We start from the raw sequence: 110,712 nt of genomic DNA, 5'->3' as shown, positions 1-110,712 counted from the left end.
GAAGCATCTCCGGCTCCTGTTCGCTGGGTTGTGCCCCCATCATCACCCCCGAAAGTGCTCACCGAATGAGCACTTTTCCGAGCGATTTCAGCTCCGTCGCCGACGGGCCTCCCAGACGCCCGCCGCGATCCCCGCGGCCAGCGCCACGACGGCGATGACGGCGATCTCGACGGGGCCCATGGCGCCCAGCGGGGCCAGCAGGCTTCCGATCACGATGAACGTGAGCAGGGCGGCTATGGCGCCCACGATGACGGGCATGTTCGACCTCCTGACCCCGAGGGGACAGATTCCCGGTCAGCGCCAGAGGAACACCAGGGCGGTGAGGGCGATGGTCAGCACCACGAAACCCGGCGTCCTGGGCCGGCGGGCGGCCTCCCTGCGCGAGGAGACGATCAGCGTGACGATCAGGGCCAGCGCGGCGAGCAGGTGCAGGCCGTACCAGACGACGATCGGGATCCCGCCGAGGACGGTGCCGGACAGCCAGTCGTCCACGGAGCCGTAGCCGCTCACGGCGCTCAGCACGGTCAGGCCAAGGCCCAGCCACGCGGGGGCGTACCGGAACTGGCCGAGCATGACCCAGATGACGGCGCCCAGCAGGAACAGGGTCGAGGAGGTGAGGTGCAGCTGCCGCATGAGCAGGCCGCCGCGCACGTCGAAGCTGATGTGCAGGGTGGATTCGTAGGCGGCGCTCATCATGACGCCGTGCAGCGGCCGGTAGGCGCCGTCGTACGGCACCTCCTGGCCGCTCGGCGTGAAGTGGAAGGCCAGGAAGGCGCCGGTGGCCAGGACGACCACGAAGCAGTAGATGAGCATCTCGCCCACGAGCTGGCGGACCCTCTCCAGGCGCTCAGTGGAGGGTGGCACTGAAGGTGCGCCCGTAGGCGTGGTGGGTCGTCGCCTGGATCAGGGTCCCGCCCGGTACGCGGTGCACCGTCACCCCTTCGTCGGCCGTGTCGAGCCTGAGGCGGGCGCCGCGCACGACCACGGAGACCCGCTCGCGTCCCATCGTGGGGTCGGACAGCGCCACCTCCGTCCGGCCGCCGGACGAGCGGACGATGACCGAGGCGGGGCCGTCCACGAGCAGGTTCCCGGCGCGGCGCGGGCCGTCGCCGAACACGTTGCAGGCCACGATGCCGAGCGCCCTGTGCCGCACGGCCTGGACGTGCCGGTCGTTGGCCAGAACGGTCAGCGGGCCGTCCTCGTACGCCCGCAGGGCGGCCTCGGTGGCGTTCGGGACCAGGGCGTAGGCGAAGGCGGGCACGCCGGCGATCGTGGCGGTGAACACGTTCTTGGTGACGGCGGTGTCGGGGTTGGCGGTGCGGACGACCCGGCGGCTGCGGGTGACCGTCTCCAGCCCCGCCGCCACGGGCTGCCTGGTGAGGAAGGCGTAGCCGACGGCGGTGCCGCGGGTGCCGTTGGCGTAACGCAGCCAGCGCGGCGGCGTGGCCGGGGCGCCCGGCTGCCAGGAACTCCCGTCCCAGCGCTCGCCCGTGAGTGCGACCGCATTGCCGGGTGCGGCGATGCGGCTGTCCACGGTGGTCACCACGTCCCGGCCGCCCTGGCCCGAGACGTCGGCGGCCAGCACCACGATCTCGTCGTCGAACAGGAACCAGGACTTGGTGGCGCGCGCGTTCCGGTAGGCGACGAAGTCGTCGGGCAGGATGCCCGCCTGCTTCGCGGTGTACGCGGCGTCGTCGGACTGGACCATGCCCGCGGCCCCGTACGCGCCGAGGGTCGCGCCGCCGGAGAAGGCGTTCCCCGCGCGCGGGAAGTACACGTAGGTGTTCTGGGACTCCGAGGAGGAGGTGAAGCCGAGCGGGTGCCCCGGGTTCTCGTACCAGAAGCGGCCGTACAGCTCGGGCACCGTCCGCCGCTCCTCCACCGGCGCGGTCACCCCCGCCAGCCGGTACGGCGAGACGGCCGTGTAGTAGTCGACGCCGAACACCTCGCGCTGGTCCTCACCCGCCAGGTACAGGTAGTACGCCCCGTCGCCCTGGAACCAGGGCATGAGGTTCTCGCCGTTCATGTACTCGTACTTGCTGATCCGCTCCGAGCTGCGGGCCAGCGCGAAGGCGTACCCCGGGCGGCGGTGCACGGTGCGGTCCATGGCGTTGAACGCGACGCTGCGCGCGGCCGGGTTCAGATCGGCGGCCGGGACGGTGGAGTCGGCGCGGATGGCGGCGTAGCGGGCGATGCTCACCGGGGAGACGAACGCGGTCGTGTCCGCCGCCGGCAGGAACCTGAGGTACCTCTTCAGCGGCAGCGCGTCCTCGACGTGGTCGGCCAGGTCGGCCATGGCCTCCACGACCACGCCGATGTCGGTGTAGCCGCTGCTGGTGCGCGAGACCGCCCGCCCCTTGACGATCTCCATCATCCAGCCCTCGAAGATCAGCGGGGCGAAGCCGTCGGTGATCCACCGGTACACCACGGCCGGCAGGTCCTGCGGGCCGCTCGCCACGCCTTCGAGCATCTTGAGCGTCTGCACGACGCGGGTCAGCAGGCTGCGGCCGTACGAGCCGGTGTAGGCGACCGAATGGTGCTGGATGAAGGAGCCGTCGCGGTAGTAGCCGTCGGTGACGCCGTGCTGGAGCCGGTACGGGTCGATCGTGGCGAAGACCGTGGCCTGGTCGGCGATGGCCTTGGTGACGCGGGCGTCGTCGGCGGTGAGCGCGCCCTGGAGGATGCGGTTGGCGGTGATGTCGGCCAGGTTCGCCCCGGTGTGGAAGCGGGAGTCGAGGTCGACGTCGCCGTCCTTGCCGTTGCGGAGGTAGGCGTCCATCGAGGCGAGGTACGTCGCCGTGAGGTCGCCGCGTAAGCCCTCGGGCAGCAGGGCCAGCGTCCTGCTCACGTGGGCGGGGATGGCGATCTCCCAGTTGTGCCAGTTGCCGTAGTAACCGGCCTGCTGGTCGGCGAAGTGGCGCTCGTGCAGCCAGCGCAGGCCGCCGGCGACGCGCTGCTGGGCGGCGGCGTCGTCGGCGAGCGCGCTGCCGGGCGCGCGGGTGGCGAGCGCGATCTCGTACAGGTACTGGTAGGCCAGCCGGAGGTTGACGTCGTCGGTGCCGAGCCGCAGGCCGGCGAACAGCTCGCCCTCGCCCGCCTGGTCCATGGCCGCCAGCCGCTGCCTGGCGGTGGCGAGGATGGCGGCGAGCTTGCCGGCCACCTCGGGGCGGGCGTTGACGTCCGGCGTGCCGGCGAAGATGGCGAGGGTGTTGGCCAGCAGCCTCGCGTGGTCGACCGCCGCGGCGTGCGACGGGGAGGCGGCGACGGCGAGCAGGCCGGCGCCGGGAAGCAGGGAGAGAACCTGGCGGCGGGACAGGTGCGGCACGGCGAGCTCCAGGCCGGTGGCGGATACGCTGGGGCTCACCGTACATGATCGTCCGGGGTTACTTCGAGAGGTAGAGGGTCTTCCACGTGCCCGCGTACAGGCAGTTGAGCGACGGCTTGGCGGCCTTGCGCTCGGCGCAGACCTTGAGCTCGACCTGGTAGACGTGCCGGTAGGTGAACGAGAACCGCTTCGGGGTCCTGTAGGAGCAGTCGCGCGCCCAGTGCTCGCGGTTCGGCAGCTGGTTGCCCGACCGGTAGGTGATGCGGAAGACGGCCCAGCCGCAGGCCGCGCCCCGGGTGTTGTCCTGCACCTTGCCCGAGACGCGCACGACGTCGGCGGTCGGCAGGTCGGCGTGGTCCTCGCCGGTGGCGGTCAGGGTTCCGGTGGCCTTGGCGGCCTGTCCGGGGGCGTAGTAGGGGCCCCACGGCGCGCTCGCCGCGGCGTGCGCGGGGGCGGTGAGGGCGAGGGTGGCGGCGGCTGCCGCGAGGGTCAGGCCTGCAAGGGTTCGGGTGATCGCCATGGGGACCGTCCTTCTCAGGTGGGATGGACCCACTGTGCGGTCGGGCGATTTCAGCGGGCTTGCCGGATGACTTCTTCCACTTTCAACCTGATTGCCAGGCAGCGCGAGCCGTCAACCCCGGCGATGGCCGATCTCCGCGCATAGGCTGGAGCCGACCGACGAGAGGTGCGGACATGGCCGAGGCGACACCTTCCAACCCCGGCGGGACCTCCGGGCCGCCGCGGCGGTTCCGGCAGAGCCGCGGGCGCCGCGTGGGCGACGCGGTCATCAGCGTGTTCATCCGGGCCGGCCTGGTGCCCGGCTCCTACCTGCTCACCACCCGGGGCCGCAAGACGGGGCGCCCGCGTACCAATCCGGTGACCGTCGTCGAGCACGAGGGTAAGCGGTGGCTGGTGGCGCCGTACGGGGTCGTCTCCTGGGTGCACAACGTGCGCGCGGACGCGCGGGTCACCCTGGGCCGGCTCTTCGGCAGGCGGGCCTACACCGTGCGGGAGGCCACGCCCCAGGAGGCCGGGCCCGTACTCAAGCTCTACGTCGCGGTCGCGACCCCCACGCGGCCGTACTTCCGGGCCACCAGGGACTCTCCAGTGGCGGACTTCGTCGCCGAGGCGGAGCACCACCCGGTGTTCGAGCTCGTACCCGCCGGCTGACGGCCCTACGGCTCCTGCCCGGCCACCACGGCCAGCAGCACGTCGGCGTGGCAGTCCTGGTCGGGCTTGCACCAGCAGGCGAGGTCCCTGCCCGCCAGCTCCTCGCGGGCCCGTTCGACGAGCTCCGGATGTTCGCGCAGGTGCACGCGGTACAGCTCGATCACCTCGGCCCGCTCGTGGACCCGCCCGCCGCACGTCCGGCAGCCCTTGCCGCCGACGCTGTGCGGGCTGTTGTACGGGCTCGCCTTCAGCCCCGGCGCCGCCCTGCCCACGTACGCCGCCCCCTCGGGCACGTGCCCGTGATACCTGTCGCCCTCGACCTTGACCCGGTGTGCCACCGTGGCCTCCTAGTAGACCGCTCCCAGTCGCCGCACCGCCTGATAGTACGAGCGGGCGAGCCTGTCACACGCGGTCTTGCGGATCTCGGCGTAGGCGGCGCACACCCGGCCCAGGTCGAACAGGAAGGCCTGGTCGACGCGCTCCCGGTGGGCGGGGAGCCGGCCCATCGCCTTGTAGTTGCGGTAGCCGAAGTCGTGCCGCACGCAGGGCAGGCTGAAGTCGAAGCCGAGCGGCTTGTCAGGGCTGCCGGAGCACAGGTCGGTGGACCAGTCGAAGGCGTAGGGGGCCCAGGAGGACCGGTCCTGCCAGGCGGCGCGCCAGGCGGCGGCGCTGCGTGCGGTGGGCTGGGTGAGCGCCGAGAGCGCGGTGAGTTTCTGCTGCAGCGTCACGGCCGGGGCCGGGAACGCGGTGATCAGGGCGAGGGCGGCGAGCGATGATCCAACCATGAGAGCCTGCTCCGTCGTGCCAGGAAGCTGTCATGGGTAGCTTCGCCTGACCGCCCCGGCGTCCAGGCGGAATGCGGGGCAATGCCGGTTCAAGATTTAGTAGATGCGGTACTTCTTGCCGCAGTTGTCGAACTTGCCGGCCCAGCAGGTGAACGTGTAGACCTTCTTGATCCCCTTGCCGCTCCAGGCGCCGACGACCTTGCCGTCCCAGGACTTGTTGAACTTGTGCCAGGAGCCGTTCTGGTAGTACTCGAACCACACCCAGCCCTTCTTGCCGCCGACCTTGTCCACGCCGTACCACTTCGTGAACACCTTGCCGCCCGCGTTCCAGGTCTTGCCGTAGGTGTAGGCCTTGCGGTCGCCGGAGAAGAACTTGCCCCACTTGACGAGCGTGACGGTGCTCGCACCGGCGGTGGTGGTGGCCGGCGTGGCCGCCTGCGCGGCGGCCGGGCTCAGGGCCAGGCCGGTGACGGCCATCGAACCGGCCAGGGCGGCGATCGTGAGGGTCTTACGCATGATCGGGTCCTCTTTCTTCTGTGTTCGGTGCTGCCGGGCTCGTCCCGACGTCAGGAACACTACGGAGGCACCCAGGGATCATCTGTGGAGGAATCCACACACCAGCCGTGATCAGCACCACACCGGTTCACGTCATCCGGAAGGGCGCCTCACGCGAACGCGCATCCTGATGTCGTTCTCGGCCCACAACACGAAGCGTTCCACCGGCACCACGGGATGGTCCTCGACCGGTTCGAAGCGGAACCTCCTGAGCAGCACCGCCAGCACCAGCTCCGCCTCCACCATGGCCAGGCTCGCGCCCTCGCAGCTGCGCGGGCCCAGGCCGAAGGGGATGTAGGCGTACCGGGGACGGCGCGCCGACGCCTCGGGGGTGAACCGGTCGGGGACGAACGCGTGCGGGTCCGGCCAGTGGTCCGGGTTCAGGTGAACGGCCCAGAAGGGGTAGAAGATCGTGGTGCCCGCCGGGAGGTGGTGGCCGGCGAGGGTGAGGTCCTCGGTGGTCTCGCGGGCGCCGTACGGGCCGGGCGGGTAGAGGCGCATCGACTCCTTGAGCGCCCTCTCCAGGTACGGCAGGCGCTTGAGGTCGGCGTAGGACGGGGCGGGACGGTCGCCCAGGACGTCGTCCAGCTCGGCGGCCACCCGCGCCGCCTCCTCCGGGTGCCCGGCCAGGAGGTGGAGGGTCCAGGAGACGGCCACGCCGGTGGTGTGGTGGGCGGCCAGCATGATCATGAGGACGGCGTCGCGGATGCGGGCCGGCGTCAGCTCCGCCTTGACCAGGGCGGCGACCAGGTCGCTGCCACCGGCGGCCAGGACGCCGTCCACGACCTCGCGCAGGTACGCCAGCGCCTGCTCGGCCCGCGACAGGTCGTCGTCGCTCTCGTGGAGGCGGCCCAGGTAGACGGTCAGCACGGTCTCGAACGCGCTCACCACCCGGGCGGGGTCGTCGATGTCGCCGCCGAGGGCGTACTGGCAGATCATGCGCAGGGAGAGCGCGCTCAGGTCCTGCTGCAGCGCCACCTCGCCCAGGCCCGCCCAGCGGTCGGCGAGCTCCGTGGCCAGGGCGGTGAAGGCGGGGAAGTGGGTCTCGTGGGAGCGTCGGCCGGCCAGGACCGACAGCAGTGCCCGGCGGAACGGGACGTGCTCGCCGGCGGGCAGCGTCTGGAGGTTGCCCGCCTCGCACAGCGGGGCCAGGAACTCGAAGAGCTTGTCCGGGCGGGCGTTGACCGCGGCCGTGGCCTCCAGGAGCACGGGATCGGCCACCGAGACGGCCGACGGGGCGCCGGGGAGCTGGAAGCGCACCAGCGGGCCGTACCGGTCGTGCAGGTCGAGCTGGTAGGCGTGCAGGCCGCCCGCGGCCGTGATGGCGCTCAGCCCGCTGTCTGACTGGGCGGGAGGTCCGGGGATATCGCGCACGTCGCCACGGTCTCCCGAGCACGTTCGCTTGGCAAGCCTCCCGATGGTTCTGTCAAGATCACCACATGGTGCGATTAGGGGTGACGCTGGTGGCCGTGCTGCTGTTCCTCAGCGGAACGCACCCGCTGGTGGGCACGCCCCGGACGTTCGAGGACGACGCCGCGCGGGCCGTGTGGACGTGGCGGACCAGCGGCGCGGCGGAGCGGTGGCGCGACGGGTTCCTGCCGCTGGGCGGGCTCAGCTCGGCGCCGCCGGAGGTGCTCAGGAAGGTCCGGCGCGATGAGGAGTTCGGCTGGAAGGTGGCCGGGCCGCTGCCCGCCACGCCCGCCGACGGGCAGGTGCGCTGGGACGACGGGACCACGAGGCGGGTGCCGGTGATCGGGGCGCGCGAGGCGATGCTGGAGCAGTCGCCGTGGGAGGACGGCGACTCCGGCCTTCCCGACGAGCAGAGCTACCACATGACCGGCGCCACCTTCACCACGATGCGGCTGCGGACGCTGCGCGGCATGGCCACCGTGCCCGCCTGGCGGCTGCGCTTCTCGGATCTGCCCGGCACGATCGATCAGGTCGCGGTCGACTGGGACGCGGTCGGGCGCGTGGGAGACCTGGTCGGCGGCATGTGCGCCGGGGTCGGGATGTCCGGTGAGGGCGTCGCCGAACTCCAGGAGCCGCTGGGGAACCGGGTGGTGCTCAACGCGGGGAGCGGGCTTCCCGTCCTGTGCCTCCGGATGCCGGAGGGGTGCTAGCGGCTCCGCTCCTCGCCGTAGACGCTCGCGTATGGAGGTGAGAGGGCCCACCATGGACCGTCTCGCCGGTCGGGCGTCACGATATGACCATGCTTGTACTGGCTCTGATCACCCTCGTGCTGCACGGCGCCCTCACGGGCCTGTTCTACTCCTTCTCCATGTCGGTCATGCCGGGGCTGAACGCCATCGACCCCGCCCAGGCCGAGGCGGCGATGCGGAGCATCAACCGCAAGATCCAGAACGGCTGGCTCTACCTGATCTTCCTGGGCTCCCCGCTGGCCGCCCTGGCGGCCGGGTTCCTCGCGGACGGCATGGCCGCCACGTGGTTCTTCGCCGCCGCCGGGGTGAACTTCCTCGGCTCGTTCGTGGTGACCATGGCGATCAACGTGCCGATGAACAACGCGATCGACGCCGGGAAGCTGTCGTACCAGGACTACTCGCCCCGGTGGACCACCTTCAACACGCTCCGCACGGTGGCGTCCGCGGCCGGCCTCGTCCTGGTCGGGCTCGGGCTGACCGAGCTCTGATCCCCGGGCTGTGATCAGGACCCGTAGCGGGTCCGCAGCAGGCCCCGGCAGAGCCCGGCGTTGCCCTCCATGCTGACCCGCACCGTACGGGCGAACCGCAGCCGCCGCTCCGCCTCCTCCTCCAGGATCGGCCGCCCGCGCTCGTCGAGCAGCAGCGGCGACCCGGGCGAGCAGTCCAGCCCGAGCTCGGCGCGGCGGCGCAGCAGCCCCGCCAGCTCGGGTCCGTCAGGGACGTCCGCCACCCGGGCGCGCCTGCCCCACCGGCGCACCACCCGGTCGAGGCTCGCCAGGTACGCCTTGCGCCGGAACGTCAGCCGCAGCCCGTCCAGCTCCCCGGCCGCCGCGCCGGGGAAGCTCTCCTCCTCCCCGGGGAACGCGTCCGTCTCGCCGGGGAACGCTTGTGCGAACCCGCCGCCCGCCGCCACCCCCGCGTTGATCTCCTCGGCCGCGAAGTGGTCGACCAGCCGCACCCGCGCCGACCGCACGCCGGGCACCGCCCGTACGGCGTCGAGGGCGTCCGCCACCATCAGGTACGCGAAGTTGGGCGCGCAGAAGTACGTCGGCAGCCGCAGCCGCACCGACGCGTGACCGTCGTCGGTAAGCTCCGCCGAGCTGACGAAGCCCAGGTCGGTGATCGGCTCGTCCAGCTCCGGGTCCCGCACGGTGGCCAGCGCGGCCCAGAGCCCGTTCACGCGGGCACGGGGATGTCGTAGAGGCGGGCCAGGTTCAGGCCGAGGATCTTCCGCTTCACCTCGGTCGCCTCGGGCGACAGGTTGCGGTGGTAGTCGTAGAAGCAGTTGATGAAGCCGGTGCCGTAGCGGTTGGCCTGGTTGGACGGGCGGCCGTCCCAGAAGTGCACGTGCCCGTCCACGACGAAGTACCTGTTGCCGTCCTTGTCGTACATGTCAGCTCCTCGACGGCACCAGGATCCCGCGGCCCCGCAGGCGCCCGCCGTCCAGGTCGTCCATGGCGTCGTTGACGGCGTCCATGGGGTACGTCCTGGTGTGCAGCCGCACCTTGCCCCTGGCGGCGAGGGCCATCAGCTCGTCCAGGTCGTTGTAGGAGCCGACGAGGTTCCCGATGACGTTGATCTCGGTGGAGATGATGTCGATGGTGGGGAGCTCGACGCGGCCGCCGTACCCGATCACGAAGTACGAGCCCGCGCGGCGCAGCATCGCCACGCCCTCCCGCTCGGCGCCACCCTCGCCCACGAAGTCCAGCACCACGTGCGCGCCCTGCCCGCCGGTCAGCTCGATCACCGACTCCACCTGCCGGCCGTCGGCGGGCACGGTGTGCGTGGCCCCGAGCCCTTCGGCGAGCTTCAGCGCCTCCGCCGACCGGTCGACGACGATGATCTCGGCGGGGGTCATCGCGGCCAGGCACTGCACCCCGATGTGACCGAGCCCGCCTGCGCCGATCACCGCGACGCTCGTGCCCGGGTGGAGCAGCGGCTGCGCCTTGCGTACCGCGTGGTAGGCGGTCAGCCCCGCGTCGGCCAGCGCCTGTACGGCAGCCGCACCCCGCTCTTGCGCGCCCACTGCCCCTCGACGATGTGCAGGTCCGTACGGCACAGCCCGGCCCCGCCGATCTCGACCAGCACGTCCAGCGGGCCGGTGACCCTCGGCTCCGGGACGTCCTCCACCACGGGACGCTTGGTGTACTCGTGCAGACGTACGGCTTTCATCGTCGGCCGCTCCCTGATGAGACGTCAGCCCGATCGTCGGACCGCTCGTCGGGAACGGTCAACGCCCGAAATTTCAGAACACGGGAATCCCGCACCGCCGGCCTCACCCGTTGACGGCGGGAAGATGATCGCTCATGATCATCGATCGTGATCGACATCCGCCGCGCCACGCCCGGCGACGCCGCCGCCCTGCTCGCCCTGCAGCTGCGGCTGGACGAGGAGTCGAGCTTCATGCTGCTGCAGCCCGGCGAGCGCGCCCCGTCGCCATCGCCGTCACCGTCACCGTCGTTCGTGCTGCTGGGGATGGCGGACGAAGGCGTGGCGGCCGGGTACGTCGAGGTGGAGGTGCTGCCCTACGCACGCGCCCGCCGTACCGGATATGTCGTGATGGGGGTCCGGGCCGCGTACGCCGGTCAGGGGCTCGGGCGGCGGCTGCTGGACCGGGCCGCGCAGGAGGCGCGGACGGCCGGGATGGCGCGGCTGGAGCTCACCGTGATGACGCACAACCAGCGGGCGCTCGGCCTGTACCTGTCGTGCGGCTACCAGGTGGAAGGGCTGCGGCGCTCCGCCCTGGACGTGGACGGTCGGCGGGTGGACGAGTACTACATGGGGCTGCTGCTGGAGGTCTGAAAGGATCGGACGCAGCGTACGCCCTAATCGGAAAGGCATATCGAGATGGCTCCGAACATCGCGACCGCGCGCCGCGTCGACCTGCCCGAACTGCTCGACTTCCTGCGCCCGCGCCACCACGGCCTGCTGTCCACCACCCGTGCGGACGGGCGGCCCCAGCTCTCACCCGTGTCCTGCGGCGTCGACGACAGCGGCAGGATCGTGGTCTTCACCTATCCCGACAGGGCCAAGGCGGTCAACGCCCGCCGTGACGACCGCGTGTCGATCTGCGTGCTGTCCGACGACTGGAACGGGCCGTACGTGCAGGTCGACGGCCGGGGTGAGGTGCTGGACATGCCCGAGGCGCTGGAGCCGCTCGTCGAGTACTACCGGTGCATCGCGGGCGAGCACCCCGACTGGGACGAGTACCGCGAGGCCATGCGGCGCCAGGACAAGTCGCTGATCCGCATCCACATCGACCGCTGGGGCCCCATCGCGACCGGCGGCTTCCCCGCCCGCCTGGCCTCCGGCCAGTAGCGCGGCAGGCGGGGCCCTCAGAACTCGCTCAGCTCGAACACCCCGAGGTCGTCGGCCGAGGTGCCCTGGCTCGGGGACGTCCGGTTGAGCGACGCCTCGACCGCCACCCATCCGTGGAACCGCCGGAGCTGTCGATGATCCGCAGCATGGGCTTGACGTGCGAGTTTCCGGTGTAGCAGTGCTCGCCGCGCCCGTCGGCCAGCTCGCGCCGCCAGTGCCAGATGGTGTCCCTGCGGTCGGTCGAGGTGGCGTTCGCGGTGGCCAGGTAGTAGTCGGTGCCCGTCGTGGCGCCGCCCAGGCAACGGCTGCCCGAGCAGCGCCGCCACGCGGTCATCCTTCGCGAGCCGCCCGGGGGGATCGGCTCGCTGACCGTCCGCTCCTCCCAGCCGTTGCCGGTCCAGGTGATGCGCAGCACCGCCCCGGTCACCGTGTACGTCCCGCTGAGCTCCTTGGGGAAGCCGGTCGCCTGGAACCCGTTCGCGGTCTGCACCTGGCACGCCCGCGCGCCGCAGCCGCTGACCCCCGTGTAGGTACGGTTCACGCGGACCCGCTGCGACCCGTGGAAGTGGGAGTCGTACGCCTTGCCGTCGGCGGTCAGGGAGTAGGTGGCCAGGCGTACCCACGCCAACGATCACACCATCGCCAGGTAGGCGGCCAGCTCTCCGGCCGAGGAGGTGGCGATGCCGACGTACCCGTCCGGCCGGATGAGGGTGTGCCGCTCCCCGCCGTACGGCCGCGCCGGGACGTACGCGCGCACCTCGGGGCCGCCGGCGACGCGGGGCGCGGGGTCGGGGGACAGCAGCGTGAAGTGCGGCCCCCGCAGCAGGTCGAACAGGCGCGCCCGCCGCCCGCCCGCCAGCTCGACCTGGCCGTCGGGCACCCGCTCGCCGCCCTTCGCCGCCAGCGAGCCGCCCCGGTAGCTCAGCGTGAGCTGGTACGTCTCCGGGTCTCGCTTGATCGTCTTCTTGTCGTGCAGGTCCGCGCTGAGGCCGAGCACGCCGGCGGCGATCGGCCTGCGTTCCTCCTCGTAGGTGTCCAGCAGCGGCTCCGGCGCGCCCGCCAGCGTCCTGGCCAGCTTCCAGCCGAGGTTGTAGGCGTCCTGCACGCCGGTGTTGAGCCCCTGGCCGCCCGCCGGCGGGTGCACGTGCGCGGCGTCGCCCGCGAGGAGGACGCGGCCGGAGCGGTAGCGGTCGGCGAGCCGGATGTTGACCCGGTAGTGGGAGGACCACAGCAGCTCGGTCAGCCGCACGCCGCGCAGCATCGACCGCTCCGCGAACAGCCGCTGGTACCAGGCCAGCGTGGGCTCCGGCTCGGCGCCCGGCCGCAGCGGGGCGAGCAGCTGGAAGGTGTCGGTGCCGGCCATCGGGTACAGCGCCACCGTCCCCCTGCCCGGCCGTACCCAGACGTGGATGTGCTCCCTGCCGAGCCCTTCGACCCGTACGTCGGCCAGCGCGCTGCGCTGCTCCTCGCGGGTCTCGCCGGTGAAGCCGATGCCGAGCGCCTTGCGTACGGTGCTCCTGCCGCCGTCCGCTGCCACCAGGTAACGCGCCCGCACGCTCTCCCCCGAGCCCAGCCTGGCGGTCACCCCCCGCCCGTCCTGCTCGAACCCGTCGAGCGCGACCCCCTGCTCCACCTTCCCGCCCAGCTCCGCCAGCCGCTCCCGCAGCACCGCCTCGGTGCGCCACTGCGGGTGCATGACCACCGTCGGGTACGGCACCGCGTCCGTGGCCGCGTCGCGCCGGTGCATGCGGGCCTGCCAGACGGGGACCCTGCCGATCCTGACCCGCAGCGGCGGGTACGGCGCGGACGCCGCCAGGATCGGCGCGACCACGCCGAGGTCGTCGAAGACCTCCTGCGTGCGGGGCTGCAGCCCTTTGCCCTTGGAGCCCCCGGCGGGCTCGGGCGCCCGGTCGACGATGCGGCAGGCGACGCCGCGCCTGGCCAGGTCCACGGCGAGGGTCAGGCCGGTCGGGCCGGCGCCCGCGATGAGCACGTCCGTGTCGTTCATGCCCCGACCGTGCCAGGCGGCTCTGCCGGATCGCTGTCAGCCTCTGTCATCCCCGGCGCCCCAGTCCCATAGGGCCTGGAGCACGGGACCGAGGCGACGACCGCGCGGGGTCAGCCGGTAGGAGGTGCGGGGCGGCCAGCCGGGCCGGCGGTCGCGGACGAGCACGCCGCTCTCCGCGAGCTGCGCCAGCCGATCCGACAGCACCTTGTCCGACAGCGCGGGCAGCGCACGGGCGAGCTCGGTGAACGTGCGCTCGCCCCGCAGCAGCTCGCGCACCACCAGCGTCGTCCACCGGCCGCGCAGCGCGCCGAGGGTGATCTCCACCGGGCAGGACGGCGTGGGCTCCGCGACCGCCGCCCGGGCGTCGTCCGGCAACCCCGGGATCGTGTCACCAACCGTTTGGTGAGTCACTGAGCAGTCTCCTAGCGTTGCCGCGTCTCGAAATCCCTGAATCCGTTCTACCGGGAGTGATGGATGATGCGTGAGCCGGCCAGGCGGCCCGAGGACGTGCCCGCGGTGTTCGCCGAGCGTTTCAACAGCGGTGATCCGGCGGCGGTGGCCGAGGTGTACGAGGACGGGGCGGTGTTCGTGCCCGAGCCGGGCCGCCCGCTGACCGGTGCCGAGGCGCACGCCGCCAACGCCGCGTTCATGGCGCTCGGGGTTCCGATCGCCGTACGGCCCCGGCACGTCTACTCGACCGGCGACCTCGCGCTGCTGATCGTGGACTGGACGATCGAGGGCACGAGCCGCGCGGGCGAGCACGTCCGCATCGAGGGCACGGCCACCGACGTCGCCAGGCGCGGCGCGGACGGCCGCTGGCGGTACACCATCGACAACCCCTTCGGCGTCGCCGGCGGGTGAGAAGGGGCGCTGGAATTGTCAGTGCCACCAGCCATGATGGGTCCATGACCGAGACGCCCCCCATCACCGTCCTGCCCGACGACACGGCCTACGCCGAGGCCGTCCAGCTCGCCGTCGACTCCGCCGCGGCCTACTACGCCGACGGCACGTCGACGCTCGACGACGACGACTACGACCGGCTGGTCCGCGGCATCCAGGCGTACGAGGAGGAGCACCCCGAGTCGGTGCTGCCGTCGTCGCCGACCGGGAAGGTGGCCGGCGGGGCGGTGGTGGGCGACGTGCCGCACACCGTGCCCATGCTGAGCCTCGACAACGTGTTCGGCGCCGAGCAGCTCGCCGACTGGGCGGCGGGGCTGGAGCGCAGGCTCGGGCGGCCGGTCACGGTGTGGAGCGTGGAGCCCAAGCTCGACGGGCTGGCGATCTCGGCCCGCTACCGGCACGGCCGCCTGGCCCAGCTCGTCACGCGCGGCGACGGCACCGCGGGCGAGGACGTCTCGCACGCCATCGGCACCATCGTCGGCCTGCCCGACCGGCTCGCCGACGCCGTGACGGTGGAGCTGCGCGGCGAGGTCATGATGACCACCTCCCAGTTCGAGGAGGCGTGCGCCAAGCGGAACGCGCACGACGGCACCACGTTCGCCAACCCGCGCAGCGCCGCCGCGGGCACGCTGCGCGCCCAGGACCGGCCGTACGTGTGCGAGCTGACGTTCTTCGGCTACGGCGCCCTCCCGGCGCCCGGCGACGAGTCCGAGCTCGCCGTGGGCCTGCGCGAGTGGCCGCACAGCCGGATCATGGAGTGGGTGGCCGCGCAGGGCGTGCAGACCACGGCCACCACGCCGGTGGCCGGGATCGTGGCCGAGACGCTCGACCAGGCGCAGGCCCGGGTCGGGGAGATCGCGGCGGCGCGGGCCGAGCTGCCGTTCGGCATCGACGGCATCGTGATCAAGTGTGATCTGGCGGCCGACCAGGCGCAGGCGGGGTTCAGCTCGCGGGCGCCGCGCTGGGCGGTGGCGTACAAGCTGCCCGCCACGGAGAAGATCACCAAGCTGCTGGCCGTGGAGTGGAACACCGGCCGCACCGGCGTCATCGCGCCCCGCGCCGTGCTGGAGCCGGTCGAGCTCGACGGCAGCAGGGTCACCTACGCCACGCTGCACAACGCCGCCGACATCGCCAGGCGCGGCCTGATGCTGGGCGACAGCGTGACCGTCTACAAGGCGGGCGACGTGATCCCCCGGGTCGAGGCGCCGGTCGTGCACCTGCGCACCGGCGAGGAGCAGCCCATCCCCATCCCCGAGGTCTGCCCGATGTGCGGCGACGAGATCGACCGGTCGCAGGAGCGGTGGCGGTGCGTGCGCGGGCGCGACTGCCAGGCGATCGCCTCCGTCATCTACGCGGTCGAGCGCGACACGCTCGACATCGAGGGGCTGGCGGCCAACCGCATCAAGCAGATGTTCGAGACCGGCCTGATCGCCGACTTCGCCGACCTGTTCTTCCTGACCCGCGAGCAGGTCCTCGGGCTGGAGCGGATGGGCGAGACCAGCACCGACAACCTCCTCGCCGCCATCGAGCAGGCCAAGAGCCGGCCGCTCAGCAGGGTGTTCGCGGCGCTCGGCGTGCGCGGCACCGGCCGCTCGATGAGCCGCCGCATCGCCCGCCACTTCGCCACGATGGACAACATCCGCGCGGCCGACGCCGAGGCGATCCAGCAGGTCGACGGCATGGGGCCGGAGAAGGCGCCGGTGGTGGTGGCCGAGCTGGCCGGGCTGGCCCCGCTGATCGACAAGCTGGTACGCGCCGGGGTGAACATGACGGAGCCCGGCGCCACCCCGCCGAGCGAGGAGCCGAAGGTCGCGTCCGAGGAGCTGCCGCTGGCCTCGATGTCGGTGGTCGTGACCGGCACGATGACGGGGCCGCTGGCGGCGCTGTCGCGCAACGAGATGAACGAGCTGATCGAGCGGGCCGGCGGCAAGTCCTCCTCCAGCGTGTCCGCCAAGACGTCGATGCTGGTGGCAGGCGAGAAGGCGGGCTCGAAGCGGGCCAAGGCCGAGACACTGGGCGTCCGGATCGTGAGCCCGGAGGAGTTCGCCGACCAGGTCAGCGCGTTCCTCTGAGCCTGCTCCTGCGAGCTCGGCCGAGCCTGGCACCTCGCGGGGTGGCGCGGCCTACTTCGCGGGGGTGCCGCGGCGGCGGAGCCAGCCGGCGGCGCGGTGCGCCACGGGGCCCAGCACGCTGACCTCCTTGGTGGCCTTCTTCAGCGCCTGGACCGCGTTCTGCGACTCCGCGGTGACCTTCTTCAGCTCGGCCGTCGTGTGCCGCAGCTCGGTGGCGAGCCGGTCGAGGTCGCTCTGGGGCTGGGCGGGCTTCGGCTTCTTGCGCTGGTTGACGCGGACGAGGTGGTGCTCGCCCAGCACGTCCGTGGTGTGCCACAGGTCGGGGCGGGTGGCGAGCCATGCGAGCAGCCGCTCCCGCACGGGCGCCGGGTCGCCCCACGTCCCGTACAGCTTCTGCGTGCTGACGCAGACGGGCGCCAGCCCGAGGCCGGCGACGGCCTCCCAGACGGCCAGCGCGACGCCCGGCGTGTGCTCGCTGCGGTAGTCGTCGAACGCGACGATCCCGCCCTCCCTGAGCACGGTCCGCGCCGCCAGGACGTCGCCCTTGACGTGCGTGTAGAGGTGCGAGGCGTCCACGTGCACGAACCGGCAGGTGTCCGCCTTGACGTGGTCGAGGATGACCGACGTCGGCCCGTGCACGATCTCGGGCAGGGCGTCGTGCACGCTCAGGTAGTTCCGCTCGAACCGGTCGCGGGTGAGCGAGGAGTACGACCTGGTGGTCTCGGCGTCGTTGTCGGCGTCGGGGGCGTCCGATTCGAACAGGTCGCAGACGGTGAACGTCTCTCCCCTGCGTACGTGCCCGCCGATCAGGACAGCACTCTTGCCGAGGTACGTCCCCATCTCGAGAACGTCGCCGGAGACGTCCTCGTTCGACAGGAACCACTCGAACAGGCGCTGGTCGGTCGGCCAGAACCAGCCGGGGATGCGTTCCAGCGCGGCGGTGAGATCCGGTGCTGACATGCCCGGACGCTAACAGCCCCGTTTTCCGGGAAAGAAGGGGCTTCACCTCATGGCCATCCAAGTGTCGCCGAAAGTTCGGCCGGTCCGGCTCGACCCGCGGCGGCCCTTCCCCAGCTGCGATGACCCTTCGCGCGGAAATGCCGGACGCGGCGGGTGCCGTGACGTGATCGGCTTCGCGTTAGGGTTGGGCGCCTTCGTTCCTTCACCCCCCGAGGACCCCGAGGAACCGCCCGTGCCCCGCCACCGTCCTGGCCGGATCGCCGTCACCGTCCTGGCGATCCTGGTCGTCGCGTCCGGCGTCGTCGCCCTGACGACCGGCGACGCCCGGCTCTCCGTGCTGCTCGTCCACGCCAGGTTCTACGAGCGGCCGCACGAGGTGGACGCGGACGTCCTCGCGATGCTGGTCCTGGTCGGGCTGGTACACGTCTGGGGGCTGTGGCAGGTCCTGCCGAAGCGGCACGACGGCGGGCGGCCGGGCAGGGACGAGCGGCTGCTGCGGATGGCGCTGTACGCCTGGCTGGTGCTCGAGTTCGCCGACCGCCTGCCGTTCGGGTCCGACGTGCTCCTGGACCTCGCGCAGGCCGCCGCGACCGTGCTGTTCTTCCGGGTGATGCGCACGGTGCACCTGGCGTTGCGGCTGGTGGCGCTCGTCGTGGGGCTGCTGGCGCCGGTGCGGAGTCTCGCGGTCGTGGCGCTCGCGCTGGCCGGGGTCGACGGCCGGGCGCTGTATGACGTCCTGCCCGTGGGCGGGGTGCCCTGGGTGCTCTGGCTGGTGCTGACGCTCGTGGCGCAGGCGAAGGACGGCCGCTGGCGGCGGGGCACGTTGTGGGTGGGAGCGGTGGTCGCCGCGCGGCCGGAGCTGGAGCCGATGGTCTCCTTCCCCTTCGGCCGGTACTACGTGTGGTTCGAGGGGGCCTCGGTGGCCTTCGACGTGCTCCTGCTGGTGTGGCTCGGCCGGTCCGCGCGCGAGGCCGCCGGCGAGCCCAAGCCCCCGCCCGGCGCCGTGCCCAGGCGTGCGCTGCGGTGGTGGCCGGCGCAGGGGGCGGCGGTCGTGGTGCCGCTGGTGCCGGCCGTGGTCAACTGCGTGAACGGGGTGTTCGCCTGGGTCGGGCCGCACGGGGCGGTCGCGTCCTGGTTCTACGGGAACGGGTGGTTCCTGCGGCAGCTCTGGCTCCCGCTCGACCTCCTCATCGGCATCGGCGGCGCCTCGGGGCTGGTGCTGGCGGCCGTGCTGCTGCGGACCCGGCGGCTCGTGCTCGGCACGATCGCGGCGCTGCTGCTGGCGGCGGCGGCCGGTGCGGTGAGCGGGATGACGACGTGGAACGAGGGCACGCGGGCGGTCCAGGCCTTCGAGTCCGCACTCCACGACACCGTCTTCGGCAGCGCGCCGAAACTCTTCGACGAGCTGCGCCCGGCCGGGCCCGGCCTCTCCCCGCTCTGGTTCAGCGCCGCGTTCACGGTGTCGGCCCTGCTCCTGTTCCTCGCGTACGTCACCCCGCCGGCCAGGCGCAACCCGTACCGGGTGGCGGCGGCGAGCCTGGCCACCGGCGTGCTGCTCGCCCTGGTGCCGGCGTCGGACCAGGAGCCGGACCGGACCAGCACCTCCAGCGAGTGCGAGGCCGAGTTCAACCGCCGGTCCACCGTCGCGATGACGGGCGAGCGCGAGTTCGTGTGCGGCGTGCGGTACAGCACCGCCCCGCTGTTCGGCGAGGACATGCCGGACCGGCGGGTGATCGCGTACGGGCACCGCATGTGCGGCGTCTACACGCGCGGCGACGCGCGGGAGAGCGCCCGCTTCCGGCAGGCGTACGGGGTCGACCCGCTCGAGCAGACCGGGCTCCTGGCGAGCATCTGCCCGAAGGCCGAGGCGGAGCTGGAGCGGGCGGCGGCCGAGGAGGAGGCCGAGATGCTGGCGTGGGAGGCCGAGGAGCGGGCCATGTGCGACCGCGCGCCGCGCCATCGGCCGCTGATCGAGCCCGTGCGGGCCACCAGGAAGACGGTCTGGCCGGAGATCGGGCTGGAGGCGTTCGAGGACGCGGACGTGCCGGAGTCCGGGCTGTACGAGCAGGACGTCGATCTGGTGGCCGCCGCGCCCGGTCACCTGGTCATCGTGTTGGACAACACCGAGAACCGCCTCTGCGTCACCACCGAGACCTACGGCCGCCGTCCCCCGGTCGAGACCAAGGGCTGGCAGCACGTCGTCGAGGTCGGGTACGAGAGCCCGACGGGCACCATCGAGCTCGCCGACAACCTCGCCGGCATCGTGCTGCCCGACCTCTCACTGCGCGGCAGGAAGGGGCACTACCGCATCCGCGTCCACTACGACCCGCCCGACTGGGAGCGGAAGGTGGGGCAGCGGCTGCTCGTCATGGCCTGGCCGGGACGCGGCGAGGACCGCGTGGTGCACCGGGCGCCTCAGGGCTGAGCGCAGACGGCGGTGTCCAGCTCGACCTTGCCCTCGCCGACGACGATCGTGGTGGGGCTGCCACTACCGTCCGGCCGCGCCGAGGTCATGCGCCGTCCTGCCTCCGATTTCAACCGGCGCTGCGGGGAAACGTCCAAGACGGCGGCAACGTGAGGAGCAGACCCATGAACTCCGGCCCCCCGAGAACGGACGTCGACGAGGCCCTGCTGGGCCACGCCACCTACGGCGGCCTCGCCGAGCAGCGACTGACGCCGGCCGAGGAACGCTTCGAGAAGGCCAGGCGCACCACCGGCCTGTGGCTCGCGCCGCTCGTCACGGCGGCCTTCCTGCTGCTGCCCATCGAGATGGACGCCGAGCAGCACACGCTGGCGGCCGTGCTGCTCGGCGTCATCGTGTTGTGGGTGACCGAGCCGGTGCCCATCCCCGTCGGCGGGCTCATCGGCGTCGGCGTGATCGTGCTGCTCGGCGTGGCCTCCGCGACCGACGCGCTCACCCCGCTCGGCTCTCCCACGCTGTTCACCTTCATCGGCGCGTTCATCCTGGCGCAGGCGATGCTCAAGCACGGCGTGGCCCGCCGCTTCGCCTTCCGCATGTTGTCGCTGCCGGGCGTGGGCCGCTCGACGTTCCGGCTGGTGGTGGCGTTCGGCCTGATCACGTGCCTGCTGTCGGCGTTCGTCTCGAACACCGCCACCGTCGCCATGCTGCTGCCCACCGCGCTCGGCATGCTCGCCGTCATCGCCAAGCTGCTGCAGGACCGCGGGCTCGTCGCGCCCGACTTCAACCCGCTGCGGCTGCGGGTCGGCGCGGCGCTGATCCTGATGCTCGCGTACGGGGCCAGCGTCGGCGGCCTGATCACCCCCGTCGGCAGCCCGCCGAACCTGATCGGCCGCGGCCTCATCGAGGAGGCCACCGGCAGGCGCATCTCGTTCACCGAGTGGATGCTCACGGCGCTGCCGATCTGCGCGCTCATGTTCGCCGCGCTCGCGGTCGTGCTGCTCCTGCTCAACCGGCCGGAGATCCGCAGGATCGAGGGCGTCGAGGAGTACGTGCACCGCGAGCGCGCCACCCTCGGCCCGCTGTCGCGCGCGGAGTGGAACACGCTCGTCGCCTTCGGCGCCACCGTGTTCCTGTGGATCTTCCCCGGCCTGGTCGCGGTGTTCACCGGGACCGGGTCCGCCCTCTACACCACGATCAGCGGCCGGCTCAACGAGGGCGTCGTGGCCGTGCTCGGGGCGGCACTGCTGTTCCTGCTGCCGACCGACTGGGGAAGGCGCGAGTTCACGCTCACCTGGAGCGACGCCACGAAGATCGACTGGGGGACGATCGTGCTGTTCGGCACCGGCATCATCTTCGGCTCCCTGCTGGAGGAGACGGGGCTGGCCAGGACCATCGGCTCGACGGCGGGCTCGGCGCTCGGGCTGGGCAGCGTGTTCGCCATCACCGCGTTCGCCGTGGTGCTGGCGGTGCTGGTCTCGGAGACCACCAGCAACACGGCGTCCGCGGCCGTGGTGGTGCCGATCGTCATCCCGATCGCGATGGCGGCCGGGGTGAACCCGTTCGTGCCCGCGCTGGCGGCGACGTTCGCGGCGTCGTTCGGGTTCATGTTGCCGGTGTCCACGCCGCAGAACGCGATCGCGTACGGGTCCGGGGTGGTGCCGATCACGACCATGATCCGGTCGGGGGCGAGCTTCGACGTGCTCGGTGCGCTGCTGATCATCGTGCTCCTGCCGCTGCTCGTCGGGCTGACCGGCATCGGCACCTGATCACGCCCCCTGGAACTGCGCCTCCCTGGACCTACGCCTCCCTGGACCTACGCCTCCCTGGACCTACGCCTCCCTGGACCTACGCCTCCGTGGACCTATGCTTCTCTGGAGCGCAGGAACGCTTCCAGCGCTGCCCGGACGGCGGCCCGCGTCGGCTCCAGGGCGATCCCGTGCTCCCACAGGAGTTGTCCGGCCGTGCCCGACTTGTCGTGCAGGAGGCCGAGGAGCATGTGCTCGGTGCCGATGTAGTTGTGCCGCAGCTCCGCCGTCTCGGTCAGCGCGGCCGTGAGGGCCCGCCGGGCGTCGGCGCCGACCGAGAGCGCCGCCGGGGAGCCCGCGCCGGTGGGCAGCCGCCGTTCCAGGGCTTCGCGCAGGGCGGACGGGTCGGCGTCCTGGGCGGCGATGGCGCGGACGGCCAGCGTGTTCGGGTCGTCGAGGATGCCGAGCAGCACGTGGCCGGCCTCGATGGAGGGACGGCCGAGGCGGCGGGCGTGCTCCTCGGCCCGTTCGAGCGTCTCCCTGGCCCGGCCCGTGTACCGCTCGAACGCCCCCGACCTGGCCAGGTCGGCGATGGTCAGGCTGGACCAGCGCCGGCCGTACCGCTGCTGGGCAGCCTGGCGGCTGATGCCGAGGTGGTCGCCGATGTCCGCCCACGAGCAGCCCTCGGCCCGGGCCAGCTCGACCAGGTAACCGAGCAGGCGGTCGCCGACCTTCTGCAGGTCGGACAGCACGCCTTCGGCCACGGTCAGGCGGGTCAGGGCGTCGGTGTCGTCCGCGCTGCGCTCTTCGACGATCGACAGCAGCTCGGCGAGGTCGGGTAGCTGGGGCACGGTACCATTATGCCTGTCAACGCTTGGCTTGACACTTCATGGATGTCAATGCGAGCGTTGACACATGGACATCAGCACGCTGGGAGAGGCGCTCGACACGTACGTGCCGGAGATCATGGAGCACTGCGGGACCCCTGGGTTGTCGATCGCGGTGGGGGCCGGCACGGAGGTGGCGCTGGCCCGGGCGTACGGGGTCGCGGACCTGGCAACCGGCCGGCCGATGACGGTGGACACGGTCGGGCCCACGGGGTCGGACTGCAAGCCGTACACCGGGGTCGCCGCCCTGCAGCTCGTGGAGCGCGGGGTGATCGGGCCGGACGAGCCGATCGAGGCGTACGTACCCGTCGTCAACCCGCACGGGCAGCGGCCGATCACCCTGCGGGACCTGCTCACCCACCGCAGCGGGCTCGGCATCGGCATGGGCAACTTCGGCCGGGTGCCGCCACCTCCGCTGGGGGAGCACCTGCGGCGGGTGCTGGAGGCGGGGCGGTCGGACGCGTACGGGGGGACGATGGTCCCGTTCTGGGCCGGGCCCGTGGGGGCCGCGTACCAGTACAGCAACGTGGGGATCGCCGTCGTCGGGCACCTCGTGGAGCTGCTCAACCCCGACGGGGTGACGTTCTCGGAGTGGGTGGCGCGGCACGTGTTCGCGCCGCTGGGGATGGGCTCGACCGTGTTCCCGCGGGCGCAGCATCCCGACTTCGTGCCGGCCGAGCTGCTGGACCGCCGCTCCACCGGGTACGCGACGCTGCCGGGGGTGTGGCTGCCGCTGCCCACCTTGTATCCCGGGGACTATCCGGCGGGGTCGGCGCTGACCACGCCTTCCGATCACGCCCGGTTCGTGCTGGCGATACTCAACGGCGGGGCTCCGGTGCTCTCCTCTGAGCTGGCGACGCAGATGGTCACACCCCAGGCGTCGGGGGGCACCCTCATGGGGCCGCAGGCCGAGCTGTCGGTCGGGCTGGTGTTCAACGTCTTCGGTGGTGAGCATCCGTACATCGGGCATGGCGGCGAGTACCCCTGGGGCTGGACGCACTTCACCCGTGGCTGGACGTCGGACCGGGTGGTGCTGGTGATCTCCGCCAACCAGTTCGACCTGGGCGACTTCGGCCTCTCCGACCGTCCCGGCCATGCGGCCGCCCGGCTGGTCGCCGAGATCGTCACCGCCTGGGTGCACGGTGCCGACCCCCGCCCCCGGCGTACCCTCGCGGCCGGGCGGAGCTTCCTGGCGGGGCTGCTGGTCGGCGACCGGCTCACGACCCGGCTCGGCATCGCGTCCCCGCCCTCCGCCGAGGACGTGGCGCGGGTGGCCGAGGGGGCTGTGGTGTCGCTGCCGTGGGATGCGGAGGCGTTCCGGCAGGGGGTGGGTGAGGTGCGGCTGACGGCTACGCCGCTGGCGGACAACGCCGCGACCGTACGGCGGGAGCTGCCGGGGCACGAGCTGGCACTGCTGGCGCGGCAGCTCGGGGTGCCCGGCCTGGTCACGCACCCGGCCGGCGGCACGGGCGCGCGGGCGGCGGGAAGCGGTGGCGGCCAGACAGCGGGAAGCGCGGACGCTGCGAGCGGAGCGCGGGGGGCGGGGAAGTGAGGGTGGAGGACAGCCGTACCGTGCTGGAGGCTCTGGCGATCGCGGTATCGGCGGGCGTGCCGACGCTGTTGTGGGGCAGCCCTGGCACCGGCAAGACCTCGGCCGTCGTGGCCCTCGCCGAGTCCCTGAACTGGCCCATCGAGGTGGTCATCGGCTCGATCAGGGAGCCGAGCGACTTCGCGGGCCTGCCGGTGGTCTCCGACGGCATGGTGCGGCTGACCCCTCCGGCCTGGGCCCACCGGCTCGCCACGGCCGGTCACGGGCTGCTCTTCCTCGACGAGCTGACCACCGCTCCCCCGGCGGTGCAGGCCGCGATGTTGCGGGTGGTGCTGGAGCGGGTGGTCGGCGACGTACGGCTGCCGGACAAGGTGCAGGTGGTCGCCGCCGCCAACCCGCCCGAGGAGGCCGCCGACGGCTGGGACCTGGCGCCGCCGCTCGCCAACCGGCTCGTGCACCTCAACTGGCCGGTCGACGGCAGGCAGATCGCACGGGGCCTGGCCGTGGGCTTTCCCACGCCATCGCTGACCGGGTTCGCGCAGCCGCCGCCACCCGAGCAGGTGCTGGAGGCCCGCGCGACCGTGGCGGCGTTCCTGGAGGTCAGGCCCGCACTGGCACTACAGGTCCCGTCGGGCGGCAACCTGACAGGCAACGGGACGGCCGCTCTACCGGGCGACGGTGCGTCCAGGGCGGGTGGTGGTCAGGGGTGGCCCAGCCCTCGGTCGTGGGAGGCGGCGGCCAAGCTTATGGCGGCGTGCAAGGCCGCCGGAGCACCGCCCGAGGTGCTGGACGTGCTGGTGGCGGGGGCCGTCGGGGAGGGGGCGGCCCTGGAGTTCCTGTCCTGGCTGGAGCACCTGGACCTGCCGGACCCGGTGGCGGTGCTGGCGGACCCGGACGCGTTCGAGCTGCCCCGGCGCGGCGACCGGGCCTTCGCCGTGCTCACCTCGGTGGTGGCGGTCGCGGTGGCCGCCGGCGACGTGGAGCGCTGGGACGCCGCCTGGAAAGTGATCGCCAAGGCCGCCCGTACCGCGCCGGACGTGGCCACCCTCGCGGCCCGCACCCTGGCCGGCCGGCGCCCGCCTGGCGCCAGGATCCCGGCCGCGCTGCTGGAGCTGACCCCGATCCTGCGCTCGGCGGGACTGCTCGGTGACTAGCCCCGACCTGCGGGAGAAGTGGTCGGCGGCCAGGGTCCGGGCCGCCCACCAGGCCCCGTACCTCGCAACCGCCCTGCTCTCCCTGGACCCCGTCATGGTCACCGGCACCTCCGGCGAGCTACGGCGCTTCCCCACGGACCCGGGCTGGCACGTGTACGTCGGGATCGAGGAGCTGGCGCGGCAGAGCGTGCAAGAGGTCGCCTTCTGGCTCGTCCATCAGGTGACCCACCTCCTGCGGGCACACGCCCGCCGCTACCCGGGCGGCGTGCTGGAGCCACAACGCGAGGAGCAGCACACCTGGAACCTGGCCACCGACGCCGAGATCAACGACGACCTCCCTCCGGACCTCCCACCAGAGCCGGCCACCCCGGCCAGGCTCGGCCTCCCGGATGGCTGGACCGCCGAACAGTACTGGCACGCCCTGCGCGAGAACCAGCCGTACCCACCGATCGCCCCAGGAGACTGCGGCAGCGGGTGTGACGGCCTGCCCCGCGCCTGGGACCACGACCTGCCCCCCGCAATCTCCCCCACCACCGCCCGCCTGACCGCCCTGGACACCGCCCGCAGGATCCGCGAACGCCTGAACGCCCAGGACGACGTCCCGGCCGGTTGGCGCCGCTGGGCCGACCAGCTGCTCGAACCCTCCGTGAACTGGCGCCACCACCTGTCCGCCAAGGTACGCCACGGCCTCACCCAGGCGGCGGGCCGCGTCGACTACACCTACCGCAGGCCGTCCCGCAGGGCGGCCGCGCTGCCCGGCGTCGTCCTGCCGAGCCTGCGCCAAGCCCTGCCCTCGGTGACCGTGCTGATCGACACCTCGGGCTCGATCACCGAGACCATGCTGGCCCGGGCCCTGGCCGAGGTCACCGGGGTGCTGGGGGCGGTGGGCATCGGACGCCGCCTGCTCACGGTGATCACCTGCGACGCCCGCGCGTACCGCCCCCAGACGCTCACCCGGATCTCGGACCTGCACCTGGACGGCGGCGGAGGCACCGACCTGCGCGCGGGCTTCGCCGCCGCCCTGGCCACCCGCCCGCCCCCTGACCTGATCGTCGCGATCACCGACGGCCGCACCCCCTGGCCGCACCACCCACCCAGAACCCGGGTCATCGTCGCCCTGCTCGACCCGGCCGGCCGGGCACCCGAGTGGGCGGAGACCGTACGCGTAGGAGGAGCATCATGACGTCCGGCACGCCGCAGTTCGACCCCGCCCCGTACGAGGCGGCCGGCATCCCGCCCGCCGAGGCGCACCGCTGGTGGGCCTGGCGGCTGACCGCCGAGCAGGCCGCCGCCTGGCGGCGGGCCGGAGTCACCGACCCCGCCGAGGCCACCCAGTGGACCACCGCCCACCTCACCCCGGACACGGTCGCCACCTGCCGCGCCGCCGGCCTCACCGCCACGGAGGCACTCCTCTGGCACGAGTACGAGTTCGACCTCGACGAGGCCATCACCCTCAGGCAGCATGGCCACACCCCGGGGCAGGCGTACGACCTCAGGCGAGGCCGCAAGCCGCGCAGCCCGGACGACCCCACAGCCCCGGGGGACGCGTTCACCAGCCTGATGGCGTTCGCGGGCGGCGGCGACCCGCGCGACCGCGCCCAGCGGTTCATCGCCCGGCTCGGGAACGCGGACGCCCTCGTCATCTACAGCTACTGCGGCGAGGACTGGGTGGACGACGAGGCCGCCGCCTGGGCCCGGCAGAACGTGGCCGCCCCGACGGCCCGCATGTGGCAGGAGCTCGGCCTCAGACCCGCCGAGGCCAGGCGCTACATCCAGCGCGGCCTCACCCCGATGGCGGTCGCCAGGGCGTGGTGGCAGGCCGGCATCCCGTTCGAGGAGACGGCGTCCTGGGCGGGCGCCGGCCTGACCCCGGAGGAGGCCGCCGTCCAGCGTGCCAGAGGCGTCACCGCCGAACAGGCCGAAACCCTCCGCACCCTCCGCGACGGCCGCTGACGCCCGGCGACGCCTCAGGTGGGACGCCGCCAGTACGCCGCGGCCGCGCTGCTGTGCTTGACCACCTGGGGCAGCGACTCCTCCGCCGGCCAGATCTGCAGCAGGTAGTGATCGACGGGCCCGTTCGACAGATCCACCCCGTCGACGGCGTCGTCCATGCCCCGCGCGTGGTACCGCAGCCGGTACCACCCCGGCCCGGCCGGGAGGGCGGGCAGCTCGTGGCTCTCGCCACCCCACTCCTGCAGCATGAACTCGCCGGACTCGGACTCGATGCTGATCTCCACGACGTCCTCGAAGCCCTCGAGGTCCGCCCCGGGGTCATGGCCGGCCACCGCGACGTTGAAGTCGACCGTCCCGGTGTGCAGGCCCGTGATGAGGAACGCGTCTCCGCCCTCCACGCGGATGATGCCGACCGGGTGGGTCGGGTGATCGTCGAGAAGGTCCTCGGGACCTTCGGCGTCGTCGGTGCAGTCGATCAGGTACGCCTGCGCATAGCTGACGTGAAGGTCGAAGTGCAGGGCATGCACTGTGTCCGGTAAGCCGGTTGATTCGCTCATGGGCACGAAGCGTAGAGGTGATCACCGACAGTTCGGGGGCGGGGCCTGAGCGGCTCACATGGTCGTCCCGCCCGAGACGTCGAGCCGGTGCCCCGTGATGTAGCGGCCGTCGTCGGAGGCCAGGAAGGCGACGGTGTCGGCCACGTCCTGCGGCGTGCCCAGCCGGCCGAGGGGTGTCTGCGACGACAGCCAGGCCAGGGCCTCACCGACCAGGCGCCCCTCGTGCATGTCGGTGTCGATGACGCCGGGGGCGACGAGGTTGACCGTGATGCCGCGGGGCCCGAGCTGCTTGGCCAGCGCGACGGTGAGGACGTCGAGCGGCGCCTTGGACATGGCGTAGTCGATCGCCCTGGGCATGGCCGCTCCCCTGGTCAGCATGGTGCCCACGGTGACGATCCGCCCGCCGTCACGCAGCCGCGCCAGGGCGTGCCGGGTGATGAAGAACGGGGCCGTGGTGTTGACGGCGAACAGGCGCTCGAAGCCCTCCCGGGTGACGCCGTCGATCTCCGTCTGGCCGCCGAGGATCCCCGCGTTGTTGACCAGGATGTCCAGCCCGTCGGCGTGCGCGTCGAAGCCCGACCACAGGGCTTCGGCGTCGCCCGGCTCGCCCAGCTCGGCCTGGACGGCGAAGGCCCGCCCGCCGGCGGCCTCGATGGTGGCGACGGCGTCCTTGGCGGCCGCGTGGTTGCCGCCGTAGTGCACGGCGACGCGGGCGCCCTCGCGGGCCAGCCTGGTGGCGATCGCACGGCCGATCCCCCGGCTCGCGCCGGTCACCAGGGCCGTCTTCCCGGTCAATCGCATTCTGATCATCTCCTATTCGCGTACCACGTACGTGAATAGGACCATAACCATTCAGGTACGATGTACGCAAATAAGGGGAAGGGGGTGCGCATGGCCGACGAGGAACCGACCAGCATCTGGATGGTGCCGGAGCGGCAGGAGCGCTCAGGCCCGGGCCGGCGCCCCGGCTACAGCCGCGAGCAGATCACCCGGGCAGCCGTCCGGATCGCCGACGCCGAAGGGGTGGAGGCCGCGACCATGCGGCGGGTCGCGGGCGAGCTGGGCACCGGCGCCATGTCGCTCTACCGGTACGTGCCGCGGCGCGACGACCTGTTCGACCTCATGATCGACCTGGCTATGAGCGAGATCGAGCTCCCCGGCGGCCCCTCCGGTGACTGGCGCTCCGACCTGGCGCTGCTGGCCGGGCGGACCCGCGCCACCGGCCTGCGCCACCCCTGGCTGATCACGCTGCTCACCAGCAGGCCCACGCTCGGCCCGCAACTGCTGCGCGTGCACGAGTTCGCGCTCGGCGCCCTCGACGCGACCGGGCTCGGCATCGACGACATCACCGGCCTGGTCGGCATGCTCGACGACTACACGCACAGCGCGGTCCGCCGCGAGCTCGGCTGGCTGGACGAGGCCCGCCGCACCGGCCTGGACCCCGAACGCTGGAAGCGCGACTACATGGGCCCGTACGTGCGCCAGGTCGTCGAATCCGGCGACTTCCCGCTGTTCAACCGGTCGATTCTCGACTCCCGCACCGCCCACCTCACCCCGGAGGAACGGTTCCGGCACGGCCTCGACCGCGTCCTCGACGCCATCGCCGCGCTCATCCCGTCGCTCCTGCGGAAGAGGTCATCCCCACCCGCTCAGCCGGAGCCGACCGGCACGAAGCCGGACCCCGCCCGGTAGTTGGGCGACTGGTGCCGGAAGTAGGTGTTGTAGACCTGGCAGTAGCGCCCGCCCCTGGCCAGCAGCGTGGCGTGGTCGCCCTCCTCCACGATCTGCCCGTGATCCAGCACGATGATGCGGTCGACGTGCTCGATCGTGGACAGCCGGTGCGCGATGACGATGGACGTCCGCCCGGCCAGCACCACGTCCAGCCCTTCCTGGATCTGCGCCTCGGTCAGCGGATCGACGCTGGCCGTGGCCTCGTCGAGCACCACGATCGCCGGGTCCTGGACGAGCAGCCGCGCCAGCGCGACGAGCTGCCGCTGCCCCATCGACAGGGCCCGGCCGTGCTCGCCGACGTCGGTCTCCAGCCCGTTCGGCAGCGCCTCGATCCAGTCGCCGCCGCCCACCGCCGACGCGGCGGCCAGCACCTCCTCGTCGGTCGCCTCGGGCCGCGGGTAGCGGATGTTGTCGGCCACCGTGCCGCTGAACAGGAACGGCGCCTGCGGCACCGCCCCGATCTGCCTGCGGTAGCTGCCCAGCTCCAGGCTGCGGATGTCGCGGCCGTCGATCAGCAGGCGGCCGTCCTGGAACTCGTAGAAGCGGGTGATCAGCTTGCTCAGCGTGGACTTGCCCGCGCCGGTGTGCCCCACCAGCGCCACGGTCTCCCCCGCCTCGATGGTCAGGTCGAAGTCGCGGAGCACGGGGTGTGCCGGGTCGTACCCGAAGGTCACGCCCTCGAACTCGATGCGCCCGGCCAGCCGCCCCGCGGGCTGCTCGTCCGTCTGCACCACCCGCGGCGGCGCGTCGATCAGCGCGAACACCCGCTCGGACGCCGAGAGCCCCTGCTGGAACTGCGACCAGAACGCGGCGATGGACGTCAGCGGGAACCAGAAGAGCGACACCCCTTGCAGGAACAGGTACCAGTCGCCCGCGTCCAGCCGGTCCGAGACGACCGACGCGCCGCCGAGCTGGACGAGCGCGACCGTGGCGAGCCCGGCCACGAGGAAGAGCACCGGGAAGATCGCGGAGAAGACGAACCCCTGCCGCAGCGTCACCTGGTAACTCTGCCGGTTGATCGGCCGGAACTCGTCGTAGACCTGCTGCTCCTGCCGGAAGTTCTTGGCCACGGCGATGCCGCCCATGGTCTCCTGGAGGTTGGCGTTCACCCGGCTCAGCGACCGCTGCGCGCGCCGCGTGCTGACCCTGGCCAGCCGCCGGAACAGCAGCGCGAGCCCCACCACGACCGGCACCACCAGCAGCGTCAGCAGGGCGAGCTCGACGCTGCGCCAGAACAGCAGCCCCGTGACGAAGCCGACCATCAGCACCTGGCTGATCAGGTCCATCGTGAGCGTGGAGACGGTGGCGAAGTCGTCGGTGTCGGACGTCACCCGGCTGACGATCTTGCCGGACGGCGTCTCGTCGTAGAAGGACAGGTCGCGCTTCAGCACCGCGTCGAACGCGTCCTCGCGCAGGCGCAGCACGACGTCGCCGGTGACCTGCGCGCTGAACTTCTGCCGGACGAAGTTGAAGCCCCACGACAGCACGCCCATCGCCAGGACCCCCGCGATCAGCATCCAGCCCACGTCGCCGATCGTGCCGCCGGCCACGGCGTTGACGGCCACGCTGCCCAGCGCCGGGATGGCCGCCTGGCTCGCGGAGCCGAGCACGATCATGGAGCCCACCAGGACCATGGCGCCCAGCTTGGGCCGGAAGTAGGAGACGATCCGGCGCAGCAGATCGCGGTCGTTGTAGGTGCGGTCGTAGTCCTCGGCGTCGAGGCCGTCCATGATGAAGCCCATCAGCGGACCCCTCCCTGCTCGCCGGCCAGCACCGGCCCCTCGTCACGGAGGTCGGCCTCGTCGTAGTGGGCGAAGACCCGCCGGTAGAGGCGGCTGCGCCCGATCAGCTCGTCGTGGGTGCCGAAGTCGGCCACCTGGCCGCGCCGCAGCAGCAGCACCTTGTCGGCCCAGCGGATCTGCGAGAGCCGGTGGGTGATCAGCAGCGTGGTGCGCCCTTCGAGGATGCGCCCGATGGCCTGCTGGATCTTGTCCTCGGTCGCGGAGTCGATGGCGCTGGTGGAGTCGTCCAGCACGAGGATCGCCGGGTCGGTGATCAGCGCCCGCGCGATGGCCAGCCGCTGCCGCTGGCCGCCGGACAGCGTGACGCCCCGCTCGCCGATCACCGTGTCGTAGCCGTCGTCCAGCTCGTCGATGAACTCCGCGGCCTGCGCGTCGCGCGCCGCCTCCACCACCGCCTCGCGGCCGGCCTGCTGGCCCTTGCTGAAGGCGATGTTCTCGGCCACGGAGCGGGAGAAGAGCACGATGTCCTGCTCGATCGTGGAGATCTGCGAGCGCAGCGAGTCTAGGTCCCACTCGCGTACGTCCACGCCGTCCACGAGGATCCGCCCCGAGGTGACGTCGTAGATGCGCGGCACCAGCTTGGTCAGCGTGCTCTTGCCCGACCCCGTCTCGCCGACGATGGCCACGGTCTCGCCCGGTTTCACGGTGAACGTCACCCCGCGCAGCGCCGGCTCGCCGTCGGCCTCGTAGCCGAACGTGACGTCCTCGAAGAGGATCTCCCCCCTGATCGGCGCGGCGTGCCCGTCGGGCCGCTGCTCGATCTCGCTGTCGGAGGTGATGATGCCGAGGATCCGGCGCGAGGAGACGATGCCGATCTGGATCAGCGAGAACGTGAAGATCGACATCTGGGTCGGGAACCCGAGCATGCCCATGAGCCCCATGAACGCGACCAGCTCGCCGACCGTGATCGCCCCGAGGCCCTGCAGGTAGAGGGCGTGCCCCAGCCCCGCCGCCATGGCGAACGCGAACAGCAGCGTCGGCAGGTAGCGCGCCTGCACCAGCCCGTTGCGTACGAACGAGTCGCGATACCGCCGCGCGTTGGCCCGGAAGCGCAGCCGTTCCTGCGCCTCCTGCGCGGTCACCTTGATCACCTCGATGCCCCGCACGGCCTGGTTGAGCCCCGCGTTGAGCTCGCCGAACTCCTCCCGCATGCGGGTCGCGACCGGGTTGAGCTGCCGCATGTAGTGCCAGAGCGCCACCACGAACACCACCGCGAACGCGCCCGGCACCAGCAGCAGCCGCGGATCGATGGCGGCGATGAAGAACAGCGGCACCAGCCCGGTCAGCCCCGAGTCCACGATGAGGTCGACCCCCGGCGTGATCATGATCGAGAGCTGCCGGATGTCGTTGGCCGCCCGGGCCATCAGGTCGCCGACCCGCTGCCGGTTGTGGAAGGTCTGGCTCTTGCCGAGCAGGCTCACGTACAGCTCGTCGCGGGCGTCGCGCTCCAGCCGCTTGGCCAGCACCTCGCTCGACAGGCGCGCCCACAGGTCGAACAGCCCGCGCGCCACCACGATCGCCAGCAGCGCCCACGCGATCAGCCCGAGCGCGTCCATCGGCTCGCCCCGCACCCCCAGCACCGCGTCGAACGCGTCGCCGGTGAGCAGCGGCACCAGGGCGTTGAGCACCACCATGACCAGCGACCCGCCGAGGAAGCCGAACAGGTGCAGCGGGTGGCGGCGCAGGTGCGACCAGAGCCAGCGCACCGGGCCGCGGCGGTTGTAGCGCGGCCCAGCGACGGAGAACTCCGAGCCACTGGTGATCGACATGCTCAAGCCCCTCGGCTAGGTGGACCTGCTTTGTATCACCGGCCACCGACAGTTCTCGAACCCTTTTACGTCGTGGCGTAGCGTAGCCGTATGGAACACATGAGTGAGGACGAGTGGCGGGCGTTTGCCTCGGCGGGCACCCGCACGGGCAAGCTCGGGGTGACGCTGTCCGACGGCGCGCCGCACATCACGCCGATCTGGTTTCTGCTGGACGACGACGAGGTGGTGTTCAACACCTCCGAGACGGGCCTCAAGGCCAGGGCGCTGCGCCGCGACCCCAGGGCCGTGCTGTGCGTGGACGATCAGACGCCGCCGTACTCGTACGTGCAGATCAAGGGGCGCGCCTCCATCTCGCTCGACCTGGAGGAGATGCTGGTGTGGGCGGTGGAGATCGGGCGGCGGTACATGGGTGACGGGCGCGCCCAGGAGTTCGGCACGCGCAACGCCGCCCCTGGCGAGTGCCTGGTCCGGCTGCGCATCGACAAGGTGATCGCCCAGCGCGCCGTCGCGGGCTGACGCTCCTGGATCGGCCGAAGGATGTAGTCCCGTTTCCTCAACCGGCAGGAGGTCCCGCGGGCCGGGCCTGATTACGGTCTTCTACTGAAGATTCGGTGTGCCCGTCCCGATCGAGAAGGATCGTCCATGTCCTCTGCCTTCAAGACACTGTTCACCGGTCTGATCACCTTCGCGATCGGGCTGGCGCTGTGGCTGTTCGGCTCGGACGAGACGGTCCTCGTCTTCACGCCGTCCAAGGTCGGCGTGGTCCTGATGGTGGTGGGCGGTCTCGAGTCCTTGTACGGGGTCTACAGGACCGTACGCGGCTGATCGGCCGTCCGGGGAACCGGATCTCCAGCGCCTCGCGATAGAGAGAGGCGTGGGACCTTTCAACCTCTGGCGCAGACGCACGGCCGACCCTCCGGACGTCGATGCGGACAGCACCGACGCCGAACTGCTCGCCGCCGTGGCCGCCCGCAGCACCACGGCGCTGCGCCTGCTCCACCAGCGGCACGCCCCCTGGCTTCGCGCCAGGCTGTCCAGGCGCTGCGCCGACCCTGACGCGGTGGACGACGCGCTGCAGGAGACGTTCCTGGCGGTGTGGCGGTCGGCGGGGCGGTTCGACGGCGGCAACGCCGCGGGCTGGTTGTGGACGATCGCGATCCGGCGGCTGGTCTCCGCGCTGCGTGCGCGCGGCTCCCGCTGGATCGGCGGCGACGTCGATCCCGGCGACCTCGCGAACGGCGTGATCGGGTCCGCCGAGGAGGTTGTGCTGCTCGGCGTGGAGCACGGCGACCTCGGCAGCGCGCTGAACAGGCTCTCCCCCGAGCTGCGCGCGGTCATCGAGGCCACCGTCCTGGACGGTCTCACCACCAGGGAGGCCGCGCGGCTGCTCGGCATCCCCGAAGGAACGGTCAAGTCCCGCGCGGCGCGGGCCAGGGCCCGGTTGCGCGAGGAGCTGTCATGACCGACCGGCAGATCCGATCGTGTGAGGAGCGGTCATGACGAACTGGCACATCCCGGATAACCTTCGCGAACGCTACCTTGCCGGCACCCTGGAGCCCGCCCCCGCGATGTCCGTGGAGGCCCACCTCGAACGGTGCGCGAGCTGCCGGGCGGCCATCCCGTACGAGCCCGGGTGGCTGGAGGATTCGTGGCGGCGGCTGGAGTCCCGCCTCGTCCCCGGGCCGCGCCCGAGCCCGGCCGAGCGCATCCTGCGCCACGGCGGCGTGCCCGACCACCTCGCCAGGCTGGTCGCGGCCACGCCGACGATGAGCAGGGCCTGGCTGGTCGCGGTGGTGGCCGCGCTGGCGTTCGCGGTGCTGGCGGCGCGGGAGGCTCCCGAGCTCATGCCCGTGTTCCTGGTGGTGGCGCCGGTGTTGCCGCTGGCGGGGATCGCGCTGGCGTACGGACCGCGTGTCGATCCCGCGCACGAGCTGATGGCCGCCACGCCGATGGCCGGCCCGCGCCTGCTCCTGGCCAGGGCGGTGGCGGTCCTGGTGGCCGCGACCGGGCTGGCCGCGATCGCCGCGCCGCTGCTGCCCGCCCCGCCGGGGCTGAGCGCGGCCTGGCTGCTGCCCTCGCTGGCGGCCGGCTCGGGCTGCCTGGCCCTGTCCCGCAGACTGCCCGTGCCGATCGCCGCGTTCGCCATGGGCGGGCTGTGGCTGGCCATCGTCGGCACGGGCCTCGTCCTCAGCGGCCCGCTGGCCGCGTTCGGCCCCCCTGCCCAGCTCGGGTACGCCGGGGTCGCCCTCCTGCTGATCCTCCGCATCCGTAAGGCGAGCACTTCATGATCCACATTACGGGCCTGACCAAGACGTACGGCGGCAGGCATGCCCTCGACCACCTCGACCTCACCCTCGGCACCGGCGTCACCGGCCTGCTCGGCCCGAACGGCGCCGGCAAGACGACCCTGCTGCGCTGCCTGGCCACCACGCTGGCCCCCGACTCCGGCTCGGTGGACGCGTTCGGCCTGGACCCGGCGATCCCCACCCAGCGCACCGCGCTCCGCCGCAGGCTCGGCTACCTCCCGCAGGACCCGGGCTTCTACCCGCACTTCACCGCGTTCGACCTGGTGGACTACGTGGCCATCCTGAAGGAGCTGACCGACCGCACGCAACGGCACGCGGAGGTGCGGCGGGTGCTGGCCGAGGTGGACCTGACCGGACAGGCCAGGACAAAGGTACGCAAGCTGTCGGGCGGCATGCGGCAGCGGCTGGCGCTGGCACAGGCGCTGCTCGGCGAGCCGGACCTGCTGATCCTCGACGAGCCCACCGTGGGGCTGGACCCCGAGCAGCGGATGTCGTTCAGGGCGCTGGTGTCGCGGCTGGGCGAGACGCGCGCGGTCGTGCTGTCCACCCACCAGACGGAGGACGTCGCGGCGCTGTGCGAGCGTGTGATCGTGCTGCGCGGCGGCCGGGCGGTCTTCGACGGCACCCCGGGCGAACTGGCCGGGGTCGCGGCCGGGCAGGTGTGGCTGTCGGACGGGCCGCCGGCGGCGTCGCGGGTGTTCTGGCGCACCGCGGACGGGCGGTACCGCACGCTCGGGGACCGCCCGCCCGCCGCCGAAGGGACGCCGCCGGGGGTCGAGGACGGCTATCTGATGCTGCTCGGAGAGGAGGCGGCGGCATGACGGCGAGCACCGGCGCACGGCCGGGCAGCGGGCGTGTGACGCGGGCGCTGTTCCTGTTCGAGGCCCGCAGGCTGGCCGGGCACCCGCTGGTGTGGGGCGCGACCGTGCTCGTGCTGGCCACACAGACCTATCTCAGCCGCGATCAGCAGCCCCACCTGGGCATCGACCCGGTGAACGCGTCCGGGTTGTCCGCCTGCCTGGCGGGGGTGGTGCTGGTCGTGGCGAGCCTGGCCGCCTCGCGCGACGGCCGCCACGGGATGCCGGAGAGCCTGGCGGCCCTGCCGGGGCGGGCCGGACACAGGACCCGGGCGATCCTGCTGGCCACGCCGCTCGTCGCGGGCCTGGCCGCGGCGGTGGCCGTCGGCGGTTACCTGGCGATCAGGACGCTCGGCGGCCCGGCGGCGGGCCGGCTCGACGTGTGGGAGCCGCTGACCGCGGTCGCCACCGCGATGTTCGCCGCCACGCTGGGGGTCGCCGTCGGACGGTGGGCGCGGTGGCTGATCGCGGGGCCGATGGTGGTGGCCGTGCTCGGCTACCTGATCTTCACGAACGCCCAGAACGGCCCGGCCGCCTGGCTGCTGCCGGTGATGCAGGTGCACAAGACCGACTGGCCGGACCGCCCGTCCGGGATCCATCTGCTGTACGTGCTCGCGCTCGTGGCCGGTTGCGCCGCCCTCGCCCTGCTCCGGCACCGGGCACGGCTCGCGCCCGCCCTCGCCCTGGTGGCGGCGGTGGGCGTCGCGGTGCCGTCGGGGGCCGCCGCGACGTCCACGCCACCGGTGTCCATGCCGCGGGCGGGCTGGGTCGACCTGGACGACGTGGATCCCCGGGTACGCGAGCGCTACTTCGGCCCCGGCGCCCACCGCTGCTCGGCCCGGCAGGGCATCACCTACTGCGCCTACCAGGGGTACGAGTCCTGGATCCCGCTCTGGGAGCAGGCCGTGCTCCCGGCGGCGAACGTGCTGCCCCCGGCGCTGCGGGCGCGCGTGCCCCGCGTCGAGCAGCTCACCTCGACCTGGTCGTACGGCGCCGACTGGGACACCTACAAGATCAGGCCAGGGATGACCTGGGGGCACCCGGACCAGCGCTTCATCCTCGCCCAGGAGGTGGCGCTGTGGGCCACGGGCCTGCGCGGCGGAGGCGATCCGAGGCACAGGTGCGACGCGAGCGGGCAGGCACGCACGATCGTGACGCTCTGGATCATCGGTCAGGTCTCCCCTCCCGAACTGCCACGCGAGTACCGCCTGGACGACGGCTACGGCACCCGGCTCCTGGCCGACTGGAGCGCCGCCGAGGTCGGCTACGCCGAGCGCCTGCTGGCCACTCCGGGCGCCCGCGAGCGCGTCCACGCCAACTGGGCCACGCTGACGAACCCCACCACGACCATCGACCAGGCCCTCCCCCTGCTCGGACTGGAGCGCACGCATGACGCGCGGAGAGGAGCGAACCCATGTCGCTGACCCTGCCCACCACGACGAGACCCGCCGTTGACGACACCCTCGCGCCGGACACCCCCCGCCTCGCCAGGTGGCGCACGGCGATCCCCCTGATCCCCCCGCTGGCCAGAGCCATCGACTGGGCCCCGCTGGCGCTCGTCACGGCCTTCGTCGCGGGCGTGCTGTCCCTGACGAACGCCGGGGAGCCGCTGGCGGGCCAGGACGCGCTCCTGCTGATGCGCGTCTCCGGCACCCTGCTCGGCTCGGCCGTAGCCTTCGCCCTGGTGGACGCCATGTCCGCCGACCTCGGCGCGACGGCGGTCCCCCGCTGGGTACGCCAGTCGCTGCGCTGCCTGCTGGCAGGAGGAACGGCGGTGGCGGTCTGGCTGGGCGCGTTCAGCTACGCCCTGTCCCGGCTGCCGGACGGCACTCTCTTCCCTGTCGGCGACCTGCTGATCGAGATGGCCGCCTGCCTGGGCATCGCGCTGGCGGCGGCGGCCACGGCCGTCCGCTTCGCCTCGGGCCGCCAGGCCGCCATGGCGGCCGTGGTGGTGCAGCTCGGCCTGGTGCTGGCCACCATCCTGCTGCCGGAGCAGGTCAGGCTCTGGCCGCCGACGTGCGGGTTCGGCTACTGGGACCAGGCGCACCAGTTCTGGCTGGCGATGTCGCCGCTGCCGTACGCGTGGCTGGGCCTGGCCCTGCGCGACCTGCGCCGCTGAGCCCGCTCAGCCGAGGACGAGGGGCAGCCTCCCGGCCAGCTCGCCGAGCGCGGCCCGCTCCTCGGCGGCCGGCGCCCGCCGCCCGGTGCCGACGAGCAGCGCGTCCGCGTCGGAGAACGCCGCGGGGAACGCCGCCCCGGCCAGCTCCTCCAGCATCGCGCGGGCACGGGACAGCCCTTCGGCGGGCGGCCCGGGGACGTGCGGCAGGTGGGCGATCAGGTCGAGGTGGTGCAGCGTCCACTCCATGACGTACGCGGACAGGTAGTCGCCCACCGTGAGCACCTGGCCCTTGGTCCCGACCCGGGCGGCCGGGTCGGCCAGCGCGGCGGCACGCCCGGCCGCCGCCCCCACGTCGTCGAGGTGGAACTTGAGCAGCCGCGGCTCCTGGTAGGCGGCGGCGAGGCGCACGATCAGCGCGTCGAGCGGGTCGTCGCCGGTCGGAGGCTCGTCGAGGAGGTCCCAGTAGGTCACCGCGTTCCTGGTCGGTTCCCCGTCCTCGGGGGTGGCCAGGGTGATCAGGACGTCCTGCGCGTCGATGACCAGGTGGCAGGCGAGGTCCCGGACGAGCCAGCCGGCGCAACCGGACGGCCGCTCGAAGTCCTCGCCGGGAAGCTCGGCGACCGCCGTACGCAACGCCGCCCACGACCGTGAGAAGAGATCCACCGCGGCACGCTAACAGCGCACCCCACCGGAAAGCGACCGATTACTCCGCCGAGCTACTGCCGTGCGAGCGCGGCTTCCGCGAGACCTTGATCGGAGTGCGTCCGAAGCGCTGACTGTCTTCCGCGCTGCCGGCACCGAGCATAAGAACGATGGATCGGCTCTGCGGCGGCGTCACAGCCGCGACCTGGACGTTCCCGGGATCACACTTTTCTGACGACGATCGATTCCGGAACCAGCTTTTCCAGGTCGTCCACATCGGAGGTGAAAATGGTCACCTGCCCCCTCTGCTGTCGGGCGATTACGGCAAGCACTGCATCGATCGCGTACTTGTGGCCGTGCAGTCCGGCGTCCGAGAGGAGCCGCCGGGCCTGGCGAGCCTCGTCCTTGCCGATGCCGACGACGTTGAGCCGGGAGAGCACCCAGTCCCAGCGCTGCTCGGTGATCCGTCCGTCGTACGCCTCGACCACCGTCATCGGGGACGTCACCACGTCCGCCTCCCCCCGCGCCGCGAGGTCGAGCATGGCAATCAGCTTCCTGTCACCCTTCACGGCCAAGGACAGCGCCTGGCAGTCGAGCACGAACACGCGCAGAGATGGCTGCCCGTGCTCACCACCACGCTTCCTCACGCAGCCTCTCCCCCGCTACGCATGTCGCCGGTGCGGCGGCGCGCATGCTCGGCATCCAGATCTTCGAGTTCCGCCATCGCCGCAGCGCGCTCGTCATCGGCGACAGGACCGTATTCCTCTTCCAGCCAGCCCACCAGCTCGCGCAGCCGATCTCGGTCGCGTTTGGCGCGGAGCGCCTCCGCGACGTAGGCCGACAGCCCTCGTTCCGCCGCGTCCACGCGGATCTCCTCAAGAAGGTCCTCGGGAATCGTCACCGTAATCTTCTTAGTCGCCATACAAGTCACCATATACTCCGTGTCACGCTCCATACTAGCGTTCACGTGTCGCGCCGCAGAGCGAGCGCGGCCGCCAGGCACGCGAACGGGATCGCCGGCAACACGTACCGATGGTCGAAGTCGAGCGCCGCCACCGGCGCGACCAGCAGGAACATCGCGAACGACCACGGCAGCAGCGCGGCCCTCCGCCCCCGCCGCAAGGCGCCCGCCCCGCCCGCCACCAGCAGCACCCCGAACACGGGCCCGTGCAGCAGCCAGGGATACGGGTAGGCGGCCAGCACCGACGCGAACGGCTCGACCGACCGCATCCCGCGGATGTCCGAGTCGTACTCGCCGCGTACCTTGCCGATGAGGGCGTGCTGCTCGGGCAGCGGCCAGGAACCGCGCGGGAAGGTCGTGTGCGCGCTGACCCGCTTGGGGTGGGCGACGGGCTGCCAGGTGAAGGCGAGCGCGGTGTCCTCGACCACCTCGCGCAGGTAGTCGAACGGCTGGGCGGCGATCGCGGCGACGGCGAACGACCTGGCCCGGTCGTTGTGGGCGAACCGGTCGCCGGGCAGGCGGTTGAGGGAGGAGCCGGGGGCCCAGACGTACTCGGAGGCGGCGTCGAGCACGGTGCCGTTTGGGCAGAGCGGGGCCAGGTCGGGTGGCGGCTGGATGCGCGAGCAGTCGGCGAACGTCATGGTCCGGGCCCAGAGCGCCACTCCGTCGGAGCCGCTCAGGGCGAACCTGCCGTGGTGCTGGGCGTACCAGCCGGCGTAGGCCAGCAGGGGCAGCCCGCCCGCCAGCACGAACGGCACCACCCGCCGCCACGAGGTGCGGCGCGCCAGCAGGAAGAGGGCGGCCAGGCCGAGCAGGGGCACGGCGGCGGTGCGGGTCAGCCCGGCCAGCGCGAGCAGCAGCCCCGCCGCGACCGCCGCCCTGGTGGAGAGCTGTCCGGTGGGACGCCACAGCAGGGCCAGCAGCGCGGCCGTGACGAGGAAGATCACTTGCAGGTCCGACAGAACGGCGTGCTCCAGCCGGACGAAGGACGGGTCGAACAGCACCGGCACCGTGGCCACCGTCGCCGCCCAGCCGGGCAACGACCAGCGGCGAAGCAGCACGTACAGCAGCACCGCGACGCCGAGCCCCATCGCGTGCTGGATCCCCGCCACCAGCTCCACGCTGTGGAAGGGGCGCAGGGCCCACAGGAACCACGAGTACCCGGCGGGGTGGAAGGCGCCCTGGGGCCGCAGGTGCACGGCCGTGTCGAGGTAGGTGAACGAGTCGTACCAGTAGAGCTGCGCGGTGTCGTACCCGAGCATGACCAGCACGCGCAGTGCGGCGGCGAGGACGAGCACGCACCCGAACACCCGGTACCCGGAACGGGTGGCGCCCTCCTGAAGGCGTGGCCGGGTCAGGGTGGTTGTCACGGACGTTCCCCCGAACGAGCGGGCCGGGCGGATCCCGGCCGTCGGGGAGGTAGTCCAGCGGGCGGCTCATAACCCGGCCGTCACCAGAAGTGGTTATGCCCGCGTTATGCCGATGAGCAGGGCGTCAGGCGGCGTCGAGGGCCGCGGTGATCTTGCGGAGCATCTCGGCCACGGGCGGGCGGGGCGCACCCAGGTGGGTCCGGGCGGCGGCCTCGACGGCGACGATGACGGTGCGGCGGAAGTTCACGGCCTCGGCCGGGTCCTGCTTGTTGAGCAGGCGCATGGCGCTGGTCAGGGACGGCAGGACGACGTCGGCGAGCTCGGCCACGGACTTGCCGCGCAGGTTCACGCCCTTGGGCCACTCGGCGAGCACGTGCCCGGTCAGGCCGGTCGCCGAGGCCAGCGCGATGGAGCCGTCGGTGGCGGCCCGGTGCGGCTTGCCGGCGGCGTCGGCGGCGGCCATCAGCGAGATCGAGCCCCAGGCGGCGGTACGCATGGTGATCTTGTCCTGGTGGGTCAGGGTGAGGGACATGGCGGGTGCTCCGTTCCGACTGTCGTGTCTTCGTGGCATCCACCATCGCCGGACGCTCTGATACCGGGCCGTCACCGCTCTGACGCGGCCACTGACACGACGGCGATCGTGCCTTCCAGGCTGGTGTCGCGGAGCGGCCGACATGGACCTGACCGCGAAGATCTGGCCGCTCGTAGCCGGATCCCTGGCGAGGCAGAGGAACGCTCACAAGTTCTCCCGCAACCGCAGGTACTCCCGCCCCGCCTTCGTGATCCTGACATATCCCGCCAGGTCGAACTCGTCGTAGGCATGCCCGTGGTCATCGCGAATCGCGTTGAGCCCGCGCTTCGAATCGACCGGCTCCACGAACCCCATGGCGTCCAGCCGCTCCAGTTCGAGCTGCAGCTTCCCGTCCTGCCGGAAGCGGGCGGGCACCGGCCCCTCACCGGCGAGCCGCCGCAGATGATCCCACTCGTACTTGGTCACCAGCCCGCTCAGCGCCACCTGCAGCGCCCGCAGCTCCGACTCCAGCGCCCGCTGCTTGGCCTCGGTCCTGTCCAGCCTCGCACTCACCCCGCCGGCGCCGATCGAGAAGTCGGTGATGGAGTACGACGAGGCCGCGAACCACACCCCGACCAGCAAGGCCGCCGCCAGCGCCACCTCGTGCACCTCCAGCCGGTGCGTCACCAGGCCCAGCGGGATGATCACGATGTAGGCCAGGTAGATGATCGTCAGCAGAATCGCGAGGATCGTACCGATGCGCCGCGTCTCCATACCCGGAGTGTGATGCCCCGGGCCCTTCGAGGAAAGCGGCCATAGACCTTGCCGGGCCGCCCTTCGGACTCAGAGCCTGCCGCGGATGTAGGTCCGGATGAATGAGACGGTGAATCCAATGGCCGGCGCGGGCGGCTTCGGAGAGCGCCCGGAAGGAATCACTGCCACCCTTCACATCCTGCAACACGAGCCGCCCGGTTGCGCACCTGTCAAGATCGATCAGCGAGATGCTCAGGGATGCCAACTCCGCGGGAACTGCGTCCAGGGCACATGTAGGGCAGGACACGGGCGGCCTATCGCCAGGTGTAGTTCTCGTCGGTGATGGAGGGCAGGTAGGGATTCCCGGCGGGGGCATCGGGCGCGGGCAGCGCGCTCACAGCCCTGCCGATCAGAGGATAAAGCGGCAGTTCAACGGCCTTTTGGTAGTCGATCCACTCGACGATGCCCGGCTCGCTGCCACCACCCGGGAGTTCGTCGTATTCGACGGTGGCGAGCCGGGCTCGCACCTCCGGGACGATGTGACAGCGGAAGGTCATGTGAATCTTGCGTGGAGGCGGGGTGGGGCCGGGCCGGGTGACCATCGAGTCCTGTATCCAGCACAGCTCGGGTGAGGTCGCGTCGGCGAGGTCGAGCTCAAGTTCCTCAGCGAGTTCCCTGCTCAGTGCGTCCAGGAGGTCTTCTCCAGTGTGTACGTTGCCGCCGGGCGTGGTGTAGTGCGAGCCGGACGGCCGGTCACGGCGGATCAGCGCGACCTGCTGGCCGCAGAACACCAGAGCGCCAGTACGGATCTTGATGCGGGAGAAGGGCCTCGTCGGGTCAGTCACGCAGGCAGTTGTGCCCAGATCTCACCGCTCGCCTCGGCCCAAGCCGAGGATGTCCTGGATGGCCCAACCACCGATCATCCGACACGCCCATCCAGAAGAAGGCCCCAGAGGCGCTTCGCCTGAGCGCATGCGAGCCACGCCGTCTCGTGCCGTTCCTCTCCGCCATCGGACCGAACCGTACGCTGGATGAACATCAGTCCACCCGCCTGGCAGAGCTCATAGATCACGGACATGCACTCGCATGTGTGGTCGCGCACCCGCACCCGCCGCGTCCGGCCGCGCGGCGCCCGCCAGGCGAGACGTTGATACCCGTCCTCGAACGGCACCGGGTGAGAGCCATGCCAGTCCTGGTCAGCCATGACGCGGGTCGCCTCCCACCCCGACCGCAGAGTAGATCGTGCGGAACGGACGACCGCTCGATGCCCAACAGCGGCTACAGGCCGTCCCCAGCAGCGGAACTTCCTCCCACATGCCCGCGCCAACCGGGTCGACCTGCGCGCCATCGCCCTCGCGCCACAGATCCGCCCACACCACCCGCCCTTCCTCGTCTCCCGAAACCCCAAGCCTTCCGGCGAGCGCGACAACGATGGCGCGCCCTCGGCCACCTTCGGCCAGATTTCCCTGACTGCCTGAGCGAAGCACTGGCTCATCCCAGCCTCCGGCATCCTTAACCGCGACCCGGGCACCGGCCCCGGCCGACCAGATCCCGACCGTGAAGACACTGCGCGCCGATCTGGTGTGCAGGATCGCGTTGCCGGCCAGCTCGACCAGGCACGAGATCGCATCATCACGGACCTGGGAGTCCTGGAGCAGGGCATTGGCAAGCCGTCGCACGTTCGCCAGCTGTACGCACTCGCCGGGGAAGTCGCCCCGCCACGTCATCCCGTTCATCGTCCCGCCCTTCGCCACCGCCGGTGGCGTCCGCCGCCACACGAAACCGCATCGATGTCACGCTGAGCAATCGATCCGATACTGACATGCGCTGTGCAAACTTGCATAGCGAAAAACTGAATAGCTCTGAGCTGCATGTTGCAGGTGTAGCCTTCGGGACAGCCGATCGAGGTGGTGACCATGAGCGGGAAGCGCGGAGTGACGCTCCGAGCCCAATGGCTCGGCAAGCACCTGCGAGAGCTACGCGAACGCGCCGGCCTCACCCTCAAGGAGGCCGGTGAGTACCTCCAGCGCGACGGATCCACGGTCAGCCGCTTCGAGGCCGGCCTCTACCCGGCCCGCACCCCTGACGTCCTCGCCCTCCTCGACCTGTACGGCGTCACAGCGCCCCAGGCACGCGACGGCCTGGTCCGCCTCAGCCGGGACGTATGGCAGAACGGTTGGTGGGACGACTACTCGGGTGACGTGTCCCTCGGCATCGTGGACTACGCCTGGCTGGAAGCCCGCGCCGAGAGCATCACGTCCTTCGACACTCTGGTGATCCCCGGACTCCTCCAGACTCGCGAGTACATGGAAGCCGTTATCCGCGCCGAGGACCCGGACGCATCAGACAAGCAGGTCAACCGGTGGGTCGAGTTCCGCCTCACCAGACAGGGGATCCTGACCAACGACGGTCCTCGCCTCTTTACGATCCTGGACGAATGCGTTCTCCGCCGCCCGATCGGCGGGCCAGAGATCATGCGCAGGCAACTGGCCCATCTCGCGCAGTCCACCTCCGCGCCCAACATCGAGATCCGGGTTCTTCCACTGCAGGCAGGTGCTCATGCCAGCCCCGACGGCGCGTTCCGCATCTTCGGGTTGCCCCAGCCCTTCCCCGCTGTGGCGTACGTTCCCACCCCAGCCGGCGCGATCTACGTCGAAGGAGAAACCGCCGACGGGCTTAAGCTGAAATATGACCGCATTCAGCGCAATGCGCTCAGCATCGAGGACTCACGGAGGCTGATCGCGGCAGCCAAGGAGAGTCTCGCCGACGCCTAGAGATGGAGCCACTCGGTCATGACCACACCTGAGATCGCCTGGCACATCAGCAGCTACAGCGCCGATGGCGGTGGGAACTGCGTGGAGGCCGGCCCGCTTCAGGACGGGTCCGATCGCGTGGCCGTCCGACACAGCAAGCTTCAAGGCAAGGTGATCGTCTATACCAAGGCCGAATGGCAAGCCTTCCTGGCCGGGATCCGTGCAGGAGAGTTTGACTTCTTCGATTGATCTCAGCGTGCGCTCGTCGCCTCCGCATGCATGCGCACCGCAGCGGCTCCTCCACCGGCACCACCACAGCCGTTTTCCCAGGTCGTTGGTGCACTTCGCATCGCATCCACGAGCTGTCCCCGAGTCCCGAGGCACTCCCCCCAGGCTTCTCCTTGGTACGCGCGATCGCGGATGAACGTGCCTGGCGGTCTCTTGTCATCCTGGTCGGCATCAGCTAGACATGTGATCTTCCAACGTCCCTGAGGGCATGAGATGACCGACGCTCCGATCCTGGGTCTCTACGACTCCTTGCTCACCGGCACGCTCGACGCGAAGATCAACGCCTGGCGGCAGGCTGGCCACCTGGTCGAGGTGTCGAGGATCGACGTCGAGGAGGTGGCCCATCTGCTCGGCCGTTTCGTCGGCGAAACGGCGGCGCGGGCCTTCGCTGAGCTGAAGGGACACCCTGACCAGCAGGTAGCACTGGCCAACCGGCTACTGGCGCTGCTCACCGAACCTGACACGGTTGCCGAGGGACCGAGCCAGCTCCTATCGATCGTGCAAGACATCCCGGGAGAAGCCGCTCCGCGTCGGCCACTGACGTCACTCTCGGAAGCGGCCCTGCTGACCAACGCCCGCGAGGACCCGAACCTGGCGCACGAGCTGGGGGCCGAGTTGGCGAGTGCCGACCGCGTGGATCTGCTGTGCGCATTCGTGAAGTGGTCGGGACTACGCATTCTGGAGAAGCCGCTTGCCGAGCTACGGCGTCGGGGCGTACCGCTGCGGGTGATCACAACCACCTATATGGGGGCGACCGAGCGGCGGGCGCTGGACCGGCTGGTCAACGATTTCGGCGCCGAGGTGAAGATCAGTTACGAGCGTAACTCCACCCGGTTGCACGCCAAGGCCTGGCTGCTACGCCGCCGTACCGGCTTCGACACCGCCTATGTCGGCAGTTCCAACCTTTCCCGCGCGGCACTGCTGGACGGGCTGGAGTGGAACGTTCGATTGTCGTCGGTGACCACCGCGCGGCTGCTGGACAAGTTCGAGGCGACCTTCGACTCCTACTGGAATCGGTCCCAGTTCGAGCCCTACGACCCAGCGACCGATGCCGATCGCCTCGATGAGGCGCTGGCCCGCTCCCAGGCGGGCAAGCAGTTGTTCGACATCCCTGAGCTGGTACCGCATCCCTTCGACCACCAGCGCGAGATGCTGGCCGATCTCGACCGGGAGCGCACCATCCATGACCGGCACCGCAATCTTCTGGTTGCCGCGACCGGCACGGGCAAGACCGTGGTGGCCGCGTTCGACTACCGCAACCTGCAGCAGCGGCTGGGCCGGCAGCCGTCGTTGCTGTTCGTGGCGCATCGGCGGGAGATCCTGGCTCAGGCCATGCGCACGTATCGGCAGGTGCTGGCCGTACCGGACTTCGGTGAGCTGCATGTCGGAGAGGAGAAGTCGCGGCACTGGCGGCATGTGTTCGCCAGCGTGCAGTCGCTAACCCGCCGGATCCTGGAGTTCGACCCGGAGCACTTCGATGTGGTGGTGATCGACGAGTTCCACCACGCCGCCGCACCGACCTATCGGCAGATCATCAACCATCTCAAGCCGAAAGAGCTGCTCGGCCTGACCGCGACGCCGGAGCGGTCGGATGGCACGTGGGTACAGGATGAGTTCTTCGACCGGCGGATCGCCTCCGAGCTGCGGCTGTGGGATGCGTTGGATGCCGATTTGCTGTGCCCGTTCCACTACTTCGGGATCAACGACGGCACCGACCTGTCCGGAGTGAAGTGGACGCGCGGCTCCTACGACGCCTCCGCTCTCGACAACGTCTTCACCGGCGACGACGCCCGTGCCCGGCTGGTGTTCAACGCGGTGCGCGACAAGGTGAGCAACCTGGAGACGGTACGCGGGCTGGGCTTCTGTGTTTCGGTTCGGCATGCGCACTACATGGCTGAGTTCTTCACCAAACATGGGCTGCCGTCACAGGCGGTGGATGGCTCGACGGAGGACGGCACCCGCAAGGCGGCACTTCGAGCGCTCGCCGATGGGGAAATCAGGTTCCTGTTCGCGGTGGATCTGTTCAACGAGGGTCTGGACGTACCCGATGTTGACACCCTGCTCATGCTGCGGCCCACCGAGAGTGCCACGATCTTCCTGCAGCAGCTTGGCCGCGGGCTCCGTCGTACGCCGGAGAAGGACGTTCTGACGGTGCTCGACTTTGTTGGGCAACACCGTAAGGAGTACCGGTTTGCCAACCGGTTCCAAGCGCTGACCGGATTCTCCAGAGGGCGCTTGGACAAGCAGGCCAAGGACGACTTCCCGCTGCTCCCGTCGGGGAGCCAGATCGTGCTGGACCGGGTGACCAAAGAGAGGCTGCTGGCCGATCTCAAGGTTCAACTCGGGGCGACGGTGAACACGCTGTCGCAGGAAATCCGCTCTCTCGCGGAGCTGTCGCTCATCAGATATCTGGAGGAGAGCGGGCGCGACATCAGCGATCTTTACCGCAATCGGCGCTACTGGACTTCGCTACTGCGCCGTACAGGACTGTTGGCCGGGCAAGTCTCGCCGCTGGAAGAGGAGCTGGGACGACGCGTCCGCGCGTTGCTGCACGTGGACGATCGAGCCCGTGGCGAGTCCTACGCTCGGCTGCTTCAGCCGGATGGCCCTCGCTACGCGACGATGTCCTCAGCCGATCAGGCCTTCGCTCGGATGTTGTTCTTTTCGTTCTGGCGCGATGGGGGTGGGTTCGCCTCCTATGACGAGGCGCTGGACCAACTGCGCGGCGAAGCGGCGCTTTGCGATGAGATCAAGCAGGTACTCGCCTACGGTATCGACCGGCCACGATATGTGGCCAAGCCGGTGGAGGTTGACGGTGTGCCGCTGGCAGTCAACGCCCGCTACTCCACCGACGAGGTACTCGCCGCCATCGGCTGGGCCTCGGTAGGCGGCCTGGTGCCCTCCACTATGCGCGAAGGCGTTGCCTGGAGCCCCGCCGCCCAGTGCGACGCTCTCTTCGTCACCTTGCAGAAGAACGAGAAGGAATTCTCGCCGCAGACCATGTACCGCGACTACGCCCTTACCTCGCGTCTCTTCCACTGGGAATCCCAGAATCGGACCAGCGCCACCTCGGCCACTGGTCGCCGCTACCAGAACCATATGGCGGAGGGTAGCCACGTGCTGCTGTTCACCCGCGAGCGTAAGGAAAACGAGCTCGGCCACCCGGAGGCCTTTGTCTTCCATGGCAAGGTCCGCTACGTAGAGCACCGCGGCGAGCGGCCGATGGGTATTACCTGGCGGCTCGATGAGGAAATGCCCGCAGACTTGTTCCGCCGCGCGGCCATCGCCGGATAAATGGCATTTATACACATCAAGGGCAGGCAATTTCTACGAAGGCCCTCAAATCCGGAGATGTTCCCGGGCCTCGTTAGGCAAGTCGGCAATGAGTGGACATGCTACAAGCAGAGACGGATGTCAGTGAGGCGTGAAGCGGCTGCCATGACGCTTCCACTACCATGGCGTTCATATAATTTGCGCTAGCCACACCAGCACTGTTATCCATGCCATCCGCGCCAACTCGGATGCGCATTCCCATGAAGACAGAGTGGATTACGTGAAGACCTTCACCGTGACTGTCGCCGGTACTGAACGATTTGACGGTGAAGCGCCATACACGTGGGTTGTACAGGCGCCCGATATGGCTACCGCGATCAACGAGGCCGTGGCCTACCACGCCCTGACGCAAGATCAACACTTGGCCGATCTGCAGATCGACCCTCTTCGCACCTTCGAGGGCCCACCCCCTCCCAGCTGCGGCTATTACTGGAACGATTTGCGAGCTCAGCGCCCCTGACCGTGTGCCCCAGGATCGCATCAGCGCGGGCGCAAACCGGCAGGGCGGAGTACGGCCCACTACCAGGCGATGATGTCCTCTTCGGGTTCGGGGACGACTCCACACAGGTAGGTAGCTTCCTCCAGCAGCCGAGGCGTCAGCTTGATCCCGGTGAGGTGCTCGGCCAGAAGGAACATCGGCCCTCTATGGGGGTCGACGAGCGGTGGGTAGCGGGCGTAAATCTCGTTCATGGTTTCTACGAGCTCGGCCGGCACTGGCTCCATGTAGCCCTCCTGTGCGATGAAGCAGAACCGGAGCTCTCCATCCTCAAGCCAGTAGAAGTAGTCGAGGGCTTTGATGTCGAGGCAATAGTGGGAGACCAGGCGGGTGCCTGCGGACAAGCGCGTGACGATGTCTGTGGTGATGCCGAGCACGGTGCCCGCATCTCGACGATCATCACCCAGTCACCGACGACTGTGATGCCGAGGAGCGCCCCGGATGAACTGCTGCCGCACAGCTGCTTGAAGGTCGCCGGTTTGAAGTCCTCAAGACGACCGCCGAGCCGGATCGCTATTTCTTTCGGCGTCAAGCCATGGACGTAGGTGATGCAGCCGCCGATCTCGGCCAGCTCGGCATGGTCCTTGTCGAACGGTGTGATCATGGCGCAATGCTCGCAGGCGCTGCCGGCAATTGGACCGGCTCGGGCCCACGTAACGAAGTAACGGGACTCGGACCAGGCCGGGGGTCCGGGGGCCGGGAGGCCTCCGGCAAGGGGCTGTGGGGGAGCTCGGCTCTCCCACAGGGCGCAGCCCGGAGCCTGAATGCGCGTAGCACTGCCTCAGGCGTAGGCCCGAGCTTTTGGCTGTGGCGCTGACCGGAGCCCGGACTCGTGTAGCGAGTTCAGTGGCGGTCAGAGTTTGCCGGTGCCGGCGCCGGCCTGGACTTTGGCGGGGACGGTGGAGGGGGCGTCGAGGGTGTACGGGTAGTAGGTGGAGGGTTCCGCCACGGTGCCGGATGATTCCGGGGTGCCGGAGTTGATGTAGAGGTTGTTGCGTTCTACCAGGCGGCCTGGGTCGCTTTCGGCGTAGCCGACATGGGTCGGGTGGGCGACGTTTTCGAAGTAGTTGCCTTCCACGAGGACGCCTGCGTTCTGGGTCGAGGCGATGCCGTACATCGAGTTGTTTCGGTAGTAGTTGTTGAAGACGTGGATGGGGTCGCCGAAGCGGGCGCGGGGGTGGCGCTGGTCGGTGCCGTCGAAGAGGTTGTGGTGGTAGGTGACCTTCAGTTTGCCGATGTCGGCGGTGTAGGTGTCGGAGTGGCCTACCAGGGTGGTCTTGCTGTGGTTGTGGAACTTGTTCCAGGAGACGGTGACGTAGTTGGACTCGCGCTTGATGTCCAGGAGTCCGTCGTAGCCGTTCGACAGGTCGTTGTGGTCGATCCAGACGTGGTGGGCCTTGTTGGTGACGCTGATGGAGTCGTCGTCGGCGTTGGTGAACTTGATGTTGCGGATGATCACGTTGTTGCCGGGGCGTGTGGTGGAGCCCAGTTGGAGGCCGCCGCCGGTGATCTCGGCGGTGGTGCCGAGGCCGATGATGGTTTTGTTGGCGACGACGGTGATCATGTCGCTGATCTGGATGCGGCCTGAGATACGCAGGATGAAGGGGCCGGCTCGGCCTGCGTAGTCCTGGAGTTGGGCGCCGGTGGTGATGGTGACCTCGGTGCCGCCTGCGCCGCCGGTGGTGCCGTTCTGGCCTAGGGCGTTGACCGAGGCGAAGCCGATGGGGGTCGTCTCTGCGGCGGTGGTGGTGATGGCTGACGTGGTGGTGGCAGTCGCTGAGGATGCGTGGGCGGCTGAGGTGGTGGTGGCGGAGATGGGGGTTAGGGCCGTGATGAGCAGGGCCGCCGCGACGGCCGGGCCACGGAAGAGGGCTGGCATGGTGAGGGCTCCTCAGATCTTGCCGACGCCTGCGCCCGCCGGCACGACGGTCGGGACGCTGGAGGCCGGGTCGGCGGTGTACGGGTAGAGGGTGCGGGGTTCGGGGACGGAGCCGCGGGTCTCGATCTCGTGGTTGCAGTCGACGAGGATGTTGTCGCGCTGGACGATGCGGCCCAGGTCGCCGCTGAACTCCACCCGTCCGGGGTTGTTGACGCTGAAGAAGTAGTTGCCCTCCATCAGGATCTTCGCGTCGTAGGTGGAGGCGACGCCGTAGCTGTTGTCCCGGTAGTAGTTGTTGTAGACGTGGGTCAGCTCCGAGAAGCGCACGCGGGGGTGGCGCTGGTCGGAGCCGTCGAAGTAGTTGTGGTGGTAGGTGACGCGCAGGCGGCCGACGTCCTGTGCGCCGTTGTCGTCGTCGTGGCCCAGGAGCAGGGTCTTGTCGTGGTCGTGGAACCTGTTCCAGGAGACGGTCACGTAGTCGGAGCCCCGCTTGATGTCGATCGCGCCGTCGTCGCCGTTGGACAGGTCGTTGTGGTCGATCCAGACGTGGTGGCTGAACATCTGCACGTTGATCAGGTCGTCGGTCGCACCCGACAGGGACAGGTTGCGGATGATGACGTTGTGGACGGCCTCAGCGGGTGGTGAGGTGACGTCGTCGTCCACGGGGAGGCCGATGTTGAGGCCGCCGCCTACCAGGCGGGCCGTGCTGCCGAGGCCGATGATGGTCTTGTCGGACGTGACGTCGTGCATGCCGTCGGACGAGCCCGTGGGGAGGGTGATCGTGCCGCTGACCTGGATGATGTACGGGCCGGGGCGGGCGATGTAGTCGAGGAACTGGGCGGTCGTGGTGGCCGTGACCGTGGGGCCGCCGGCGCCGCCGGTCGTGCCGTTCTGACCCAGCGCGTTGACTGCGGCGAAACCGACGGGGCCTGTGTCCACTACTGCGATGGTCGCCGCGGTCGAGGGAGGTGGGCAGGTCAGGGTGGCTGTGACGAGCAGGACCGTCGTGATGGTCGAGCGCCGTAACGAAAAGCGGACAGTCATGGCGAAAACTCCTTGAATCTTGTCGACGCCGACGCCTTCACCGAGTTCGGGGCCGCCCCCGTGTACGAGTAGTACGTGGAGGGTTCCTGGATGGCGCCGCCGAAGGGCAAGCGGGTAAAACGCGGAACTTGGCCAAGGCCGGGGGGCCGGGGGCCGGAAGGCCCCCGGCTAGGGGGTGTGGGGGAGCTCGGCTCCCCCGCAGGGCGCAGCCCGGAGCCTGAATGCGCGTAGCGCCGCCAAGCGGAGGCCCAAGCTTTGAGCTGGAGCGCTGCCCGGAGCCCTGGAGCGCCCCGGCCCGAGCCTTTACACCCGGAGCCCTGTTTCAGAGCTTGCCGACGCCGGCGCCGGCCATGACCGTCGCCTTCACGGAGCTGGGGTCGGCCACCGTGTACGAGTAGTACGCCGACGCCTCCTGCACAGCCCCGCCACAGTCAGGAGCCCCCGACTCGTCCACGAACACGTTGTTCCGCGCGACACACCGCCCACCCGGCCCCGCGTACGAGTTGGTCACCGGCTCCTCCACCCGCTCGAAGTAGTTCCCTTCGACCAGGCACCCGGCATCAGCCTGGCAGGCCACCCCGGTATCGGTGTTGTAGAAGTAGTAGTTGTTGAACACGTGCACCGGCTCCCCGAACCGCACCCGCGGGTTCCGCTGCGGCGTCCCGTCGAACCAGTTGTGGTGGTAGGTGACCTTCAACCGCCCCACGTCCTGCGCCGCGTTCCCGTCGTCGTGCCCGAGCAGCATGTTCTTGGTGTGGTCGTGCGTGTGGTTCCAGGAGACGGTCACGTACGACGACCCGCGCTTGATGTCGATCAGCCCGTCGTACCCGTCGGCCAGGTCGTTGTGATCGATCCAGACGTGGTGGCTGAACATCTGCACGTTGATCGAGTCGTCGGTGGCCCCGCGGAACGACAGGTTGCGGATGATCACGTTGTGCACGGCGTTCGGGGGCGGCGAGGTCACGGAGTCGTCGGCGGGCAGGCCGATGTTGAGCCCGCCACCGGTGATGCCGGACGTGGACCCCACACCGAGGATGGTCTTGTCGGAGGCCACGTTGTGCATGCCGGCCGGGACGGTGATCGTGCCGAGCACGCAGACCGTGAGCGGGCCTTCCTGGCCGATCGCGGCGATCAGCTCGGCCGCCGTGTCCACCGCCACGGTGGGACCGCCCGCGCCGCCGGTGGTGCCGTTCTGGCCCCAGGCGTTGACGGAGGCGAAGCCGGTGGGGGATCCGGACGGGGGCAGGCAGCTTCCCGGCGGGATGGTGGGGACGGTGGGCGAGGCCGTGGGGCCGCCGAGGTCCGTGACCAGCACGTCGTCGAAGGTGGCGCTGGCGTAGTAGCCGGCCAGGCCGGCGCGTCCCGAGCTGAACGAGGTGTCCGTGGCGGAGACCACCTGCACGTCGTTCACGAAGCCGCGCAGCGTCGAGCCGAACGCCTCCAGCCGGACCGTGTGCCAGGATCCGGGGGTGACGGTGGCCGCGCCGGTGGCGAGCGTGATGGGGGCGCCGCCGGTCCGCTTGCCGAGGACGGCGGTGCCGGAGTTGCTCAGGCCGAGGAAGTAGTAGCTGCCGGTGTTCTGCGCTCTGGCCAGCACCGCGACGTACCGGCCCGATCCGTTGAACGTGATCGGCTTGACGCGGGCCTGCACCGCCTGGTCGCCCCAGCCGGTGCCGGCCAGGGCGCGGGCGTCCGCGCTGGTGCCCGACTGCCGGTACGCCGGGGAGCCGTCGGTCACCACCGACCAGCTCCCGCCGGACCTGGTCCAGCCGGTCGCGTCGCCGTCCTGGAAGTCGTCGCCGAACAGCGTCGCGGCGGACGCGCTCGGGATGACCAGGAGTGCGGCGACGATGGCCGCGCCGAGCGCGGCACAGGCGAGATACAGAGGGTTGTTGCTGCGCACCGTGGAGCCTCCGGGGGGTGAGGGGCGGCGACAGGGCGCGTCGAGGGATCGGGTGAGCGCCGTATCGCGCTGCCTGACGGAACGAGCTTCACATCTTTATGCAACCGATTGTTAGGCGCGTCAACCCGATTGGTGTGCAGTTTTGTTGCAGCAACAGCAGAAGATCTTGCAAGCGATTGTAAGGCTTAGGCTGGTGATCATGGCTGTGGCAGACCTGTGGTTCGACCCGTCCTGCCCGTACACCTGGGTGACCGCGCGCTGGCTGATGGAGGTGCGGAAGGTGCGCCCGGTCGAGGTGCGCTGGCACGTCATGAGCCTGTCCGTACTGAACGAGGGCCGCGACGACGACCCGGAAGGCGACCCCGAGGGCTACCTCTGGATCCCGGTCCGCATCTGCGCGGCCGTCCAGCGCGACCACGGGCAGCAGGCGCTGGAGCGGTTCTACACAGCCCTGTGGACGACCGGCACGGGCGACTGGATCGGTGACCTGCGCACCGCGCTGGCGACCGCCGGCCTGCCGGTCGAGCTGGCCGAGCTTGGCCAGACAACCGACTGCGACCAGTTCGTACGCGCCTCGCACGCCGAGGGCATGGCCCTGATCGGCGGCGACCACGTGGGCACCCCGATCGTCGCGGTCACGCGCGAGGACGGCGAGCGGGTGGTGTTCTTCGGGCCGGTGGTCTCCCGCGTGCCCACCGGCGAGCAGGCCGCCCGCCTGTGGGACGGGACGCTGCTGGTGGCGGGCACCCCGGGCTTCCACGAGCTGAAGGGCAGGCCGCACGAGGACCCTCACCTAACGTAATGGCTTCTGCCGATCGCGTGATCCCGGCCGGTCGTGCGGGCTATCTTGGGTGCCCCCATCAGCCGAGGACGAGAGCGCACCAGTCTCCATGGACGAGCACGTCATCACCACCGAGTGGGTGGACGCCCCCGACGAGATCGCCTACCACGACTACGTCGAGGGCACCTACAACTCCTTCTCGTGCACCTGCGACCTGCCGCTGCCCGACCGGGACGCCGCCACGCGGCACGCCTCCGAGGTCGGACGGTGCCCGATGTGTCTCGGCTCCGGCACGATCTCCATCAACCCTCGCGAAAGCGGCGGCTGCGGCAGTTGCGCCGGCTCCGGCGAGTCGGAGCCGGGCACGGTCATGGTGCAGGCGCGGGTGACGGAGAGCTTCGTCAGGGAGGTGGCCGCGCTGCTGCCGGCGGAGTTCGGGATCCGTGACGTGGTGGCGGTGCTGGAGCAGCGCATGCCGGGCGGGGTCGAGGCGGTGCTGTCGGTGGCGGCGGGGCTGATCAGGTATCTGGAGGTGCAGGGCGCGGTGGTGCTGTGCACGGCGCCCGACTTCCTGCCCGGGGAAGGGGTGGAGCAGCGCTACGACGATCCGCGGTGGCTCCGCGTGCCCTGATGCTGATGGGGTGACCGTGACGGCGTGGGCGGCGGTGACCGTCTTCCTCGGGGCCCGCCCGGAGGGCCTACGGCGTCACCCACGCGTGCACCGGCACGTGGTCCGACCAGTGTTTCCTGGCGTAGTCGACGAAGCAGCGCCGCATGCGGCCGTCGGCGGCGAAGACGTAGTCGATCTTCCGCTTGCGGGTGACGTAGGTCCAGCGTGCGCGCGGGTCGCATTCGTCGCGGCCCTCGTAGGCGCGGGCGGCGTCGCGCGGCACCAGGTTGAGGTCGCCGCCGACGACGCCTCTGCCGAGTTCGAACAGCTCCCGGAGCTGTCTGTGCCGGTAGGGCTTGCCCTTCTGCCTGTCGTCGTAGACCGAGCCGGACGAGAGGTGCGCGGTGCAGAGCGCCCGGCCGGCCGTGCAGATCGCGGACCTGCGCAGGCCCCACGGCGGCGTGGTCAGCGCGTGCACCTCGAAGCGGGCGTCCCGCTCCGCCACGGCCAGCGTGACGCTCTGGACTCCGCGCGGCGCGCCGTTCCGGTCGGGAGCGCACTGGTACGGCGAGCCGTCCGGGTGCGCGAACCCGGCCGACCCGACGCTCCACGCCCGGCCGGTGCGGGTCTCCAGCTCGCGCTCCAGGTCGGCGTCCGCGCCCGCGCAGAACTCCTGGAGGAAGAGCACGTCCGCCTTGGTCGCCAGCACGGCGACGTGCCAGGCCAGCTCGGTGGTGGTGCGGCGGTAGAGGGGGCAGCTCCGGTACGTGCCCGCACAGACGTTCCACGTCATCACGTGGAGCGCGGGCGCCTGCGCGGGCAGGGAAACGGGCAGGGAAACGGGCAGAAGAGGGGATACCAGCCCGGTGATCACGAGAAATCTGAGCATCACCGGTCATTTCACCACGCGGGTGGCCTACCTGAGCGGTAGCACGTCCACGCCGCGCTCGTCCTCGCCGCGCGGCCCGAAGATGCGCCGCTCGGGCTCGGAGATGCGCACGTCGTTGATGCTGGCCTCCCTGCGCCGCATCAGCCCGGACTCGTCGAACTCCCACTGCTCGTTGCCGTAGCTGCGCCACCACTGCCCCGAGGCGTCGCGCGACTCGTACTGGAACCGCACCGCGATGCGGTCGCCGAGCACCGCCCACAGCTCCTTGCGCAGCGCGTAGTCCAGCTCCCTGTCCCACTTGCGGCGCAGGAACGCCCTGATCTCGTCCCTCCCGGTCACGAACTCGTCGCGGTTGCGCCACACCGAGTCCTCCGTGTACGCGAGCGCGACCTTGTCCGGGTCGCACGTGTTCCAGGCGTCCTCGGCGGCCTGGACCTTGATCCGGGCACTCTCCTCGGTGAACGGCGGAACGGGCGGGCGGGACATGGCGGCCTCCTCGACGCAGTGAGAACGGTCGTTCTCACGAGCTAGCCTAGAGAACGGACGTTCTCCGAAGCAAGCGAGGTGCCATGGAACACGCCGAACGACTCCTGACGGCGGCCGGCGAGCTGTTCTACCGGCGCGGCATCCAGGCCGTCGGCATGGACGACGTCAGGAGCGCCTCCGGCGTGTCGCTCAAGCGCCTCTACCAGTGCTACCCGTCCAAGGAGGCGCTGGTCGTGGCGTACCTGGAGCGGCGCGACGAGCGGTGGATGGACTCGCTCACCTCGTACGTGGCCGAGCGCGGCGACTCGGTCGAGGCGGTGTTCGGGTGGCTGGAGCGGTGGTTCGGCGAAGAAGACTTCCGCGGGTGCGGCTTCCTCAACGCGTACGGGGAGCTGGGCGCGACCTCGGAGGCCGTCGCGGAGGTGGTGCGGCGGCACAAGCGGAGGCTGCGCGACTACCTGCGCGGGCTGGTGTCCGACGACCTGCTGGCCGACCAGCTCCTCGTGCTGGTGGACGGGGCCACGGTCACCGCCATGGTGGACCCGGAACGAGGAGCGCAGGCGGCGCGGGCGGCCAAGGAGGCCGCCCGCGTGATCACAGCAGCTTGCCGAGCGTGAAAGGCGGCCCGATCACAGCAGCTTGTCGAGCGTGATCGGCAGGTCGAGCACCCGCTTGCCGGTGGCGTGCCGCACGGCGTTGGCCACGGCCGCCGCGGCTCCGGTGATGCTCACCTCCCCGACCCCGCGCAGCCCCATCGGCATGGTCGAGTCCGGCTCGTCCAGGCAGAGCACCTCGATGCGGGGAATGTCGGCGTGCACCGGCACGTGGTACTCCGACAGGCTCGCGTTCATGATCCGCCCGCTGCGGTGGTCGATCAGCGTCTGCTCCGACAGCGCCATGCCGATGCCCATCACGATGCCGCCGCGCAGCTGGCTCGCCGCCGTCCTGGCGTTGATCACGGTGCCGACGTCGAAGACGCCCAGCCAGCGGGAGACGCGTACCTCCATGGTGTCGGGATCCACCCGCACCTCGCAGAACTGCACGCCGGTCGACGCCCGCACCAGCCGCCTGCGCTCGCGCAGGGTCCTGGCCACGAAGCCCAGCATGCCCGCCTTGCTCTCCACCTCCACGTGGCTGCGGCCGGCCGCCTTGAGGATCTCCGCGTACGGCTGGCCCGCGGCCCCGGCGTACAGGCCGCCGTCGCGCGCCTCCACCTCGTCCGGCTTGCGGCCGCGCAGCGGCGAGCCCGGCGAGCGGCGGACCAGGCCGAGCAGCGTGCGCTTCAGCTTGGCGGCGGCGTCCTGCACGCCGGCCGCCGCGCTCGCGGTCTGCATCGAGCCGCCGGCGCCGGGCCCGACCGGCAGCTCGGAGTCGCCGTACTCGACGCGTACGGACGCCAGCGGCACCCCCAGCTCGTCGGCGGCCATCTGCCCGAGCACCGTCGCCGTGCCCATGCCCATCTCCTGGAGGCCGCAGCGCACCACGACCGTGCCGTCGGCGCCCAGGCGGACGGTGACGTTCGCCGGCATCCGCATCGACGGGTGGTAGGCCGTGGCCACCCCCATGCCGACCAGCCACCGGCCGTCCCGCATGGACCCGGCCCGCGGGTCCCGCTCGCGCCAGCCGAACCGTTCGGCCCCCAGCGCGTACGCCTCCCGCAACCTCCGGTGCGCCAGCTCCTGCCCGCCCACCGGGTCGCGGTCGGGCTCGTTGCGCAGGCGCAGCTCGACCGGGTCGAGGCCCAGCTCCCAGGCCAGCTCGTCCACGGCCGACTCCAGGGCGAAGGTGCCGATGGCCTCGCCCGGCGCCCGCATGAAGGTGTTGGGCAGCAGGTCGAGCTGGACGACGCTCTGCCGCAGGTGGATGTTGGGCGCGGCGTACAGGTGCCGGGTACCGGCGGTGATCGGCTCTCCGTGCCCGCCGACGCGTCCCGTCCTGGACACGCTGGTGTGCAGGATCGCGGTCAGCGAGCCGTCCGCGTCCGCGCCCAGCGCGACCCGCTGGATGCTGCCCGTGCGCCCGCCGACCGTGTGGTAGACGCCCTCGCGGGTGAGCGACAGCCGTACCGGCCGGCCCGTCGCGCGGGCGGCGAGCACGGCGAGCAGCGTGCCCGCCCAGACGGAGCCCTTGCCGCCGAACCCGCCGCCCACGTACGGGGACAGCACCCTGACGCCCTCCGCCGGCACGCCGAACCGCTGGGCCAGGTGCCTGCGCGTCCACGTGATGCTCTGCGTGGCCTCGTGGACGGTGAGCCGGTCGCCGTCCCAGACGGCGGTGGTGGCGTGCGGCTCGATCGCGTTGTGGTTGTGCGGCGGCGTGGTGAAGGTCAGGTCCACCGAGTGCGGTGCGGTGGCGAGCGCGGCCTGGGCGTCGCCCTTGTCGGCCGCGGCCTCGGAGATCATGTTCCCCTTCTGGGGGACGGCGTGGTGCTGCTCCGACGCGAGATCCACGGTGGCGGGCAGCTCCTCGTACGCCGGCCGCACCAGCGACGCCGCGTACCTGGCCGTCTCCGGGGTCTCGGCGACCACGACCGCGATGGGCTGGCCGTTCCAGTGCACCTCGTCGGTGGCCAGGTAGTTGACCGGGGTGCCGGAGACGAGCGTGCTGGGGTTGAGCATGCTCGCCTTGGGCGCGGGCTTCATGGGCGGCGCGTTCTCGTGGGTGAGGACGTCGATCACGCCGCGCACGGCGCTCGCCTCCGCCGTGTCGATGGCGGTGATGCGGCCGCGCGGGATGGTGGCGTGCACGAGCGCGGCGTAGGCCAGCCCCGGGTACGGGTACTCGGCGGCGAAGCGGGCCTCGCCGGTGGTCTTGGCGGGGCCGTCGACCCGGTCGATCGCCTGGCCGACGTACTTGGTGGTGCCGGTGGCCTGCTCGGTCTCGGCGTACTTGATGCTCATCGGGCCGTCACTCCCCCGTTCAGGTCGCGCAGCGTGGCGGTGATCGTGGCCACGGCGAGGCGGGGCTTGAAGGCGTTGCCCTGCCTGGTGGTGGCCTCCGCCAGCTCCGCCTCGGCGGCGCGCCGGAAGGCGGTCTCGTCGGCCGGGCCGCCGACCAGCAGCCGCTCGGCCTGTGTGGCCCGCCACGGCTTGGGCGCGACGCCGCCCAGCGCCAGGCGCACGTCGGTGACCGTGCCGTCGCGCACCTCCAGCGCCGCCGCCACCGAGACGAGGGCGAACGCGTACGACGCCCGGTCGCGGACCTTGCGGTAGCGGGAGTTGGCCGCGACCGGCGCGGCCGGCAGCTCGACCGCCGTGACCAGGTCGCCGGGGGCCAGCGCGGTCTCGACGTCCGGGGTGTCACCGGGCAACTGGTGGAAGCCGGCCATGGGGACGCGCCGGGTGCCGTCCGGGCCCTGCACCTCGACGACCGCGTCGAGGGCGGCCAGCGCCACGCACAGGTCGGACGGGTGCGCGGCCACGCAGCTCTCGCTGACGCCCAGGATCGCCGTGCCCCGGTTGAACCCGTCGAGCGCGTCGCAGCCGGCGCCGGGGGAGCGCTTGTTGCAGGCCGAGGCGTGGTCGTAGAAGTACGGGCAGCGGGTGCGTTGCAGCAGGTTGCCGCCCACGGTGGCCATGTTGCGGAGCTGGGCGGAGGCTCCGGACAGCAGCGCCTGCGACACCATCGGGTAGCGGGTGCGCACCCGATGGTCGGCGGCCAGGGCACTGTTGCGGACGAGCGCGCCGATCCGCAGCCCGCCGCCGGGCAGCTCGTCCACGGTGTCGAACGGCAGGCCGGTCACGTCCACGACGGTGTCGGGGCGTTCGATGCCCTCGCGCATGAGGTCCACCAGGTTGGTGCCGCCGCCGAGGAACCTGGCGCCCGGCTCGGCGGCCACGCGGACGGCCTCCGCCGCGTCGGCGGGCTTGACGTACGCGAACGGTCTCATCCCGAGACCTCCTTGATCGCGTCCATGATGCCGTTGTAGGCGCCGCAGCGGCACAGGTTGCCGCTCATGCGCTCCCTGATCTGGGCCTCGTCGAGGCCGCTCGACTCGGGCACGGCGCTGGGCATGCCGGCCTCGTACTCGGCCAGCATGCCGATCGCCGAGCAGATCTGGCCCGGGGTGCAGTAGCCGCACTGGAGCCCGTCGTTGCGTACGAACGCCTCCTGCAGCGGGTGCGCCACCCCCTCGATCGTGGTGATCTCCCTGCCGTCGTACTGGACGGCCAGCGCCAGGCACGCGTTGATCCGCACGCCGTCGGCGAGCACCGTGCAAGCGCCGCAGGCGCCCTGGTCACAGCCCTTCTTGGGGCCGGTGAGCCCGAGCCGCTCGCGCAGCGCGTCGAGCAGGCTCACCCACGGCTCGACGTCGAGGGACTCGACGGAGCCGTTCACCTTCATCCGTATCTCGGTCACTCGTATCCTCCCGGCTATGCACCGGACGCTAACAGAACGGTGTTCCCTTAACAAGGGAACGGTGTTCTTTTAAATCGGCGCCAGTATGCTGATGACGACATGACACGGTCGGCATTCCTCCGGGCCAGGCGGCCTGAGCACAAGCAGCAGCGGCGCGAGGCCATCCTCGCCGCCGCCCGCGAGCTCGCCCGCGCCTCCGGAGTACGCAACGTGAGCCTGGGCGCCGTGGCCGAGGCCGTCGGGCTGGCCAAGTCGAACATCGTGCGGTATTTCGGTACCCGCGAGGAGATCTATCTGGAGCTGCTCATCGAGGAGTGGGGGCAGTGGGCCGAGGCCGCCTCCGACCGGCTGCGCACGGCCGGCTCCGCGGAGGCGGCGGTGACCGTGCTGGCCGAGACGGTCTGCGACCGGCCGCTCTTCTGCGACCTGCTCAGCCACACCTCCACCAGCCTGGAGCACAACGTGTCGGTCCCCGCGGCGCGCGCGTTCAAGCACGCGGTGCACGACCGGCTCGCCGAGATGGGCGTCGCGATCGCCGCCGTGACCGACCTGACCGAGCGCGAGGGAGGCGAGCTGGCCGCCGCCGCCAGCGGCCTGGCCGGCATGCTCTATCCGGCGTCCAACCCGCCGCCCGCGCTCGCCCAGGTGTACGCCGAGGACCCCGAGCTGGCGGCGTCCTGCCCCGTGCTGCTGCCCACGCTCGTCCGCGCGCTCAGAGCCCTCGCGGCCGGCCTGCCCACGCTCAGGGACGAGTGAAAGTTTCACCCCTCTCCAGGCATTCCTGACCGTCCGGCCTCGCCTTCCTGTACATCGGGGCGGTTTCCGCAGACCATGTGCCCGATACCTAACCGGTTAACAACCAGAAGGGCACCCCCCATGATCAAACGACTCGGGCTCGCGGCGGCGGCGCTCCTGTCGCTGCTCGTCTCGATGCTGATCGTCCCGGCTCCCGCCCACGCCGCGGTCGGGCTCCGGGTCAGCGGCACCAGGATTCTGGAGGCCAACGGGAACGCGTTCGTCATGCGCGGCGTCAGCCACGCGCACACCTGGTACACGAACCAGACGGGCTCCTTCGCCAACATCAAGGCGCTGCGCGCCAACACCGTGCGCGTGGTGCTCAGCGGCGGCCGGTGGACCCCGAACAGCGCCTCCGACGTGGCCAACGTCGTCTCCCTGTGCCGACAGAACCGGTTAATATGCGTGCTTGAGAACCACGACACCACCGGGTACGGCGAGCAGAGCGGCGCGTACACGCTCGACCAGGCGGTCGACTACTGGAGCAGCGTCCGCAGCGCCCTGACCGGCACCGAGAACTTCATCATCGTCAACATCGGCAACGAGCCGTACGGCAACAACAACGTCTCCGCCTGGACCGCCGCGACCACGAGCGCGATCACCCGCATGCGCACCCTCGGCTTCCAGCACATGCTGATGGTGGACGCGCCCAACTGGGGCCAGGACTGGCAGTTCACCATGCGTGACAACGCCCGCACCGTCGCCGCCGCGGACACGCAGCAGAACACGGTGTTCTCGGTCCACATGTACGGCGTCTTCGACACCGCCGCCGAGATCACCGCCTACCTGGACGCCTTCCAGACCGCCGGGCTGCCGCTGGTGATCGGCGAGTTCGGCCACAACCACTCCGACGGCAACCCGGACGAGGACACCATCATGGCGCAGGCCGTCTCGCGCGGCCTCGGCTACATCGGCTGGTCGTGGAGCGGCAACGGCGGCGGCGTCGAGTACCTCGACATGGTCACCAACTTCTCCCCGACCGCGCTCACCTCCTGGGGCCAGCGCATCTTCAACGGCGCCAACGGCATCGCGGCCACCTCCCGCGAGGCCACCTTCTTCGGCGGCGGCACCGACACCACCGCCCCGACCACACCCGGCACCCCGTCGTCGTCCGGGGTCACCTCCACCGGCGCCACCCTGACCTGGACGGCCTCCACCGACGCCGGCGGCTCCGGGCTGGCGGGCTACGACGTCTACCGCGAGCAGGGCAGCACCGACCCGCTGCTCGGCTCGACCACCACCAACTCCGTCAGCCTCACCGGCCTGACGCCCGCCACCCAGTACCAGGTGTACGTCCGGGCGCGTGACGGCGCGGGCAACCAGTCCACCGCCTCGGCCACCACCACCTTCACCACCACCTCCGGCGGCGGGAACGGCGGCTGCACGGCCGCCGGCACCGTGCAGAGCCAGTGGAGCGGCGGCTACGTCGTCCAGCCGGTCACGGTCACCAACACCGGCACGTCGGGCATCACCGGCTGGACCGTCACCTTCACGCTTCCCGCCGGGCACACGCTGGCCGGGTCGTGGAACGCCACGGTGACGACCAGCGGGCAGACGGTCACAGCGAAGAACGCCGGCTACAACGGCACCGTGGGAGGGGGAGGCAGCACCGGCTTCGGCTTCCAGGTCAGCCGCCCGGGCGGGAACACCGCCACGGTCGGCTCGTACACCTGCGCGGCCTCCTGACGGACACCCAGGGCCGCCCTCCGGGGCGGCCCGCTCTTCACTCCTCGCCGTGGGTGGGGACGAGGCCGAGCTCGTTCATGCGGCGGGCGCCCCACTCCCCCAGGGCGCCCAGCGCCGCGTAGAGCGCGACCCCGGCGTCCGTCAGCTCGTACTCGACCCGGGGCACCGTCTCGTCGAACACGGTCCGCCGGACGATCCCGTCCGCCTCCAGCTCGCGCAGTTGCTGGGCGAGGACCTTCTCGCTGATGCCGGGCAGGCTGCGGCGCAGTTCGCCGAAGCGGCGCAGCCGCTCGTCCAGCGCCCACAGGATCAGCGCTTTCCACTTGCCGTCGACGACGTCCATGGCGGCGTCGAGGGCGCAGATGTAGGGCGGGTTACGCACCGGCCCCATGGTAGTCAGGCGGCGGCGCGGCGCATCCGCCACAGCGACGCGCGCAGGTGGCCGGCGAGGTCCTCCGGCACGCCCGCCTCCTGGGAGGCGGCGAGCATGTTCTCCAGGCCGGTCGCCTGCATCGCGGGGTTGTACTCCTCGGGAACGGACTCGCTCATGTCGGCGCCGCCCACCATGAACGGGAGCATCTGCTCCATCCACGGCCCCAGCACCTCGCGCTTGAACGCCTCCACGTCGCCGCCCTCGCGGTGGACCATGGTCACGGCGTGGTCCGCTCCGGCGCTCATGCCGTACATGCCGCTGAGGGCCGCCATGTCGTACAGCGCCGCGAAGCCGGGGTCCGCGCCCACCCACTGAGGACGGCCGATGGGCGCGAGCACGGGGGCGACCCGGTCGAACAGGTCGCGGGCGCCGCTGTAGAGGATGAAGGCGCCGTCGGTGCCCACCGTCGGGGGCACCGCCATGATGCCGCCGGCGAGGAGCCGAACCCCGTGCCCGTCCAGCCAGCCGGCGAGCCGGCGTGCCTGCCGTGCGGAGCCGCTGGTGAGGTTGACCAGGGTGGCGCCGTCCAGCTTCGGCGCCACCGGGGCCAGCGTCTCGCGCACGCTGGCGTCGTCCAGCAGGCAGACCACCGTGAGGTCGCCCGCCTCGATCGCCTCTTCCACGCTCGACGCCTCCCGCGCGCCGAGCCCGCCCGCCTTCCCGGGGGTACGGTTCCAGACCGTCACTTCGCGACCGGCCGCGAGGAGCGCGCTCGCCAGCGCGCGCCCCATGGCTCCCAGTCCGAGGATGCTCACGTGTTCGTTCATGCGCACCACTGTTGCCGCGGCCCGGTTCGCGCTACAAGAACGCACTTTGAAGTGCGTGGTTACCCGCAGGTTAGGAGACCCCGGGCGGCGAGGTGGAGTCTCGGATCACGAGTTGGCAGGGCAGCGTGTGCACCCCGGGCGTGGCCTTGCCGTCGATGGCAGCGAAGAGGTGTTGCGCCGCGGTCCGGCCCAGCACCTCCAGGTTCATGTCCACGGTCGTCAGCGCGGGCCGCGTCTCGGTGGAGAGCACCTCCCAGTTGTCGTAGCCGACCACCGCGAGGTCGTCGGGCACCCGCCGCCCGCGCTCGCGCACGGCCTCCACGAACCCGGCCGCGATCTGGTCGCTGCCGCAGAACACCGCGTCGATCTCCGGCTCGGCCATCAGCAACATCTCGGCCGCGTGCCGCCCCCACCGCTGCGACCACACCCCTGACAACGTCTGCCCCGCCTGCTGGACCCCGGCCTCGGCCAGCGCCCGGCGCAGCCCCTCCTCGCGGTCGCGGGCCGCCTTGTAGTGGGCGGGCCCGGTGACGTGCGCGATCCGCCGCCGTCCCAGGGCGAGCAGGTGGTTGACGGCCATCGCCGCCGCGCCCACGTCGTCGGGGACGAACGACACGTCCGACGGGTCCTCGGACGGCCCGTACGCGTACACCACGGGCACCGGCAGGTCCTTGCTCACGGACGGCCGCGGGTTCGTGCTCTCCCCCACCACGATCAGCCCGTCCACGCGCCGCGACAGCAGGGCGCGCAGGTGGTGCTGCTCCCTGATCGCGTCCCCGCGCGCGTCGCACAGCAGCACCGCCATCTCCCCGGCGCCGAACGCGTCCTCGGCCCCCAGCAGCACGGGGATGCCGAACCGGCCGACGCTGTCGGAGGTCAGCAGCCCGACAGTCCTGGTCTGGCCCGAGAGCAGCCCTCTGGCCAGGGCGTTCGGCTGGAAGGAGAGCTCGGCCGCGGCGGCGAGCACGCGTTCGCGCGTGGCCGCCCGCACGTCCTGGCGCCCGTTGAGCGCCTTGGAGGCCGTGGCGATCGATACCCCCGCCAGCGAGGCCACGTCGTTGATGGTCGCCCGCTTACCCGCCATACGTCGAAACCCTTTTCGTGAATTGTGAACCGCTTAGCACCTTAGCACCCATTGACATGGGCTCATGTTTCTTCTACGTTTCCGAAAACCTTTAAGTCCAGGAGCACATCATGAGACGAAGGCTGGCCGGGATCTCCCTCCTCGGTGTGTTAGCGCTCACAGCGGCGGCCTGCGGCAGTAGCGGCGGTGGTGGCGGCGGGGCACAACCGGCGGACGGTCCCGTGACGATCACCATGTGGACCCGCGCGGCCACCCAGACGCAGAGCGAGCGCCTGGTCGCCGAGTACAACAAGACCCACAAGAACCAGGTCAAGCTCACCGTCATCCCGACGGACAACTACCAGCCCCGCATCGCCGCCGCGGCCGGTGCCAAGCAACTTCCCGACGTGTTCGCGGCAGACGTCATCTTCGTCCCGAACTACACCTCCCAGGGCCTGTTCATGGACATCACGGACAGGATCGCGGCCCTGCCGTACAAGGACAAGCTCGCCCCCTCCCACATGAAGCTCGGCACGCTCGACAACCGGCAGTACACGCTGCCCCACACCCTCGACCTGTCGGTCTGGTTCTGGAACAAGGACCTGTACGAGAAGGCCGGCCTCGACCCGGAGCAGGGCCCCAAGTCGCTCAAGGAGTTCGCCCAGCACGCCACCACCATCCAGGAGAAGCTGGGCAAGGACGGCAAGGTGCACGGCACCTTCTTCGGCGGCAACTGCGGCGGCTGCTACGTCTTCACGTTCTGGCCGTCCGTCTGGGCCGCCGGCGCGCAGATCATGAACGACGAGGGCACCACCTCGCTGAACGACCAGCCGGTCATGACCGAGGTCTTCAAGATCTGGCGCGAGCTGTACGAGAAGAAGGCCACCGGGCCGACCGCCAAGGAGGAGCAGGGCCCCACCTGGACCGGCTTCTTCCCCAAGGGTGAGATCGGCGTGATGCCGATGCCGTCCACCACGCTCGGCCTGATGCCGAAGGAGATGAAGATCGGCGTCACCCCGATCGCCGGCCCCGACGGCGGCGAGTCCACGTTCGTGGGCGGCGACTCGCTCGGCATCTCCGCCACCTCCAAGAACGCCGACGCCGCCTGGGAGTTCATCAACTGGACGGTCTCCGACCAGGCCCAGGTCGAGGTGATGGCCAAGAACAAGGACGTGCTCGCGCGTACGGACCTGGCCGGCAACAAGTACTCGGCCGAGGACCCGCGCGTGGTGATGATCAACTCGCTGGTGGCCAAGGGGCAGACGCCGTTCGCGCTGCGCTTCGGCCAGACCTACAACGACCCGCAGGGGCCGTGGCTGCGGCTGGCCAGGGAGGCGGTCTTCGGTGACGCCTCGAAGGTCCCGCAGCTCAACGCCGAGATCACGAAGTCGCTGCAGCAATGACGCTGACGGTAACGCGTTCCAGGCGGGCGGCGCACTCGGCGCCGTCCGCCCGGTGGCGGAGCAGGAAGGTCCAGGGCTGGCTGTACGCGGCTCCGACGGCCGTCATCGTGGGCGTGCTGTTCATCGCGCCCCTCGTGCTCGTCGGCTGGATGTCGCTCAACCGCTGGCCGCTGCTCGGCCAGGCCACGTTCAACGCCCCCGCCAACTACCTCAAGATCGCCGACAATCCGCTCTTCCTCGACGCGGTCGTCTTCACGCTGAAGTACACGGCCATCACCACCGTCCTGCTGTCGGGCGTGGCCCTGGGCCTGGCGCTGCTGGTCCAGGAGCGCAGGCCGGGCGTCGCGTTCTTCAGGACCGCGTTCTTCCTCCCCGGCGCGGTCGGCTTCGCGGCGGCCGGCCTGCTGTTCTACGGGATGCTGAACAACGACTTCGGCCCCATCGACCCGATGTTGCAGGCCCTGGGCATCACCAGCGAGCCGGTCAAGTGGATCGGCACCCCGAACATGGCGCTGTTCTCCACGATCACGCTGGTGATCTGGCGCTTCGCCGGGTTCAACATGCTCATCCTGCTGACCGGCCTGCAGGCCATCCCGACCGAGGTGTACGAGGCCGCCAGGAGCGACGGCGCGAACCGCTGGCAGATCTTCACCAAGATCACGCTCCCGCTGCTGCGCCCGACCCTGGCGCTGATGCTGATCCTCAGCGTCACGGGCTCGCTGCTGGCCTTCGACCAGTTCTTCGTCTTCACCAACGGCGGCCCGGACAACAGCACGGTCTCCATGGTCATGGTCGTCTACCGGGACGCGTTCTTCCGCTTCGACCTCGGCGGCGCCGCGGCCCTGTCGGTCGTGCTGCTCGTGGCCCTGGTCGGGCTCAACACGCTGATGATGCGGAGGCTCAGGTGAGCCGTTACCTCACCCTGTCCGCCCTGGCGGTGCTGTTCCTGTTCCCGCTGGTCTGGAGCGGATACGTCTCGCTGGAGGAGCCGTCGAACTACCTGGAGATGGCCCGCTTCGGCGAGGGCATCGACACCTACGCCACCAACAGCCTGCTGGTGGCGGTCATGACCGTGGGCGGCACGCTGATCGTCTCGGCGCTCGGCGGCTACGGCTTCGCCCGCTTCGACTTCCCCGGCAAGAACCTGCTGTTCCTGGCCACGCTGGCGATCCTCATGGTGCCGTACGCGACGATCCTGATCCCGCTCTACGTGCTGCTCGGCTACCTCGGCCTGCAGAACTCGCTGGTCGGGCTCTCTCTGGTGTTCGTGATGTTCCAGCTCCCGTTCGCGCTGTTCATGATGCGCAACGCGTTCGAGGCGCTGCCGCGAGAGCTGGAGGAGGCCGCGCTGGTGGACGGTTGTGGCACGTTCCGGGCCTTCTGGCGGATCCTGCTGCACGCCGTGCGGCCCGCGCTGATCACGGTGGGCCTGTTCGCGTTCCTGGCCTCGTGGAACGACTTCTTCGCGCCCCTCATCCTGCTCAACGACGGATCGTCCTTCACGCTGCCGGTGGCCGTGGTCAGCATGACGCAGCACTCGTTCGGCGCGATCGACTACGGCATGCTCCAGGCCGGAGTCATGGTCATGGCCTTCCCCTGCCTCATCCTCTTCATCGTTCTGCAGCGCCACTACGTGCGCGGATTCATGTCAGGAGCTCTGCGTGGCTAATCCCGTCCTGCCCTCATCGGGTGTCCTGTCCCCCCTCGGTCTCGACTCCGTACGCGTGCTGCCCGGCTTCTGGGGCGACCGGATCGTGCTCAACAACGAGGTGACGATCGCCCACTGCCAGGAATGGGAGGAACGCGAAGGCTGGATCGGCAACTTCAGGGGCGAGCGGCCCCGCAGGGGACGGGAGTTCAGCGACTCGGAGATCTACAAGCTGCTGGAGGCCATGGCCTGGGCCGACCATCCGGGGCTGCCCGCGCTGGCCGAGGTCGTGGCGCAGGCCCAGGAGGGCGACGGTTACCTCAACACCCGCTGGTCGGGCAGCCGGTACACCGACTTCGAGTGGGGTCACGAGCTGTACTGCTACGGCCACCTCATCCAGGCCGGGGTGGCGCGGCTGCGCATGCACGGCGAGGACCAGCTCACCCAGGTCGTCACCCGGGCCGCCGACCACGTGTGCCGGCGCTTCATGGACACCGACGAGACCTGCGGCCATCCCGTGATCGAGATGGCGCTGGTCGAGCTGTACCGGGCCACCGGCACCGAGCGGTACCTGGAGATGGCCCGCCGCTTCGTCGAGCGCCGCGGCCTGCCCGCGCTCGCCGACATCCCGTTCGGCCGCGGCTACTACCAGGACGACCTGCCCGTACGGCAGGCGCAGGTGTTCCGCGGGCACGTCGTGCGCGCGCTCTACCTGGCCTCCGGCGTGGTGGACGTGGCGGTCGAGACCGGGGACCAGGAGCTGCTGAAGGCGGTCGAGTCGCAGTGGGAGCGGACGGTCGCCCGGCGGACGTACCTGACCGGCGGCATGGGCTCGAGGCATGCCGACGAGTCGTACGGCGAGGACTGGGAGCTGCCGCCGGACCGCGCCTACAACGAGACGTGCGCGAGCATCGCCTCCATCATGCTGTCGCACCGGCTGCTGCTGGCCACCGGCGACGCGCGCTACGCCGACCTGGCCGAGCGAACCATGTACAACATGCTCGCCACGGGCGTGGCGCTGGACGGCAAGTCGTTCTTCTACGTCAACCCGCTGCAGGTGCGGGTGCCGGCGACGCCGCTCGACGGCGTCAACCACGCGGCCGAGGGCGGGCTGCGCTCGCCCTGGTTCGACGTGTCCTGCTGCCCGAACAACATCGCCCGAACCCTGGCCTCGCTGCCCGCCTACGTGGCCGCCGCGCGGGACGGCGGGGTGCTGATCCACCACCTCACCCCGGCGGAGATCCGCTCCGGACGGCTGGCGCTGCGGGTGGAGACCGGTTACCCGTGGCAGGGCTCGGTGAGCGTGCGCGTGCTGGAGGACGGCGAGGGCCGCATCGGGCTGCGCGTCCCGGCCTGGGCGACGGACGCCACGCTGGCGCACGTCCCGGTCTCCTCCCCGGACGCGCCGCTGCCCGATGGCCCGCTCATCCGTCCGGTGAACCCCGGGTACGCCTACGTCGAGGGGCCGTGGCGGGCCGGTGACGAGATCCGGCTCGAACTGCCGATGCGGCCCAGGTGGACCGTCCCCGACCGGCGGATCGACGCGCTGCGGGGCAGCGCGGCCGTGGAGCGGGGGCCGCTCGTCTACTGCGCGGAGTCGGTGGCCGACGAGCCGCCGCTCGCCGGGGTGACGGCGCTCGTCGACCCGCCGGTGGAGCACGAGACGGACGGCGTGGTGGAGCTGGAGGTGGGCGCGCGGCTGGCGTCCGGCGGCAACGGCTCCTGGCCGTACGGGGCCGCGCGCCCGCCCGAGGAGGGCGCCGGCGTGCGGCTGCGGCTGGTGCCGTACCACCGGTGGGGCAACCGCGGCCCCGCGACCATGCGTGTCTGGCTACCGACGATCTAGGAGATGCACGTGCGCAAACCGTTGGTGTGCTTAGCCGTGTTAGCGCTCACAGCCTCGCTGGGCGTGGCGCCGTCCCACGCGGACGACGCGCTCGGCCTGCCGGTCTTCACGGGCGGGGATCCCGTGCCGGCGGAGCCCGTGGGCTACCACCCGCGCAGGATGATGGAGCGGATCTACAAGAAGGAGAAGGGCGGCGACTCCTACTGGATCGACCGCATGCTCGCCCGCCCCGGTGACGATCCGGCGGGGCCGTGGCTGATGACGCGCGGGCGGGCGCTGTTCATGAAGGAGCACGACCCGTCGGTGCTCGGTTTCGGCGGGTACGTGGCGTACTGGGAGAGCATCGACAACCGCGACGCGTACGAGATCTCGCTCGGCACCCCGCTCACCGAGAACGTCGCCGAGCGCCTGCAGATGCCCAGCCACTGGACCGGCCGGTACGCGGGTGACGGGCTCGCCGTCGGGGTCAAGAAGTTCATCACCCACGAGAACGTGGCCGTGACGACCCTGGAGATCACCAACACGGGGGCGGAGCCGCGCACCGTGCCCGTCACCGTCACCTCGCCGTACACGAAGAGGGCCGACGGCGACCGCGAGCTGACCGGCGCGGTGTGGGCGAAGAACAAGCTGACCACGATCTTCCCCAGGCTCAGCGGCGACGGTCTGAAAGTCTCGGACGGCGCGCTCAAGGGCTCGCTGACCGTCGAGCCTGGCAGGACCGTGCGGACCAAGGTGCAGCTGGGCTTCGTCACCGAGGAGCTGCCGGGGTCGCGGGCGGAGTACGACGGGTACAAGGGCCGCTCGCCCGAGCAGGCATTGCGCCGCCAGCTCCAGGACTACAACGCCTGGTGGGCCGAGAACCTGCCCTACATCGACGTGCCCGACGAGAACATCAAGAAGTTCGTCTACTACCGCTGGTGGCTGATGCGCTTCAACTTCCTCGACGCCGACATCCCCGGGAACGACTTCCAGTTCCCCACGTCGGTGGAGGGCGCGCTGGGCTACAACAACGCGATCGTGCTGACCGTGCCCATGTTCGTGCAGGACCTGAAGTACCTGCGGGACCCGATCTACTCGTACGGGCCGTGGGTGTCGGTGGGCGAGAGCTCGCGTAACGCGAAATACACCGACAACCCCGGCGACCCGGAGAACTGGTCGAACAGCTACACGCAGTACATCTCGGCCGCGGCCCTGGAGAGCTACCAGATCCACGGCGGGCAGCCGTCGATCCTGCGCAACCTGGCCAGGTACGCCGAGAAGGACGTGTACGGGCAGCTCGACGCGTACGACTCCAACGACAACGGGGTCATCGAGTACGACTGGGAGGCCATGACCGGCAACGACGCCGACGCGGTGTCGTTCCACTACTACGACCGGGCCAACGAGCGGCTGGAGGGCGCCTACGTCTACGCCAACGCGATGGCGGCGGCGCAGGCGTACGAGCTGGCCGGCGACGCCGCCAAGGCCGCCGAGCTGCGCGGCGTGGCAGACAAGGTGAGGAACGGCGTCCTGACCCTGCTGTGGGACGAGCAGAACAAGCTGTTCAAGCACCGCGACCTGCAGACGGGCACCCTGATCCCGTGGAAGGAGTCCAACAACTACATCCCGTACGCGACCGGCCTCGTCCCCACCGATGACCCGAAATATCGGGAGGCGCTCAGGTTGTGGGCCGATCCGGCGGAGTATCCGATCTTCCCGGCGTACACGGCCAACCAGAAGGACAAGGCGGAGGCCGCCGCCGCGGGCCACCCGGGCACCAACAACTTCTCCCAGATCAACTCCACCAGGAACTTCGCGCTGTTCTCCAAGGCCATGCGCCAGTACGAGACCCCGTACATCACGGCCGAGCAGTACAAGCAGCTCCTGTACTGGAACGCCTGGTCGCAGTACGTCGGCGGCGACACCCGCTACCCCGACGCCAACGAGTTCTGGGCCAACTGGAACCCGCAGACCAAGACGATCGGCTACCGCTCCTGGATCCACCACACGATCCTGGGCAGCAGCAACTGGACCGTCATCGAGGACGTCATGGGCCTGCGCCCGCGCTCGGACGGCAAGGTCGAGCTGTGGCCGGTGGACATCGGCTGGGACCACTTCACCGTCAACGGCGTCAACTACCGCGGCTCCGACCTGACCATCGTCTGGGACAAGCCGGGCGACGGCACCAGGCACTACGCCGGGGTGCCCGAGGGGTACTCGATCCTGATCGACGGCAAGCGCAAGGTCACGCTCTCCGGCCTCGCGCACGCCACCTGGGACCCGAATACGGGCAAGGTCGAGGGCGGCCCTCAAGAAAAAAGCGCCGTGGTGCACGCGGAGAAGGCGTCGCTCAAGTCCCCCACCGACGTCAGGCTGACCGGCGACCGCATCGAGGACCTGTTCCAGAAGGCCGGCGTGGACCTGCGCGCCCCCCGCCGGAACCTGGTCGAATCCGCCACCGCCTCCCACGGCGACCCGGCGGGCGCCGTGGACGGCTTCACCATCAACGCCCCCGCCTGGGACTCCAAGGGCTCCGGCAACCCCCAGGACTGGCTGGAGGTGGACCTCGGCTCGGCCCAGAAGGTCGACCAGCTCAAGCTCTACTTCTCCAACGACCGCAAGACCTCCGGCGAGCCCGCCTTCTACTCGGTGCAGTACCTCGACGGCGCCACCTGGAAGGACGTGCCGCGGCAGGACAAGCGGCCGCTCTACCCGCGGGCGAACCTCAACGAGGTGCGCTTCCCCGCCGTCACCGCGCGGAAGCTGCGCGTGCTGGTCACGCACCGGCCCGGGCACTCGACCGGGCTGAAGGAGGTGCAGGCCTACCGGTCGGGCGCGGACGCGGGCCGGGTCACCAACCAGGCGCCGTCCGTGGTGCCCGTCGTCGATCCCGCGTTCACCCGCCCGGGGCAGGCCAGGATCGAGGCCGTGGTCAAGGACGACGCGCTGCCGAAGGGCACGCTGGCCGTGCAGTGGTCCAAGGTGGACGGGCCCGGTGAGGCGTACTTCACCGACCCGACCGGCCCGGCCACGGTGGTCGCGTTCTCGGCGGCGGGGCCGTACACGCTGGAGCTGGCCGCCACGGACGGCGCGCGGACCACCACCGCCACCGTGAACGTCACCGCCACCGACCAGGCCACGCAGGTGAACATCGCCCCCAAGGCCACGCCCACCGCCTCCTACACCTCGCCGTGGGAGCGCGTCACCGCGATCAACGACGACATCGACCCGCCGCGCTCCAACGACGGGGCCAACCCGCGCTGGGGCACCTGGCCGCAGCAGGGCACCCAGTGGGTCCAGCTCGACTGGCCTGCCCCCGTCCAGGTGAACAAGGCGGACGTGTACTTCTTCGACGACGGCGGCGGCGTGCGCGTACCCGCCTCGTGGAAGATCCAGCAGTGGGACGGCGACTCCTTCGAGGACGTCACCGGCGCGCAGACCTACCCGAAGGCCGTGGACGCCTACAACACCGTCTCCTTCGACCCGGTCACCACCTCGCGCCTGCGCGTGCAGCTCGAATCGGGCGGCGCGTCGGTCGGCCTGCTGGAGGTCAAGGTGTACGAGGTGCCGCCGGACGCGGTGCGCCCCGTCCACGTGCCCACCCTGGTGGACACGCTGCCGCGGCTCCCCGCCACGGTCGAGACCCTGTACGCCGACGGCTCCCGCGGCCAGGCCGCCGTCACCTGGCAGCAGGTGACGCCCGAACAGGTCAGGAACGGCGGCACCAGCTTCACCGTCACCGGCCTGGCAGAAGGCGTGCGCCGGCCCGCCCAGGCCACGGTGTACGTCCGCGCCTCCGCGGCGGTGACGATCACCTCGGTGGCCGAGGAGGCGGTCACGACCCGGGCCGGGGTCGCGCCGGCGCTGCCGAGGACCGTCGTGGCGACGTACAACGACGGGTCGAAGGACAGCTCGCTGGCCGTCACCTGGGAGCCCGTCGATCCCGCGCGGTACGCCCAGCCCGGCACGTTCACCGTGACCGGGCAGGTGACGGGCACGACTGTGACGGCGAAGACCACCGTGACGGTCCAGTAGCGCCTATTCTGTCCTGGCCCCACCTGTTTCGCGGGGCCAGGACAGGAGCGGGACAAGAGCACGATGGCCGAACTCGCCGAGAACACGCCCAGGCGTCCGACGGGCCCGGTGGTCGTCGCGTCCGCCATGGCGGTGGCCTCACCGCTGCTGTCGCTGGCCGCGATCCTGGTCTGGGCCGGGCTGCCCCCCGAGTGGGAGCCCGGCGCGACGGTGAGCCCCCAGACGGCCGTCACCTTCACCTTCCCCGCGGTCGGCGCGTTCCTCATCTACCACCGGCCCCGGCTGAACATGGCCTGGCTGATGTGCGTCGGCGGCCTGGCGGCGGCGGTCAGCGACCTGACCAACGCGCTGATGTACCGGTTCTCGGCCGACGGCGAGCTGCTCCTGGCCGGCTGGATGCGGGTCCCGTCGCAGCTCGGGTGGGCGGTGTGCGGGCTGACGCTCACGATGTTGCTGCCGCTGTACTCGCCGGACGGCCGCCTGCCCTCCAGGCGCTGGCGGCCCGCGCTGTGGCTGGGCTGCGCGGCCATCACGGCGTCGGCCGTGCGTTACCTGCTCCGGGTGCCGGCGCCGACCAGCCTGTCCGGGCTGCCCCAGGTCGTGCCGAACCCGCTGCAGGTGCCGGCGCTGGCCCCGTACATGGACGTGGTCGGGGTCGTGGGCTGGGCGGGCATCTACACCGCGATGGCGCTGGCCGCGCTGTCGATGGCGGTGCGGATGCGGCGGGCCGACCCGGTCGGGCGGCGGCAGATCGGCTGGCCGCTGTTCGCGTTCGCCGGGTACATCGTCTTCCTGATCCTGGGCGCGATCTGGCCGGTGTTCATGTGGCCGGCGATCGCGTGGGCGGCGGCGATCCCGTTCGCGGTGGCGTTCGCCGTGATGCGTTACCGGCTCTACGGGATCGACACCGTCATCAGCCGCGCCATCGTGGCGGCCGGCGTGGTCGTCGTGGTCAGCCTCGTGTACTTCGGCGCGGGCACGCTGTCGAGCGTGGTCGTCTCCGGGTACCACCAGGTGACGGGGATCGCGGCCGCGCTGTTCGCCGGCGCGTTCTTCCAGCCGCTGCGGCGGGCGTTGCAGCGGGCGGTGGACCGGCTGCTGTACGGCGCGGTCGGCGACCCCGGCATGCTGGCCGAGCGGCTGACGCAGGCCGTGCGCGGCGCGGACCCGGCCAGGGCGCTGAACTCGGTGGTGAGCGTGCTGCGCGACGGGCTGGCGGTCGAGGGTGTGGCCGTGGAGGTGGCCGACGGCGAGCCCCGCTACGTGGAGAGCGGCCGCGTCGGACCGGACGCGCGGGAGGTGCCGCTGGTCTGGCACGGGGTGCGGGTCGGCCGCCTGCTCGTGGGGCCGCCCGGGCCACGCCGCTTCCCGGCCGCGCACAACGAGCGCGTGCTGGCCACGCTCACCCCGTACGCGGCGGACGTGGCGCACGCGGTGCGCATGGCCGCCGACCTGCAGCGCTCCCGCGAGCGCATCCTGACGGCCAGGGAGGAGGAGCGCCGCCGCCTGCGCCGCGACCTGCACGACGGCCTCGGCCAGACCCTCTCGGCCATGGCGATGACCATCAACATGGCCCGCCTCAGCCTGAAGAGCTCCCCCGAGGCCGCCGACGAGCTGCTGAAGGAGCTGCACGCGGGCATGAGCGCCGTCACCGGCGACATCCGCGAGCTCGTGTACGGCCTGCGCCCGCCCGCGCTCGACGACCTCGGCCTGGCCCGCGCGGTACGCGACCTGGCCGGGCAGTCCTCGCCCGGCACCGAGATCGAGGTGGAGGTCGAGGGGGACCTGGCGGACCTGCCAGCGGCCGTGGAGGTGGCCGTGTACCGCATCGTCCAGGAGGCGCTGACCAACATCCGCCGGCACGCCGAGGCGTCGCGGGCCAGGATCGTCCTGCAACGCGAGGAGCCGATGTTGCGGGTGCTGATCGCCGACGACGGCAAGGGGCTGCCCGCCTCGCACCGCGCGGGCGTGGGGCTCGGCTCGATGCGGGAGCGGGCCGCCGAGCTGGGCGGCATCTGCGTGGTGACCGGCGAGCCGGGTGCGGGCACCCGCGTCGAGGTCATGCTCCCGCTGCTGACGGCCGGCATGAGCCTCCGCCCCTGACCGGTGCGTGCCGGCCTTTACCCGGTCGATGCGGTGGCTTGACGGCCGTACCACCGGCTCTGGAGGTGACTCCTGGCAGCCTGAAAGGGATGTATTCGTGTGGGGGTGAGCCCATATGACGCGATTCAGCGTTCCGGCCTGCGTCCTGCTACTGACGTCCGCGGCCGTCGTGGCGCCGGCCGCCGCGGAGCGGCGGGCTCCGTGCCCCACGCCAGGCGCTGCCAGGCCCACCGTCGTGCTGGTCCACGGCGCCTGGGCCGACACCTCCAGCTGGAGCGGCGAGATCCGGGCGCTGCAACGGGCGGGTCATCCCGTGCGCGCGGTGGGCAACCCGCTGCGCGGTCTGACCGGCGACGCGCAGACCGTACGCGACTTCCTGCGCACGCTCTCCGGCCCCGTCGTCCTCGTCGGCCACTCCTACGGCGGCTCGGTGATCACCAACGCCGCCGCGGGCGACCAGAACGTCAGGGCCCTGGTGTACGTCGACGCGGCGGCGCCGGCCGTCGGCGAGACGACCGCGCAGCTCAGCGGCTCCGGCTCGGCCCTCGGCGGCGACCCGGCCACCCTGTACGACCGGGCCGCCTACTCCGGAGCGGCGGGCGATGCGACCGACCTGTACCTGAAACGGGACGTCTTCGTCCGCTCCTTCGCCTCCGACCTGCCCAGGGACACGGCCCACCAGCTCTGGGCGACGCAGCGGGCGGCCTCCACGGCCGCGTTCACGACCCCGTCGAAGGCCGCGGCGTGGCAGACGATCCCTTCCTGGTACTTCATCGCCACGGGTGACAAGATCATCGTTCCGGACTCGCAGCGGGCCATGGCGAAGCGGGCCCGCTCCAAGGTCACCGAGTTCGAAGGCGGCTCGCACCTGGCCCTCGTCTCGCACCCCGAGGCGGTCACCCGGGTGATCGAGGACGCGGTCTGCTCGGTCCGCTGAAGGCCGCGGCGCAGGCGGGGCCGCGGGGGTGGTTTCCTATACGCATGCCTGATCTCGTGGTCGACGGCGGCGACAAGCTGTGCGTGCAGTTGCTCATCGAGCTGCGTGCCCACGTACGCGCCGCCGGGCCGGGCGCCGTGATCCATCTGATCGCCACCGACCCCGCCGCCCCCGTGGACCTGCCGGCGTGGTGCCATCTGACCGGGCACGCCTACCTGGGGCCGGTGGAGGGGGCGGAGCGGCCGACGTTCGCGCTGCGCGTGGCCGGGTCCGCCAAGGAGACGCAGGACGCGAGGCCCTGGCACGCGACTTAAGCGGTTAACGCTCAGGCGGGGTGGGCACCATGCCAGAGGGGCGGGGTGACCTACAGTGTGGAGGGTTACCCGGTTCAGAGAGGGAGTCCGTGAAGCGACCGACGATCGCCGACATCGCCAGCCGGGCGGGAGTGTCCAAGGTGGCGGTCTCCTACGCGCTCAACGGGCAACCGGGCGTGTCGGAGGCGACGCGGGCCAGGATCGTCGCCATCGCCGACGAGATCGGCTGGCGGCCCAACAGCGCGGCCCGCGCGCTCAACGGCGCCAGGGCCAACTGCGTGGGGCTCGCGCTCTGCCGTCCGGCGCGCATCCTGGGGGTCGAGCCGTTCTTCATGGAGCTGATCAGCGGCATCGAGGGCGTGCTGGCCGACCGGTCGTACGCGCTGCTGCTCCAGGTCGTCACCAGCCACCAGCAGGAGAGCGAGGTCTACCGCCACTGGTGGGGCGAGAGCCGCATCGACGGCGTGTTCCTGGTGGACCTGCACTACGACGACTCCCGCGTGGCCGAGCTGGAACGGCTCGGCATGCCGGCCGTGGTGATCGGCCATCCCTCCGAGTCGGGCTCGCTGTCGGCCGTCTGGTCGGAGGAGGGCGAGGCCGTACGCGAGACCGTCGGCTACCTCGTGGCGCTGGGGCACCGCCGCATCGCGCGGGTGGCCGGGCTGCCGGAGCTGGTCCACACGACGGTCCGCGACCAGGCGTTCAGGAAGGCGTGCGAGGGCGTGGCCGAGCACGTCATCGTGCACACCGACTACACCGGCGAGGAGGGCGCCAGGGCCACCAGGCGGCTGCTGAGCTCGCCCGACCGGCCGACCGCCATCGTCTACGACAACGACATCATGGCCGTGGCGGGCCTGTCGGTGGCGCAGGAGATGCGGGTGGAGGTGCCCCGCGACCTGTCCATCGTGGCCTGGGACGACTCGCCGCTGGCCCAGGTGGTGCGGCCGCCGCTGACGGCGCTCACCCGCGACATCCCGGCCTACGGCGCCCACGCCGCGCAGCGGCTGCTCGCGTTGATCGCGGGCGAGGACGTGCCGCCGTACGAGGACCAGGCCGCCATCCTCACGCCGCGCGGCAGCACCGGGCCCGCCCACTCCTAGCGCTCCTGCTCCACACCCGTCCGGGCCCCACACCCGTCCGGCACGTGTCACGGGCTCCAGCCCACACCCGTCCGGCACGTGTCACGGGCGGGGACCGCGGCTGGCAGACCGCCCGTCCGAGCCCGTGACACGTGCCGTCCCCTCCTCGCGGCATTCCCCTTACCGGGAAACCGCCCCTGCGTCCCCCGCGCAGAGGCGGCTCCATGATGACCGAGGCGGGAACGTACGTCCTGAGTACCTCCGTGCCTAAACGAGATACGAAATTCAGCGAATCGTGACCGAATCGGTTGACAATTTTTTTTGTCGGCTTCTACCCTCTTCCCCATACGGCACTGGAGGGTTTCACGATGAGATTCCGCACCACGGTCGAGCTCGGCGGCAAGACCGCCACGGGCTTCGAGGTCCCCGCCGGGATCGTCGAGGAGCTGGGCAGCGGCAAGCGGCCGGCCGTCAACGTGACGATCAACGACTACACCTACCGGAGCACCGTGGCCCCCATGGGCGGCCGCTACCTGGTGCCCCTCAGCGCGGAGAACCGGCAGGGCTGCGGCGTGGCGGCGGGCGACGAGATCGAGGTGGAGGTCACACTGGACACCGCACCCCGCGAGGTGACGGTGCCCGACGACCTGGCCGCGGCCCTCGACGCGGCACCGGAGGCGAGGAAGTTCTTCGAGAGCCTGTCCTACTCGCGCAAGCGGTGGCACGTGCTGAACGTCGAGGGTGCCAAGAAGCCCGAGACCCGGCAGCGGCGCGTCGCCGACACGGTGGCCAGGCTCGCCGACGGCGTCGGGTGAACGGTGACGGGCATCGGGTGACGGGTGCGTAACGCGGGACGTGACGGGTAGGCGGGCGATATGACTGAGGGTTTCGACACCGACGTGCTCTGGAACGAGTTCCACCGGGCGGTCAACATGAACTCCGAGGAACTGCGCTCGTACCTGCTCGCCGAGGCCTCCGACGAGGAGGGCTTCCCGCCCGACCCCGACCTGGGCATCGACGAGCTGGGCCGGGGCGTGCTGCACGTCCTGAGCAAGCGGAAGGGCGACCTCACCAAGAGCGATCTCGACGTGATGCGCCAGGTCGTGGAGCTTGTCGAGACCATGGGCGACCGTACGGACGACGACTCGCGGCGCGAGCTCATGTCCGTGGGTCACGACCCGTTGAGAGGATGACCCCATGGTCCAGCCACATCCGTGGATCGAGGGCTACGTACGCGCGTGGAACTCCAACGATCCCGACGACATCGCCGCCCTGTTCACCGAGGACGCGGTCTACTACACCGAGCCGTACAGCTCGCCGTGGCAGGGGCGGGACGACATCCTCCGTGAGTGGCTGGGACGAAAGGACAAGCCTGGTGAGGCCACATTCGAGTGGCATCCGGTGAGCGTGACGGAGGACGTGAGCGTCATCCAAGGAGTCACGACATACCCGGACAAAACGTACAGCAACCTCTGGGTGATACGGTTCGCTCCCGATGGGCGATGCCGGGAATTCACCGAATGGTGGATGCGGCACGATGCCAAGTGATGCAATGGGCCGAACCGTCTTCACCCGAGGAGATCCGTTGAGAGACAACCTCGACCTCGCCGCGAGCGCCCAGGAACTGGCCGACGCCGCCCCGACGGGATCGATCGACCGTGCCGCCGCCTCGTCCGTGGCCATCACGCTGGCCACCACCCGCGACATCGACGACGCCAGGCAGACCCTGGACGGCGTCTCGCCGGAAGAGGTCAGGCAGGCGGCACTGGCCCTGTTCGACCGTCTCTCGACCCAGTAACCCCGGCACACAGACGGGGGTTGCTCGCCGGCGGGCGTCAGGCAGGGACTCGCGCCGGAGCGGCGGGGTGTCGGACGGGACTTCACGGTAGGGCCGGCGTCAGGCGGGTCTCCACGGCATGGCGGGCACGGGCGGCGGCCCGCTGGTCGCCGTGGAGCTGGATCGTGTGGTTCAAGGCCATCACCACGCCCAGCAACTCGAACACCACCTGTTCCGGATCCGTGCCCGCGGGCAGTTCCCCCGCATCCACGGCCCGGCCCGCCTCCTTGCCCAGCCGCGCCCGCCAGACCGCGAACCGGCTCTCCACGGCGTCCCGCACCGCCCCGGGCCTGCCGTCGAACTCGTGTGCCGCCGCCACGAAGAAACACCCGCCGGGAAAGACCTGACGCTCCAGGTACGAGATCCACGCCTCGCAGAGCACCCGCAACCGCGCCAGCCCCGGCGCGGCGGGCAGGGCTGGCACCCACACCTCGGCCCGGAAGATCTCCCCTGCCCGGTCCAGGACGGCGAGCTGCAGCGCCTCCTTGGAGCCGAAGTGCCCGAGCACGCCCGACTTGCTCATGCCCAGCTCGGCGGCGAGCCGGCCGATGGTCAGCCCTTCGAGCCCCTCCATCGAGGCGATGGCCACCGAGCGGTCGAGGATGGCCGCCCGCGTGCCCAGCGCCTCGGCGACCGACCTGCGCGGGCTCATGCGGGGCCTCCGTCCGTTGGGGGAACGTTCATGCGAGGCACTTTAGCGTCCGAACGTTCGCTTGCTATAGTCCGCCGCATGAGCGGATCACGACTTGTCGCCACAGGCCACTACCAACCCGCCAAGATCCTGACAAATGATGATCTGGCGGAGCTGGTGGAGACCAGCGACGAGTGGATCGGCAAGCGGGTCGGCATCCGCACCAGGCACGTGGCCGAGGACGGCGAGAGCGTCGCCGACCTGGCCACGCACGCCGCCGCCAAGGCGCTGGCCGCCAGTGGCCTGGACGCCTCCGACATCGACCTCGTGCTGGTCGCCACCTGCACCCAGACCGAGCGCGCCCCCAACGTCGCCTCCCGCGTCGCGGCCGGGCTCGGCGTGCCCGGCGGCGCCCTGATGGACCTGGGCGCCTCCTGCTCCGGCTTCACCCACGCCCTGGCCCAGGCCGACCACGCCATCCGCGCGGGCGCCGCCACCCACGCCCTGGTCGTGGGCGCCGACAAGATGACCGCCGTGACCGACTGGACCGACAGGACCACCTGCGTGCTGACGGGCGACGGCGCGGGCGCCGCCGTGGTCAGCGCGTCCGAGGAGGCGCGGATCGGCCCCGTCGTCTGGGGCTCGGCGCCGGAGCTGGGCCGGGCCGTCCGCATCGAGGGCACCCCCACCCGCTTCTCCCAGGACGGCCAGACCGTCTACCGCTGGGCCACCACCCGGCTCCCCGCCATCGCCAGGCAGGCGTGCGAGCGCGGCGGCGTACGGCCGGAGGACCTGGCGGCGGTGGTCCTGCACCAGGCGAACCTGCGCATCATCGAGCCCATCGCCGCCAAGCTCGGCGCGGTCAACGCGATCGTCGCCACGGACGTGGTGGAGTCCGGGAACACCTCGGCGGCCAGCGTCCCGCTGGCGCTGTCCAAGCTGATGGAACGCGGGGAGGTGCCGCAGGGGGCGCCGATGTTGCTCTTCGGCTTCGGCGGCAACCTGTCCTACGCGGGCATGATCGTCCGCTGCCCCTGATCCACGACGGGTCCGCGAGGGCACGGGTGGTTGCGCTCAGCGACGAGTACGAACACTGTGGAGGCATGCCAGGCGTCGACACGCTGGACGGCCTGCTCCAGGCCGTCGCCGAATTCCGTACGGACGACTACGAGCTCCCGGTCGAGAAGACCGCGCTCGACCGGGCCAGGCGCTCGCTGGAGGACACTGGGCTGCTGCTGCTCGGCGAGGTGCACGGGGTCAGGGAGAACCCGCTGATCGTCCTCGGCCTCATGCGGGCGCTCGGTCTGACCCATCTCGCCCTGGAATGGCCGGAGAACCTGAAGCCGCAGCTCGACGTGTACCTGGCCGACGGCACCGGGCTCGACCATCCGCTGTGGTGGCTCGGCGACGGGCGCGTGACGGCGGGGCACTTCGCCGTGCTCAAGGCCATCCCCGGGCTGGTGGTCACGCTGTTCGACGGGGGGATGTTCACCGGCGACTGGTCGCAGCGCGACGCGCTGATGGCCGAGCGGGTGCTGACCGCGCACCTGGAGCCCGCGCTGGTCGTGGCCGGGAACGCCCACACGCTCACCTCGCCGACCGAGCTGGGCCTGCCGATGGGGGCCTGCCTGGCCAGCGCGCGGCCGGCGCTGGAGAGCGTGAGCATCCAGTACGGCAGCGGCAGCTACTACAACATCGAGCCGCGGCAGAGCAGGGGGTACGCGGCGGTGGCCGGGCTGTACGCGGCCGACGAGGAGCTGTTCGTCGGGCTGCCGGAGTTCGGCGAGGCCACGGTGCCACACCTGCCGGTCGAGCTGCTACGGGACCGCCTCGGCCTCTGACCACCACCTGCCGGTCGAGCTGCTGCGGGATCGGCTCCGGCACTGAGCACCACCTGCCGGTCGAGCTGCTGCGGGACTGCCTCGGCCTCTGAGCACCGGTGCGGCGGGGCGTACTGTTGAGGCGGCGCGCGGTCGTGGAGGGTGGATGCGGGTCGGGATTCTGGGGCCGCTGCGGGTGGCGGGGAGCGAGCTCGGCGGCGCTCGGGTGCGCGCGCTGCTGGTGCGGCTGGCGCTCGACCCCGGGCGGGTGGTGACCGCCGGCCGCCTGATCGACGACCTGTGGCCTGACGAGCCGCCCGCGCATCCGGCGGCGGCGCTGCAGTCGCTCGTGTCCAGGGCGCGCAGGCAGGCGCCGGGGCTGATCGCCTCGCATCCCGCCGGTTACCTGCTCGACGTGCCGCCCGGCGAGGTGGACGCGCAGGCGCTCGAGCGGCTGGTGCGCGAGGGCGACGTACGGGCGGCGCTGGCGTTGTGGCGCGGGCCCGCGCTGGCGGACGCGGCCGGGCTGCCGTTCGCGGCGGGCCCCGCGGCGCGGCTCGAAGAGCTGCGGCTCACGGCGCTGGCCACCCGCCTCGCGGCGGACCTCGACGAGACCCCGGCCGGCCAGTCTCGGGCCCGCCGGCCTTCTGCCCGCGGCCGAGCTGCTGGGGGCCGCGCGGGCGCTGCGCGGGATCGGTGAGTCCGCCGACCCCCACGTGAACGCCCTGATGGCCAGGTGCGTGCGGGCCCTGGGGGCCGAGGTCTGCCAGGCGGCGCTGGCCCACGGCGCGGCCATCCCCGACCCGGAGAAGTACGCGCTGGAGCGGCTCCTGCCTGCTTGACGATCAGGGCCGCAGCCGGGGATTCGTCCCGGTCGAGCACGGCCACCGGCTCGCCGTCCTTGTGGGGCGACGGCCTCGGGTAGAGTGACGAAGGCGTACCGGGCGATCGTGTGATACCACTCCCGCTCGCCGACGACACGCCCTTCAGGCCGATCCTGATCACATCACCATCGAGGCGGTAGGCGCCCGATTCCTCCCCGCCGTGCAGGCGCTCGACGCCCCAGGTCGCGGACGCGGCCTCGCGGATCGCGGAGGTAAGGGCCGTGTTGACGTAGATCACATGCCAGGCCATACGCTTCCGGTTTGACGGCGGATGCGCGATGGTTAGGGCAACTTGCACCGTGAGGTAAGGAGAGCAGTGGCCAGTCCTGGCACCATCGACACTCGAGGCAGTGACTTCGCCCGACTAGCCCATCGCATCGCGGACGCCGGTCTCCTCGACCGGCGTCCCGTTTATTACGCCCTCCGGATGAGTATCGCGGCCGTCGTGTACGCCGGCGGCTGGGCCCTGTTCTTCTGGGTAGGCGACTCCTGGTTGCAACTTCTCGTCGCGGCGGCGCTGGCTGTGATCTTCGCCCAGTTCGGCTTCCTCGCCCACGACCTCGGGCACCGGCAGGTCTTCAGGACCCGGCGGCCGAGCGACGTCGCGGGCCTGATCCTCGGCAACTTCGCCATCGGGCTCGGCTGGGGCTGGTGGACGACCAAGCACAACAAGCACCACGCCAACCCGAACCACGAGGACCACGACCCCGACGTCTCACCGGCCGTGATCGTCTGGTCCGAGGACCAGGCCGCCCGGAGCACCGGCCTGCCCCGCTTTATCGCGAAATATCAGGCGTTCTGGTTCTTTCCGCTGCTCACCCTGGAGGCCTGGCACCTCCACATCGCCAGCTTCAAGGCGCTGTTCCAGCCCACCGCCAAGCGGCGCAGCCTGGAGCTGACGCTGCTCCTCGTCCACTTCGTGCTCTACTTCGGCGTGGTCTTCACCGTGCTGCCCTTCGGCAAGGCCCTGCTGTTCCTCGCCGTGCACCAGGGGCTGTTCGGGGTCTACCTCGGCTGTACGTTCGCCCCCAACCACAAGGGCATGCCCGTCCTCACCAAGGAGGACAAGCTGGACTTCCTCCGCAAGCAGGTCCTGACCTCCCGCAACGTCCGCGGCAACCTGTTCACCGACGTGGCGCTCGGCCAGCTCAACTACCAGATCGAGCACCACCTGTTCCCCAACATGCCGGCCCCGAACCTGCGCAAGGCCCAGCCCATCGTGGAGCGCTACTGCAGGGAGATCGGCGTCGACTACCTCCAGACCGGCCTCGTCGAGTCGTACGGGCAGGCGCTGAGACACCTGCACGAGGTCGGCGCCCCGCTTCGCTGATCTCCCCGGGGCGCCCCTCAGCGGGCGCCCTCCTCCTCCAGCCGCTGGATCAGCCGGTCGCGGCGGCGTTCGAGCTCGGCGATCAGCTCGACCTGCTCGTCCGCCTGGCTGATCATCGCCGAGACCTCGATCTGGTCGGTCGCGCCCATGTCGCGGATCTGGTCGCGCACGTCCTGGTTCTCGGCTCGCAACCGGGTCAGGTCCTCTTCGACCCGCCGGAGTTCGTCCTTTGTACTCATTCAACGGCTCTACCCAGAAGTGCCCCCGCGATCACCGGGCCCTGATAACCGGCCGCGGGCTCGGGCGTACAGAATGAAGGGCATGCGCAGGCCCTCCAGCAGCACGGTCGTGTCACTCGTGACCATCGCCGCCGTGCTGGCCGGGACGTTCCTCGCCTTCGCCAACGACGGCCCGGCGAACGTGCTGGACGTCGTGCTCCCGGTGCTCGCCTGCGGCGGGCTGCTGGCACGGGAGCGGTTCCCGGTCGCGGCGCTGATCGTCGTGACGGTCTCGGTGGCGGCGTACTACCCGTACGCGGGGCTCGACGGGCCGCTCCTCGTGACGCTGTTCGTCACCCTCTACACGGCGGCCGACCGCGGCCGTCTCACCGCGGCCATCGCCACGGGCGTGGCGGCGCTGCTGGCCATGGGGCTCGGCGAGACCGGCGGGATCAGGCACGTGGACGACAGCATGTTCATCTCGATCACCGGCTGGGTGGTCGCCTCCATCGCGTTCGGCGGGGTCACCCGCAACCGCCGCGCGTACCTGTCCGAGGCCCGCCAGCACGCGCTCGACGCCCTGCTGACCAAGGAGGAGGAGGCCAGGCGGCGGGCCAGCGAGGAGCGGCTGCGGATCGCCAGGGAGCTGCACGACGTGCTCGGGCACAACATCTCCATGATCAACGTGCAGGCGTCGGCGGCGCTGCACGGGATCAGGAAGCGGCCGGAGGAGGCCGAGACGGCGCTGCGCACGATCAAGGACACCAGCAAGGAGACGCTGCGCGAGCTGCGGACCACGCTGGGCGTGCTGCGCCAGGTGGACGAGGACGCGCCGGTCGCCCCCGCCGACAGCCTGGCGCGGGTGGACGTGCTGGTCGCGGCGTCGGGGCTGAAGGTGCGTACGGACCTGTCGGGCCCGCTCGACACCCTGCCGACCGAGGTCGACCTGGCCGCCACCCGCATCGTCAGGGAGGCGCTGACGAACGTCTCCCGCCACTCGGGCACGGAGCACGCCTCCCTCGCGATCACCAACGAGGCCGGACATGTCATCATCACCGTGGAGGACGACGGGCCCGGCGCCACGTACGACGGGGGCAGCGGCTTCGGGATCCAGGGCATGCGCGAGCGCGCGACCGCGCTCGGCGGCACCCTGGAGGCCGGCCCCCGCCCCGAGGGCGGCTTCCGCGTCACCGCCCGCCTGCCACTGACCCAGCCGACGAACGGGGCCCGATGATCCGCGTACTGCTCGCCGACGACCAGACCCTGGTACGGGCCGGGTTCCGGTCCATACTCAGCGACGAGGACGACATCGAGGTGGTGGCCGAGGCCGCCAACGGCGCGCAGGCGATCGCCGGGGCCCGCGAGCACCGCCCGGACGTGGTGCTCATGGACATCCGCATGCCCGAGCTCGACGGCCTGGAGGCCACCCGCCGCATCGCGGGCGACCCGGCGCTCGACGGCGTCAAGGTGATCATCCTGACCACGTTCGACCTCGACGACTACGTCTATGGCGCGCTCCGGGCCGGCGCGGGCGGCTTTCTGGTCAAGGACACCGAGCCGGCCGAGCTGATCCACGCTGTCAGGGTCGTGGCCAGGGGCGACGCGCTGATCGCGCCCTCGATCACGCGGCGGCTGATCGCCGAGTTCGCCGGCCGGGTCAAGCGGCCGGAGCCCGGCCCCGAGCTGAACGCCCTCACCGAGCGGGAGCGCGAGGTCATGACGCTGGTGGCCGCCGGCCTGTCCAACGACGAGATCGCGGCCCGCCTCGTGCTCAGCCCCGCCACGGCGAAGACGCACGTCAGCCGGATCATGACCAAGCTGCGCGTGCGCGACAGGGCCCAGCTCGTGGTCATCGCGTACGAGGCCGGCATGATCACGCCGGGCTGGCTTACTCCCTGAGTCGTACGCCGGCCGATCTCCTGCGCCCCGGGAGGTAAGCCGGGTGCCCGCCCCGGCATGACGCGGCGGGTGCGGCCGTAGCGGGAGGGTCTGCGGTATGGACATCGTGGACCTCGCCCGCCTGCAGTTCGCGCTCACCGCGGGCGCGCACTTCCTGTTCGTGGCGTTGACGCTCGGGCTGGCGACGCTGGTCGCCGTCGTCCAGACCCGCGCCACCCTCAGCGGCGACCCCGTGCACCTGCGGATGACGCGGTTCTGGGGCCAGCTCTACATCATCAACTACGCGATGGGCATCGTCACCGGGCTCGTGATGGAGTTCCAGCTCGGGCTGTCGTGGAGCGGGCTGACCGAGTACGCGGGCGACGTGTTCGGGTCGGCGCTGGCCATCGAGACGCTGGTGGCGTTCTTCGTCGAGTCCACGTTCCTGGGGTTGTGGATCTTCGGCTGGAACAAGCTGAACCGGTGGGCGCACCTGGCGCTGATCTGGGTGGTGACGCTGACCGCGTACGCGTCGGCGTTCTGGATCATGGTCGCCAACGGTTTCCTGCAGAACCCGGTCGGGCACGTGCTGGAGGGCGGCCGGCTGCGGCTGACGGACTTCGGGGCCATGGTGGCCAACCCGGCGGCGCAGGTGGCGTTCTGGCACGTGCTGTTCGGGGCGATGATCGTCGGCGGGTTCTTCATGGCCGGGGTGAGCGCCTACCACCTGAGCAGGCGCACCCCCGAGCAGGACCTGTTCCGCAAGTCGCTGCGGATCGGGATCGGAGTGGCGCTGCCCGCCCTGCTGCTCACGGCGACGTTCGGCGGGATCGGGTTCGAGAGCTTGCAGCCTGCGAAGGCCGCCGCGTGGGTGAACGACGCCGAGCGGCTGGCCGCCGCGCAGGCCGAGATGGTGGCCAGGTTCGGCCCCGGCGACTACCTGCCGCCCGTGGGGGCGGTGCAGGCGGGCGGCATCACGATGCTGACGCTGTTCGCGGTGATGCTGTTCGTGGCCGCGCCGAGCTTCCTGCTCATGCTCGTCCGGCCCGTGGTGCGCGGGTTCAGGGTGTGGCACTGGCTGCTGACGCTGATGATCCCGGTCCCGTTCGTCACCATGCTGGCCGGCTGGGTCTTCCGCGAGATGGGCCGCCAGCCGTGGGCCGTGTACGGGCTGCTCACGACGTCCGACGCGATGTCGCCGGTGACCGAGGGGCAGATGGTCTTCTCGCTGACCGCGTTCGTCACGGTGTTCGCGGTCCTGATCGCGGTCAACTACTGGCTGCTGGCCAGGCAGGCGCGGCGCGGGCCCGGCGCGGTGGCGCTGGGCGACCGGCCGGTCGACGCCCCCGTTCCTGCTCCTTCGTTCTAGGGGACGCTTGTCATGGAGATCTTCGTTCTGGGCTTCTTCGCGATCGGTTACCTCGTGCTGGCCGGGGCCGACATCGGGGTCGGCATGGCGCTGCCGTACCTGGGCAGGTCGGCGGGCGAGCGGCGCGAGGTGATCGCCGCGATCGCGCCGTTCTTCCTGGGCAACGAGGTGTGGCTGGTGGCGACGGGGGGCGTGCTGGCCGGGCTGTTCCCCCGGCTGGAGGGGGAGCTGCTGCACGGCAACCACACGGTGGTGGTGACGCTGCTGGTGGCCTGGGTCGTGCGGGACATGGGGCTGTGGCTGCGCGGCCGCCTGCCGGGGGCGCGCTGGCAGGCGTGCTGGGACGGCGCGATCGTGGCCGGGAGCTGGGGGCTGGCGCTGAGCTGGGGCGCGCTGCTGTCCCACGTGCTGCTCGGCATCGAGGGGCCGGTGGCGCTGCTGCCCGCGCTGGTGATCGCCGCGCTGTTCGGCACGCACGGGCTGACGTTCGCGGCGCTGCGGCTGCGCGGGACGCTGCGTGCGCGGGCCGCGGTGCTCGCGGGCGGGGCCGGGGAGGTGCGCACGTACGCGCTGACCTCGGTGGTGCTGGTGGTCGTGGGGGTGCTGGCCGGGCTCCGGCTGCCGCTGGAGCCCGGCACGTCGGGGCCGCTGCTGGTGCCGGTCGTCCTGACCCTGATCCCGTTCCTGGTGGCTGCCCAGGCGTGGGTGTGGTGGACGTTCAGGCACCGGGTGAGCGGCCCCTCCTATCTCTAGAACCCTCTAGAACCCTCTGGAACCCTCTAGAACAGGGGCGTGCCGTCCCTGGTCAGCTTCCAGTTGGCGGCGGCGAAGCCGGCCGGGTCGATGGTGCCCTGGGCGGTGGCGTACTCGATCAGCGCCTGCCGGATCTCCACCTGCGCGTTGTAGAGCACGGGGGCGGTGGTGACGTGCGGGAAGCCGCCGCCGCCCGACTGGCGGTAGTTGTTGATCGCGACCAGGAACTCCTTCCCGGCCGGGATCGGCGCGCCCTCGAAGGTGAGGTTCGTGACGCGCTCGCCGGCGGGCCTGGCCACGTCGATGTCGTAGGAGACCCCGGCAAGCTGGTCGTAGTTGTAGTCGGGGGTGTTGTTCGCGTTGGTCAGCTTGGCGACATCCACCGGGGCGCCGGGGGCGAGCTGGTTGAAGTACCTGGCGGAGTACTCCAGGTAGTCCTTGAGCTGGGCCCCGGTCAGCTTGACGGCCATCAGCGTGTTGTCGTAGACGTACAGGCCTGCCACGTCCCTGACCCGGACGTCACCGGCGGGGAAGACGGCGCTGCGGCTGAACGGCGCCGCGATCGACAACACCGGCAGCTGGTTGTCCGGCAGCGCCTGCTTGACCGTCTCGATCTGCACGTGCTGGATGTAGTCGAGGATCGGCGTGTCCCTGTAGGGCGACTCGGCCGCCGAGAGCTGCTGTGCCGACTTGGCCACGACCTTGTTCACGTAGCCGACCGTGGTGTCGTGCTGCGGCTTGAGCAGCGCCACGATCTTGGGGTCCTCGGGCAGCTGGTTCGTGTTGAGCGTGGTGGACGACTTGCCGGTGACCACCCACTTGCCGCGCTGCTTGGTGAGCTGGAAGTCCAGCCGCGACAGGCGCTGGCCCCACTTGCCCGGCTCGGTCAGCAGCACCTGCTTCCCGGTGGCCTGGTTCGTCACGAACCGCTGGGCGACCTCGTTGTGCGCGTGCCCGAACAGCACCGCGTCGATGCCCGGCACCTGCTCGGCCACCATCGCCGAGGCGTTCTCGACCGGCAGGTCTCCGCCGTAGGACGACATGCCGTTGTCGCCCGCGTGCGCGGTCACGACGACCACGTCCGCGCCGAGGCCGCGGATGACCGGCACCCACTTCTTCGCCGACTCGACCAGGTCGGTGAAGCGCAGCTTGCCCTCGACGTTGGCCTTGTCCCAGATGGCCACGCCGGGGTTGGTGAGGCCGAGCACGCCCACCTTGACCGGCTTGTCGCCCTTGACCTTCATGGTCTTGATCACGAACGGCTTGTACGCCGGCAGCCCCGACCTGTCGTGGACGGCGTTCGCGCCGAGCACGGGGGCCTTCATCTGGTCGATCCACGTGGCCAGCAGCGGCAGACCGTAGTTGAACTCGTGGTTGCCCAGCGTCACGGCGTCGTACCCGATGGCGTTCATGGCCTTGGCCATCGGGTGGGTCTCGCCGCTCTCGGTGATGGGCTCGACCTTGGCGTAGTAGTACGCCAGCGGCGTGCCCTGGATCGTGTCACCCGAGTCGAACAGCAGCGTGTGGTCCGCCCCGCGCTCGGCCCTGATCTGGTTGACCAGCGAGGACACCTTCGCCAGGCCGACGTGGTTGCCCTGGCTGTCGCTGTAGGCGGTGTCCTTGAAGTAGTCCCAGTTGAGCGCGTTGCTGTGGAGGTCGGACGTGCCCATGACGGTGACCGTGACCGTTTTCGCCGGCGCGACGGCCTGCGCGGGGAGCGTCACCAGGGCCAGCACGCTGGTGGCGGCGGCCCCGGTGAGGGCGAGCTTCATGGTCTGCATGGTGCGGAGGTTAACCAGGACAAATCACTCAACGGTTACGAACGGGTGATGAACGTCCAGCTCAGAGATTTCCGCCGCCGGTGGCGTCGATCGTGGTGCCGGTGACGAAGCCGGCCTGGGGCGACGCGGCGAAGGCGACCACGTCGGCGATCTCATCCGCGCGGCCGACCCGGTTGACCGCGTGCCTGCCCGCCGCGCGAGCCTGCGCCTCGGGGTCGCCGCGCAGCCAGCCGGCGTTGGCGTCGGTGTCGATGATGCCGGGTGCGACGTTGTTGACCGTGATGCCGCGCGGGCCCAGCTCCTTGGCCAGGGCCAGGGTGAACGTCTGCACGGCGCCCTTGCTCATCGCGTACGCGATGGCCTCGGGGAAGGCGATGCGGGTCACGCCCGAGGTGAGGTTGACGATCCTGCCGCCGTCGGGGATGAGCGGCAGGAGCTGCTGGGTGAGGAAGAACGGGCCCTCGACGTTGACCGCGAACAGGCGGGCATAGTCGGCCCGCGTCACCTCCCCGATCGGCCGGGGCAGGCCGATCCCGGCGTTGTTCACCAGCACGTCGAGCACGTCCGTCTCGGCCGCGACGCGCTGCGCGAGCGCGGTGACCTCCTCCGGCACGCCCAGGTCGGCCCGCACCGCGACCGCGTTCGCGCCGATCCGGTCCACGACCTCGCGGGCGGCCGCGCCGTCCCTGGCGTAGTTCACGATCACGCGGAACCCGTCCTTGGCCAGGCGCAGCGCGATGGCGCGGCCGATTCCCCTGCTCGCACCCGTGACGAGGGCAGTCCTCATCGATGCCACCTTTCTTTAGTGATCGATACAGAAAGATAGCATAGCGATCGCTATAGAATGGCGGCATGGCCAGGCGACGGGAGTTCGACAGGGAGGCGGCGCTGGAGGCGGCGCTGCTCGCGTTCTGGCGGCACGGCTACGAGGCCACCTCGATCGCCGAGCTGACCGCCGCGATGGGCATCAGGCCACCCAGCCTGTACGCGGCCTTCGGCGACAAGCGGCGGCTGTTCGAGGAGGCCGTACGGCGTTACCAGCAGACGTACGGAGCCTTCACCACCCGCGCGCTGGCCGAGGAGCCGACGGGGCGGGCAGCCATCGAGCGGGTGCTGCGGGAGGCGGCGGCCGAGTACGCCAGCACCGAACACCCGGGCGGCTGCCTGGTCATCACGGCCGCCGTCAACTGTGGGCCGGAGTCGGCCGAGGTCGAGGAGCTGCTGCGGCGGTTCAGGACGGAGGCCAGGGCGGCGTTCAAGGCGCGGATCGACGACGACGTGGCGGCCGGGCGGCTGCCCGCCGGGACGGACACGGCGGGGCTGGCCACGTTCTACGCCGCGACGATCCAGGGCATGTCCACGCAGTCGCGCGACGGCGCCCGCTACGAGGACCTGCTCGCCATCGCCACCCTCGCCATGTCCGCCTGGCCCGCCACCCGGGAGGCCGTCACAACGACTTGACCGAGGCGTCCTCCGGGGGGATCTCCGGGGGCGAGGCCCGCAGCCAGCGGCAGCCGTGCGGGTCCAGCGGCAGCCGGGCCACGCCCTGCTCCGACACCTTCAGCGTCCCGTCCACCAGCAGGTCCGTGAGCAGGCAGCGCTCCAGCCCGTCCAGTCGCAGCTCCACGTCCTGCGCCGTGTCGCAGAGGTTGTGCGCGACCACCACCGTGGCCCCGTCGGCGTCGCAGCGGTGCGCCAGGACCGCCGGATGGCCGGTCTCCAGCACGGTGTACGTGCCCCACGCCAGCTCGGGGCACTCCCGGTAGCGCTCGATCAGGAGCTGGAACCAGCGCAGCAGCGAGCTCGTGTCCCGCTTCTGATCGGCCACGTTCACCCGGTCGGGGGCGAAGGAGCCCGCGGGGATCTCGCGGACCGGCTCGGCCTGGCTGAAGCCGCCGTCCTCCGACCACTGCATCGGGACACGGACCGCCATGCGGCCCTCCTCCTCCAGGTTCTCCCCCATCCCGATCTCCTCGCCGTAGAAGATCACGGGGGTGCCGGGCAGCGAGAACAGCAGGCTGTAGGCCATCTTGACGCGCCGCAGGTCGCCGCCGAGCATCGTCGGCAGGCGGCGGCGCAGCCCGCGTCCGAAGATCTGCATCTCCTTGCGCGGCCCGAACGCGCGGAAGACCTCCTCCCGCTCCTCCTCCGTCAGCTTGTCGAGGGTCAGCTCGTCGTGGTTGCGCAGGAACATCGCCCACTGGCAGTCCTTGGGCGGCCTGGGGCGCTCGCGCAGGGCGTTGACCAGGGGCGTGGCGTCGCTGCGGGCCATCGACAGCCAGGCGTTCTGCATGCCGATGAAGTCGAAGCACATGGTGATCTGGTCGCCCAGCCCGTCACCGAAGTAGCCGATTAAGTCCTTGTACGGCACGTTCACCTCGCCGAGCAGGATCGACCCGCCCTTGCGCCGCGTCATGAACGCCCGCAGATCCGCCAGGAACTCGTGCGGGTTCGCCAGCCGCGGGTTGACGTTCTCGATGAGGAACGGCACCGCGTCCACCCTGAACCCCGACAGCCCGAGCTCCATCCAGAACCCGAGTATGCGCGTGATCTCGTCCCTGACCTCGGGGTTGCCCACGTTGAGGTCCGGCTGGTGCCGGTAGAAGCTGTGCAGGTAGTACTGGCCGGAGCCCTCGTCGTACTCCCAGACGCTGGTCTCCTTGTCGGGGAAGACGATCTGCTCGGGGTTGTCCGGCTCGGGCTTGTCGGACCAGACGTACCAGTCGCGGTGGGCCGAGTCCCGGCTCGACCTGGCCTCCACGAACCACGGGTGCTGGTCGGAGGTGTGGTTGACGACGAGATCGGCGATGACCCGCAGGCCGCGGTCGTGCGCGGTCCGCATGAACTCCACGAAGTCGCCCAGCGTGCCCAGCCTCGGGTCGACGCTGTAGAAGTCGGTGATGTCGTAGCCGTCGTCCTTGTTGGGGGTGGGGAAGAACGGCATGAGCCACAGGCAGGTCACGCCGAGCCCCGCGAGGTAGTCGATCTGCTGCGTCAGGCCGCGGAAGTCGCCCACGCCGTCGCCGTTGCCGTCCTTGAACGTCTCGACGTCCAGGCAGTAGACCACGGCGTTCTTCCACCAGACGTCGGAGGTGTACGTCAGTCGCATCCGTCCCCGCTACCCCCGGCGGCGGCACTCATGACAGCGTCGATCCGGGCGGTTCCCGTTCGTGTAGAGGGAAGGAACCCATCTCGGAGAAGGGAAAGAACAGCATGTCGTTCACCGACGAGGAGATCGCCTACCTGCGATCGCAGCCGCTCGCCCGCCTGGCCACGCTGTCCGGCGACGGGCAGCCGGACGTGGTGCCGGTGGCGTTCGAGTTCGACGGCGCGCACTTCTGGATCGGCGGGGTGGGCGAGCAGGTGCTGCGCACCAGGAAGTTCCGCAACATCGGCTCGGGCGGGGCCAGGGTGGCGCTGGTCGTGGACGACATGGTGTCGTTCGAGCCGTTCGTGGTGCGGGGCGTGCGCGTGTACGGCGTGGCCGAGGGGCCGGTGGAGCGGGTCGGCATGGTCGGTCCCGGCATCTACACGCGCATCACGCCGACGGTCTCGTGGAGCTGGAACCTGGCCGGCGAGCCGGTCGGCGACACCTGGTACGAATCCCGCCGCACCGAGCACTAGCGGCCGGGCATGACCGCCTGCCTGGCCCGTAACGCGATCTCCAGCTCGAACCGGATGTCGGGGTCGGCGAGCTGGTCGCCGTACAGCTCTTCGAGCTGCCGCAGCCGGTAGCGCACGGTCTGCGGGTGCACGTGCAGCTTGGCGGCCACCTCGCCGGCGCCGCGGCCGTGCCGCAGCCACGCCAGCAGGGTCTCCGCCAGCCGGTCCTGCTGGTTGGGCCGCAGGTGCGCCAGCGGCGCGAGCCGCACCTCGGCCAGCGCGCTGACCAGCTCCTCGTCCTTGAACACCACCAGCGTGGCCAGGTGGTCCTCGCAGCGCAGCAGCCCGCGGGGCAGGACGCCGCGCCGGGACAGGTCGAGCGCCTCCCCCGCCCAGCGCAGCGACGTCGCCGCCGCGGTGAGCGGCACGGCGGGCCCGATGGCCGCGCGGTGCCCGCGCAGAGCGCGCTCCAGCAGCTGCGCCTGGCCGGGGCCCGCCGGGTCGGGCACGAGCAGGCACGGCAGCGCCCGCCCAGCCCCGGTGAGCACGTCGGGCGGCAGCGGGGGCACCCGGCAGGCGCCGTGCTGGTCGTCGAGCGCCACGCAGGCGACCGTCCTGGGCAGCCGCCAGGCGGCGGCCTTGGCCAGGTCGGCGATGGCGTCCGGGCTGGCGGGCGGCACGCTGAGCAGCAGGTCGAGCAGGCGGCCGCGGCGGCGTTCCATCTCGCCGGCGGCGTGCGCCCTGGCCTCGTCGAAGCCCTCGGCGGCGGCGTCGGCGAGCTGGTCGAGGTAGACGAAGATGGCCTCGCCCAGGTCGTACAGGGATTGGGGGGACAGGCCGAGCGGGCCGGCCAGCTCGGTCAGCCGCCGCCAGCCGACCCGGGCGCCGAGCCGCATCGCGGCCTGCAGCGGCTCCAGGTTGCGGCCCTCCGCCGCCTCTCCCTTGCCGATCATGCGGAACGGCTCCGGGTCCCACGGGGCGTCCGGGCTCTCGATGCGGTCGAGAAAGCCCTCGATGGCCTGCTCGACCGCCATGCGCACGACCTTGATGTAGATCTCGTCCGATGGCCGGGCGTACTCGGGGATGCGGGCCTGGATCTCCTCGATCACCTCTTCGGAGACCGGACCGATGCCCGACCTGAGCGTTTTCACGATGTCCGCGGGTGTACGGCTTTCGCTGATGTCACTCTTGATCGCCATCGTCCCTCCTGCCGCCATTGTGACCCAGGCAACAGAAGAATGTGTAGCAAACGCTTGTTTCTTATCACTTCTGGAGGAACGCGCTGAACTCCTCGAGGTCGATCAGGCCATCGCCGTCCTTGTCCAGCTTGAGCACCCCCTCCTGGGCGGCCTCCAGCGTCACCGGCTTGCCGAGCACCTCCATCAGCCGGACGAGCTCTACCGCGGAGATGCGGCCGTCCTTGTCGGCGTCGATCAGGTCGAAGGTGGTCGCGTAGTCACTCATGGGGGGCACCTCTCTACGGGTCCGATCTCGGGTTCAGACCTTAGTGGTCGCCTGTCGCAGCGCGTCGATGAATGCGAGTACTTGTGGGCTCGTGTCCCCTTCGCGCCAGGCAATGGCCAGTTCCCCCGGAGGCAGCCCGATAACCGGCCGGTACGTCATGCCGGGCCGCTTGTAGAGCGCGGCGTTCCCCTCGGCCACCAGCACCACCCCGAGTCCGCTGGTCACGGCCTCGAACACCTCCTCCGGCGTGCTGGCCGTCACCCCGATCACCGGCTCGTCGCGGCGCGCGTCGAGGCCGAGCCAGAAGTCCCTCAGCGGCCCCGCCGCCGGCGGCAGCGCGATGAACGGCTCCCGCCGCAGCGCCTCGAACGGGATCTCCGCCAGCTCCGCCAGCGGGTGATCGGCGGGCATGGCGACGCCGCGCCGCTCGGTGGCCAGCACGTACGTCCGCAACCCCGCCGGGACGGGCAGCCAGATGAACGCCACGTCGGACGACCCGTCGGCCAGCCCGCCGCTGGGATCGTCCCAGCCCACCAGCCGCAGCGACACCTCCCACCCCGGCATCGCCGCCCGGAAGCGGCGCATCGCCTCCTGCTGCAACCCCCTGCCCACGGCCGTCTGCAGCCCGATCACCAGCGTGCCCGTGGGCGCCGCCGCCCGCGCCTGCTCCACCCCGGCGTTCCAGCGTTCGAGCAGCTCGCGGGCGACCGGCAGCAGCGCCGCCCCCTGCCGGGTGAGCACCACCCCGGCGGGCACCCGCTCGAACACCCGGAACCCGAGCAGCCGCTCCAGCACCCCGAGCTGCTTGGACAGCGCGGGCTGCGAGACGAACAGCCGCTCAGCGGCCCGCGTCACGTTCAGCTCCTCCGCCACCGCCACGAAGTACCGCAACTCCCGCAAGTGCACGTCCATAGCCACTGGTTATAGCAAAGGGTCTTGGACTCCGGGCGGAACCGCGCGGCACGATCTGACGCATGAAGACACGGACTCTCGGCGGCTTGCAGGTTCCCGCGATCGGTTTCGGCGCCATGGTGCTCTCCCCCGGCGTGTACGGCGAGGTGGACGACGCCCGCGCCGAGGCGGCCATCAAGGCGGCGCTGGACGCGGGCGGCACCCACGTGGACACCAGCGACGCCTACGGCCCGGACGGCCACAACGAGCGCCTGGTGGGCCGCGCGATCAAGGGCCGCAGGGACGAGGTGGTGGTCGCGACCAAGTTCGGCCTGGCGATCCCGGAGGGCGAGCCCAGCCGGTCGTACCCGGTCGGCTACGCCTTCGGCGAGCTGCGGGTCAACGCCGAGCCGCGCCTGGTGCGCCGGTACGCCGAGCGCAGCCTGCGCAACCTGGACACCGACGTGATCGACCTCTACTACGCCCACTACCCCGACCCCGGCGTGCCGATCGAGGAGACCGCCGGCGCGCTGGCGGAGCTGGTGCGCGACGGGCTGGTCAGGCACATCGGCCTGTCGAACGTGACGGCCGCCCAGCTCAGGGCGGCGCACGCGGTGCACCCGGTGACGGCGGTGCAGAACGAGTGGTCGATGTGGCGGCCCGTGGACGCCGATCTGCTCGCGGCGGCGCGCGAGCTGGGCGTCGGTATCGTGGCGTGGAGCCCGCTGGGCAACGGCTTCCTGACCGGCACGGTGCAGGCGCTCGGCGAGGGCGATTTCCGGCACAACGCGCCCCGGTTCTCGGCCGAGAACCTCGCGGGGAACAACGACCGCTACGCCCCGATCCGGGCGCTGGCCACGCGGCTCGGCATCACCCCGGCGCAGCTCGCCCTGGCCTGGCTGCTGCACCAGGACGAGCACGTGGTGGCGATCCCCGGCAGCCGCACCCCGGCGCACATCGAGGAGAACCTGGCCGCCGCCGACCTCACCCTGCACCCCGACACGCTGGCCAGGCTCGGCGAGGCGCTCGCCAGGTTCGAGGTGAGCGGGGGGACGCTGCTCTAGAGACCGGCCGTGGCCCGGCCCCTGACGGGGGTGGCCAGCCAGACCGTGGCGATCGCGACGTACAGGGCGAGCAGGGCCACGCCGGGGTTGGAGAGGATCACCGCGACCACGACGGCCGCGGCGAGCAGGGCGGCCCAGCCGTACAGGATGGCCCGGCGGCGGGGGGTGCCGGTGTGCGCGGCCTCCTGGACGGGGGTGACCAGGGCCATGGTGGCCGCGCCCGCGGTGCCCAGGGCGTCCTGGCCGAGCGCGATCCCCACGCCGAGCAGCACGGCGCCGGCCGCCACCAGGGCCAGGCAGAGCACGGCCACCCGCGCCTCCACGCCCTCGAACAGCAGCCGGGTGGCCCTGCCGCGGGTCAGCCGCATCGTGGTCCACGCCTCGGCGACCCAGCTCACCCAGTGCAGCAGCGCGAGGAGCACGAAGATCGCGATGACGGGCGGGACCGCCGGCAGCAGGAAGATCAGCCGCCAGCCCTGCGGGAACCTGCCGCGCAGCCGCGACAGCCGCCGGTAGACCGGGTTGCGCTGCTTGAGCGCCCGCACCAGCAGGTCCCTGGCCACGCCGAAGCCGGGGTCGAGGCGGAGCACCTCGCGGAAGCTCTCCGCCGCCCGCCGCGGCTCCCCGAACCGCAGCGCCGCGCGGCCGTCGACGAAGTGCGCGGTGGGGCTCTCCGGGTCGATCCGCAGGGCGTGCGCGGCGGCGGCGCGGGCCTGCTCGGCGTCGCCGAGGTTGGTGTACGCCAGCGACACCAGGCTGACCAGGTCGGCGTCCTGAGGGTCGATGCTCAGGCCGCGCAGCGCGGCGTCGGCCGTCTGCTGCCACTCGCCCTTGAGCAGGTGCGCGCGGGCCAGCACCTCCCAGGCGGGGGCGTACTCGGGGGAGAGGTCCAGGGCCGTACGGATGGCGGCGATGGCGTCGTCGGGGCGGCGGGCCCGGTGGTAGACCTGGGCGGCGGCGTAGTGGGGGAACCACTGGTCGGGGGCGAGCCGTACCGACTCCTGGGCCTCCTGGACGGCCTCGGTCACCTGCCGCTGCTCGATCAGGGCGAGCGACAGGAGGGCGTGCCCCGCGACGTGCTGCGGCTCCTGGGCCAGCAGGCCGCGCAGCTCCCGCTCGGCGTCGGCGGGGCGGCGCAGCCGCAGCAGCGCCCGCGCCCGCTCGACCGGGTCGGCCACCTTCACCGGAAGGCCCTCACCACTTGGCCTTCACCCAGGGCATCAGCTCGTCCCAGGCGCCGGAGTCGTTGGCGTGCATGACGTAGTTGCGCGCGGTGCCCATCCACTCGCGGACCGCCGTGGGCCGTACGGTCTTCGCGGCGGCCAGCAGGTCCTGCGTGGTCAGCGGGATGGGGCGGCCCGCGCTGAGCGACTGCTGGAGCTTGGCCTCCACCGCCCGGTCCACCAGGCCCTTCAGGTCCGCGCCCACGAAGTGCTCGGTGACCTGCGCCACCGCGTCGTAGTCCATCTCGGCCAGCGGTTTGTCGCGGCAGAGGATGCGCAGGATGGCCGCGCGCGCCTGCTGGTCGGGCGGCGGTACGAACACCGGCTGGTCAAGGCGTCCCGGGCGGCGGAAGGCCACGTCCACGTACCACGGGGCGTTCGTGGCGGCCAGCACCAGCACGCCCTCGTTGGCGTTCTGGTCCACGCCGTCCAGCTCGGACAGGAACTGGTTGACGAGCTGGCGGCCGTGCGCGCTGCGCATGTCGGAGCGGCGGCCGGCCAGCGCGTCCACCTCGTCGAAGAACAGCACGCACGGGCGGTTGCGGCGGGCCAGGTCGAACGTGGCGCGCAGGTTGCGCTCGCTGTTGCCGATGTACATGTCGAGAATGTCGGCCAGGCCCACGTTGACGAACGCCGCGCCGAGCTCGCCGGCCGCCGCCCTGGCCAGGTGGGTCTTGCCCGCGCCCGGCGGCCCGTACAGCAGCACGCCGCCGCCGGCGCGCTTGCCGAACGCGGCGAACATCTCCGGCTGCTGCGTCGGCAGCAGCAGCTTTATCCGCAGCGCCTCCTTGACCGTCTCCATGCCGGCCACGTCGGCGAACGACACCCCGGACCGCTCCACCTCCGCCGTGCTCGCGTCACCGGGGAGCGGCACGGAGGGAAGGAACGGCGACGCGGCACCGGGCGGGGCCGGCGGTCCGGCGTGGGGCGGCATCCCGGCGGGCGGGCCGGCGGGTGCCAGGGCTCCGGCGGCAGGTGGCCCGGGGCGGGGGGCGCCGGTGATCTTTGCTTCCAGCTCCTGGTCCGCCACCGACGCGTCGCGGGAGGTCGCCTCGAAGTAGCGGTAGGCGGCCTTGGCCGTGTCGCCCTCGCCCAGCAGCGCCCGGGCCGCCAGCACGCCCGCGGCGGGCGGGTAACCCGGCGTGGCCAGCAGCGGCTCCAGCGCCGCCATCGCCTCCCCGAAGCCGCTCTGGCGGATGAACGCGTCCGCCAGCCCGATGATCAGCTCCGGGTCCTGCGGCGACAGCGCGAGCGCGGCGCGGAACTCGGCCTCGGCGTCCGCCAGGTACCCCTTGGCGAGAAGCTGACCGGCGAGGAGCCGGCGCAGGGGGAGGTTGTCCGGGGAGAGACGCGCCGCCTCGCGGAGCGCCTGAAGGCCGGCATCGTCCGACACGTGCCGTTCCCTTCTGTCGCAGATTTCGGTCATCTCGGACTACGCAAGATACCGAAGTCTCGCCTACCTGGGGTTATTCACGCCCGGATAGGGGTGGTCTGCGCGGAAGCGATCCGCCAGGCGCCGTCCTCCTCCTTAACCACCACGTACGTCAGCCACCCGGACGCCGACGGCAGGGCCGCGCGCGGATCCTCCCTGACCTTCGGATCACGGCCGTCGAACACCCGCTTCATCGAGGCCACGATCGCCACATCGGGCCGGACGAACCGGATGTCCGCCACCTCCGTCCTGGTGATCACGTCGGCCAGCGGCGACTCCAGGGCCGCCTTCATCGCCTCCGCCAGCGCGTCCCTGCCCGTGACCCGGCGCCCGGCGATGTTCACGATGGCCGTGTCGGCGGTGTGCAGGGCGAGGAACGGGTCCAGGTCGTTCTGGTGCGCCTCGGCGTCCGCGACCAGGTGCCTGATGGCGGCGACGTCCCCGTTGGACTCCATGATGACCTCATCTCTCTAAATCGGAGCGATTCGCTCCGATAAGAGGATGTTATAGCGGAGCGTTCCGCTCCGCAAGCCGGGTCAGCGCGGGCGAAACAGGCGCAGCCGCTCCTCGCCCACCCGTTCCCGCAGCCCGGGGTCCTCCACGCCGAGCCCTTCCGCCGGCGCCAGGGCCAGCACGCCCACCTTCCCCACGTGCTGGTTGAGCTGCACGGCACGGGCCGCCTCCGCCGCCCGGGTCAGCGGGTACACGGTGGAGAGCGTCGGGTGGATCAGGCCCAGCGAGATGAGCCGGTTCACCTCGTGGCATTCCTGGTAGTTCGCGCCGTGGGAGCCGATGATGCGCTTGAGCTTCATCCACAGGTGACGGTTGTCGTACTCGTGGGCGTAGCCGCTGGACGAGCCGCACGTCACCACCGCGCCGCCGCGCCTGGCCACGTACACCGAGGCGCCGAACGTCTCCCTGCCCGTGTGCTCGAACACGATGGCCGGGTCCTCCCCCACCAGCCGCCTGACCTCCGCGCCCAGCCGCCGCCAGGCCTTCTCCTCGCCCAGGTCGTCGAACTGCGCGCGGTCGATGACGTACGGGCAGCCCATCCTGCGCAGCAGCTCCGCCTTCTCCGGCGAGCTGACCACGCCGACGGGGATGCCGCCGCCGCCCAGCACGAGCTGCACGCCGTACCCGCCGAGGCCGCCCGTCGCGCCCCACAGCAGCACCACGTCGCCCTGCTTCATCCGCGCGCCGCGCTCGCCGACCAGCATCCGGTACGCGGTGGAGGCGCACAACATGTTGCAGGCCGCCTCCTCCCAGGTCAGGTGCCGGGGCTTGGGCAGCAGCTGGGTGGCCTTGACCACGGCGAAGTCGGCCAGGCCGCCGAAGTTCGTCTCGAAGCCCCAGGCCCGCAGGTCGGCGGCGAGCATGCCGTCGTGCTGCACGACCGGGTCCTCGCCGTCCACGTACGCGGGGCTGGTCACCACCCGGTCGCCGATCCGCCACCGGCGGACCGCCCGGCCCGTCCTGACGACCACGCCCGCCGCGTCCGAGCCGAGGACGTGCGTGGGCAGATCGTGCCTCGGGTCCGTACGCCCGAACCGCTCCAGGAACGCGAACGTCGGGATGGGCTCGAACATCGCCGACCAGACCGTGTTGAAGTTGATCGCGCTGGCCAGCACCGCGATCAGCACCTCGTCCTCGGCCAGCTCCGGCATCGGCACCTCGCCGACGTGCAACGTCCTGCGCACGTCCTTGTCGGGCTCGTCCTGGTCGAACGTGCCCACCTCGTCCTTGCGCAGGTGAGCGGCCCGGTAGGTGGCGGGCACGTCGAGCCGCGCCAGCTCGTCGGGCTCCGCGCCCGCCACCACCGCCTGTGCCAGCGTCATAGCAGTCCTCCCAGGTGCTCGGCGATGACCTCGACGTGCGGGGGGTCGAGCAGGTCGAGGTGGTGCGCCCCGGGGATCTCGACGATCTCCAGGTCCGTGCAGTACGGCCCGAAGCCCCTCGCCGGGTCGCCCTCGTGGGCGTAGCGGGGGTCCCGTACGGTCCAGGGGGTGGGCTCGGTGGAGCGGTAGAGCACGACCCTGCCGTGGAACGGGGTGGCGGGGCGGTAACGCTCGATGGCCCTGGTGTCCTCGTGCGAGGTGAGCTGGTGGCGGAGCACCGCGCCGGGCAGCGCGTCCATGGCGCCCGACTCGGCCATCCTGGCCCGCACCAGGGCCGTGCGGGCGTCCTCCGGCAGGTCGAGCAGCTCGGCGGGGTCCAGCTCGATCGGCACGCCGTACGTTCTGCGCAGGTGGGCCGCGAAGTCCGCGTAGCGGCGGGCCTCGATCTCGCGGCGGGCCGCCTCGGGCACCTGCTCGGGCAGGCCCGAGTCGATCATGGCCACCAGCTCGACGTCCGGCTCGCCGAGCCGGCTCGCGATCTCGAACGCCAGGATCCCGCCGAACGACCACCCGCCCAGCCGGTACGGGCCCGGGCCTGACGCCTTGATCGCCTCGGCGTAGCGTTCGGCGCGCTCGGGGATGCCCAGGGTGGTGTCCAGGCGTTCGAGGCCGTGGACGGGGGTGGTGGGGAGGTGGGCGGCGAGGAGCGCGTACACGCCGGTGGTGCCGCCTGCGGGGTGCGCGAGGAAGAGCGGCCTTCCGGCGGCGACGGCGTTCAACCGCCGCACCACCCCTCGCCCGGCCTCCACCTCCTCGACCCCCCGCACCACCTCGGCCAGCTCCGCCACACTCAGCCCGCCCAGCCTGCTGACCTCGCCCAGCCCGGCCTCGCCGGACCCGCCCGCCTCGCCCATCGAAGGCGGTGGGACCGGCCTGCCGAGCTCGCGGCTCAGGACAGTGAACGCCTCGGCCAGCACGTCCGGCGGGATGGGGTCCGTGACGGAGGGCTCGCGGCCGAGCAGCGCCGCGAGCACCCGCACCACCTGCCGTTCCGCCGCGTCCCTGGCCGCGACGGCGGGTGCGGCCATCGCCAGGCCCAGCTCGGAGGCGACCATGCCCGCGAGGGTGCCCACCGTGGTACCTGTGAGCATGGGCGCGGTGGGCACGGTGACTCCGAAGTCGTGCTCGATCGTGCCCCGGAGCCGGGTCGCGGCCAGCGAGTCCAGCCCGAGGTCCGTCAGCACCGCACCCGCGCCCGGCCCGTCCGCAGGCATCCCCAGCACGGCGGCCACCCGCTCCTGCACCCGCACGAACACGTCTTCAGGCGTGAGCGTGGTGAGATCCACCGGACCGGCGGACCCGGCCAGCGCCGCCGGGAGGCCGGCCTGCACCGTCGCGAGGCCAGCGTGCGCCCCTGGGAGGCCAGCGTGCGCCATCGCAAGGCCAGCGTGCGCCGTGGGCCGGCCGAAGGAGTCGGCTGCGGCGGCGGACGGGCCGTGCGGGCGGGTGGTGGCCGGTTCGCGTGTCACGTCGGCGAAGTACGGAATGCGGCTGATGGCCGGAAATATCGTGACTGCTTGGCTGACGTCCACCTTCACGACTCCGGCCGACACCCCGGCGCCGATCAGCGACTCCAGCGCCTCAAGTCCCTCCTCCGCCGTCAGCGGCTCCACGGCAGGCAGCCCGGCACCGGCGGAGGTCCCCGCCCACGGCCCCCAGGCGATGGCGACGCCGGACAGCCCGTCCGCACGGCGCAGCTCGCACAGCCCGTCCAGCCAGGCGTTCGCCGCCGCATAGGCCGCCTGCCCAGGGGAGCCGAGCATCCCGGCCGCCGACGAGAACGCCACCCACCAGTCCAGGTCCAGGGACCTGGTGGCGTCGTGCAGGCGCGACCCGCCGACCACCTTGGCCGCCCACACCCGTTCGAGGCTGCCCGGGTCCAGGTCGGCGATCAGGCGGTCGTCCAGCACACCGGCCGCGTGGATCACACCGCGCAGCCGCATCCCGCCCGCCGTCGCCGCCGCCACCAGCCGCTCCGCCGTGCCGGGCAGCGCGAGATCCCCGGCCACCACCTGCACGACCCCGTCGGCGGCGGCTTCGGAGCGGCCGTTCAGCACGACCCGGGTCGCGCCCCGCTCGACCAGCCGGCCGGCGACGAGCCGTCCGAGTCTGCCCGTTCCGCCGGTGATGAGGTACGCGCCCGGCCCGACGACCGCGCCCGCCTCGCCCGCGGGCGGGGCCGGGACGCGGCGCAGGCGGGCCGCATACCGCACCCCACCACGCCAGGCGACCTCGTCGTCCGCGTCACCGCCGGCCCGACTAGCCACCCCACCACGCCACGCCACCTCGTCATCCGCCACGCCACCCCCCGCACCCGGGTCCTCCGTGGAGGTCAGCTCCGTTGCCAGGTCGGCGAGGTCGTCGAAGTCCACGAGGGTGGCGCGGAGCTCGGGCCGTTCGAGGGCGAGGACTCGGATCAGCCCGCGCAACGCCGCAGCCCCCGGATCGGGTCGATCGCCTTCCGCGATCGCCTGCGCCCGCTCGGTCCCGATCGCGACCCGGCAGCCGCGCGCTGCGAGGGCGGCGACCCTCAGGATCACCTGCCGAGCCCCTGCCGGATCGAGTCCCCGGGAAGGGAGCACGAGCACGGACGCCGCCGGGCCGAGCCCGCCGGGGAGCAGCGTGGTGCCGGGTTCGACGTGCAGCAGTGTGGAGGTGGGGCCGAGCAGGGAATGGAGGCGGGCCGCCCGCGCATCCCCCTCATCGGCCAGGATGAGCCACGCGCGGGACGAGCCCGCCTCCCGTGGTGGCGCGGGTGCCCAATCTCTTGTGACCAGTTTGCCGTCCAGAAAGTTCGGCCGGGGCAGGGGGCCGGCCCAGTGGCGGACGTGGTGCCACGGGGAGTGCGGAACGTCCACGACGCGCCCCGAGGTGCGCGGGGGGACGGCGGTGGCGGCGGTCGCGAGCTGCGTGTAGAGGTCGCCGGTCGTCAGGACGGCGGTGGGCGGGAGGGTGTCGCGCAGCGCGCCGGTCAGCACCGGATGCGGGCTCAGCTCGGTGAACAGGCTCCAGCCGTCCTCGACGGCAGCGCGTACGGCCTGCATGAGCCGCACCGGACGCCGCACCCCCGCCGCCCAGTAGGCCCCCTCGAACACCGGCACCTCACGGGGATCCTCGAAGACCACCGAGTAGTACGGCACCAGGGGCTTACCCCCCGCGACCCCCGCCAGCTCCACCCTGAGCACCGGCAGCAGCGGCTTGACCTGCGGCGAATGCCCGGCCCCCTCGGCCGTGAGCGTCCGGGCGAACAGCCCTCGCGCCGCCACCGACTCCGCGAACGCCGCCACCCGCTCCGGCTCGCCCGTGACCACGCACTGCCCCGGAGCCGCGTACACGGCCACGTGAAGATCAGCGGGCACCTCGCCGGCGCCCACGCCCACGACGGCCATCGCGCCGCCGCCGTCCAGGCCGCCGAGAAGCCTGGCCCGGGTGCAGATCACCTTGACGGCGTCCCGCAGCGGGAGCCCGCCCGCCACCACGGCGGCCGCCACCTCCCCCATCGAGTGCCCGATCACGGCGGCCGGCTCGAACCCGTAGGCCCGCCAGGTCTCCGCCAGCGCGAGCTGAGCCGTGAAGAGGATCGGCTGGATCTGGGCGACGCCGGAGGGGAGCGGGTCGTGCACGTCGATGCCGGCCTCGGCGGCGAGCAGCGGGGCGACTGCGTCGACCGTCCGGCGGTAGGCGGGCTCGACGTCGTAGAGGCCCAGGTCGGGAGGGTGGGGTCGGTAGCCGCCGAAGACCCACACCGGCCCCGCGCCCGTCGGGTGCGTGGGCCCGGCGGTCGCGACCCGCCCAGTCCCAGCACCCGGCCCGGCGGTCGCGACCCGGCCGGGTCCCGGGCCCGTCGCCTGTGCGGGACGCAGGTCGCGGAGGCGTTCGGCCAGTTCGGCGGCGTCGCCGGCCACGACGGCGGCCGCCACCCTGCCCCGTCCGGCGCGCCGGGCGAGGGTGTGGGCGACGTCCCGCAGGCCGGCGTCCGGCCGCCAGGCGGCCATCACCCGGGCGTGGTCCCGGACCCTGGCCTCGGTGGTGTCGGTGAACAGGAAGACGTGCTTGGCGGTGCTCCCGAGCGGGGCGGCGTCCGCACGCACGCCGTAGGCGTCCAGGGTGACGTGCGCGTTCGTGCCGCCGAATCCGAACGCCGACACCCCCGCCCGCGCGTCCGCCCGTGGCCAGGGGGTCGGGGAGGTGACGACCTTCAGCGTGTCCCAGGGGATGTGCGGGTTCGGGCGGTGGAAGTGCAGGCTGGGCGGGATGACGCCGTGGTGCAGGGCGAGCACGGTCTTGATGAGCCCCGCGATGCCGGCGGCGGCCTCCAGGTGGCCGAGGTTCGTCTTGGCGGAGCCGAGCAGCACCGGGGTGCGGATGGCGGCGGCGATGGCGCGGGCCTCGATCGGGTCGCCGAGGAACGTGCCGGTCCCGTGGGCCTCGAGGTAGTCGGGCCCGCGATCGGCGTACACCTGCCGCAGCAGCGCCTCCTGCGCCTCAGGGTTGGGGGCGACGAGGCCGTTGGAGCGGCCGTCCTGGTTGACGGCGGTGGCGCCGATGAGCGCGAGCACGCGGTCCCCGTCCCGGACGGCGTCCGGGAGCCGTTTGAGCACCACCACCCCGCACCCTTCGGCCCGCACCATCCCGTCGGCCGAGGCGTCGAACGCCTTGCACCGCCCGTCGGGCGCGGTGCCGCCGCCCCGGTCGAAGGCGAGGGTGATCACCGGGGAGAGCAGCAGGTTCACGCCGGCGGCCAGCGCCAGGTCGCACTCGCCCGCGCGCAGGCTGGAGACCGCCAGGTGGGTGGCGACGAGGGAGGAGGAGCAGGCGGTGTCCACGGCCATGGAGGGGCCGCGCAGGTCGAGCAGGTAGGACAGGCGGTTGGCGCCCATGCCGAGCGCGGCGCCGGTGGCCGTCCAGGCGTCCACGGCGGCCAGGTCGGCGGTGGTCAGGTACGCGTACTCGTTGCCGGAGATCCCGGTCCACACCCCGGTGCGCGTGCCGGCCAGCGATCCGGGGGCGATGCCGCCGTGTTCGAGCGCCTCCCAGGCGGTTTCCAGGAGCAGCCGCTGCTGCGGGTCCATGGCCGCCGCCTCGCCCGGCGCGATGCCGAAGAACTCCGCGTCGAACCCGGCCACGTCGGCCAGGAATCCGCCGTACCGGGAGGCCCGCGCGGTCGCCGTCCCGAACGCCTCCCATCGCCCCGCCGGCACCTCGCCGACCGCGTCGCGCCCCTCGATGAGCAGCTCCCAGTACGCCCGCGGCCCGTGCGCCCCGGGAAAGCGGCAGCCCACGCCGACCACGGCGACGGGCACGCCGGCGGGGGGCGCGGCGCGTACGGGGACGGCGGGGGCGGACAGCGCGCGGGCCAGGCGGTTCACGGTGGGGTGCTCCCACAGGAGCGTCGGGCTCAGCTCCCGGCCCAGCAGCTCTCCCAGCTCGGCCGCCACGGCCACCGACTCGCGCGAGGAGAGCCCGTACTCGCCCAGGGGCCGATCGGGGTCCACGTCGTCGCCGAGCCGCGCGACGAGGAAGCGGCGGATCTCACCTTCGCCGGGTACGTCCATCAGCGCTCCCATGCATCCGGGGTGATCGGCCAAGATACCCACGGGCCGGGGGCGAGGGTCAGGCCCGGACGGAACATTCCTCGGCCGCGTTTTGTCACGGCGGTGATGATTTATCCGGCGTGGCGCAAGGAGGGGCGGAATTTCGTACGGACGCTCATAGCCGCGCCGCCGCCCCACCGCCTACCCTCGCCTGCACTGCCGGCGAAGGAGCCCGACCATGTCATCAAGCATGCGCCGCCTGCTGGCCGTGGCGACGGTGCCGCTGCTCGTCCTGTCCGCCCCTGGCGTCTCCACCGCCCGCGCCGACCCGGACTGGTCGATCGTCCCCGAGGGCTCGGCTCAGCCCAGCGCGAAGCCGACGGCGCAGCCCACCAGGGACACCGGCCACCTGCCGTGGCAGAAGGCGCTGCCAGGGCCGGCCCGCGTGGTGCGCGAGCGCCGCCTCGACGCCCGCACCCTGGACATCCTGATCTCCTCGCCGTCGGTCGGCCGCATGCTGCCGGTCCGGCTGCTCCTCCCCCAGGGCTGGTCGAAGAGCGCGAGACGTACGTGGCCGGTGCTGTACCTGCTGCACGGCGGCGCGGACGACTACACCTCGTGGACCCGCATGACCGACGTCTCCGCCCACACCGCCGACCTGGACGCCATCGTCGTCATGCCGGAGGCGGGCCGCGCCGGCAACTACACGGACTGGTACAACGGCGGCAGGGGCGGGCCGCCCGCGTGGGCCACGTTCCACACCTACGAGGTGCGCCGGCTGCTGGAGGTCGGCTACCGTGCCGGCGGCCGCCGCGCGATCGCGGGCCTGTCGATGGGCGCGTACGGCGCCGTCAAGTACGCCGCCCGCAACCCCGGCATGTTCCGCTTCGCCGGGGCGTACAGCGGCATCCTGGCCACCCGCCTGCCCGGCATCCCGGCGATCATCATGAACGCCCAGGCCAGCGAGAAGCAGGACCCGCTGGCGCTGTGGGGCGACCCGAAGCGGAACAAGCGGGTGTGGGCGGCCAACGACCCGCTGGCCCTCGCCGCGAACCTCAGGGGCGTCGCCCTCTACCTCTCCAGCGGCACCAACAGCTTCAACGGCCCGCTCGACCCGCCGGGCTCGCCGTGGCATCCGGCGCACCTGGGCGAGCCGATCTCGGCGTACACGGGCAAGGCGCTGAGCAAGCGGCTCAAGCAGCTGCGCATCCCGCACACGCTCCACCTGTACGGGAACGGCACGCACACCTGGCCGTACTGGATCAGGGAGTTCAAGAGCTCGTACCCGATGATCCGCAAGGCGCTCGGGGCCTAGGGGGCGGCTGCCCGCACGTCCCACCCGGAGCCGCGCCGGTGCAGGCGCGGCGTCAGGTCGGCCATGCCGGGCCGGCCCCGCTCGCGCCACTCCAGCGCCCACCGGTCGAGCCGCTCGGCCGCGGCCGGGGTGCCCGCCACGAACAGGTCTCCCGAGACGCCCGCCAGCGCCACGCCGCCCGGGTCCGAGCAGCCGATGCCCCAGCCCTGGTCGCCGAGGGCGGCCGTGGTCAGCCCTTCCGGGCGGGTGGCCAGGAGGTAGGCGTGCAGGTCGGCGGCGCCGGGCCAGCCGGTGCCGCCACGCCCGTCGGTGATCATCAGTTCGAGCAGCCGCATGCCGACGGCCGGCTCGTGGGCGCGCAGCCACTCGGCCGCCACCCACCACATCCGGCCCGCGGCGTCGCGGGTGAGCGCGTCCACGCCGTAGGAGGGCACCGGCCACTGGCCGGGTGGCTCGGGCCTGGCCTCGGCGAAGCCGCCCGGCATCAGCAGGTCGGCGGCGAGCCGGTCGGGGCCGGCGCCGCGGCGCAGGCGTACCACGG

Annotated in this window: 112 protein-coding genes (2 of these 112 cut by a window edge); 56 read left to right on the top strand and 56 right to left on the bottom strand. The window is 71.4% G+C overall.

Going from position 1 to position 110,712, the window contains the following annotated elements:
* The 5 genes from HD593_RS02715 to HD593_RS02695 form a co-directional block, all read right to left on the bottom strand.
* A protein-coding gene (locus tag HD593_RS02715; RefSeq protein ID WP_185100551.1) for a VOC family protein crosses the window boundary here: on the bottom strand, positions 1 to 7 show its start. It extends 422 nt beyond the left edge of the window; 7 of the gene's 429 nt are visible here — the first part of the coding sequence; the start codon lies at positions 5 to 7; its stop codon lies beyond the left edge, outside the window.
* A gap of 80 nt (positions 8 to 87) precedes the next feature.
* Positions 88 to 258, bottom strand: a complete 171-nt coding sequence (locus tag HD593_RS02710) for a hypothetical protein (protein ID WP_185100550.1) — start codon at positions 256 to 258, stop codon at positions 88 to 90.
* Between the two features lie 36 nt (positions 259 to 294).
* On the bottom strand, positions 295 to 864 hold the full coding sequence (locus tag HD593_RS02705) for a cytochrome b family protein (protein WP_185100549.1): 570 nt from the start codon (positions 862 to 864) through the stop codon (positions 295 to 297).
* Positions 848 to 3,364, bottom strand: coding sequence for a polysaccharide lyase family 8 super-sandwich domain-containing protein (locus HD593_RS02700; protein ID WP_312903318.1), 2,517 nt, complete (start codon positions 3,362 to 3,364; stop codon positions 848 to 850). The genes HD593_RS02705 and HD593_RS02700 overlap by 17 nt, the downstream gene beginning before the upstream one ends.
* A gap of 19 nt (positions 3,365 to 3,383) precedes the next feature.
* Positions 3,384 to 3,845 (bottom strand): hypothetical protein, encoded by a 462-nt coding sequence (locus HD593_RS02695; protein ID WP_185100548.1) that lies wholly within the window; start codon positions 3,843 to 3,845, stop codon positions 3,384 to 3,386.
* 173 nt (positions 3,846 to 4,018) lie between these two features.
* On the opposite strand from HD593_RS02695, the gene HD593_RS02690 reads away from it, so the two are divergent.
* A complete protein-coding gene (locus tag HD593_RS02690; RefSeq protein ID WP_185100547.1) occupies positions 4,019 to 4,495 on the top strand; it encodes a nitroreductase family deazaflavin-dependent oxidoreductase in 477 nt (158 codons plus the stop codon).
* A gap of 5 nt (positions 4,496 to 4,500) precedes the next feature.
* Here HD593_RS02690 and HD593_RS02685 read toward each other — a convergent pair whose 3' ends face one another.
* The 4 genes from HD593_RS02685 to HD593_RS02670 all read right to left on the bottom strand — a co-directional run bounded on the left by HD593_RS02685 (position 4,501) and on the right by HD593_RS02670 (position 7,209).
* Positions 4,501 to 4,833 (bottom strand): DUF4326 domain-containing protein, encoded by a 333-nt coding sequence (locus tag HD593_RS02685; protein WP_221524584.1) that lies wholly within the window; start codon positions 4,831 to 4,833, stop codon positions 4,501 to 4,503.
* Between the two features lie 9 nt (positions 4,834 to 4,842).
* Complete coding sequence (locus HD593_RS02680) at positions 4,843 to 5,280, bottom strand: phospholipase (protein ID WP_185100546.1); 438 nt, start codon at positions 5,278 to 5,280, stop codon at positions 4,843 to 4,845.
* A 96-nt stretch (positions 5,281 to 5,376) separates the two neighbouring features.
* Positions 5,377 to 5,796, bottom strand: coding sequence for a hypothetical protein (locus tag HD593_RS02675; protein WP_185100545.1), 420 nt, complete (start codon positions 5,794 to 5,796; stop codon positions 5,377 to 5,379).
* 132 nt (positions 5,797 to 5,928) lie between these two features.
* The gene (locus HD593_RS02670; protein WP_185100544.1) at positions 5,929 to 7,209 is read right to left on the bottom strand and encodes a cytochrome P450; all 1,281 of its coding nucleotides are present in this window, start codon (positions 7,207 to 7,209) and stop codon (positions 5,929 to 5,931) included.
* A gap of 65 nt (positions 7,210 to 7,274) precedes the next feature.
* Between HD593_RS02670 and HD593_RS02665 the strand changes: the two genes are divergently transcribed.
* Complete coding sequence (locus tag HD593_RS02665) at positions 7,275 to 7,955, top strand: hypothetical protein (protein ID WP_185100543.1); 681 nt, start codon at positions 7,275 to 7,277, stop codon at positions 7,953 to 7,955.
* Between the two features lie 89 nt (positions 7,956 to 8,044).
* Positions 8,045 to 8,482, top strand: coding sequence for an anthrone oxygenase family protein (locus tag HD593_RS02660; RefSeq protein ID WP_185100542.1), 438 nt, complete (start codon positions 8,045 to 8,047; stop codon positions 8,480 to 8,482).
* Between the two features lie 14 nt (positions 8,483 to 8,496).
* Here HD593_RS02660 and HD593_RS02655 read toward each other — a convergent pair whose 3' ends face one another.
* From HD593_RS02655 to HD593_RS61015, 4 genes are read right to left on the bottom strand one after another with little or no spacing between them, the layout of a single operon-like run.
* Positions 8,497 to 9,174, bottom strand: coding sequence for a metal-sulfur cluster assembly factor (locus HD593_RS02655; protein ID WP_185100541.1), 678 nt, complete (start codon positions 9,172 to 9,174; stop codon positions 8,497 to 8,499).
* Positions 9,171 to 9,386: a hypothetical protein gene (locus HD593_RS02650; RefSeq protein ID WP_221524583.1), complete on the bottom strand. Its 216-nt coding sequence runs from the start codon at positions 9,384 to 9,386 to the stop codon at positions 9,171 to 9,173. The genes HD593_RS02655 and HD593_RS02650 overlap by 4 nt, the downstream gene beginning before the upstream one ends.
* Position 9,387: 1 nt before the next feature.
* Positions 9,388 to 10,020: a zinc-binding dehydrogenase gene (locus HD593_RS61020; protein ID WP_312903317.1), complete on the bottom strand. Its 633-nt coding sequence runs from the start codon at positions 10,018 to 10,020 to the stop codon at positions 9,388 to 9,390.
* Positions 9,963 to 10,166 (bottom strand): hypothetical protein, encoded by a 204-nt coding sequence (locus HD593_RS61015; protein ID WP_246546197.1) that lies wholly within the window; start codon positions 10,164 to 10,166, stop codon positions 9,963 to 9,965. Before HD593_RS61015 ends, HD593_RS61020 begins: the two co-directional genes overlap by 58 nt.
* Before the next feature lie 147 nt (positions 10,167 to 10,313).
* Here HD593_RS61015 and HD593_RS02640 point away from each other — a divergent pair, with 147 nt between their 5' ends.
* Positions 10,314 to 10,796, top strand: coding sequence for a GNAT family N-acetyltransferase (locus HD593_RS02640; protein ID WP_185100540.1), 483 nt, complete (start codon positions 10,314 to 10,316; stop codon positions 10,794 to 10,796).
* A gap of 45 nt (positions 10,797 to 10,841) precedes the next feature.
* Positions 10,842 to 11,312: a PPOX class F420-dependent oxidoreductase gene (locus HD593_RS02635; protein WP_185100539.1), complete on the top strand. Its 471-nt coding sequence runs from the start codon at positions 10,842 to 10,844 to the stop codon at positions 11,310 to 11,312.
* A 28-nt stretch (positions 11,313 to 11,340) separates the two neighbouring features.
* Here the strand turns inward: HD593_RS02635 and HD593_RS02630 are convergent, their stop codons facing one another.
* From HD593_RS02630 to HD593_RS02620, 3 genes are read right to left on the bottom strand one after another with little or no spacing between them, the layout of a single operon-like run.
* Positions 11,341 to 11,940 (bottom strand): hypothetical protein, encoded by a 600-nt coding sequence (locus tag HD593_RS02630; protein ID WP_185100538.1) that lies wholly within the window; start codon positions 11,938 to 11,940, stop codon positions 11,341 to 11,343.
* Positions 11,941 to 11,943: 3 nt separating this feature from the next.
* On the bottom strand, positions 11,944 to 13,320 hold the full coding sequence (locus HD593_RS02625; protein WP_185100537.1) for an FAD-dependent monooxygenase: 1,377 nt from the start codon (positions 13,318 to 13,320) through the stop codon (positions 11,944 to 11,946).
* A 36-nt stretch (positions 13,321 to 13,356) separates the two neighbouring features.
* Complete coding sequence (locus HD593_RS02620; protein WP_221524582.1) at positions 13,357 to 13,695, bottom strand: winged helix-turn-helix transcriptional regulator; 339 nt, start codon at positions 13,693 to 13,695, stop codon at positions 13,357 to 13,359.
* A gap of 99 nt (positions 13,696 to 13,794) precedes the next feature.
* Here HD593_RS02620 and HD593_RS02615 point away from each other — a divergent pair, with 99 nt between their 5' ends.
* Complete coding sequence (locus HD593_RS02615; protein WP_185100535.1) at positions 13,795 to 14,181, top strand: YybH family protein; 387 nt, start codon at positions 13,795 to 13,797, stop codon at positions 14,179 to 14,181.
* 44 nt (positions 14,182 to 14,225) lie between these two features.
* Positions 14,226 to 16,292 carry an NAD-dependent DNA ligase LigA gene (ligA, locus tag HD593_RS02610; protein ID WP_185100534.1) on the top strand — a complete coding sequence of 689 codons (2,067 nt, stop codon included), beginning with the start codon at positions 14,226 to 14,228 and terminating at the stop codon, positions 16,290 to 16,292.
* Positions 16,293 to 16,343: 51 nt separating this feature from the next.
* Here the strand turns inward: ligA and HD593_RS02605 are convergent, their stop codons facing one another.
* The gene (locus HD593_RS02605; protein WP_185100533.1) at positions 16,344 to 17,252 is read right to left on the bottom strand and encodes a class I SAM-dependent methyltransferase; all 909 of its coding nucleotides are present in this window, start codon (positions 17,250 to 17,252) and stop codon (positions 16,344 to 16,346) included.
* Positions 17,253 to 17,484: 232 nt separating this feature from the next.
* Here HD593_RS02605 and HD593_RS02600 point away from each other — a divergent pair, with 232 nt between their 5' ends.
* Positions 17,485 to 19,677: a hypothetical protein gene (locus tag HD593_RS02600; RefSeq protein WP_185100532.1), complete on the top strand. Its 2,193-nt coding sequence runs from the start codon at positions 17,485 to 17,487 to the stop codon at positions 19,675 to 19,677.
* Between the two features lie 164 nt (positions 19,678 to 19,841).
* On the top strand, positions 19,842 to 21,440 hold the full coding sequence (locus HD593_RS02595; protein ID WP_185100531.1) for an SLC13 family permease: 1,599 nt from the start codon (positions 19,842 to 19,844) through the stop codon (positions 21,438 to 21,440).
* Positions 21,441 to 21,535: 95 nt separating this feature from the next.
* Here HD593_RS02595 and HD593_RS64205 read toward each other — a convergent pair whose 3' ends face one another.
* Complete coding sequence (locus HD593_RS64205; protein ID WP_185100530.1) at positions 21,536 to 22,270, bottom strand: Clp protease N-terminal domain-containing protein; 735 nt, start codon at positions 22,268 to 22,270, stop codon at positions 21,536 to 21,538.
* Positions 22,271 to 22,334: 64 nt separating this feature from the next.
* On the opposite strand from HD593_RS64205, the gene HD593_RS02585 reads away from it, so the two are divergent.
* The 4 genes from HD593_RS02585 to HD593_RS02570 are packed head-to-tail and all read left to right on the top strand — an operon-like array spanning position 22,335 to position 26,962.
* The gene (locus tag HD593_RS02585) at positions 22,335 to 23,858 is read left to right on the top strand and encodes a serine hydrolase domain-containing protein (RefSeq protein WP_185100529.1); all 1,524 of its coding nucleotides are present in this window, start codon (positions 22,335 to 22,337) and stop codon (positions 23,856 to 23,858) included.
* Positions 23,859 to 23,860: 2 nt separating this feature from the next.
* Entirely contained in the window at positions 23,861 to 25,009 is a 1,149-nt protein-coding gene (locus HD593_RS02580; protein ID WP_312903316.1) for an AAA family ATPase, read from the top strand.
* Positions 25,002 to 26,192 (top strand): vWA domain-containing protein, encoded by a 1,191-nt coding sequence (locus HD593_RS02575; RefSeq protein WP_185100528.1) that lies wholly within the window; start codon positions 25,002 to 25,004, stop codon positions 26,190 to 26,192. The genes HD593_RS02580 and HD593_RS02575 overlap by 8 nt, the downstream gene beginning before the upstream one ends.
* Positions 26,189 to 26,962, top strand: a complete 774-nt coding sequence (locus HD593_RS02570; protein ID WP_185100527.1) for a hypothetical protein — start codon at positions 26,189 to 26,191, stop codon at positions 26,960 to 26,962. Before HD593_RS02575 ends, HD593_RS02570 begins: the two co-directional genes overlap by 4 nt.
* 14 nt (positions 26,963 to 26,976) lie before the next feature.
* On the opposite strand, the gene HD593_RS02565 is transcribed toward HD593_RS02570, so the two are convergent.
* Positions 26,977 to 27,519: a hypothetical protein gene (locus HD593_RS02565; protein ID WP_185100526.1), complete on the bottom strand. Its 543-nt coding sequence runs from the start codon at positions 27,517 to 27,519 to the stop codon at positions 26,977 to 26,979.
* Positions 27,520 to 27,573: 54 nt separating this feature from the next.
* Positions 27,574 to 28,320, bottom strand: coding sequence for an SDR family oxidoreductase (locus HD593_RS02560; RefSeq protein WP_246546194.1), 747 nt, complete (start codon positions 28,318 to 28,320; stop codon positions 27,574 to 27,576).
* A gap of 90 nt (positions 28,321 to 28,410) precedes the next feature.
* Between HD593_RS02560 and HD593_RS02555 the strand changes: the two genes are divergently transcribed.
* The gene (locus HD593_RS02555) at positions 28,411 to 29,211 is read left to right on the top strand and encodes a TetR/AcrR family transcriptional regulator (protein ID WP_185100524.1); all 801 of its coding nucleotides are present in this window, start codon (positions 28,411 to 28,413) and stop codon (positions 29,209 to 29,211) included.
* Here HD593_RS02555 and HD593_RS02550 read toward each other — a convergent pair.
* The gene (locus HD593_RS02550; RefSeq protein WP_185100523.1) at positions 29,169 to 30,992 is read right to left on the bottom strand and encodes an ABC transporter ATP-binding protein; all 1,824 of its coding nucleotides are present in this window, start codon (positions 30,990 to 30,992) and stop codon (positions 29,169 to 29,171) included. The genes HD593_RS02555 and HD593_RS02550 overlap by 43 nt on opposite strands.
* Complete coding sequence (locus HD593_RS02545) at positions 30,992 to 32,821, bottom strand: ABC transporter ATP-binding protein (RefSeq protein WP_185100522.1); 1,830 nt, start codon at positions 32,819 to 32,821, stop codon at positions 30,992 to 30,994. Before HD593_RS02545 ends, HD593_RS02550 begins: the two co-directional genes overlap by 1 nt.
* 90 nt (positions 32,822 to 32,911) lie before the next feature.
* On the opposite strand from HD593_RS02545, the gene HD593_RS02540 reads away from it, so the two are divergent.
* The 7 genes from HD593_RS02540 (at position 32,912) to HD593_RS02510 (ending at position 38,103) form a co-directional block, all read left to right on the top strand.
* Positions 32,912 to 33,337, top strand: a complete 426-nt coding sequence (locus tag HD593_RS02540) for a PPOX class F420-dependent oxidoreductase (protein WP_185100521.1) — start codon at positions 32,912 to 32,914, stop codon at positions 33,335 to 33,337.
* Positions 33,338 to 33,463: 126 nt separating this feature from the next.
* Positions 33,464 to 33,646: a DUF5708 family protein gene (locus HD593_RS02535; protein WP_185100520.1), complete on the top strand. Its 183-nt coding sequence runs from the start codon at positions 33,464 to 33,466 to the stop codon at positions 33,644 to 33,646.
* Between the two features lie 49 nt (positions 33,647 to 33,695).
* Entirely contained in the window at positions 33,696 to 34,283 is a 588-nt protein-coding gene (locus HD593_RS02530; RefSeq protein WP_185100519.1) for an RNA polymerase sigma factor, read from the top strand.
* A 34-nt stretch (positions 34,284 to 34,317) separates the two neighbouring features.
* Positions 34,318 to 35,109, top strand: a complete 792-nt coding sequence (locus HD593_RS02525; RefSeq protein WP_185100518.1) for a zf-HC2 domain-containing protein — start codon at positions 34,318 to 34,320, stop codon at positions 35,107 to 35,109.
* A complete protein-coding gene (locus HD593_RS02520) occupies positions 35,106 to 35,948 on the top strand; it encodes an ABC transporter ATP-binding protein (RefSeq protein ID WP_185100517.1) in 843 nt (280 codons plus the stop codon). Before HD593_RS02525 ends, HD593_RS02520 begins: the two co-directional genes overlap by 4 nt.
* The gene (locus tag HD593_RS02515; RefSeq protein WP_185100516.1) at positions 35,945 to 37,408 is read left to right on the top strand and encodes a hypothetical protein; all 1,464 of its coding nucleotides are present in this window, start codon (positions 35,945 to 35,947) and stop codon (positions 37,406 to 37,408) included. Before HD593_RS02520 ends, HD593_RS02515 begins: the two co-directional genes overlap by 4 nt.
* The gene (locus HD593_RS02510; RefSeq protein ID WP_185100515.1) at positions 37,399 to 38,103 is read left to right on the top strand and encodes a hypothetical protein; all 705 of its coding nucleotides are present in this window, start codon (positions 37,399 to 37,401) and stop codon (positions 38,101 to 38,103) included. The genes HD593_RS02515 and HD593_RS02510 overlap by 10 nt, the downstream gene beginning before the upstream one ends.
* Positions 38,104 to 38,109: 6 nt before the next feature.
* Here HD593_RS02510 and HD593_RS02505 read toward each other — a convergent pair whose 3' ends face one another.
* The 8 genes from HD593_RS02505 to HD593_RS02470 form a co-directional block, all read right to left on the bottom strand.
* Positions 38,110 to 38,766: a maleylpyruvate isomerase N-terminal domain-containing protein gene (locus HD593_RS02505; protein ID WP_185100514.1), complete on the bottom strand. Its 657-nt coding sequence runs from the start codon at positions 38,764 to 38,766 to the stop codon at positions 38,110 to 38,112.
* Between the two features lie 200 nt (positions 38,767 to 38,966).
* Positions 38,967 to 39,392 carry a hypothetical protein gene (locus HD593_RS02500; RefSeq protein WP_185100513.1) on the bottom strand — a complete coding sequence of 142 codons (426 nt, stop codon included), beginning with the start codon at positions 39,390 to 39,392 and terminating at the stop codon, positions 38,967 to 38,969.
* Positions 39,389 to 39,667: a CopG family transcriptional regulator gene (locus tag HD593_RS02495; protein ID WP_185100512.1), complete on the bottom strand. Its 279-nt coding sequence runs from the start codon at positions 39,665 to 39,667 to the stop codon at positions 39,389 to 39,391. Before HD593_RS02495 ends, HD593_RS02500 begins: the two co-directional genes overlap by 4 nt.
* Before the next feature lie 41 nt (positions 39,668 to 39,708).
* The gene (locus HD593_RS02490; RefSeq protein WP_312903315.1) at positions 39,709 to 41,076 is read right to left on the bottom strand and encodes a hypothetical protein; all 1,368 of its coding nucleotides are present in this window, start codon (positions 41,074 to 41,076) and stop codon (positions 39,709 to 39,711) included.
* A 124-nt stretch (positions 41,077 to 41,200) separates the two neighbouring features.
* On the bottom strand, positions 41,201 to 41,608 hold the full coding sequence (locus HD593_RS02485; protein WP_185100511.1) for a hypothetical protein: 408 nt from the start codon (positions 41,606 to 41,608) through the stop codon (positions 41,201 to 41,203).
* Positions 41,609 to 41,812: 204 nt separating this feature from the next.
* Positions 41,813 to 42,361, bottom strand: coding sequence for a hypothetical protein (locus HD593_RS02480; RefSeq protein ID WP_185100510.1), 549 nt, complete (start codon positions 42,359 to 42,361; stop codon positions 41,813 to 41,815).
* Positions 42,362 to 42,654: 293 nt separating this feature from the next.
* Positions 42,655 to 43,185 (bottom strand): NUDIX domain-containing protein, encoded by a 531-nt coding sequence (locus HD593_RS02475; protein WP_185100509.1) that lies wholly within the window; start codon positions 43,183 to 43,185, stop codon positions 42,655 to 42,657.
* A gap of 351 nt (positions 43,186 to 43,536) precedes the next feature.
* Positions 43,537 to 44,076, bottom strand: a complete 540-nt coding sequence (locus tag HD593_RS02470) for an ATP-binding protein (protein ID WP_185100508.1) — start codon at positions 44,074 to 44,076, stop codon at positions 43,537 to 43,539.
* A gap of 180 nt (positions 44,077 to 44,256) precedes the next feature.
* Here HD593_RS02470 and HD593_RS02465 point away from each other — a divergent pair, with 180 nt between their 5' ends.
* The 4 genes from HD593_RS02465 (at position 44,257) to HD593_RS02450 (ending at position 49,174) form a co-directional block, all read left to right on the top strand.
* Positions 44,257 to 45,114, top strand: a complete 858-nt coding sequence (locus HD593_RS02465; protein ID WP_185100507.1) for a helix-turn-helix domain-containing protein — start codon at positions 44,257 to 44,259, stop codon at positions 45,112 to 45,114.
* An 18-nt stretch (positions 45,115 to 45,132) separates the two neighbouring features.
* On the top strand, positions 45,133 to 45,342 hold the full coding sequence (locus HD593_RS02460) for a DUF397 domain-containing protein (protein ID WP_185100506.1): 210 nt from the start codon (positions 45,133 to 45,135) through the stop codon (positions 45,340 to 45,342).
* Positions 45,343 to 45,594: 252 nt separating this feature from the next.
* A complete protein-coding gene (locus HD593_RS02455; RefSeq protein ID WP_185100505.1) occupies positions 45,595 to 48,675 on the top strand; it encodes a DEAD/DEAH box helicase in 3,081 nt (1,026 codons plus the stop codon).
* Between the two features lie 259 nt (positions 48,676 to 48,934).
* On the top strand, positions 48,935 to 49,174 hold the full coding sequence (locus HD593_RS02450; protein WP_185100504.1) for a hypothetical protein: 240 nt from the start codon (positions 48,935 to 48,937) through the stop codon (positions 49,172 to 49,174).
* A gap of 59 nt (positions 49,175 to 49,233) precedes the next feature.
* Here the strand turns inward: HD593_RS02450 and HD593_RS02445 are convergent, their stop codons facing one another.
* The 4 genes from HD593_RS02445 to HD593_RS64200 all read right to left on the bottom strand — a co-directional run bounded on the left by HD593_RS02445 (position 49,234) and on the right by HD593_RS64200 (position 54,036).
* Positions 49,234 to 49,587 (bottom strand): DUF6461 domain-containing protein, encoded by a 354-nt coding sequence (locus HD593_RS02445; protein WP_185100503.1) that lies wholly within the window; start codon positions 49,585 to 49,587, stop codon positions 49,234 to 49,236.
* Between the two features lie 476 nt (positions 49,588 to 50,063).
* Positions 50,064 to 51,089, bottom strand: coding sequence for a pectate lyase family protein (locus HD593_RS02440; protein WP_185100502.1), 1,026 nt, complete (start codon positions 51,087 to 51,089; stop codon positions 50,064 to 50,066).
* 12 nt (positions 51,090 to 51,101) lie between these two features.
* Positions 51,102 to 52,133, bottom strand: coding sequence for a pectate lyase family protein (locus HD593_RS02435; RefSeq protein ID WP_185100501.1), 1,032 nt, complete (start codon positions 52,131 to 52,133; stop codon positions 51,102 to 51,104).
* 322 nt (positions 52,134 to 52,455) lie between these two features.
* Entirely contained in the window at positions 52,456 to 54,036 is a 1,581-nt protein-coding gene (locus tag HD593_RS64200; protein WP_221524580.1) for a pectate lyase family protein, read from the bottom strand.
* A gap of 199 nt (positions 54,037 to 54,235) precedes the next feature.
* On the opposite strand from HD593_RS64200, the gene HD593_RS02425 reads away from it, so the two are divergent.
* Both HD593_RS02425 and HD593_RS02420 read left to right on the top strand, forming a co-directional pair.
* Positions 54,236 to 54,838 carry a DsbA family protein gene (locus tag HD593_RS02425; protein WP_185100500.1) on the top strand — a complete coding sequence of 201 codons (603 nt, stop codon included), beginning with the start codon at positions 54,236 to 54,238 and terminating at the stop codon, positions 54,836 to 54,838.
* An 88-nt stretch (positions 54,839 to 54,926) separates the two neighbouring features.
* Positions 54,927 to 55,448 (top strand): hypothetical protein, encoded by a 522-nt coding sequence (locus HD593_RS02420; protein WP_185100499.1) that lies wholly within the window; start codon positions 54,927 to 54,929, stop codon positions 55,446 to 55,448.
* 67 nt (positions 55,449 to 55,515) lie between these two features.
* Here the strand turns inward: HD593_RS02420 and HD593_RS02415 are convergent, their stop codons facing one another.
* Positions 55,516 to 56,316, bottom strand: a complete 801-nt coding sequence (locus tag HD593_RS02415; protein WP_185100498.1) for an endonuclease/exonuclease/phosphatase family protein — start codon at positions 56,314 to 56,316, stop codon at positions 55,516 to 55,518.
* A gap of 27 nt (positions 56,317 to 56,343) precedes the next feature.
* Complete coding sequence (locus HD593_RS02410; RefSeq protein ID WP_185100497.1) at positions 56,344 to 56,802, bottom strand: nuclear transport factor 2 family protein; 459 nt, start codon at positions 56,800 to 56,802, stop codon at positions 56,344 to 56,346.
* Between the two features lie 83 nt (positions 56,803 to 56,885).
* Here HD593_RS02410 and HD593_RS02405 point away from each other — a divergent pair, with 83 nt between their 5' ends.
* Positions 56,886 to 57,419, top strand: a complete 534-nt coding sequence (locus HD593_RS02405) for a TetR/AcrR family transcriptional regulator (protein ID WP_185100496.1) — start codon at positions 56,886 to 56,888, stop codon at positions 57,417 to 57,419.
* A 12-nt stretch (positions 57,420 to 57,431) separates the two neighbouring features.
* On the opposite strand, the gene HD593_RS02400 is transcribed toward HD593_RS02405, so the two are convergent.
* Genes HD593_RS02400 through HD593_RS02390 form a run of 3 tightly spaced genes read right to left on the bottom strand, consistent with a single transcriptional unit; the run spans position 57,432 to position 61,146 of the window.
* On the bottom strand, positions 57,432 to 59,702 hold the full coding sequence (locus tag HD593_RS02400; RefSeq protein WP_185100495.1) for a xanthine dehydrogenase family protein molybdopterin-binding subunit: 2,271 nt from the start codon (positions 59,700 to 59,702) through the stop codon (positions 57,432 to 57,434).
* Positions 59,699 to 60,691 (bottom strand): FAD binding domain-containing protein, encoded by a 993-nt coding sequence (locus HD593_RS02395; RefSeq protein WP_185100494.1) that lies wholly within the window; start codon positions 60,689 to 60,691, stop codon positions 59,699 to 59,701. The genes HD593_RS02400 and HD593_RS02395 overlap by 4 nt, the downstream gene beginning before the upstream one ends.
* Positions 60,688 to 61,146 carry a (2Fe-2S)-binding protein gene (locus tag HD593_RS02390; RefSeq protein ID WP_185111609.1) on the bottom strand — a complete coding sequence of 153 codons (459 nt, stop codon included), beginning with the start codon at positions 61,144 to 61,146 and terminating at the stop codon, positions 60,688 to 60,690. The genes HD593_RS02395 and HD593_RS02390 overlap by 4 nt, the downstream gene beginning before the upstream one ends.
* A gap of 114 nt (positions 61,147 to 61,260) precedes the next feature.
* On the opposite strand from HD593_RS02390, the gene HD593_RS02385 reads away from it, so the two are divergent.
* Together HD593_RS02385 and HD593_RS02380 are read left to right on the top strand one after the other, a co-directional pair.
* Positions 61,261 to 61,917 (top strand): TetR/AcrR family transcriptional regulator, encoded by a 657-nt coding sequence (locus HD593_RS02385; protein WP_185100493.1) that lies wholly within the window; start codon positions 61,261 to 61,263, stop codon positions 61,915 to 61,917.
* Positions 61,918 to 62,037: 120 nt separating this feature from the next.
* Positions 62,038 to 63,642: a cellulase family glycosylhydrolase gene (locus HD593_RS02380; protein ID WP_185100492.1), complete on the top strand. Its 1,605-nt coding sequence runs from the start codon at positions 62,038 to 62,040 to the stop codon at positions 63,640 to 63,642.
* 37 nt (positions 63,643 to 63,679) lie between these two features.
* Here HD593_RS02380 and HD593_RS02375 read toward each other — a convergent pair whose 3' ends face one another.
* The 3 genes from HD593_RS02375 to HD593_RS02365 all read right to left on the bottom strand — a co-directional run bounded on the left by HD593_RS02375 (position 63,680) and on the right by HD593_RS02365 (position 65,926).
* Positions 63,680 to 64,033 (bottom strand): winged helix-turn-helix transcriptional regulator, encoded by a 354-nt coding sequence (locus HD593_RS02375; protein ID WP_185100491.1) that lies wholly within the window; start codon positions 64,031 to 64,033, stop codon positions 63,680 to 63,682.
* A gap of 5 nt (positions 64,034 to 64,038) precedes the next feature.
* Positions 64,039 to 64,842, bottom strand: a complete 804-nt coding sequence (locus HD593_RS02370) for an NAD(P)-dependent oxidoreductase (RefSeq protein ID WP_185100490.1) — start codon at positions 64,840 to 64,842, stop codon at positions 64,039 to 64,041.
* A gap of 70 nt (positions 64,843 to 64,912) precedes the next feature.
* Positions 64,913 to 65,926, bottom strand: coding sequence for a LacI family DNA-binding transcriptional regulator (locus HD593_RS02365; protein WP_185100489.1), 1,014 nt, complete (start codon positions 65,924 to 65,926; stop codon positions 64,913 to 64,915).
* A 221-nt stretch (positions 65,927 to 66,147) separates the two neighbouring features.
* On the opposite strand from HD593_RS02365, the gene HD593_RS02360 reads away from it, so the two are divergent.
* The 13 genes from HD593_RS02360 to HD593_RS02300 all read left to right on the top strand — a co-directional run bounded on the left by HD593_RS02360 (position 66,148) and on the right by HD593_RS02300 (position 81,047).
* A complete protein-coding gene (locus HD593_RS02360) occupies positions 66,148 to 67,308 on the top strand; it encodes an ABC transporter substrate-binding protein (RefSeq protein WP_312903314.1) in 1,161 nt (386 codons plus the stop codon).
* Positions 67,305 to 68,216 (top strand): carbohydrate ABC transporter permease, encoded by a 912-nt coding sequence (locus tag HD593_RS02355; protein WP_185100487.1) that lies wholly within the window; start codon positions 67,305 to 67,307, stop codon positions 68,214 to 68,216. The genes HD593_RS02360 and HD593_RS02355 overlap by 4 nt, the downstream gene beginning before the upstream one ends.
* A complete protein-coding gene (locus HD593_RS02350) occupies positions 68,213 to 68,977 on the top strand; it encodes a carbohydrate ABC transporter permease (protein WP_185100486.1) in 765 nt (254 codons plus the stop codon). The genes HD593_RS02355 and HD593_RS02350 overlap by 4 nt, the downstream gene beginning before the upstream one ends.
* Positions 68,970 to 70,802, top strand: a complete 1,833-nt coding sequence (locus HD593_RS02345; protein WP_185100485.1) for a glycoside hydrolase family 127 protein — start codon at positions 68,970 to 68,972, stop codon at positions 70,800 to 70,802. The genes HD593_RS02350 and HD593_RS02345 overlap by 8 nt, the downstream gene beginning before the upstream one ends.
* 36 nt (positions 70,803 to 70,838) lie before the next feature.
* Positions 70,839 to 74,816: a discoidin domain-containing protein gene (locus HD593_RS64195; RefSeq protein ID WP_185100484.1), complete on the top strand. Its 3,978-nt coding sequence runs from the start codon at positions 70,839 to 70,841 to the stop codon at positions 74,814 to 74,816.
* Positions 74,817 to 74,879: 63 nt separating this feature from the next.
* Positions 74,880 to 76,919, top strand: coding sequence for a sensor histidine kinase (locus HD593_RS02335; protein ID WP_185100483.1), 2,040 nt, complete (start codon positions 74,880 to 74,882; stop codon positions 76,917 to 76,919).
* Positions 76,920 to 77,034: 115 nt separating this feature from the next.
* Entirely contained in the window at positions 77,035 to 77,856 is an 822-nt protein-coding gene (locus HD593_RS02330) for an alpha/beta fold hydrolase (RefSeq protein WP_185100482.1), read from the top strand.
* A 44-nt stretch (positions 77,857 to 77,900) separates the two neighbouring features.
* Positions 77,901 to 78,170, top strand: coding sequence for a sulfurtransferase TusA family protein (locus tag HD593_RS02325; RefSeq protein WP_185100481.1), 270 nt, complete (start codon positions 77,901 to 77,903; stop codon positions 78,168 to 78,170).
* A gap of 89 nt (positions 78,171 to 78,259) precedes the next feature.
* Entirely contained in the window at positions 78,260 to 79,270 is a 1,011-nt protein-coding gene (locus HD593_RS02320; protein WP_185100480.1) for a LacI family DNA-binding transcriptional regulator, read from the top strand.
* A gap of 347 nt (positions 79,271 to 79,617) precedes the next feature.
* A complete protein-coding gene (locus HD593_RS02315) occupies positions 79,618 to 80,064 on the top strand; it encodes a YdeI/OmpD-associated family protein (RefSeq protein ID WP_185100479.1) in 447 nt (148 codons plus the stop codon).
* Between the two features lie 60 nt (positions 80,065 to 80,124).
* A complete protein-coding gene (locus HD593_RS02310; protein WP_185100478.1) occupies positions 80,125 to 80,442 on the top strand; it encodes a DUF3140 domain-containing protein in 318 nt (105 codons plus the stop codon).
* A 4-nt stretch (positions 80,443 to 80,446) separates the two neighbouring features.
* Complete coding sequence (locus HD593_RS02305) at positions 80,447 to 80,797, top strand: nuclear transport factor 2 family protein (protein WP_185100477.1); 351 nt, start codon at positions 80,447 to 80,449, stop codon at positions 80,795 to 80,797.
* Between the two features lie 37 nt (positions 80,798 to 80,834).
* Entirely contained in the window at positions 80,835 to 81,047 is a 213-nt protein-coding gene (locus HD593_RS02300; RefSeq protein ID WP_080044809.1) for a hypothetical protein, read from the top strand.
* 82 nt (positions 81,048 to 81,129) lie between these two features.
* On the opposite strand, the gene HD593_RS02295 is transcribed toward HD593_RS02300, so the two are convergent.
* A complete protein-coding gene (locus tag HD593_RS02295) occupies positions 81,130 to 81,738 on the bottom strand; it encodes a TetR/AcrR family transcriptional regulator (protein WP_185100476.1) in 609 nt (202 codons plus the stop codon).
* Between the two features lie 78 nt (positions 81,739 to 81,816).
* On the opposite strand from HD593_RS02295, the gene HD593_RS02290 reads away from it, so the two are divergent.
* The 5 genes from HD593_RS02290 to HD593_RS02275 all read left to right on the top strand — a co-directional run bounded on the left by HD593_RS02290 (position 81,817) and on the right by HD593_RS02275 (position 85,751).
* Positions 81,817 to 82,755, top strand: coding sequence for a beta-ketoacyl-ACP synthase III (locus HD593_RS02290; RefSeq protein ID WP_185100475.1), 939 nt, complete (start codon positions 81,817 to 81,819; stop codon positions 82,753 to 82,755).
* 65 nt (positions 82,756 to 82,820) lie between these two features.
* Positions 82,821 to 83,558, top strand: a complete 738-nt coding sequence (locus tag HD593_RS02285; RefSeq protein WP_185100474.1) for a hypothetical protein — start codon at positions 82,821 to 82,823, stop codon at positions 83,556 to 83,558.
* Between the two features lie 145 nt (positions 83,559 to 83,703).
* Positions 83,704 to 84,237, top strand: a complete 534-nt coding sequence (locus tag HD593_RS02280) for an AfsR/SARP family transcriptional regulator (protein WP_185100473.1) — start codon at positions 83,704 to 83,706, stop codon at positions 84,235 to 84,237.
* A 16-nt stretch (positions 84,238 to 84,253) separates the two neighbouring features.
* Positions 84,254 to 84,379, top strand: a complete 126-nt coding sequence (locus tag HD593_RS63200; protein ID WP_281402442.1) for a hypothetical protein — start codon at positions 84,254 to 84,256, stop codon at positions 84,377 to 84,379.
* A gap of 469 nt (positions 84,380 to 84,848) precedes the next feature.
* Positions 84,849 to 85,751, top strand: coding sequence for a fatty acid desaturase family protein (locus HD593_RS02275; protein ID WP_246546172.1), 903 nt, complete (start codon positions 84,849 to 84,851; stop codon positions 85,749 to 85,751).
* A gap of 17 nt (positions 85,752 to 85,768) precedes the next feature.
* On the opposite strand, the gene HD593_RS02270 is transcribed toward HD593_RS02275, so the two are convergent.
* Positions 85,769 to 85,990, bottom strand: a complete 222-nt coding sequence (locus HD593_RS02270) for a hypothetical protein (protein WP_185100471.1) — start codon at positions 85,988 to 85,990, stop codon at positions 85,769 to 85,771.
* Positions 85,991 to 86,072: 82 nt separating this feature from the next.
* On the opposite strand from HD593_RS02270, the gene HD593_RS02265 reads away from it, so the two are divergent.
* The 4 genes from HD593_RS02265 (at position 86,073) to HD593_RS02250 (ending at position 89,969) form a co-directional block, all read left to right on the top strand.
* Positions 86,073 to 87,203, top strand: coding sequence for a sensor histidine kinase (locus HD593_RS02265; protein ID WP_246546169.1), 1,131 nt, complete (start codon positions 86,073 to 86,075; stop codon positions 87,201 to 87,203).
* Positions 87,200 to 87,868: a response regulator gene (locus HD593_RS02260; RefSeq protein WP_185100469.1), complete on the top strand. Its 669-nt coding sequence runs from the start codon at positions 87,200 to 87,202 to the stop codon at positions 87,866 to 87,868. The genes HD593_RS02265 and HD593_RS02260 overlap by 4 nt, the downstream gene beginning before the upstream one ends.
* A 97-nt stretch (positions 87,869 to 87,965) precedes the next feature.
* Positions 87,966 to 89,216, top strand: a complete 1,251-nt coding sequence (locus tag HD593_RS02255; protein WP_185100468.1) for a cytochrome ubiquinol oxidase subunit I — start codon at positions 87,966 to 87,968, stop codon at positions 89,214 to 89,216.
* A gap of 12 nt (positions 89,217 to 89,228) precedes the next feature.
* Complete coding sequence (locus tag HD593_RS02250; protein ID WP_185100467.1) at positions 89,229 to 89,969, top strand: cytochrome d ubiquinol oxidase subunit II; 741 nt, start codon at positions 89,229 to 89,231, stop codon at positions 89,967 to 89,969.
* Positions 89,970 to 89,995: 26 nt separating this feature from the next.
* Here HD593_RS02250 and HD593_RS02245 read toward each other — a convergent pair whose 3' ends face one another.
* Both HD593_RS02245 and HD593_RS02240 read right to left on the bottom strand, forming a co-directional pair.
* Complete coding sequence (locus tag HD593_RS02245) at positions 89,996 to 91,750, bottom strand: bifunctional metallophosphatase/5'-nucleotidase (RefSeq protein ID WP_185100466.1); 1,755 nt, start codon at positions 91,748 to 91,750, stop codon at positions 89,996 to 89,998.
* Positions 91,751 to 91,811: 61 nt separating this feature from the next.
* Complete coding sequence (locus HD593_RS02240; RefSeq protein WP_185100465.1) at positions 91,812 to 92,537, bottom strand: SDR family NAD(P)-dependent oxidoreductase; 726 nt, start codon at positions 92,535 to 92,537, stop codon at positions 91,812 to 91,814.
* Positions 92,538 to 92,602: 65 nt separating this feature from the next.
* Between HD593_RS02240 and HD593_RS02235 the strand changes: the two genes are divergently transcribed.
* Positions 92,603 to 93,211, top strand: coding sequence for a TetR/AcrR family transcriptional regulator (locus HD593_RS02235; protein ID WP_185100464.1), 609 nt, complete (start codon positions 92,603 to 92,605; stop codon positions 93,209 to 93,211).
* On the opposite strand, the gene HD593_RS02230 is transcribed toward HD593_RS02235, so the two are convergent.
* A complete protein-coding gene (locus HD593_RS02230; protein WP_185100463.1) occupies positions 93,198 to 94,859 on the bottom strand; it encodes an alpha-amylase family protein in 1,662 nt (553 codons plus the stop codon). The genes HD593_RS02235 and HD593_RS02230 overlap by 14 nt on opposite strands.
* A gap of 104 nt (positions 94,860 to 94,963) precedes the next feature.
* On the opposite strand from HD593_RS02230, the gene HD593_RS02225 reads away from it, so the two are divergent.
* The gene (locus tag HD593_RS02225) at positions 94,964 to 95,374 is read left to right on the top strand and encodes a PPOX class F420-dependent oxidoreductase (RefSeq protein ID WP_185100462.1); all 411 of its coding nucleotides are present in this window, start codon (positions 94,964 to 94,966) and stop codon (positions 95,372 to 95,374) included.
* Here HD593_RS02225 and HD593_RS02220 read toward each other — a convergent pair.
* From HD593_RS02220 to HD593_RS02210, 3 genes are all read right to left on the bottom strand, one after another.
* Positions 95,371 to 96,552 (bottom strand): PucR-like N-terminal domain-containing protein, encoded by a 1,182-nt coding sequence (locus HD593_RS02220; protein ID WP_221524577.1) that lies wholly within the window; start codon positions 96,550 to 96,552, stop codon positions 95,371 to 95,373. The two genes, HD593_RS02225 and HD593_RS02220, sit on opposite strands and share 4 nt — an antisense overlap.
* 64 nt (positions 96,553 to 96,616) lie before the next feature.
* The gene (locus HD593_RS02215; RefSeq protein ID WP_185100461.1) at positions 96,617 to 96,817 is read right to left on the bottom strand and encodes an EF-hand domain-containing protein; all 201 of its coding nucleotides are present in this window, start codon (positions 96,815 to 96,817) and stop codon (positions 96,617 to 96,619) included.
* 33 nt (positions 96,818 to 96,850) lie between these two features.
* Positions 96,851 to 97,729, bottom strand: coding sequence for a LysR family transcriptional regulator (locus HD593_RS02210; protein ID WP_185100460.1), 879 nt, complete (start codon positions 97,727 to 97,729; stop codon positions 96,851 to 96,853).
* Between the two features lie 62 nt (positions 97,730 to 97,791).
* Here HD593_RS02210 and HD593_RS02205 point away from each other — a divergent pair, with 62 nt between their 5' ends.
* Positions 97,792 to 98,772, top strand: a complete 981-nt coding sequence (locus HD593_RS02205) for an aldo/keto reductase (RefSeq protein WP_185100459.1) — start codon at positions 97,792 to 97,794, stop codon at positions 98,770 to 98,772.
* Here HD593_RS02205 and HD593_RS02200 read toward each other — a convergent pair.
* The 5 genes from HD593_RS02200 to HD593_RS02180 form a co-directional block, all read right to left on the bottom strand.
* Complete coding sequence (locus tag HD593_RS02200) at positions 98,769 to 99,956, bottom strand: tetratricopeptide repeat protein (protein WP_185100458.1); 1,188 nt, start codon at positions 99,954 to 99,956, stop codon at positions 98,769 to 98,771. The genes HD593_RS02205 and HD593_RS02200 overlap by 4 nt on opposite strands.
* A gap of 10 nt (positions 99,957 to 99,966) precedes the next feature.
* Positions 99,967 to 101,388: an AAA family ATPase gene (locus HD593_RS02195; RefSeq protein ID WP_185100457.1), complete on the bottom strand. Its 1,422-nt coding sequence runs from the start codon at positions 101,386 to 101,388 to the stop codon at positions 99,967 to 99,969.
* Between the two features lie 77 nt (positions 101,389 to 101,465).
* On the bottom strand, positions 101,466 to 101,882 hold the full coding sequence (locus tag HD593_RS02190) for an SgcJ/EcaC family oxidoreductase (RefSeq protein ID WP_185100456.1): 417 nt from the start codon (positions 101,880 to 101,882) through the stop codon (positions 101,466 to 101,468).
* An 81-nt stretch (positions 101,883 to 101,963) separates the two neighbouring features.
* A complete protein-coding gene (gene ccrA / locus HD593_RS02185; RefSeq protein ID WP_185100455.1) occupies positions 101,964 to 103,262 on the bottom strand; it encodes a crotonyl-CoA carboxylase/reductase in 1,299 nt (432 codons plus the stop codon).
* Entirely contained in the window at positions 103,259 to 108,877 is a 5,619-nt protein-coding gene (locus HD593_RS02180; protein WP_185100454.1) for a type I polyketide synthase, read from the bottom strand. The genes ccrA and HD593_RS02180 overlap by 4 nt, the downstream gene beginning before the upstream one ends.
* A gap of 217 nt (positions 108,878 to 109,094) precedes the next feature.
* Here HD593_RS02180 and HD593_RS02175 point away from each other — a divergent pair, with 217 nt between their 5' ends.
* Entirely contained in the window at positions 109,095 to 110,171 is a 1,077-nt protein-coding gene (locus HD593_RS02175; protein ID WP_246546161.1) for an alpha/beta hydrolase, read from the top strand.
* Here HD593_RS02175 and HD593_RS02170 read toward each other — a convergent pair.
* Positions 110,168 to 110,712, bottom strand: partial view of a protein-L-isoaspartate O-methyltransferase family protein gene (locus HD593_RS02170; protein WP_185100453.1) — the 3' portion only. It continues 526 nt past the right edge of the window; 545 of the gene's 1,071 nt are visible here — the last part of the coding sequence; its start codon lies beyond the right edge, outside the window; its stop codon occupies positions 110,168 to 110,170. The genes HD593_RS02175 and HD593_RS02170 overlap by 4 nt on opposite strands.

This window comes from Nonomuraea rubra, from assembly GCF_014207985.1.
GTDB classification, from domain to species: domain Bacteria; phylum Actinomycetota; class Actinomycetes; order Streptosporangiales; family Streptosporangiaceae; genus Nonomuraea; species Nonomuraea rubra.
Note: the sequence above shows the minus strand (reverse complement) of the source record. Positions and strands in the feature narration are given on the sequence as shown.

Excerpts from the sequence above, each read along its gene's own strand:
- HD593_RS02710 (WP_185100550.1), bottom strand. The coding sequence starts at position 258 with ATGCCCGTCATCGTGGGCGCCATAGCCGCCCTGCTCACGTTCATCGTG.
- HD593_RS02695 (WP_185100548.1), bottom strand. The coding sequence starts at position 3,845 with ATGGCGATCACCCGAACCCTTGCAGGCCTGACCCTCGCGGCAGCCGCC.
- HD593_RS02690 (WP_185100547.1), top strand. The coding sequence starts at position 4,019 with ATGGCCGAGGCGACACCTTCCAACCCCGGCGGGACCTCCGGGCCGCCG.
- HD593_RS02680 (WP_185100546.1), bottom strand. The coding sequence starts at position 5,280 with ATGGTTGGATCATCGCTCGCCGCCCTCGCCCTGATCACCGCGTTCCCG.
- HD593_RS02675 (WP_185100545.1), bottom strand. The coding sequence starts at position 5,796 with ATGCGTAAGACCCTCACGATCGCCGCCCTGGCCGGTTCGATGGCCGTC.
- HD593_RS02665 (WP_185100543.1), top strand. The coding sequence starts at position 7,275 with ATGGTGCGATTAGGGGTGACGCTGGTGGCCGTGCTGCTGTTCCTCAGC.
- HD593_RS02660 (WP_185100542.1), top strand. The coding sequence starts at position 8,045 with ATGCTTGTACTGGCTCTGATCACCCTCGTGCTGCACGGCGCCCTCACG.
- HD593_RS02650 (WP_221524583.1), bottom strand. The coding sequence starts at position 9,386 with ATGTACGACAAGGACGGCAACAGGTACTTCGTCGTGGACGGGCACGTG.
- HD593_RS61015 (WP_246546197.1), bottom strand. The coding sequence starts at position 10,166 with ATGAAAGCCGTACGTCTGCACGAGTACACCAAGCGTCCCGTGGTGGAG.
- HD593_RS02635 (WP_185100539.1), top strand. The coding sequence starts at position 10,842 with ATGGCTCCGAACATCGCGACCGCGCGCCGCGTCGACCTGCCCGAACTG.
- HD593_RS02625 (WP_185100537.1), bottom strand. The coding sequence starts at position 13,320 with ATGAACGACACGGACGTGCTCATCGCGGGCGCCGGCCCGACCGGCCTG.
- HD593_RS02615 (WP_185100535.1), top strand. The coding sequence starts at position 13,795 with ATGATGCGTGAGCCGGCCAGGCGGCCCGAGGACGTGCCCGCGGTGTTC.
- ligA (WP_185100534.1), top strand. The coding sequence starts at position 14,226 with ATGACCGAGACGCCCCCCATCACCGTCCTGCCCGACGACACGGCCTAC.
- HD593_RS02605 (WP_185100533.1), bottom strand. The coding sequence starts at position 17,252 with ATGTCAGCACCGGATCTCACCGCCGCGCTGGAACGCATCCCCGGCTGG.
- HD593_RS02595 (WP_185100531.1), top strand. The coding sequence starts at position 19,842 with ATGAACTCCGGCCCCCCGAGAACGGACGTCGACGAGGCCCTGCTGGGC.
- HD593_RS02585 (WP_185100529.1), top strand. The coding sequence starts at position 22,335 with ATGGACATCAGCACGCTGGGAGAGGCGCTCGACACGTACGTGCCGGAG.
- HD593_RS02570 (WP_185100527.1), top strand. The coding sequence starts at position 26,189 with ATGACGTCCGGCACGCCGCAGTTCGACCCCGCCCCGTACGAGGCGGCC.
- HD593_RS02565 (WP_185100526.1), bottom strand. The coding sequence starts at position 27,519 with ATGAGCGAATCAACCGGCTTACCGGACACAGTGCATGCCCTGCACTTC.
- HD593_RS02560 (WP_246546194.1), bottom strand. The coding sequence starts at position 28,320 with ATGCGATTGACCGGGAAGACGGCCCTGGTGACCGGCGCGAGCCGGGGG.
- HD593_RS02555 (WP_185100524.1), top strand. The coding sequence starts at position 28,411 with ATGGCCGACGAGGAACCGACCAGCATCTGGATGGTGCCGGAGCGGCAG.
- HD593_RS02550 (WP_185100523.1), bottom strand. The coding sequence starts at position 30,992 with ATGGGCTTCATCATGGACGGCCTCGACGCCGAGGACTACGACCGCACC.
- HD593_RS02545 (WP_185100522.1), bottom strand. The coding sequence starts at position 32,821 with ATGTCGATCACCAGTGGCTCGGAGTTCTCCGTCGCTGGGCCGCGCTAC.
- HD593_RS02540 (WP_185100521.1), top strand. The coding sequence starts at position 32,912 with ATGGAACACATGAGTGAGGACGAGTGGCGGGCGTTTGCCTCGGCGGGC.
- HD593_RS02535 (WP_185100520.1), top strand. The coding sequence starts at position 33,464 with ATGTCCTCTGCCTTCAAGACACTGTTCACCGGTCTGATCACCTTCGCG.
- HD593_RS02525 (WP_185100518.1), top strand. The coding sequence starts at position 34,318 with ATGACGAACTGGCACATCCCGGATAACCTTCGCGAACGCTACCTTGCC.
- HD593_RS02520 (WP_185100517.1), top strand. The coding sequence starts at position 35,106 with ATGATCCACATTACGGGCCTGACCAAGACGTACGGCGGCAGGCATGCC.
- HD593_RS02515 (WP_185100516.1), top strand. The coding sequence starts at position 35,945 with ATGACGGCGAGCACCGGCGCACGGCCGGGCAGCGGGCGTGTGACGCGG.
- HD593_RS02510 (WP_185100515.1), top strand. The coding sequence starts at position 37,399 with ATGTCGCTGACCCTGCCCACCACGACGAGACCCGCCGTTGACGACACC.
- HD593_RS02495 (WP_185100512.1), bottom strand. The coding sequence starts at position 39,667 with ATGGCGACTAAGAAGATTACGGTGACGATTCCCGAGGACCTTCTTGAG.
- HD593_RS02485 (WP_185100511.1), bottom strand. The coding sequence starts at position 41,608 with ATGTCCCTCACCCTGACCCACCAGGACAAGATCACCATGCGTACCGCC.
- HD593_RS02480 (WP_185100510.1), bottom strand. The coding sequence starts at position 42,361 with ATGGAGACGCGGCGCATCGGTACGATCCTCGCGATTCTGCTGACGATC.
- HD593_RS02470 (WP_185100508.1), bottom strand. The coding sequence starts at position 44,076 with ATGAACGGGATGACGTGGCGGGGCGACTTCCCCGGCGAGTGCGTACAG.
- HD593_RS02465 (WP_185100507.1), top strand. The coding sequence starts at position 44,257 with ATGAGCGGGAAGCGCGGAGTGACGCTCCGAGCCCAATGGCTCGGCAAG.
- HD593_RS02460 (WP_185100506.1), top strand. The coding sequence starts at position 45,133 with ATGACCACACCTGAGATCGCCTGGCACATCAGCAGCTACAGCGCCGAT.
- HD593_RS02455 (WP_185100505.1), top strand. The coding sequence starts at position 45,595 with ATGACCGACGCTCCGATCCTGGGTCTCTACGACTCCTTGCTCACCGGC.
- HD593_RS02440 (WP_185100502.1), bottom strand. The coding sequence starts at position 51,089 with ATGCCAGCCCTCTTCCGTGGCCCGGCCGTCGCGGCGGCCCTGCTCATC.
- HD593_RS02435 (WP_185100501.1), bottom strand. The coding sequence starts at position 52,133 with ATGACTGTCCGCTTTTCGTTACGGCGCTCGACCATCACGACGGTCCTG.
- HD593_RS02425 (WP_185100500.1), top strand. The coding sequence starts at position 54,236 with ATGGCTGTGGCAGACCTGTGGTTCGACCCGTCCTGCCCGTACACCTGG.
- HD593_RS02420 (WP_185100499.1), top strand. The coding sequence starts at position 54,927 with ATGGACGAGCACGTCATCACCACCGAGTGGGTGGACGCCCCCGACGAG.
- HD593_RS02415 (WP_185100498.1), bottom strand. The coding sequence starts at position 56,316 with ATGCTCAGATTTCTCGTGATCACCGGGCTGGTATCCCCTCTTCTGCCC.
- HD593_RS02410 (WP_185100497.1), bottom strand. The coding sequence starts at position 56,802 with ATGTCCCGCCCGCCCGTTCCGCCGTTCACCGAGGAGAGTGCCCGGATC.
- HD593_RS02405 (WP_185100496.1), top strand. The coding sequence starts at position 56,886 with ATGGAACACGCCGAACGACTCCTGACGGCGGCCGGCGAGCTGTTCTAC.
- HD593_RS02400 (WP_185100495.1), bottom strand. The coding sequence starts at position 59,702 with ATGAGCATCAAGTACGCCGAGACCGAGCAGGCCACCGGCACCACCAAG.
- HD593_RS02395 (WP_185100494.1), bottom strand. The coding sequence starts at position 60,691 with ATGAGACCGTTCGCGTACGTCAAGCCCGCCGACGCGGCGGAGGCCGTC.
- HD593_RS02390 (WP_185111609.1), bottom strand. The coding sequence starts at position 61,146 with ATGAAGGTGAACGGCTCCGTCGAGTCCCTCGACGTCGAGCCGTGGGTG.
- HD593_RS02385 (WP_185100493.1), top strand. The coding sequence starts at position 61,261 with ATGACACGGTCGGCATTCCTCCGGGCCAGGCGGCCTGAGCACAAGCAG.
- HD593_RS02380 (WP_185100492.1), top strand. The coding sequence starts at position 62,038 with ATGATCAAACGACTCGGGCTCGCGGCGGCGGCGCTCCTGTCGCTGCTC.
- HD593_RS02375 (WP_185100491.1), bottom strand. The coding sequence starts at position 64,033 with ATGGGGCCGGTGCGTAACCCGCCCTACATCTGCGCCCTCGACGCCGCC.
- HD593_RS02370 (WP_185100490.1), bottom strand. The coding sequence starts at position 64,842 with ATGAACGAACACGTGAGCATCCTCGGACTGGGAGCCATGGGGCGCGCG.
- HD593_RS02365 (WP_185100489.1), bottom strand. The coding sequence starts at position 65,926 with ATGGCGGGTAAGCGGGCGACCATCAACGACGTGGCCTCGCTGGCGGGG.
- HD593_RS02355 (WP_185100487.1), top strand. The coding sequence starts at position 67,305 with ATGACGCTGACGGTAACGCGTTCCAGGCGGGCGGCGCACTCGGCGCCG.
- HD593_RS02335 (WP_185100483.1), top strand. The coding sequence starts at position 74,880 with ATGGCCGAACTCGCCGAGAACACGCCCAGGCGTCCGACGGGCCCGGTG.
- HD593_RS02330 (WP_185100482.1), top strand. The coding sequence starts at position 77,035 with ATGACGCGATTCAGCGTTCCGGCCTGCGTCCTGCTACTGACGTCCGCG.
- HD593_RS02325 (WP_185100481.1), top strand. The coding sequence starts at position 77,901 with ATGCCTGATCTCGTGGTCGACGGCGGCGACAAGCTGTGCGTGCAGTTG.
- HD593_RS02315 (WP_185100479.1), top strand. The coding sequence starts at position 79,618 with ATGAGATTCCGCACCACGGTCGAGCTCGGCGGCAAGACCGCCACGGGC.
- HD593_RS02310 (WP_185100478.1), top strand. The coding sequence starts at position 80,125 with ATGACTGAGGGTTTCGACACCGACGTGCTCTGGAACGAGTTCCACCGG.
- HD593_RS02305 (WP_185100477.1), top strand. The coding sequence starts at position 80,447 with ATGGTCCAGCCACATCCGTGGATCGAGGGCTACGTACGCGCGTGGAAC.
- HD593_RS02295 (WP_185100476.1), bottom strand. The coding sequence starts at position 81,738 with ATGAGCCCGCGCAGGTCGGTCGCCGAGGCGCTGGGCACGCGGGCGGCC.
- HD593_RS02290 (WP_185100475.1), top strand. The coding sequence starts at position 81,817 with ATGAGCGGATCACGACTTGTCGCCACAGGCCACTACCAACCCGCCAAG.
- HD593_RS02285 (WP_185100474.1), top strand. The coding sequence starts at position 82,821 with ATGCCAGGCGTCGACACGCTGGACGGCCTGCTCCAGGCCGTCGCCGAA.
- HD593_RS02280 (WP_185100473.1), top strand. The coding sequence starts at position 83,704 with ATGCGGGTCGGGATTCTGGGGCCGCTGCGGGTGGCGGGGAGCGAGCTC.
- HD593_RS02275 (WP_246546172.1), top strand. The coding sequence starts at position 84,849 with ATGAGTATCGCGGCCGTCGTGTACGCCGGCGGCTGGGCCCTGTTCTTC.
- HD593_RS02270 (WP_185100471.1), bottom strand. The coding sequence starts at position 85,990 with ATGAGTACAAAGGACGAACTCCGGCGGGTCGAAGAGGACCTGACCCGG.
- HD593_RS02265 (WP_246546169.1), top strand. The coding sequence starts at position 86,073 with ATGCGCAGGCCCTCCAGCAGCACGGTCGTGTCACTCGTGACCATCGCC.
- HD593_RS02260 (WP_185100469.1), top strand. The coding sequence starts at position 87,200 with ATGATCCGCGTACTGCTCGCCGACGACCAGACCCTGGTACGGGCCGGG.
- HD593_RS02255 (WP_185100468.1), top strand. The coding sequence starts at position 87,966 with ATGGACATCGTGGACCTCGCCCGCCTGCAGTTCGCGCTCACCGCGGGC.
- HD593_RS02250 (WP_185100467.1), top strand. The coding sequence starts at position 89,229 with ATGGAGATCTTCGTTCTGGGCTTCTTCGCGATCGGTTACCTCGTGCTG.
- HD593_RS02245 (WP_185100466.1), bottom strand. The coding sequence starts at position 91,750 with ATGCAGACCATGAAGCTCGCCCTCACCGGGGCCGCCGCCACCAGCGTG.
- HD593_RS02240 (WP_185100465.1), bottom strand. The coding sequence starts at position 92,537 with ATGAGGACTGCCCTCGTCACGGGTGCGAGCAGGGGAATCGGCCGCGCC.
- HD593_RS02235 (WP_185100464.1), top strand. The coding sequence starts at position 92,603 with ATGGCCAGGCGACGGGAGTTCGACAGGGAGGCGGCGCTGGAGGCGGCG.
- HD593_RS02230 (WP_185100463.1), bottom strand. The coding sequence starts at position 94,859 with ATGCGACTGACGTACACCTCCGACGTCTGGTGGAAGAACGCCGTGGTC.
- HD593_RS02225 (WP_185100462.1), top strand. The coding sequence starts at position 94,964 with ATGTCGTTCACCGACGAGGAGATCGCCTACCTGCGATCGCAGCCGCTC.
- HD593_RS02220 (WP_221524577.1), bottom strand. The coding sequence starts at position 96,552 with ATGGCGATCAAGAGTGACATCAGCGAAAGCCGTACACCCGCGGACATC.
- HD593_RS02215 (WP_185100461.1), bottom strand. The coding sequence starts at position 96,817 with ATGAGTGACTACGCGACCACCTTCGACCTGATCGACGCCGACAAGGAC.
- HD593_RS02210 (WP_185100460.1), bottom strand. The coding sequence starts at position 97,729 with ATGGACGTGCACTTGCGGGAGTTGCGGTACTTCGTGGCGGTGGCGGAG.
- HD593_RS02205 (WP_185100459.1), top strand. The coding sequence starts at position 97,792 with ATGAAGACACGGACTCTCGGCGGCTTGCAGGTTCCCGCGATCGGTTTC.
- HD593_RS02190 (WP_185100456.1), bottom strand. The coding sequence starts at position 101,882 with ATGGAGTCCAACGGGGACGTCGCCGCCATCAGGCACCTGGTCGCGGAC.
- ccrA (WP_185100455.1), bottom strand. The coding sequence starts at position 103,262 with ATGACGCTGGCACAGGCGGTGGTGGCGGGCGCGGAGCCCGACGAGCTG.
- HD593_RS02180 (WP_185100454.1), bottom strand. The coding sequence starts at position 108,877 with ATGGACGTACCCGGCGAAGGTGAGATCCGCCGCTTCCTCGTCGCGCGG.
- HD593_RS02175 (WP_246546161.1), top strand. The coding sequence starts at position 109,095 with ATGTCATCAAGCATGCGCCGCCTGCTGGCCGTGGCGACGGTGCCGCTG.